At 70.6% G+C, this 98,300-nt stretch carries 93 protein-coding genes, 2 tRNA genes, 1 other RNA gene and 2 pseudogenes (1 of these 98 running past the window's edge); 50 read left to right on the top strand and 48 right to left on the bottom strand.

The genetic code is table 11. From position 1 onward, the window contains the following. Positions 1 to 179: 179 nt before the first annotated feature. The 7 genes and pseudogenes from EJK15_RS02375 to EJK15_RS02345 form a co-directional block, all read left to right on the top strand. A pseudogene (locus EJK15_RS02375) lies at positions 180 to 983 on the top strand (DUF72 domain-containing protein); the annotation flags it as partial. Between the two features lie 44 nt (positions 984 to 1,027). After that, a complete protein-coding gene (locus EJK15_RS02370) occupies positions 1,028 to 3,088 on the top strand; it encodes a polysaccharide lyase family 8 super-sandwich domain-containing protein (protein WP_206060610.1) in 2,061 nt (686 codons plus the stop codon). A gap of 184 nt (positions 3,089 to 3,272) precedes the next feature. Beyond that, a complete protein-coding gene (locus EJK15_RS02365) occupies positions 3,273 to 4,553 on the top strand; it encodes an esterase-like activity of phytase family protein (protein ID WP_206060609.1) in 1,281 nt (426 codons plus the stop codon). Positions 4,554 to 4,677: 124 nt separating this feature from the next. Then, positions 4,678 to 6,078, top strand: coding sequence for a glycosyl hydrolase family 28 protein (locus tag EJK15_RS02360; protein WP_138708667.1), 1,401 nt, complete (start codon positions 4,678 to 4,680; stop codon positions 6,076 to 6,078). Beyond that, positions 6,075 to 6,305: a hypothetical protein gene (locus EJK15_RS02355; RefSeq protein WP_138708666.1), complete on the top strand. Its 231-nt coding sequence runs from the start codon at positions 6,075 to 6,077 to the stop codon at positions 6,303 to 6,305. Before EJK15_RS02360 ends, EJK15_RS02355 begins: the two co-directional genes overlap by 4 nt. Next, the gene (locus EJK15_RS02350) at positions 6,302 to 7,096 is read left to right on the top strand and encodes a hypothetical protein (protein WP_138708665.1); all 795 of its coding nucleotides are present in this window, start codon (positions 6,302 to 6,304) and stop codon (positions 7,094 to 7,096) included. The genes EJK15_RS02355 and EJK15_RS02350 overlap by 4 nt, the downstream gene beginning before the upstream one ends. Before the next feature lie 136 nt (positions 7,097 to 7,232). Next, complete coding sequence (locus EJK15_RS02345; protein WP_138708664.1) at positions 7,233 to 7,841, top strand: dihydrofolate reductase family protein; 609 nt, start codon at positions 7,233 to 7,235, stop codon at positions 7,839 to 7,841. A 94-nt stretch (positions 7,842 to 7,935) separates the two neighbouring features. Here the strand turns inward: EJK15_RS02345 and dctA are convergent, their stop codons facing one another. Then, positions 7,936 to 9,243, bottom strand: coding sequence for a C4-dicarboxylate transporter DctA (dctA, locus tag EJK15_RS02340; RefSeq protein ID WP_138708663.1), 1,308 nt, complete (start codon positions 9,241 to 9,243; stop codon positions 7,936 to 7,938). Positions 9,244 to 9,704: 461 nt separating this feature from the next. Here dctA and eno point away from each other — a divergent pair, with 461 nt between their 5' ends. Then, a complete protein-coding gene (eno, locus tag EJK15_RS02335) occupies positions 9,705 to 10,982 on the top strand; it encodes a phosphopyruvate hydratase (protein ID WP_138708662.1) in 1,278 nt (425 codons plus the stop codon). Positions 10,983 to 11,051: 69 nt separating this feature from the next. Here the strand turns inward: eno and EJK15_RS02330 are convergent, their stop codons facing one another. The 4 genes from EJK15_RS02330 to EJK15_RS02315 all read right to left on the bottom strand — a co-directional run bounded on the left by EJK15_RS02330 (position 11,052) and on the right by EJK15_RS02315 (position 15,591). Next, positions 11,052 to 11,522, bottom strand: coding sequence for a VOC family protein (locus tag EJK15_RS02330; protein ID WP_138708661.1), 471 nt, complete (start codon positions 11,520 to 11,522; stop codon positions 11,052 to 11,054). A gap of 122 nt (positions 11,523 to 11,644) precedes the next feature. Continuing rightward, the gene (locus EJK15_RS02325) at positions 11,645 to 12,682 is read right to left on the bottom strand and encodes an endo-1,4-beta-xylanase (RefSeq protein ID WP_138708660.1); all 1,038 of its coding nucleotides are present in this window, start codon (positions 12,680 to 12,682) and stop codon (positions 11,645 to 11,647) included. Between the two features lie 261 nt (positions 12,683 to 12,943). Beyond that, positions 12,944 to 15,166: a polysaccharide lyase 8 family protein gene (locus EJK15_RS02320; protein WP_138708659.1), complete on the bottom strand. Its 2,223-nt coding sequence runs from the start codon at positions 15,164 to 15,166 to the stop codon at positions 12,944 to 12,946. A gap of 68 nt (positions 15,167 to 15,234) precedes the next feature. Next, a complete protein-coding gene (locus EJK15_RS02315; RefSeq protein ID WP_138708658.1) occupies positions 15,235 to 15,591 on the bottom strand; it encodes a DoxX family protein in 357 nt (118 codons plus the stop codon). A gap of 167 nt (positions 15,592 to 15,758) precedes the next feature. Between EJK15_RS02315 and EJK15_RS02310 the strand changes: the two genes are divergently transcribed. Beyond that, entirely contained in the window at positions 15,759 to 16,346 is a 588-nt protein-coding gene (locus EJK15_RS02310) for a TetR/AcrR family transcriptional regulator (RefSeq protein WP_138708657.1), read from the top strand. Positions 16,347 to 16,612: 266 nt separating this feature from the next. Here EJK15_RS02310 and EJK15_RS02300 read toward each other — a convergent pair whose 3' ends face one another. After that, positions 16,613 to 17,596, bottom strand: a complete 984-nt coding sequence (locus EJK15_RS02300) for an Lrp/AsnC family transcriptional regulator (protein WP_206060608.1) — start codon at positions 17,594 to 17,596, stop codon at positions 16,613 to 16,615. Positions 17,597 to 17,678: 82 nt separating this feature from the next. Between EJK15_RS02300 and EJK15_RS02295 the strand changes: the two genes are divergently transcribed. Continuing rightward, positions 17,679 to 19,064 (top strand): MFS transporter, encoded by a 1,386-nt coding sequence (locus tag EJK15_RS02295; RefSeq protein ID WP_171074054.1) that lies wholly within the window; start codon positions 17,679 to 17,681, stop codon positions 19,062 to 19,064. Here EJK15_RS02295 and EJK15_RS02290 read toward each other — a convergent pair. From EJK15_RS02290 to EJK15_RS02260, 7 genes are all read right to left on the bottom strand, one after another. Further along, the gene (locus EJK15_RS02290; protein ID WP_138708654.1) at positions 19,048 to 20,466 is read right to left on the bottom strand and encodes a WGR domain-containing protein; all 1,419 of its coding nucleotides are present in this window, start codon (positions 20,464 to 20,466) and stop codon (positions 19,048 to 19,050) included. The genes EJK15_RS02295 and EJK15_RS02290 overlap by 17 nt on opposite strands. Before the next feature lie 86 nt (positions 20,467 to 20,552). Then, positions 20,553 to 21,893 carry a polysaccharide lyase domain-containing protein gene (locus tag EJK15_RS02285; RefSeq protein ID WP_206060607.1) on the bottom strand — a complete coding sequence of 447 codons (1,341 nt, stop codon included), beginning with the start codon at positions 21,891 to 21,893 and terminating at the stop codon, positions 20,553 to 20,555. Between the two features lie 114 nt (positions 21,894 to 22,007). Continuing rightward, positions 22,008 to 22,433 carry an ATP-binding protein gene (locus EJK15_RS02280; protein ID WP_206060606.1) on the bottom strand — a complete coding sequence of 142 codons (426 nt, stop codon included), beginning with the start codon at positions 22,431 to 22,433 and terminating at the stop codon, positions 22,008 to 22,010. Positions 22,434 to 22,625: 192 nt separating this feature from the next. Beyond that, the gene (locus EJK15_RS02275; protein WP_138708652.1) at positions 22,626 to 24,902 is read right to left on the bottom strand and encodes a xanthine dehydrogenase family protein molybdopterin-binding subunit; all 2,277 of its coding nucleotides are present in this window, start codon (positions 24,900 to 24,902) and stop codon (positions 22,626 to 22,628) included. A gap of 32 nt (positions 24,903 to 24,934) precedes the next feature. Beyond that, the gene (locus EJK15_RS02270) at positions 24,935 to 26,395 is read right to left on the bottom strand and encodes a multicopper oxidase family protein (protein WP_138708651.1); all 1,461 of its coding nucleotides are present in this window, start codon (positions 26,393 to 26,395) and stop codon (positions 24,935 to 24,937) included. Next, a complete protein-coding gene (locus EJK15_RS02265) occupies positions 26,392 to 26,784 on the bottom strand; it encodes a hypothetical protein (protein ID WP_206060605.1) in 393 nt (130 codons plus the stop codon). The genes EJK15_RS02270 and EJK15_RS02265 overlap by 4 nt, the downstream gene beginning before the upstream one ends. Then, positions 26,781 to 27,791 carry a carboxymuconolactone decarboxylase family protein gene (locus EJK15_RS02260; protein ID WP_138708650.1) on the bottom strand — a complete coding sequence of 337 codons (1,011 nt, stop codon included), beginning with the start codon at positions 27,789 to 27,791 and terminating at the stop codon, positions 26,781 to 26,783. Before EJK15_RS02260 ends, EJK15_RS02265 begins: the two co-directional genes overlap by 4 nt. A gap of 166 nt (positions 27,792 to 27,957) precedes the next feature. On the opposite strand from EJK15_RS02260, the gene EJK15_RS02255 reads away from it, so the two are divergent. The 6 genes from EJK15_RS02255 to EJK15_RS02230 all read left to right on the top strand — a co-directional run bounded on the left by EJK15_RS02255 (position 27,958) and on the right by EJK15_RS02230 (position 32,986). After that, positions 27,958 to 29,157, top strand: coding sequence for a sensor histidine kinase (locus tag EJK15_RS02255; protein ID WP_138708649.1), 1,200 nt, complete (start codon positions 27,958 to 27,960; stop codon positions 29,155 to 29,157). Beyond that, on the top strand, positions 29,154 to 29,831 hold the full coding sequence (locus EJK15_RS02250; protein ID WP_138708648.1) for a response regulator: 678 nt from the start codon (positions 29,154 to 29,156) through the stop codon (positions 29,829 to 29,831). Before EJK15_RS02255 ends, EJK15_RS02250 begins: the two co-directional genes overlap by 4 nt. Positions 29,832 to 29,844: 13 nt before the next feature. Beyond that, the gene (locus tag EJK15_RS02245) at positions 29,845 to 30,444 is read left to right on the top strand and encodes a sulfite oxidase-like oxidoreductase (RefSeq protein WP_138708647.1); all 600 of its coding nucleotides are present in this window, start codon (positions 29,845 to 29,847) and stop codon (positions 30,442 to 30,444) included. Continuing rightward, positions 30,445 to 31,173: a ferredoxin reductase gene (locus tag EJK15_RS02240; protein WP_138708646.1), complete on the top strand. Its 729-nt coding sequence runs from the start codon at positions 30,445 to 30,447 to the stop codon at positions 31,171 to 31,173. It abuts the gene before it with no gap. Between the two features lies 1 nt (position 31,174). Continuing rightward, complete coding sequence (locus tag EJK15_RS02235; RefSeq protein ID WP_138708645.1) at positions 31,175 to 31,441, top strand: DUF6510 family protein; 267 nt, start codon at positions 31,175 to 31,177, stop codon at positions 31,439 to 31,441. A 141-nt stretch (positions 31,442 to 31,582) separates the two neighbouring features. Then, the gene (locus tag EJK15_RS02230) at positions 31,583 to 32,986 is read left to right on the top strand and encodes an LCP family protein (protein ID WP_138708644.1); all 1,404 of its coding nucleotides are present in this window, start codon (positions 31,583 to 31,585) and stop codon (positions 32,984 to 32,986) included. A 21-nt stretch (positions 32,987 to 33,007) separates the two neighbouring features. On the opposite strand, the gene EJK15_RS02225 is transcribed toward EJK15_RS02230, so the two are convergent. Then, on the bottom strand, positions 33,008 to 33,577 hold the full coding sequence (locus tag EJK15_RS02225) for an NADPH-dependent F420 reductase (protein WP_171074053.1): 570 nt from the start codon (positions 33,575 to 33,577) through the stop codon (positions 33,008 to 33,010). A 157-nt stretch (positions 33,578 to 33,734) separates the two neighbouring features. Here EJK15_RS02225 and EJK15_RS02220 point away from each other — a divergent pair, with 157 nt between their 5' ends. Together EJK15_RS02220 and EJK15_RS02215 are read left to right on the top strand one after the other, a co-directional pair. Then, entirely contained in the window at positions 33,735 to 36,695 is a 2,961-nt protein-coding gene (locus EJK15_RS02220) for a helix-turn-helix transcriptional regulator (RefSeq protein ID WP_138708642.1), read from the top strand. 65 nt (positions 36,696 to 36,760) lie between these two features. Next, positions 36,761 to 37,648, top strand: coding sequence for an alpha/beta fold hydrolase (locus EJK15_RS02215; protein ID WP_138708641.1), 888 nt, complete (start codon positions 36,761 to 36,763; stop codon positions 37,646 to 37,648). Here the strand turns inward: EJK15_RS02215 and EJK15_RS70010 are convergent. Further along, entirely contained in the window at positions 37,638 to 37,811 is a 174-nt protein-coding gene (locus EJK15_RS70010) for a hypothetical protein (protein WP_171074052.1), read from the bottom strand. The two genes, EJK15_RS02215 and EJK15_RS70010, sit on opposite strands and share 11 nt — an antisense overlap. Here EJK15_RS70010 and EJK15_RS02210 point away from each other — a divergent pair. Then, on the top strand, positions 37,794 to 38,330 hold the full coding sequence (locus EJK15_RS02210) for a cytochrome P450 (RefSeq protein ID WP_138708640.1): 537 nt from the start codon (positions 37,794 to 37,796) through the stop codon (positions 38,328 to 38,330). The genes EJK15_RS70010 and EJK15_RS02210 overlap by 18 nt on opposite strands. Here EJK15_RS02210 and EJK15_RS02205 read toward each other — a convergent pair. Further along, positions 38,293 to 38,463 (bottom strand): DUF3073 domain-containing protein, encoded by a 171-nt coding sequence (locus EJK15_RS02205; RefSeq protein WP_138708639.1) that lies wholly within the window; start codon positions 38,461 to 38,463, stop codon positions 38,293 to 38,295. The two genes, EJK15_RS02210 and EJK15_RS02205, sit on opposite strands and share 38 nt — an antisense overlap. A gap of 87 nt (positions 38,464 to 38,550) precedes the next feature. Here EJK15_RS02205 and EJK15_RS02200 point away from each other — a divergent pair, with 87 nt between their 5' ends. The 3 genes from EJK15_RS02200 (at position 38,551) to EJK15_RS02190 (ending at position 40,875) form a co-directional block, all read left to right on the top strand. Next, the gene (locus EJK15_RS02200; RefSeq protein WP_138708638.1) at positions 38,551 to 38,883 is read left to right on the top strand and encodes an ArsR/SmtB family transcription factor; all 333 of its coding nucleotides are present in this window, start codon (positions 38,551 to 38,553) and stop codon (positions 38,881 to 38,883) included. 75 nt (positions 38,884 to 38,958) lie between these two features. Next, positions 38,959 to 39,837: a 1,4-dihydroxy-2-naphthoyl-CoA synthase gene (locus tag EJK15_RS02195; RefSeq protein ID WP_138708637.1), complete on the top strand. Its 879-nt coding sequence runs from the start codon at positions 38,959 to 38,961 to the stop codon at positions 39,835 to 39,837. Positions 39,838 to 39,954: 117 nt separating this feature from the next. Continuing rightward, complete coding sequence (locus tag EJK15_RS02190; RefSeq protein ID WP_138708636.1) at positions 39,955 to 40,875, top strand: aminoglycoside phosphotransferase family protein; 921 nt, start codon at positions 39,955 to 39,957, stop codon at positions 40,873 to 40,875. A gap of 86 nt (positions 40,876 to 40,961) precedes the next feature. Here EJK15_RS02190 and EJK15_RS02185 read toward each other — a convergent pair whose 3' ends face one another. After that, the gene (locus EJK15_RS02185; protein ID WP_138708684.1) at positions 40,962 to 41,873 is read right to left on the bottom strand and encodes an NADP-dependent oxidoreductase; all 912 of its coding nucleotides are present in this window, start codon (positions 41,871 to 41,873) and stop codon (positions 40,962 to 40,964) included. 216 nt (positions 41,874 to 42,089) lie between these two features. Between EJK15_RS02185 and EJK15_RS02180 the strand changes: the two genes are divergently transcribed. The 3 genes from EJK15_RS02180 to EJK15_RS72555 all read left to right on the top strand — a co-directional run bounded on the left by EJK15_RS02180 (position 42,090) and on the right by EJK15_RS72555 (position 49,768). Beyond that, positions 42,090 to 42,581: an OB-fold-containig protein gene (locus EJK15_RS02180; protein ID WP_240776716.1), complete on the top strand. Its 492-nt coding sequence runs from the start codon at positions 42,090 to 42,092 to the stop codon at positions 42,579 to 42,581. After that, the gene (locus EJK15_RS02175) at positions 42,581 to 44,677 is read left to right on the top strand and encodes a flotillin family protein (protein WP_138708634.1); all 2,097 of its coding nucleotides are present in this window, start codon (positions 42,581 to 42,583) and stop codon (positions 44,675 to 44,677) included. Before EJK15_RS02180 ends, EJK15_RS02175 begins: the two co-directional genes overlap by 1 nt. Positions 44,678 to 44,752: 75 nt before the next feature. Then, a complete protein-coding gene (locus EJK15_RS72555) occupies positions 44,753 to 49,768 on the top strand; it encodes a DNA repair ATPase (protein WP_206060604.1) in 5,016 nt (1,671 codons plus the stop codon). Positions 49,769 to 49,777: 9 nt separating this feature from the next. On the opposite strand, the gene EJK15_RS02160 is transcribed toward EJK15_RS72555, so the two are convergent. Beyond that, positions 49,778 to 50,251 (bottom strand): MarR family winged helix-turn-helix transcriptional regulator, encoded by a 474-nt coding sequence (locus EJK15_RS02160; RefSeq protein ID WP_138708633.1) that lies wholly within the window; start codon positions 50,249 to 50,251, stop codon positions 49,778 to 49,780. Positions 50,252 to 50,298: 47 nt separating this feature from the next. On the opposite strand from EJK15_RS02160, the gene EJK15_RS02155 reads away from it, so the two are divergent. After that, on the top strand, positions 50,299 to 51,447 hold the full coding sequence (locus tag EJK15_RS02155; RefSeq protein ID WP_138708632.1) for an FAD-dependent oxidoreductase: 1,149 nt from the start codon (positions 50,299 to 50,301) through the stop codon (positions 51,445 to 51,447). Here EJK15_RS02155 and EJK15_RS02150 read toward each other — a convergent pair. Further along, entirely contained in the window at positions 51,409 to 52,287 is an 879-nt protein-coding gene (locus EJK15_RS02150) for a 4-hydroxy-tetrahydrodipicolinate synthase family protein (RefSeq protein ID WP_138708631.1), read from the bottom strand. The two genes, EJK15_RS02155 and EJK15_RS02150, sit on opposite strands and share 39 nt — an antisense overlap. A gap of 71 nt (positions 52,288 to 52,358) precedes the next feature. Here EJK15_RS02150 and EJK15_RS02145 point away from each other — a divergent pair, with 71 nt between their 5' ends. Further along, positions 52,359 to 53,231, top strand: a complete 873-nt coding sequence (locus tag EJK15_RS02145) for a LysR family transcriptional regulator (protein WP_138708630.1) — start codon at positions 52,359 to 52,361, stop codon at positions 53,229 to 53,231. Here EJK15_RS02145 and EJK15_RS02140 read toward each other — a convergent pair. Next, positions 53,206 to 53,796, bottom strand: a complete 591-nt coding sequence (locus EJK15_RS02140) for a TetR/AcrR family transcriptional regulator (RefSeq protein WP_171074051.1) — start codon at positions 53,794 to 53,796, stop codon at positions 53,206 to 53,208. The genes EJK15_RS02145 and EJK15_RS02140 overlap by 26 nt on opposite strands. A 90-nt stretch (positions 53,797 to 53,886) precedes the next feature. On the opposite strand from EJK15_RS02140, the gene EJK15_RS02135 reads away from it, so the two are divergent. After that, positions 53,887 to 54,843 carry a quinone oxidoreductase family protein gene (locus EJK15_RS02135; RefSeq protein WP_138708628.1) on the top strand — a complete coding sequence of 319 codons (957 nt, stop codon included), beginning with the start codon at positions 53,887 to 53,889 and terminating at the stop codon, positions 54,841 to 54,843. Positions 54,844 to 54,845: 2 nt separating this feature from the next. Here EJK15_RS02135 and EJK15_RS02130 read toward each other — a convergent pair whose 3' ends face one another. Both EJK15_RS02130 and EJK15_RS02125 read right to left on the bottom strand, forming a co-directional pair. Beyond that, complete coding sequence (locus tag EJK15_RS02130) at positions 54,846 to 55,406, bottom strand: serine hydrolase domain-containing protein (RefSeq protein WP_240776713.1); 561 nt, start codon at positions 55,404 to 55,406, stop codon at positions 54,846 to 54,848. A 12-nt stretch (positions 55,407 to 55,418) separates the two neighbouring features. Next, positions 55,419 to 55,964, bottom strand: coding sequence for a flavoprotein (locus EJK15_RS02125; RefSeq protein WP_138708627.1), 546 nt, complete (start codon positions 55,962 to 55,964; stop codon positions 55,419 to 55,421). 140 nt (positions 55,965 to 56,104) lie between these two features. Between EJK15_RS02125 and EJK15_RS02120 the strand changes: the two genes are divergently transcribed. Together EJK15_RS02120 and EJK15_RS02115 are read left to right on the top strand one after the other, a co-directional pair. Next, positions 56,105 to 56,779 (top strand): hypothetical protein, encoded by a 675-nt coding sequence (locus tag EJK15_RS02120; RefSeq protein WP_138708626.1) that lies wholly within the window; start codon positions 56,105 to 56,107, stop codon positions 56,777 to 56,779. A gap of 51 nt (positions 56,780 to 56,830) precedes the next feature. Continuing rightward, a complete protein-coding gene (locus EJK15_RS02115; protein WP_138708625.1) occupies positions 56,831 to 57,397 on the top strand; it encodes a thymidylate synthase family protein in 567 nt (188 codons plus the stop codon). A gap of 40 nt (positions 57,398 to 57,437) precedes the next feature. Here the strand turns inward: EJK15_RS02115 and EJK15_RS02110 are convergent, their stop codons facing one another. Then, positions 57,438 to 58,163: a class I SAM-dependent methyltransferase gene (locus tag EJK15_RS02110; RefSeq protein WP_138708624.1), complete on the bottom strand. Its 726-nt coding sequence runs from the start codon at positions 58,161 to 58,163 to the stop codon at positions 57,438 to 57,440. Between the two features lie 166 nt (positions 58,164 to 58,329). Between EJK15_RS02110 and EJK15_RS02105 the strand changes: the two genes are divergently transcribed. Next, positions 58,330 to 59,664 carry an LCP family protein gene (locus tag EJK15_RS02105; RefSeq protein ID WP_240776711.1) on the top strand — a complete coding sequence of 445 codons (1,335 nt, stop codon included), beginning with the start codon at positions 58,330 to 58,332 and terminating at the stop codon, positions 59,662 to 59,664. Positions 59,665 to 59,676: 12 nt separating this feature from the next. Here the strand turns inward: EJK15_RS02105 and EJK15_RS02100 are convergent, their stop codons facing one another. Further along, the gene (locus EJK15_RS02100; RefSeq protein ID WP_138708622.1) at positions 59,677 to 60,165 is read right to left on the bottom strand and encodes a tetratricopeptide repeat protein; all 489 of its coding nucleotides are present in this window, start codon (positions 60,163 to 60,165) and stop codon (positions 59,677 to 59,679) included. A gap of 66 nt (positions 60,166 to 60,231) precedes the next feature. On the opposite strand from EJK15_RS02100, the gene EJK15_RS02095 reads away from it, so the two are divergent. Beyond that, entirely contained in the window at positions 60,232 to 61,161 is a 930-nt protein-coding gene (locus EJK15_RS02095) for an ATP-binding protein (protein WP_138708621.1), read from the top strand. 84 nt (positions 61,162 to 61,245) lie between these two features. Then, positions 61,246 to 61,632 (top strand): SCO5389 family protein, encoded by a 387-nt coding sequence (locus EJK15_RS02090; RefSeq protein WP_138708620.1) that lies wholly within the window; start codon positions 61,246 to 61,248, stop codon positions 61,630 to 61,632. Positions 61,633 to 61,671: 39 nt separating this feature from the next. Here the strand turns inward: EJK15_RS02090 and EJK15_RS02085 are convergent, their stop codons facing one another. The 3 genes from EJK15_RS02085 to EJK15_RS02075 all read right to left on the bottom strand — a co-directional run bounded on the left by EJK15_RS02085 (position 61,672) and on the right by EJK15_RS02075 (position 64,462). Further along, positions 61,672 to 62,652 (bottom strand): LLM class flavin-dependent oxidoreductase, encoded by a 981-nt coding sequence (locus EJK15_RS02085; RefSeq protein ID WP_138708619.1) that lies wholly within the window; start codon positions 62,650 to 62,652, stop codon positions 61,672 to 61,674. A 140-nt stretch (positions 62,653 to 62,792) separates the two neighbouring features. Further along, positions 62,793 to 63,464: a ribonuclease HII gene (locus tag EJK15_RS02080; protein ID WP_138708618.1), complete on the bottom strand. Its 672-nt coding sequence runs from the start codon at positions 63,462 to 63,464 to the stop codon at positions 62,793 to 62,795. Positions 63,465 to 63,484: 20 nt separating this feature from the next. Next, positions 63,485 to 64,462, bottom strand: a complete 978-nt coding sequence (locus tag EJK15_RS02075; protein WP_138708617.1) for a LysR family transcriptional regulator — start codon at positions 64,460 to 64,462, stop codon at positions 63,485 to 63,487. A 79-nt stretch (positions 64,463 to 64,541) separates the two neighbouring features. On the opposite strand from EJK15_RS02075, the gene EJK15_RS02070 reads away from it, so the two are divergent. The 3 genes from EJK15_RS02070 to EJK15_RS02060 all read left to right on the top strand — a co-directional run bounded on the left by EJK15_RS02070 (position 64,542) and on the right by EJK15_RS02060 (position 69,893). Further along, entirely contained in the window at positions 64,542 to 65,828 is a 1,287-nt protein-coding gene (locus EJK15_RS02070) for a pyridoxal phosphate-dependent aminotransferase (RefSeq protein WP_138708682.1), read from the top strand. Positions 65,829 to 65,969: 141 nt separating this feature from the next. After that, a complete protein-coding gene (locus EJK15_RS02065) occupies positions 65,970 to 66,614 on the top strand; it encodes a GNAT family N-acetyltransferase (RefSeq protein WP_138708616.1) in 645 nt (214 codons plus the stop codon). 264 nt (positions 66,615 to 66,878) lie between these two features. Then, positions 66,879 to 69,893 carry an AfsR/SARP family transcriptional regulator gene (locus EJK15_RS02060; RefSeq protein ID WP_138708615.1) on the top strand — a complete coding sequence of 1,005 codons (3,015 nt, stop codon included), beginning with the start codon at positions 66,879 to 66,881 and terminating at the stop codon, positions 69,891 to 69,893. A 273-nt stretch (positions 69,894 to 70,166) separates the two neighbouring features. Here EJK15_RS02060 and EJK15_RS02055 read toward each other — a convergent pair whose 3' ends face one another. Continuing rightward, on the bottom strand, positions 70,167 to 71,579 hold the full coding sequence (locus tag EJK15_RS02055; RefSeq protein WP_138708614.1) for a DUF7059 domain-containing protein: 1,413 nt from the start codon (positions 71,577 to 71,579) through the stop codon (positions 70,167 to 70,169). Positions 71,580 to 71,723: 144 nt separating this feature from the next. Between EJK15_RS02055 and EJK15_RS02050 the strand changes: the two genes are divergently transcribed. Next, positions 71,724 to 72,026: a hypothetical protein gene (locus tag EJK15_RS02050; protein ID WP_138708613.1), complete on the top strand. Its 303-nt coding sequence runs from the start codon at positions 71,724 to 71,726 to the stop codon at positions 72,024 to 72,026. 48 nt (positions 72,027 to 72,074) lie between these two features. Here the strand turns inward: EJK15_RS02050 and EJK15_RS02045 are convergent, their stop codons facing one another. The 3 genes from EJK15_RS02045 to EJK15_RS02035 form a co-directional block, all read right to left on the bottom strand. Then, complete coding sequence (locus EJK15_RS02045; RefSeq protein WP_171074050.1) at positions 72,075 to 73,037, bottom strand: 2-hydroxyacid dehydrogenase; 963 nt, start codon at positions 73,035 to 73,037, stop codon at positions 72,075 to 72,077. 164 nt (positions 73,038 to 73,201) lie between these two features. Then, entirely contained in the window at positions 73,202 to 73,798 is a 597-nt protein-coding gene (locus EJK15_RS02040) for a TetR/AcrR family transcriptional regulator (RefSeq protein WP_138708611.1), read from the bottom strand. Beyond that, entirely contained in the window at positions 73,795 to 74,310 is a 516-nt protein-coding gene (locus EJK15_RS02035; protein ID WP_138708610.1) for a GNAT family N-acetyltransferase, read from the bottom strand. The genes EJK15_RS02040 and EJK15_RS02035 overlap by 4 nt, the downstream gene beginning before the upstream one ends. Positions 74,311 to 74,369: 59 nt before the next feature. Between EJK15_RS02035 and EJK15_RS02030 the strand changes: the two genes are divergently transcribed. The 4 genes from EJK15_RS02030 (at position 74,370) to EJK15_RS02015 (ending at position 77,811) form a co-directional block, all read left to right on the top strand. Then, positions 74,370 to 74,837: a winged helix-turn-helix transcriptional regulator gene (locus tag EJK15_RS02030; protein ID WP_138708609.1), complete on the top strand. Its 468-nt coding sequence runs from the start codon at positions 74,370 to 74,372 to the stop codon at positions 74,835 to 74,837. A 97-nt stretch (positions 74,838 to 74,934) separates the two neighbouring features. After that, positions 74,935 to 75,738, top strand: coding sequence for an SURF1 family cytochrome oxidase biogenesis protein (locus EJK15_RS02025; RefSeq protein ID WP_138708608.1), 804 nt, complete (start codon positions 74,935 to 74,937; stop codon positions 75,736 to 75,738). A 10-nt stretch (positions 75,739 to 75,748) separates the two neighbouring features. Next, on the top strand, positions 75,749 to 76,492 hold the full coding sequence (locus EJK15_RS02020; RefSeq protein ID WP_138708607.1) for a tyrosine-protein phosphatase: 744 nt from the start codon (positions 75,749 to 75,751) through the stop codon (positions 76,490 to 76,492). 122 nt (positions 76,493 to 76,614) lie between these two features. Further along, positions 76,615 to 77,811 (top strand): amidohydrolase family protein, encoded by a 1,197-nt coding sequence (locus tag EJK15_RS02015; protein ID WP_138708606.1) that lies wholly within the window; start codon positions 76,615 to 76,617, stop codon positions 77,809 to 77,811. Here the strand turns inward: EJK15_RS02015 and EJK15_RS02010 are convergent. The 5 genes and pseudogenes from EJK15_RS02010 to EJK15_RS01995 all read right to left on the bottom strand — a co-directional run bounded on the left by EJK15_RS02010 (position 77,808) and on the right by EJK15_RS01995 (position 81,416). Continuing rightward, positions 77,808 to 78,101 carry a YkvA family protein gene (locus EJK15_RS02010; protein WP_240776710.1) on the bottom strand — a complete coding sequence of 98 codons (294 nt, stop codon included), beginning with the start codon at positions 78,099 to 78,101 and terminating at the stop codon, positions 77,808 to 77,810. The genes EJK15_RS02015 and EJK15_RS02010 overlap by 4 nt on opposite strands. Before the next feature lie 146 nt (positions 78,102 to 78,247). Beyond that, positions 78,248 to 79,102, bottom strand: a complete 855-nt coding sequence (locus tag EJK15_RS72550) for an amidase family protein (protein WP_206060603.1) — start codon at positions 79,100 to 79,102, stop codon at positions 78,248 to 78,250. A 23-nt stretch (positions 79,103 to 79,125) separates the two neighbouring features. Continuing rightward, positions 79,126 to 79,641, bottom strand: a pseudogene (locus EJK15_RS77375) (amidase family protein); the annotation flags it as partial. Between the two features lie 3 nt (positions 79,642 to 79,644). Continuing rightward, a complete protein-coding gene (locus EJK15_RS02000; protein WP_138708605.1) occupies positions 79,645 to 80,604 on the bottom strand; it encodes an LLM class F420-dependent oxidoreductase in 960 nt (319 codons plus the stop codon). Between the two features lie 143 nt (positions 80,605 to 80,747). Further along, positions 80,748 to 81,416, bottom strand: coding sequence for a TetR/AcrR family transcriptional regulator (locus tag EJK15_RS01995; RefSeq protein WP_171074049.1), 669 nt, complete (start codon positions 81,414 to 81,416; stop codon positions 80,748 to 80,750). Positions 81,417 to 81,590: 174 nt separating this feature from the next. On the opposite strand from EJK15_RS01995, the gene EJK15_RS01990 reads away from it, so the two are divergent. Continuing rightward, on the top strand, positions 81,591 to 82,802 hold the full coding sequence (locus EJK15_RS01990) for a hypothetical protein (RefSeq protein WP_138708604.1): 1,212 nt from the start codon (positions 81,591 to 81,593) through the stop codon (positions 82,800 to 82,802). A gap of 64 nt (positions 82,803 to 82,866) precedes the next feature. Here the strand turns inward: EJK15_RS01990 and EJK15_RS01985 are convergent, their stop codons facing one another. From EJK15_RS01985 to EJK15_RS01965, 5 genes are all read right to left on the bottom strand, one after another. Beyond that, on the bottom strand, positions 82,867 to 83,925 hold the full coding sequence (locus tag EJK15_RS01985; protein WP_138708603.1) for an aspartate-semialdehyde dehydrogenase: 1,059 nt from the start codon (positions 83,923 to 83,925) through the stop codon (positions 82,867 to 82,869). Further along, the gene (locus EJK15_RS01980) at positions 83,922 to 85,196 is read right to left on the bottom strand and encodes an aspartate kinase (RefSeq protein WP_138708602.1); all 1,275 of its coding nucleotides are present in this window, start codon (positions 85,194 to 85,196) and stop codon (positions 83,922 to 83,924) included. The genes EJK15_RS01985 and EJK15_RS01980 overlap by 4 nt, the downstream gene beginning before the upstream one ends. Positions 85,197 to 85,283: 87 nt before the next feature. Next, a complete protein-coding gene (locus tag EJK15_RS01975; RefSeq protein ID WP_138708601.1) occupies positions 85,284 to 85,814 on the bottom strand; it encodes a DUF5063 domain-containing protein in 531 nt (176 codons plus the stop codon). Continuing rightward, positions 85,807 to 86,406: a recombination mediator RecR gene (gene recR, locus EJK15_RS01970; protein WP_138708600.1), complete on the bottom strand. Its 600-nt coding sequence runs from the start codon at positions 86,404 to 86,406 to the stop codon at positions 85,807 to 85,809. The genes EJK15_RS01975 and recR overlap by 8 nt, the downstream gene beginning before the upstream one ends. A gap of 2 nt (positions 86,407 to 86,408) precedes the next feature. Continuing rightward, positions 86,409 to 86,759, bottom strand: coding sequence for a YbaB/EbfC family nucleoid-associated protein (locus EJK15_RS01965; RefSeq protein ID WP_171074048.1), 351 nt, complete (start codon positions 86,757 to 86,759; stop codon positions 86,409 to 86,411). Positions 86,760 to 87,208: 449 nt separating this feature from the next. On the opposite strand from EJK15_RS01965, the gene EJK15_RS01960 reads away from it, so the two are divergent. Continuing rightward, a complete protein-coding gene (locus EJK15_RS01960; protein ID WP_138708599.1) occupies positions 87,209 to 88,759 on the top strand; it encodes a helix-turn-helix domain-containing protein in 1,551 nt (516 codons plus the stop codon). A gap of 330 nt (positions 88,760 to 89,089) precedes the next feature. On the opposite strand, the gene EJK15_RS01955 is transcribed toward EJK15_RS01960, so the two are convergent. Next, entirely contained in the window at positions 89,090 to 91,513 is a 2,424-nt protein-coding gene (locus EJK15_RS01955; RefSeq protein WP_138708598.1) for a DNA polymerase III subunit gamma and tau, read from the bottom strand. A gap of 31 nt (positions 91,514 to 91,544) precedes the next feature. Further along, an RNA gene (ffs, locus tag EJK15_RS01950) (signal recognition particle sRNA small type) lies at positions 91,545 to 91,640 on the bottom strand. A 106-nt stretch (positions 91,641 to 91,746) separates the two neighbouring features. Between ffs and EJK15_RS01945 the strand changes: the two genes are divergently transcribed. From EJK15_RS01945 to EJK15_RS01930, 3 genes are all read left to right on the top strand, one after another. Beyond that, a tRNA-Ser gene (locus EJK15_RS01945) sits at positions 91,747 to 91,834 on the top strand. A 319-nt stretch (positions 91,835 to 92,153) separates the two neighbouring features. Continuing rightward, positions 92,154 to 92,624, top strand: a complete 471-nt coding sequence (locus tag EJK15_RS01935; RefSeq protein WP_138708597.1) for a hypothetical protein — start codon at positions 92,154 to 92,156, stop codon at positions 92,622 to 92,624. A 370-nt stretch (positions 92,625 to 92,994) separates the two neighbouring features. Further along, positions 92,995 to 93,636 (top strand): aminoglycoside adenylyltransferase domain-containing protein, encoded by a 642-nt coding sequence (locus EJK15_RS01930; protein WP_138708596.1) that lies wholly within the window; start codon positions 92,995 to 92,997, stop codon positions 93,634 to 93,636. A gap of 167 nt (positions 93,637 to 93,803) precedes the next feature. Here EJK15_RS01930 and EJK15_RS01925 read toward each other — a convergent pair whose 3' ends face one another. Then, the gene (locus tag EJK15_RS01925) at positions 93,804 to 94,445 is read right to left on the bottom strand and encodes a LysE family translocator (protein WP_138708595.1); all 642 of its coding nucleotides are present in this window, start codon (positions 94,443 to 94,445) and stop codon (positions 93,804 to 93,806) included. 209 nt (positions 94,446 to 94,654) lie between these two features. Between EJK15_RS01925 and ypfJ the strand changes: the two genes are divergently transcribed. From ypfJ to EJK15_RS01910, 3 genes are all read left to right on the top strand, one after another. Continuing rightward, positions 94,655 to 95,488: a KPN_02809 family neutral zinc metallopeptidase gene (ypfJ, locus tag EJK15_RS01920; RefSeq protein WP_138708594.1), complete on the top strand. Its 834-nt coding sequence runs from the start codon at positions 94,655 to 94,657 to the stop codon at positions 95,486 to 95,488. A 49-nt stretch (positions 95,489 to 95,537) separates the two neighbouring features. Beyond that, the gene (locus EJK15_RS01915; protein ID WP_127937745.1) at positions 95,538 to 95,834 is read left to right on the top strand and encodes a type II toxin-antitoxin system VapB family antitoxin; all 297 of its coding nucleotides are present in this window, start codon (positions 95,538 to 95,540) and stop codon (positions 95,832 to 95,834) included. Between the two features lie 105 nt (positions 95,835 to 95,939). After that, the gene (locus EJK15_RS01910) at positions 95,940 to 96,239 is read left to right on the top strand and encodes a hypothetical protein (RefSeq protein ID WP_138708593.1); all 300 of its coding nucleotides are present in this window, start codon (positions 95,940 to 95,942) and stop codon (positions 96,237 to 96,239) included. A gap of 63 nt (positions 96,240 to 96,302) precedes the next feature. Here EJK15_RS01910 and EJK15_RS01905 read toward each other — a convergent pair. The 4 genes from EJK15_RS01905 to EJK15_RS01890 all read right to left on the bottom strand — a co-directional run bounded on the left by EJK15_RS01905 (position 96,303) and on the right by EJK15_RS01890 (position 97,878). Then, a tRNA-Ser gene (locus tag EJK15_RS01905) sits at positions 96,303 to 96,389 on the bottom strand. 10 nt (positions 96,390 to 96,399) lie between these two features. Then, positions 96,400 to 96,837 carry a nucleoside deaminase gene (locus EJK15_RS01900; protein ID WP_138708677.1) on the bottom strand — a complete coding sequence of 146 codons (438 nt, stop codon included), beginning with the start codon at positions 96,835 to 96,837 and terminating at the stop codon, positions 96,400 to 96,402. Positions 96,838 to 96,868: 31 nt separating this feature from the next. Then, the gene (locus tag EJK15_RS01895; RefSeq protein ID WP_138708592.1) at positions 96,869 to 97,345 is read right to left on the bottom strand and encodes a tRNA adenosine deaminase-associated protein; all 477 of its coding nucleotides are present in this window, start codon (positions 97,343 to 97,345) and stop codon (positions 96,869 to 96,871) included. Between the two features lie 17 nt (positions 97,346 to 97,362). Next, positions 97,363 to 97,878, bottom strand: coding sequence for a tRNA adenosine deaminase-associated protein (locus EJK15_RS01890; protein WP_420847012.1), 516 nt, complete (start codon positions 97,876 to 97,878; stop codon positions 97,363 to 97,365). Positions 97,879 to 98,047: 169 nt separating this feature from the next. Between EJK15_RS01890 and upp the strand changes: the two genes are divergently transcribed. Next, positions 98,048 to 98,300, top strand: partial view of a uracil phosphoribosyltransferase gene (upp, locus tag EJK15_RS01885; RefSeq protein ID WP_138708590.1) — the 5' portion only. It continues 386 nt past the right edge of the window; only the first 253 of its 639 coding nucleotides appear in the window; the start codon lies at positions 98,048 to 98,050; its stop codon lies off the right edge, out of view.

Below are 98,300 nucleotides of genomic sequence, written 5' to 3'. Positions count from 1 at the left end.
GACCGGATGCTCCTGGGGGTGAGGGACCCCGTCCCCGCATTCCCGGACCACGCACCCGATGCGTGCCGCCCGGATGCGGCGAGCACACGGGCGACCAGAACGCTCAACACCGTTCGGAGCGTTCGGCTGAGCATGAGCAACTCATGCTCAGTCCCTAGGAACGGTGGTATCCCGACGACGTCACGTCCGCGCGGGACAGGCTGGCTTACTACGCGAGCCGGTTCCCCGTGGTGGAGGTGGATTCGTCCTATTACTCGCCGCCCGCGGAGAGCACGGTCTCGCTCTGGCGCGACCGCACGCCCGCCGGATTCACCTTCGACATCAAGGCGTTCTCGCTGTTGACCCAGCATCCGACCAAGCCCGCGGCGCTGTACAAGGACCTGCGGGAACGACTCGGGGATACCACGAAGAACCTCTACCTCCGCGACGTGGACCCACAGGTGACCGAACAGGTGTGGGATCGGTTCCTGGCGGCGTTGGCGCCGCTGCACGACTCGGGCAGGCTGGGCGCGATCTTCTTCCAGTTTCCGCGGTGGTTTCCGATCGGCAAGCGCAACAAGCAGTACATCCTGGATTGCCAGGCGCGTTGCGCTCCGCTGCGGATCTGCGTCGAGTTCCGCAATCACACCTGGATGAGCCAGGAGAACCAGGCCGAGACCCTGGATTTCCTCACCTCGTACGGGTTGCCGTACGTGAGTGTGGACATGCCGCAGGGATACCCCGACTCCATTCCGCCGGTGCTCGCCGCCACTGCGGACCTGGCCGTGGTGCGGTTCCATGGTCATTCGGCGAAATGGACCAGCAAGGACGTCCACGAGCGGTTCGGCTATCTCTACAGCGAAGAGGAGCTGCGGGAGTGGGCGCCCAGGCTAAGGCGGCTGGCCGAGGACGCCGGCACGACGCACATTCTCATGAACAACTGCTATCGCGACTACGCGCAGGTCAACGCCGCACAGCTGGCTCGCCTGATCCCACGTGGGTGATGCAGCCGGCGGCCGGTCTCCCAGGGAGCTGGGCCGGCCGGTTCATGTCCTCCCTCCTCGCCTCGTGGAGGACCGGCAGCACGGTCTCCGTCGACCACGATGGCGAGCAGGCCGGCTTCACCTTGCGCCCCGTTCCAGATCCGCACGTTCCGGGTACGGCGGGCGGCATGAACACGCTCGGCATCGTGCGGGACCGGCTGCTGGCCGCCCTGGCAAGCCCGGTCACTCCCGTCGACGTACCGCGGCCCGACGGCACCTGGCCGGACATCGACTACGCGGGCGAGGACGTGGCCGACTGGCAGCCCGCCGAGCACCTGCGCCGGCTGGCGGTGCTCGCCCGCGACTCCCCCGCCGAGGCGTTACGCGCCCTGGACGGCTGGCTGGAGCTGGACCTTCACTGCCCCAACTGGTGGTACAACCAGCTCGGCGCGCCGCGGCTGCTGGGTGACGCCGCCCTGCTGCTGGAGCGGCACCTGTCCGCAGACCGGCGGTCCCGCGTGGCACGGGTGTTGCACAACCGGGCCACCTGGGAGCGGATGACCGGCCAGAACCTGCTGTGGACCGCGCAGGTCGCCATCCGCCGCGGGCTGCTGACCGACGACCTCCATGTCGTGTCCGACGCGTTCGGCCGCGTGGAAGAGCTGCTGGCCGTCGGGGAAGGCGAGGGGATCCAGCCCGATCACAGCTTCCACCAGCACGGCGCCCAGCTGTACTCCGGCGGCTACGGCCACCACTTCGCCAGGGACGCCGCCGCGCTGGCCGCCCTGGCCGCGGGGACGCCGCTCGCCTTCTCCGGCCGGGCCCTCGCCGTACTCGCGGACTACCTGCTGGACGGACAGCGGTGGATGGTGCACGGCGGGCGGTACGACATCGCCTGCATGGGACGCGAGAGCTCCAGGCGAGGCAATTCCGCACAGGCGCGCGAGCTGGCCGCGGCCGCCCGCGCCCTGGCCGACGCTCCCCGCCGGCAGGAGCTCGCCGACTTCGCCGACCGGCTGGACTCGGGAAAGCCCCTGGTCGTCGGCGCGCGTTACTTCTGGCGCTCCGACTACCTCGCCGTGCACCGTCCCGGCTGGTCGGCCGCCGTGAAGCTGTCCTCCACCCGCACCGTGCCGTCCGAGACGGCCAATGGGGAGGGCCTGAAGAGCCTGCACCTCTGCGACGGCTTCGTCCCCCTGTGGCGGACCGACCGCGAGTATCCGGAGCTGTGGCCGGTGTGGGACTGGCGGCACCTGGCCGGCACCACGACCGTCTACCGGACCGGCCCGTTGCATGTGCCCGCCTTCGGCCAGGACACCGGAGGATCCCGCTTCGCGGGCGGCCTGTCCGACGGCGAGTACGGCCTGGCCGCCATGCACCTGCGACGGGACGGGCTCGAGGCGCGCAAAGCCTGGTTCTTCTTCGCCGACGAGTACGTCGCCCTGGGTGCCGGCATCAGTTCCGGCGACCCGGACGCGCCCGTGCACACCACGATCGACCAGACCGCGCTGACCGGCCAGGTCGTCTGCGGCTCCACCATCCACGGACCAGGCACCACCGTGCACGGACCAGGCACCACCGTGCACGGACCAGGCACCACCGTGCACGGACCAGGCACCACCGTCTGCCAGGGGGCGCGCCGGCTCCACCACGACGGCGTCACGTACGTCTTCCCCGAGCCCGCCACGGTGACCATCCGCACGGGCCTGCGCCGGGGCAGATGGGCGGATATCAACCGCTCGCAGTCCGACGCCCCGCTCTCCGCCCGGGTCCTCGAGCTGTGGATCGACCACGGCGTGCGACCCGGCGACGCGTCCTACGCCTACATCGTGGTCCCCGGTGAGGCCGGCGCCCCGGAGGCGATCAGTGTGCTCGCCAACACCCCGCGGCTCCAGGCGGTACGCCACGGCGGGCTCGGCGTCGTCCACGCCGTCTTCCATGAGCCCGGCGTGCTCCGCGTGCCCGGCGGCCCGGACATCGCCGTCGACCGCCCTGCCCTGCTCCAGCTCCGCGAGGCCGGGGACCGCCTCTCCCTCTCCACCGCCGGCCCGTACGGGCACGGGGACTCCGCCGGGGTGAGCATCCATCGCGGAGGCGCCCCAGAAGTAGAACGGCCTCGATCATGAGGCGCAGCCTGGCTGTCCCGGCGGCTCCGGGCACGATCAACGCGCGGAGGCGGGCGACGGCGGCCCGATGGTTCACATGGTGGCGAGCCGGTGTCTTTCCGCGTTCATGTGGGCTTCAGCGGCCGGACATCGATCTTCGGTAGTTTCCACCCTTATCTGCAACTTTGTAGCTAAGGGATGCGTCATGTCTCGTCACCTCGTCGTCGCGCTGGCCATCGGCGCGACGCTTGCCACCGCGGTCGCAGGGCCCGCGACCGCCTCGTCCGGGCGGCAGCCGCGTGTTCTGTCCGACGTGACGCTGCCCGCGCCGGACCTGGCCGCATTCCAGGCCGGCATCGTGAAAGAGTCCAGAGGGGTCAAGCTGGGCGGCGTCGGCAGCGGCCTGTTTCCCGCCGGGCGGCGCGGCGAGTACTGGATGGTGACCGACCGCGGCCCGAACGGCGAGCCTAAGATCAACGGAGAGAAGCGGCGCACTTTCCCGGTGCCCGAGTTCGCGCCCGCGATCGTGCGCGTGGCCGTACGGCACGGCGCGGCGCGCATCGTGCAGAGCATTCCGCTGAGGAAGGCCGACGGCACGCCGATCAGCGGACTGTCCAACCAGGCCGGTCACGACGAGGCGCCCTATGGCTGGGACGCCCTGACCCAGCTCTCCTACGACCCGAACGGGCTGGACACCGAAGACCTCGTCACGGACGGGCGCGGCGGCTTCTGGCTGGTGGACGAGTACTCGCCCTCGCTCGTGCACGTCGCCGGCAACGGGCGCGTGCTGGCCCGGTACGTGCCCAAGGGCCTCGGCCTGACCGGCGCCGGCTACCCCGTGCACGAGACGCTGCCCGCCATCTTCGCCACTCGCCAGCAGAACCGCGGCATCGAGGCGCTCGGCATCTCGCCCACCGAGCGCGCCCTGTATCTGGCGGTGCAGAGCCCGCTGGCCAACCCCGACAAGAAGACCGGCAAGGCCTCCAGAGTCGCTCGCATCCTGCGGGTGGACCTGCGGACCGGGCAGCCCACCGGCGAGTGGGCCTACAAGATGCAGGATGTCGCCACCTTCGACCCGGCCGCGGAGCAGGGCGACATGAAGATCTCCGCGCTCACCGTGCTGAAGCCCGGCCGCCTGCTGCTCCAGGAACGCACCGACGCCCTGGCCCGCCTCTACACCGTCGATCTCCGCAAGGCGACCAACCTGCTCGGCGGCGCCCACGACGACCCGGCGACCACGCCGTCGCTGGAGGCGGCCCTTCCCGCGGACGTCACCGTGGCCGCCAAGTCGCTGACCGTGGACCTGGCGGCGATCGACGGGCTGCCCGGCAAGATCGAGGGCGTCGCGCTGCTCGACCCCACGACCATCGCCATCGCCAATGACAACGACTTCGGCGTCGGCTCCTTCGACGCGGACGGCCGCCTGGTGGACACCGGGGTCACCAGCCGCATCTTGACGATCCGGCTCCCCCGCCCGATCGTCTAGCTCCGCACGCACGCGGTGCGCGCCAGGAATCCTCTTCACAATTAACTTCGTCAAGATTTGAATTCCGTTCCGGGAGCATCTACGCTCCAGAGATCCGATGTCTCCACACCCCCCGGTGGTGGCCATGCCATCTCGACGGTCTCTACTGAAGGCAGGCGGAGTTCTCGCCGCCGCCACGCTCGCTCCCGGAACGGCGTCGGCGCAGGCCGAAGCCCAATCACCCGATCCGTGGCACAAGGTGCCGTACATCCTGGACAAGATCCGACCTCCTCGTTTTCCGCACCGAAGATGGGATGTCACCGCCTTCGGCGCCGTAGGTGACGGCACGACCGACTGCACGGCCGCGTTCAAGGCGGCGATCGCCGAGTGCCATCGCAACGGCGGCGGGCGGGTGGTGGTCCCGCCGGGCCGCTTCCTCACCGGCGCCGTCCACCTGCTCAGTGAGGTCGAGCTGCACGTGTCCGAGGGCGGCGTGATCGCCTTCAGCACCGACCCGAACGCGTACCTGCCGGTCGTCTTCACCCGGTGGGAGGGCACAGAGTGCTACAACTACAGCCCTTTCATCTACGCCCACGGCCAGCGGAACATCGCGGTCACAGGCAAGGGCACGCTCGACGGCCAGGCCAGGCAGGGCCCATGGGAAAGCTGGTACGCGAGCGGCGGGCCTCAGGGCGGCGACCAGCGGGCGCTGCGCAAGATGGGCGACGACGGCGTACCGGTCGAGCAGCGCGTCTTCGGGGCGGGCCACTACCTTCGCCCCGCCATGATCCAGTTCGTGAAATGTCAGAACATCCTGGTCAGCGACGTCACCATCCTCGAGCCTCCCATGTGGACCGTGAACCCGGTCCTGTCCACGAATGTCACCGTGCGCGGCATCACCGTCGTCAGCACGCTCTACAACACCGACGGCTGCGACCCCGAGGCGTCCTCATACGTGCACATCCACGGGTGCCGGTTCAACACCAACGACGACTGCGTAGCGGTCAAGTCGGGACGTGACGCCGACGGCCGCAGGGTGGGCGTGCCCAGTGAGAACATCGTCGTCCAGGACTGCTCCTTCTCCGGCCGCTGGGGCGGCATCACGGTCGGCAGCGAGATGTCGGGCGGCGTCCGTAACGTCTTCGCCGAGCGGTGCGTGATCAACTCACCGGACTTCCCCGGCAACTACCCGGTGAAGTATCCCGTCTACATCAAGGCCAGCAAGAAGCGCGGCGCGTTCATCGAGGGCGTCTACGTGCGCGGCTTCACCGGCCAGAACGTGGACCGCGAAGTGATGTTCGTCAACATGGCCTACGCCAGTAACGAGCAGGGCACGGAGCCGGTGTCGGTACGGGACATCCGGATGGAGCGGACCAGGCTCGACGGCGCCGACGCCGTGCTCAACCTCGTCGGCCTGGAGACCGACCGCCTGGTCGGGGTGCGCCTGGAGAAGTGCGTGTTCACGAACGTCGCCGGCCCGAACAAGATCGCGTTCACCGACGACCTGGTCATGCGGAAGGTCTTCGTGAACGGGGTGGAGCAATGAGGCACCTCATCGCCGCCCTGATCCTGCTGGCGACGGCCGGAGTGGCGCTGCCCGCGCGGGCCGAGGCCGACCAGGTGCGCGGATGGACGATCCTGTCCGCCAGCGACGCCGGGGCCGACGCCGTCATCGCCGCCGCCAAGCCGTACAAGATCAACCACCTGCAGCTGAGCCACGAGATCGTGCACGACCTGCGCGAGGTACGCGAGCCCGGCAAGCAGGCGGGGTGAGCGTGGAGACGATTTACCGGGAGTTCGCGGCCAAGACGTACGGAAGCCGGGCCGCGCGTGACGTCGCCGCGGCGCTGTCGAAGTCGTACGAGATCGTCACGTCGGTGCTCTACAGCCTGGGCACGAACACCGCGAACCACTCCCGGCTCGACTACGAGCCGTACTGTTCGAGCTATCACCGCAGCGTGTCAGGCAAGTGGATCGAGCCGCCCGTCACGTATGTCCGGCACGGCGTGAACAAACGGTTCCACTTCTGGATCGACGTGGTCAACCACCTGTCACCGGCCGCCTGTAAGACCGATCCCACGCTGGCCAGGGAGGCGCAGTACGTGCTGGACAGGGGGTGGGTGACTCTGGGCGACCAGATGACGCCCAGGTACCTGCACTATGTGCTCACGGAGAAGGACCATGGCGTGCGGGTGGCGGAGAGCGCGCTGCATGACATCGCCAGGGCCCGGCCGGACCTGTCGCCTGAACACTTCCAGCAGCTCAAGGCGTACTTCGAGCGGACGGTGCTGACCGCCAGGCTGCACCGGGCTGTCGCGGCGGCGTACTTCGGGTACCGGATCTATGTGCGGGACGAAGGGCAGCGGACGCGCAGGATGAAGCAGCTCATCTGGGACGGACTCGACGACGCCCAGCGCATCGCCGAACAGATCCGGACTTATCCGGTGCCGGCGGCGAGTGGCGAGTGGGACTGGGTCCGTGACGCGGCCGAGGCCGCCAAGTACCACGACCGCATCTCCAAAGGCTGGGACCGATACGGCGGCATCGCGGTCCCCCGCCCTTGACGGTTGTCGCAGACGAGCCGGCCGCCGTCCCGTGCCGTAGGAATGCCGTAAGGAATCCTTAAACGGGTTCCGCCAAGCTGAAGGCACATGGAAACGGCGGGCCGGACGGCCCGCACCGCGAGAGAAGGAGTCGCAGATGGCGAGCAGGCTGGTGGTTTCGACCTTCGTGTCGCTGGACGGTGTCATGCAGGCCCCCGGCGGGCCCAGCGAGGACGACTCGAACGGTTTCCCGTTCGGCGGATGGTTGGCCCCGCACGTGGACGAGGGGTTCAGCCGCATCATGGGCGACGTGCTCGACCGCGCCGACGGCATGCTCCTGGGCCGCAAGTCCTATGACATCCTCGCCTCGTACTGGCCCGACGTGCCCGACGAGGAGGGCGGCGCCAAGATCAACAGCATGCCGAAGTACGTCGCCACGAGGAAGCCGATGGACGCCAAGTGGCGCAACACCCAGGTCCTGGTGGGCGAGGCCGCTCAGACGGTCGCCGAGCTCAAGCAGCGCACCGAGGGCGAGATCCTCGTGCAGGGCAGCAGCGACCTGCTTCGTACGCTGCAGCAGGCCGAGCTGGTCGACGAGTACCGTCTGCTGGTCTTCCCCGCCGTCCTCGGCCAGGGGAAGCGGCTCTTCGCCGAGGGAACCGCTCCGGCCGGGCTGAAGCTCACCGGGTCGGTCACCACCGACGCCGGCGTCGTGTACGTCACCTACGAGCGGGTGGGCAAGCCCTCTCTCGGTTCCGTCGTATAGCGCCGCCGGCATCGCGCCGCGCCTTGGCGTCGACCACGCCACGGACAAGGTCCGCCGCGTGGTCGACGCCTTCCCCGCGCCTCGTCGCCGACTCCTACGCAGGTACGGTCGCCGGCTCCTCCTCCGCGGCGGTCGCCGCGACCTCCTTGCCGTCCAGGACTTTCGTGGCGCGCTCCTTGTCGATGTCGCCCTCCCACGCGGCGATGACCACGGTGGCCACCGAGTTGCCGACCAGGTTGCCGGCCGCCCGGGCCATGCCCATGAACCAGTCCACGGACAGCACCAGGACCAGGCCCGCGACCGGGATCGCCGGGATCGAGCTGAGCGTGGCGGCGAGGACCACGATGGCCGAACCGGGGATGCCGTGCGCGCCCTTGGAGGTGATCAGCGCGACGAGCAGCACGATCAGCAAATCTCCGATGGACAGCGGCACGCCGGTGGCCTGACCGATGAAGACGGCGGCGAGGGTCAGGTAGATCGAGAAGGCGTCCAGGTTGAAGGAGTAACCGGTCGGGATGACCAGGCCCACCGTGGACTTCTTGATGCCCATGTGCTCGAGCTTCCGCATGACCTGCGGGAGCACGCTGTCGGACGAGGCCGTGCCCAGCACGATCAGGACCTCCTCGCGGAGGTAGCCGATCAGCTTGAAGATGTTGAACCCGGCCAGCTTGGTCACGAAACCGAGGATCACCACGACGAAGATCGTGACCGCGACGTAGAACAGCAGGACGAGCCAGCCCAGCCGGACCAGGGCGTCCCCGCCCGAGTTGCCCGCGGTGACCGCCACCGCGCCGAGCACGCCCAGCGGGGCGAGCCTGACGATCAGCGAGACGACCTTGAACAGCACCTCGGTGACCGTCTCGATGAACTGCCCGACCGGGCGGGCCTTCTCCCCGACGAGCAGCAGCCCGCAGCCGAACAGCACCGCGAACAGCAGCACCTGGAGCACGTTGCCCTCGGCGAAGGCGCCGACCACCGACGTGGGGATGAGCCCGAGGATGAAGCCGACCGGTCCCCCTTCGGCGAGCTTGGCGGCGTTCTCCTGCTGGGTCGCCAGCTTGGCGGCGTCGAGGGAGGCCGGGTCGACGTTCATGCCCGCGCCCGGCTGGAAGACCAGGGCCAGCACCAGGCCGAGCACCAGCGCGACGGTGGTGACGACCTCGAAGTAGACGATGGTCTTGAGACCCACCCGGCCGACCCGCTTGAGCTCGCCCGCTCCCGCGATGCCCGCGACCACCACGCAGAACACCAGCGGTGTGATGACCATCTTGATCAGTGTGATGAAGCCGTCGCTGAGCGGTTTGAGCTCGGTGGCGAAGGCCGGGAAGAGCAGGCCCACCACGGCGCCGATGGCGGCTGCGATGAGGACCTGGCCGAACAGAGAGGTGACGAACCTTCGCACAGTGCTCCCTATGCCATGCGCCGCGCGGCCCCGCCACACGCACGCTGGGGGGCCGCTCCAGCGCCATTGCTTGATCGGGGGTTACGACGGATGTACGGTAGGTGACCTTCCCGTCGTGGCTAGAACCCTACGGACGGGCAAACGCGCGGTCTAGGGGACGAAACGCACTCGAAACCTCAATAACCGCGAATTAACGTATGCCAGGCCTCGTCATTCTGAACCTGACCTCCGGCACCAGGGGAAAATCGTGGCCACCCACCACGCCCGCGAGCCATGGGTGCGGACAGGCGGGTCCGGCCCGGCGGGTCATGGAGCAGCCGGTCACCCTGCCGCTACGCACTGTCGATCGGGCGGCTCTTGCGCGCATGACGTTCGCCGGTGAGGTCGATCTGCCCCTTTGTACGGGCGGACGACCATGACACCTTCGAAGGGACCGTGTCGCACCCCCACCTGGAGGAGCCGTGTGCGCGTTCCACATCATCGACCTGCGTGCCATGCAGATCCTGGACTCGCGCGGCCGCCCCACCCTGTCGGTCACCCTCACCCTGGCCGGTGGCGCGACCGGCTGGGCCGGAGTGCCCTCCGGCGCCTCCACCGGCGCGAAGGAGGCGGCCGAGCTGCGCGACGGCGATACGAGCCGGTACGGCGGAGCGGGCGTGACCAGGGCGGCGGCCCGCATCACCGGCTCGATCTTCCATCTGCTCAAAGGCCGGCCGTGGCACTCGCTGGCCGACGTCGACCATGCGTTGATCGAGCTCGACGGCACCCCCGACAAGTCCAGGCTCGGCGGCAACGCCATCGTGGGGGTGTCGATGGCCACCGCCCGTGCCGTGGCCGCCGCCCACGGGCAGCAGCTCTGGGAGTTCCTCACCCCGAACACCGTGCGGCCCCGGCTGCCGGTGCCGCACTTCAACCTCATCAGCGGCGGCCTGCACGCCTCCAACCGCCTCGACTTCCAGGATTTCATGATCGCCCCGATCGGGGCGCCGTCCATGGCCGAGGCCGTACGGGCCGGAGCCGAGATCTACGCCGTGATGTGCCGCAACCTGGCCGCGGCCGGGCGGCCGACCGGGCAGGGAGACGAGGGCGGGTTCGCGCCCGACTTCACACACCCGCGCGAGGTGCTGGCCGCGCTGGTGACCGCCATCGACGACGCCGGGTACGTCCCCGCCCGCGATCAGGTGGCCATCGCGCTGGACCCGGCCGCGTCCCGCTTCCGCCGGAGCGACGGCACCTACCACGTGGCCGGCGAGCGCCTGTCCAGCCTGGAAATGATCGAGCTGTACGCGGATCTCGCCGGCGACTACCCGATCTGGAGCATCGAGGACGGTCTCGGCGAGGACGACACCGACGGCTGGCGGCAGCTGACCGACCGGCTCGGCGAGCGGCTGCAGCTCGTCGGCGACGATGTGTTCGTCACCAATCCCGCCATCATCAAGCAGGGCATCGCCGGCCAGATCGGCAACGCGGCGCTCATCAAGGTCAACCAGGTCGGCACCGTCACCGAGACTCTGCAGGCGATGGAGCTGTGCCGCAAGCACGGGTACGCGCTGATGGTCTCCCACCGCTCCGGCGAGACCGTCGACGACTTCATCGCCGAGCTCTCGGTGGCCAGCGGCTGCGGGCAGATCAAGTCCGGCGCGCCCGCGCGCGGCGAACGGGTGATCAAGTACAACCGGCTGCTGCACATCGCCTCGCAGCGGCCCGATCTGCCGTACGGGCTGGCCGACCGGAGCTGATCACCCGATGGGCGCAGGCCGCGTGGCCGGTGAGCGGGACGCACGCTCACCGGCCACGGACGGTGCCGTTCAGCCCTTGGCGGCCTCCTCCAGGGCCTGGACGTCGATCTTCTGCATGCCCATCATCGCCTGCATGGCGCGCTGCGCCCGGCCCGGGTCGGGGTCGCTCAACAGCTCCGGCAGCCGGCTCGGGATGATCTGCCACGACAGGCCCCACCTGTCCTTCAGCCAGCCACACTGCGACTCCTCCCCGCCGTCCGTCAGCTTGGCCCACAGCTCGTCGACCTCCTCCTGCGAGGAACAGTCGACGAACAGCGAGATCGCCTCGTTGAACTTGAACTGCGGGCCGCCGTTCAGCGCGAGGAACCGCTGGCCGGCCAGCTCGAACGCGACCATCATCGCCGTCCCGGCCGGGACGGGCCCGCCCTCGCCGAAGCGCTGGACGTCCACGATGCGCGAGTCGTCGAAGAGCGAGGTGTAGAACTGCGCCGCCTCCTCGGCCTGGTTGTCGAACCACAGGTACGTTGTGATCTTCTGCATGACGCCATCCCTTCGGGGACCGTGTTCCTGTCCTGACATCAACGCGTCGAACGCCCCTCGGCCGGATCGACACGGCGGCGAAGAAATTTATCCGAGACCCATACGCGTTCCCGCGGACGGGCCTACGCCTTCGTCACCCCCAGCAGCGCCTGGTAGGCGGGCTTCGGCGCCAGGTTCTCGTCGAACAGGCAGGCCGCGCCCTGGCCGGGGAACCAGCCGGGCACCCACGAGTGCCGGTCGGTGAAACCCCAGACGGTGAACTCGCGACAGACCTTGACGCTGAGGCAGTCGGTCAGCGCCCGGCGGTAGTAGTCGGCCTGGGTGGCGAGCTTCTCCGGCGTCACCGGCAGCTCCATGCGCACGTCCAGTTCGGTGACCGCGATCTCCAGGCCCAGGTCGGCGAAGCGGCGCATGACGTTCGCCCAGTCGCCCGGGTAGTCGTACTGGATGCCGAGGTGGCCTTGGAAGCCGGCGCCGTGGATCGGCACGCCCTGTGCCTGGAGGTCCTTGACGATCGACAGCGTGGTCTCGATCTTGGCGGCGTTCCACTCCAGGTTGTAGTCGTTGATGTAGAGCTTGGCGTGCGGGTCCGCGCGGTGGGCCCAGCGGAAGGCGTCGGCGATGTAGCCGGGGCCGAGGTGGGTGAGCCAGATGCTCTGCCGCATCGTGCCATCGTCGTTCACCACCTCGTTGACCACGTCCCAGGCCCTGATCTTGCCCTTGTAGCGGCGTACCTCGGTGGTGATGTGGTCGCGCAGGATCTTCCTGAGCTCGGCGGCGTCGATCGTGCCGTCCTCCACGCCGCTGGTCAGCCACGCGGGGAGCTGGTTGTGCCAGACCAGGGTGTGGCCGCGCACCCGCTGGTCGTTGCGGCGGGCGTGCTCGACCAGCGCGTCGGCGTCGGCCCACGTGTAGGCGCCCCGGTCGGGCTCGATGGACTCCCACTTCATCGCGTTCTCCGCGGTGACGTGGGAGAACTCTCTGTCCAGCACCTTGCGGTAGTCGGCCTCGCCGCGCAGTGCGGCGATGTCGACGGCGCTGCCGATCCTGATGCCGTGCTGTCGCGCCAGGTCGCGTAGGTCACTCGGCTTCCAGGGGTGGGCGTGGGCGGGGAGCGGGGCGGCGAGGACGAGCGCCAGGGCGATGATCAGTGGCTTCACCGGTGACCTCCGATTCGCGGAAGACCGAGTCTCCGAAAATTTCGGCGACGTAACGATATGTTTCTCCGGTCGCCGGGAACCTAAGCGCTCCAGGGCCCGCCGTCAAGGGCCGACGCGTACACGTTCCGGCTGATCATCGACGGCGAGACGGCCGAGCTGCTCCAGTACGAGGTCCTGGGGAAGGGACGGCCGCTGCTGCGGGTGGCGCTTGAGGACATGGGCTGGAGCGACCCACTCGGCGAGAAGCCGAAGAGCTGACCCTCAGCCGAGCCGCACGGCGACCGTCTTCGAGGCGCCCTCCTGATCGGCCAGCCCGCGGAACGTGAACGTGGAGCCGGTCACGAGGGCGTCGCCGCCGAGCACCTCGGCCACCGGCCTGGCCCAGGTCACGGTCAGCTCGTCCAGGTCGCACCGGGGATCCGACACGGTGAGCGTGGCCGTGCCGCCGGGGATCTCGCGGACGAGGACCGCGCACGGGGCGGAGGCGCTCAGCCCGCCGACGGCTCCGGCGTTCCAGAAGCAGGCCGCCGTGATGCCCAGCGCGGGCACGCGGACGGCTTGCAGGCGGGCGGAGTTGGCCAGCACGCGCACCCAGCCGGGGTCGGCGGCCCTGGCGCGTGTCTCCGCCCGGCTCGCGCCCGGCAGCAGCAGGTAGACGTAGCCGGCCGAGCGAGGATCGACGCCGTGGTCCAGCCAGAGCGTCACGTAGTCACGGGCCACGCCGCCGCCGGTACGGCGCTCGCGCAGCGTACCCAACGACCCCTGCACCACGTAGCCGCCGTGGCCGTCGAGGTGGGCCCAGCCCGCCTCGACGGTGAGCGGGGCATCGGTCCTGCGGTTGTCCACGATCGTCTCGACGCGTGCCCCGTCCTCGCCGGTGATGCCCGCTCCCAGGCAGACGACCGCGTCGTCGAGGAAGAACCACGACTTGAACGCCTCCAGCGTGCTCTCGAGGCCGCTCAGGTGCTGGCCGACGGCCGCATACGTGCCGTCCGTGGCGCCGCCCACCCACCGCCGGCGGGTGCGCGTGTCGCCCCACCCCTCACCCGCGCCGTCGGGCAGGCGCCGGGTGGAGACGGTCGTGCCGGGCAGGCGGTAAGGATCCACGGTCGGCCAGAACGAATCGGAGTACTGGTCGCCGTGGCCGCCGGCCCACCAGTAGAGCATCCCCGAGCCGGTGTGCCAGCCCCGCGGGTTCTCGCCGTTGCCGTGCTCGTAGTGGCCGATCCGGTGCGAGGCCATGCTGAGCGCCGCGCACCAGCCCGGCCGCCGGTGCACGGCCCTGGCGCTCATCGGCAGCAGCCGGTGCCCGGCCGGCTCGGGCGCGGCCGGGACGGCGTCGTCATCCATGATCGCCGCCAGGCGGGCGTGGAAGGCGGGCTCGGCGTGCTCCAACATCGGCCGGTACGTGTTCCGCGCCGCCCAGCCCTTGACCATGGCGTGCCAGCGGGCCCGCGCGGCGGCAGGGGCGGCCTCCCCGAGCAGCAGGATCGCGGCGGCGATCTCGTGCCCCTTCTCGTGGTCGCCGAAGGGCCGCCGGCCGACGCCTCGCCCGCGTACCAGGTCCATGCAGGCCCCGTCGCGGACGAACGGCGCGAACGACCGCTCCACCATGTCGAACACGAGCTGATGAGCGATCTCCCACGGCGAGCCGCGCAGCACCGCGAACAGCGTGGCCAGCCCCGACAGCAGCGTCACGCCGTAGGCGCCCTGGTAGGGGACGTACGTGTGCTGGATGAACGACCCGTCCCGGTAGAACCCATCGCCCTCGCGGACATACCGGAACACCGGCGACAGCGCCGAGACGGCCAGCGCCGCCTTGCCCGGGTCGGACCTGAGCATGGCTCGTAGCAGCACCACCAGGCACAGGTCCACGCGGTTGGCGGCGGTGCTGGTGCCGCTGTAGTCGCCGAGGCGGCGCTCGGGGACGAAGTGGTCGACCGCGTCCCGCAGAGCGAGGCTCCGCCGCTCGTCCAGTTGCGGGCCGATCAGCACGGCCGTGTCGAGCAGCGCCTTCGGCACCCCGATCTGCCAGTGCCACCAGTTGCCCGCCGGGTCGGCGCCCGCCGCGTAAACGTGCTCACGGTAGTGGTCGATCCCGGCGGCGACGGCCGCGCCCAGGCCCGGATCGCCGGTCAGGCCGGTCCCCTCCAGCACGTACGCCTGCGCCATGGCCCGCAGCCGCCGCGGCGTCGCCATGAACGACGGGAAGACCTGGTCCGGCCAGAGCCACGTGCGGGCCGGCGCCATCGTGTCGCGATACCGGGCGGCCACTCGCCCCAGCTCCGCCAGCCGGCTCCGGTACGGCTCCGCCGCCGGGTCGTAGGTCCCGGACCCCGCGGTCACCTCCCGCCAGCGGCGGCGTAATCGCAGGAACGAGTCGTCCGGCGTGTGCGCGGCCTCCGCCTGGGCCAGCGCCCCGAGCACCCCGGCCGCGGCCACGCCGCCGAACTGGAGGAACGATCGCCTGGATGGCCGATGCACGCTTCGATTATCTGTGCACCGGCCCACATCGCGCAGGGCGGACCGCCACGAGCCAGAAGCGTCAGCCTTCACCAGGGGTGGTGGTAGGCCAGGTTCACGGCCAGTGCGGCCACCGCGAGGGAGAACATCACGGCCCAGGGGCCGAACTGGTAGTTGCGTGCCCGCAGGTGCGCACCGAATGCGCTGAGGAAGTACAGCACGAGGCCGGCGGCGGCGAGCATGCCGAGCGCCGGCACGACGAACCCGGCCAGCAGGCCCAGCGCGCCCGCCCCCAGGAGCGTGCCCAACGGGCGATTCCACGACCGTGGCACGCGCATCTTGTCTGCCTGGGTCGTGGCGTACTCGTGGCCGATGAGGTTCGCAATGGCAGCGGAGCCGTTGGCGGCCGCGGCCAGGAGGGTGACGGCGATGTAGGCGGCGAGCATGAGGATCTCCTTGCCTGTGAGGACGATTCCCGGGGTTTGAAGTCGTGCATCGGCGGGCCGCGACCGAGTCGGCGGTCTGGCCCGGATCGGTGAGGGAGTGCGATCGCCGAGGAACCGCGGGGGCTCCATACAGTGCTGTATGTTCGACCGTACAGTAGTGTATGGACATGTCAAGGGCTCAGGTCTCACGCGACGACTGGACACATGCAGCACTGGAGGCCCTCGCAGAAGGCGGCGTCTCGGCCGTGCGCGTCGATGCGATCGCCCGGCGGATGAAGATCACACGCGGCAGTTTCTACTGGCACTTCAAGGACCGCGACGCGCTGCTCGCCGCCGCGCTTGAGGAGTGGGAGCGCCTGTCCACTACTGAGGTCCTCGAGCAGCTCAAGGCCATCGTCACCCCTGCCGAACAACTCCGGGCCCTGCTCACCCACGCGCTTGCCGTTGACGAGCTCACGGGTCTCGAGCCGGCGCTTGCAGCCCACGCCGACCACCCGATCGTCGCGCCGGTACTGCGCCGGGTGACTGACCGCCGGGTCGGCTGGCTCACCGAGGCCTACCGGGAGCTCGGCCTGGCTCCCGCCGTGGCCCGCCGCCAAGCGGTGGTCGCCTATGCCGCATTCGTCGGCTGGCTAGAGCTACGCAGGGCCGCGCCGGATGTCGTACCCGAGGTCGGTGGAGACAGCCGCACGTCCCAGGCCGCCTTGGACTACCTCGCTCAAGTGCTGGTCCCCGACGAAGACAGGTCCGCCTAGCACTGCTCGGGGCTGACGCATCCGCCGCCACCGCTACACCCGCCAACTGACCCCGCGGTCACCTCCCGCCGGCGGCGGCGTAATCGCAGGAACGAGTCGTCCGGCGTGTGCGCGGCCTCCGCCTGGGCCGACGCCGTGAGCCCCGGCCGCGGCCACGCCGCCGAGCTGGAGGAACGATCGCCTCGATGGCCGGTGCACGCTTCGATCATGTGGCCGTCGGCGGGTGGATGGTCAGGACCGGCCTCGCGCAGGCGAGGGCCCAGCAGTCAGAGGGGGAGCACGGCCCCCGCGCGCTTGATGGTCCTGATGATCGGCGCGGTCTCGATGTTCCTGATCGCGGGCAGCGCGCCCAGGCCCTCGGTGAGGTAGCGGTAGAACGCCTCGTCGTCGCGGCACACGACGCTGGCCGCCAGGTTGGCCGGGCCCGTCGTCGCGGCCGCGAACGCGATCTCCGGATGCCCGGCCAGCGCCCTTCCTGTCGCGTCCAGCTCGGCCGGCGGCACCGACATCCACAGCTGCGCCTCCACCTGGTAGTCCAGCAGCGTGGGCAGAACGTCCATGTCGAAGAACAGCGCCCCGGCCGAGCAGAGGTGCTCCATGCGGCGCTTGACCGTCGACTCGGACCAGCCCGTCACCGCCGCCAGATCGGCGTACCCGGCTCTGCCGTCCCGTGACAGCGCCTCCAGCAGGGCCTCGTCTCCGGGGCCGAGCACGACCCGCTCGCCCGTCCCCTGCCTGCTGTACACCCGCCCGGCCGCCAGGTGCGCCACCTGGCCGGCCGAGAGCGCGGCCAGCGCGGCCCAGCCGATCCGCCCGCCGACGAACATGTGCAGGGTCCGGTGCGCCGACACCGACAGCACGCGGTGCGTCCGCGCGAGCTTGTTCAGCAGCAGCGACTCGCGTTCCCTGGCCGTGCGCTGAAGCGCGCCGCAGGAGATCTCGGTGCCTCCGGAGAGCAGGTGCACCCAGAACGTGTCGGAGCGCCGCGCGAGCGCCTCGGCGATCGCGAGCGCGGCGTCCGGGGTGCAGCGCAGCCTGATCGACCACGACTCGTAGCCGAGCCGCCGCCCGTCCACGACGCCGACGACGCGCAGCATGCCGCTGGAGCGCAGCCGCCGGTAGCGGCGAGCCACCCGCTGGTCGGACACGCCGAGCACCTCGCCGATGCGGCTGAACGAGGCCCGCCCGTCCACCTGCAGGGCATGCAACAGCCCCCGATCCACCCCGTCCAGCTCGATGTTTTTCATCATCACAGGCTATCTCGCACGGGAATCCACCAGAAGTGGTGACTCTGCTGGCGAATACCCACAGCCTGGGCCGACCGTGGTCGCCATGACCGAAACCCGCGCACCCGAGACGGCGGCCACCGGCTGGCAGCCCTTGGCAGCCGCCTGCCTGGGCGCTTTCATGCTGCTCGTCGACGTGACCATCGTCATGGTCGCCCTCCCCCAGATCACCGCCGACCTCCATCTGTCGTTCGCCGGCACGCAGTGGCTGCTGGACGGCTACGTGCTGGCACTGGCGGCGCTGCTGCTCGCCGCCGGATCCCTCGCCGACCACGCCGGGCGGCGCAGGGTCTATCTGGTGGCGCTGGCCGTGTTCGCGCTGGCCTCGCTCGCCTGCGGGCTGGCGCCCAGCGGCGGCGTGCTGTTGGCCGCCCGTGTGGTGCAGGGCGCGGGCGGCGCGGCCATGATGGCCACCACCCTCGCCCTCATCAGCTCCACCTACCACGGCCGGCAGCGGGGCATCGCGTTCGGCGTGTGGGGCGGCGTCAACGGGGCCGCCGCGGCCGTCGCTCCCGTGCTCGGCGGCCTGCTCACCGAACACCTGAACTGGCGGGCCATCTTCCTGGTGAACCTGCCCATCAGCCTGGCCGCCGCCTGGCTCACCCTGCGTGCCGTCAAGGAGTCGCGCCTGCCCGGCGCGGGCCGGCCCGACTGGGCGGGCATGGTGACGTTCACGGTCGCGGCGGGCGCGCTCACGTACGGGCTCATCGAGGCCGGGCAGTACGGCTGGACGGCGGCGCGGACGCTGGTACCGCTGGGCGCGGCGGCCGTGGCGCTCGTGGCCTTCCTCGTCGTCGAGACGCGGAGCGCGCGTCCCATGCTGGATCTGAGGTTGTTCGCCGACCGGTCGTTCAGCGGGATCATGGCGGGGGCAGGGCTGCTCATGCCGGCCGCGTTCGCGTGCCTGGCCTTCACCTCGCTCTGGCTGCAGGGGGATCTCGGGCTCGGACCGGTGCTGGCGGGGCTGGCTCTGGCGCCGATGGCGGCCACCTCCCTGGTGGTCTCGATCGCCGCCTCCCGGCTGCTTCCCCGGCTGTCCCCGCGGGCCGCCGTCGGCGCCGGGCTGCTGCTGATCGGGGCGGGCGCGTTCCTGCAGGGCACGCTGGACCAGCACTCGGCCTGGACCGCGCTGGCGCCCGGCCTGGTCGTGACCGGTGTCGGCGTGGGCCTGGCCATCCCCTCGCTCAGCTCCGCCGCCATGGCCTTCGCCCCGCCGCCGCGCGCCGGCATGGCCGCGGGCGCCGTCAACACAGTCAGGCAGCTCGGGTACGCGCTCGGCATCGCCGTGCTGGGCCTGCTGTACCAGGGCGACCCGGCGCCGCACGCCGCCTTGAACGACGTCTACCGGGCGAGCGCGGTCATCGGCCTGGTCGCGGGCCTTCTGGTCCTGGCCGTCGTCCGGAGTCCCGCGAAGGTCAGAGCAGGCGCCTGATTTCGCCGTACGCGCGGTAGAAGCCGCCGCGGCCGGCCGAGCGGACGCCCTCGACGAGGTAGCGGGCACCCGGCTCGCGGATGTCCTTGGGGAACTGGACATTCCAGGACTCGTAACCGGAGCTGACCACGCGGACCCGGAGCCGTTCGCCCTCCCTGACGCACTCCACCACCACGCCGTCGCCCACGTCGGTCACCGTCTCCAGCACGGCGGAGGGCTCGACGGTCTCCAGCGACGCGGCCGCCTTGACATCGAGCGGCTGCGGCACGCTGCCCGCGCGGGCCGCGGCGATGGCCGCCTCACTGGCGTCGATGCACGCCAGCGAGCCGTCCGTGGTGACGATGTAGAGGCGCTCGTCCAGATACTGCATGGAGAACGCCGACCCGTTGCCGGTCCCGAGCTTCCACAGCCGCTCGCCGGAGGCGTCGAAGCAGTAGACCGAGGAGTGGTTGTCGCCGGCGAAGACGTGGCGGCCTCCCGGCGAGGTGGCGCACGAGTAGACGGCCCCGTCGCACTGGTAGACGGCCTCGATCCGGCCGTCGCCCTTGGCCAGGCGGTACACGCTGCCCCCGCTGCCGCGGGCCGTGCCCGCGTAGACGGAGTGCTCCTCCTGCCAGCCGAACAGCACCTGGTCCGTCGGTGTGGTCCACACCGGCGCGCCGTCGGAGACGTCGTAGCGGGCGACGCCGCGCGAGTGGCCGTGAAAGACCGCGTCCTCGTCGCATCGCACCATCCACGCCGAGTCGCCGCCGGCGCTGCGCGCCCACTGGAACTCGTCCTCGTAGTCGATCGCCGTGACCCGGCCCGCCCGGTCGGAGACGCCGAGCACGCCGTCGTGGATGTCGAGCCAGTAGATGTCGACGTCGGCGGCGATCTCGTACGCGGCCCGCGGCACCTTGCCGCTCAGGTCGTACACGCGGCCGTCGTCGCAGCCCGCGTAGATCCAGAAGTCGTCGGCCACGATGCACTTGACGCCGTCCGGCAGCTTGAAGCGACCGGTCACGGTGCCGGAGTGGGCGACGGTATAGACGTCGCCGTTCTGGTTGCCGACCCAGCAGCGCTCCTCGTCCACGAAGATCCCGAACGCGGCGGCGCCGCTGTGGAATCGCCACAGGACCGGCGCCTGCTGGGCGGTGGAGCGGGTGCTGGAGATGGCCCGGTGGGTGACGGCCCGGCGCGCGCGCATCCCGCGCACGGCGGGCGCGTAGCCCTTGCGGGTCTTTTCGGCGATCTTCTTGGCGGCCGCCGCCTGGGCCTTCGCCGCCGTGGGGAAGGGCGTGACCTTGGTCTGGCCGCTCTCGCCGATGCGCCCGTACGTGATCGTGACCTGTGTGCCCGCCACGGTCACCTCGTAGAACTTGTGCGATCCGCCGCCGTCCTCCGACAGCTCCAAGTAGGTCATGTCCGCGCTTCTCCAGATCGGCAGGGCTTGATCAATTGCTCGGGAGCGTAGAGGACGGCGGCGACAAAACTCCTCTCGCTAAAGGCTCACTTGTCGTATTCGTACGCCCCGGCGTCGACCGGACCGTCGCTGCCGTCGATCGCCCGCCCGGTCACGTCGTCGTCGCTGAACCGCGTGACGCCGAGGTCGATGGCGGGGCTGCCGGCGCGCAGGCTCAGTGGGTGCTCGGGGTCGGTGAGGTCGAACAGCGGGTCCGCCGTGACGTTGTTCGCGCCGCCCATCTGGTGCTGGCCGGCGCCGTAGAACACGTTGTGGTGGCTGTCGGTCACCTGAGGGCCGTAGGCGGTCTTGCGCACGGCCTGGACGATGTTCTGCGACACCGACAGGTGGGCGTTGGTGCAGGCCGCGTCGCAGATGACGCCCTGGGAGTCGGCGTGGGTCAGGCGCAGGGTGTTGTTGCGGAAGACGGTGCCGAGGACGGGGCCGTTCGGGTCGGGTTCCTGGCCGGGCTCCTGCGGGCCCCTGGTGACCAGGCCGGCCTGGGTCGCCGGACCGCCGATCACGTTGTACTCGAAGACGTTGCCCGAGGTCCCGTCAGGGTCGACGGGGGTGCCGTCGGTGTTGACCTCCTTGCTGGTGCCCAGCTCGGTGAAGGTCTCGTTGTCCATCGCGATGTTGTGGTGAATGCGGTTGCCCGAGCCGAGGAAGATCTCCACGGCCGCGCCGTCCCTCCCGTAGTCGTGGCTGAAGGCGTCCGAGCCGCGGATCTCGTTCCAGCCGATGTTGGAGTAGTCGCCCTGGACGAGGATCGCGAACGCGCCGGAGTCGTCGTTCTTCGGCACCTCAGTGAGCTTGCTCATGTAGTTGTTGTCGACGAAGTCGTTGGCCGTCACCGCCGTGTAGAGCACCTTCTTCTCGATGTAGACGCCGGCGGCGGCACCGGTGATGTAGTTGCGCTCGATGACGTTGTCGTTGCCCGTGACCTTGATCCCGGCCCACGTGCAGCGCGCGCCGTCCGTGGGCTGGCCGACCTGCAGGTTGTAGACCTCGATGTGGGCGCCTTCCAGGCTCACGCAGGCCTCGGCGTGGCCCGTGATCACGGGCTTGGCGGTTTCCGTGCCGTAGGAGTCCACGACGATCGGGGCGGCGGACGTACCGGACCTGCCGAGCGTGAGCTGCTGGCCCTGCCACGTGCTGCCGCGCTTCAGCAGCAGCTTGTCGCCGGGGGCTAAGGGCGCCGTCGATGCTTTGGTGAGCGATTTCCACGCGGTGGCGGCGGATGTGCCCGCCGCCGAGTCGCTGCCGTTGACGGCGTCCACGTAGTAGACGGTCGCGACGACCGCCGACGCGGCGCCCGTCCCGACCGTCGTGGCCGCGAGCGCGAACGTGGTGATCGCCGCACCGGTACGAAGGTTCCAGCCAGACAATTCAGCCTCCAGAACGGCCGGGTCCCGCCATTTCAACGAAGATCATCCCCGGCTTGCGGCTGACACCTTATCCGCGATCTTGCTGGAAGTCCTGACTTCTTGGTGAACGCGGGGTTATGTTCCGGCCCTGATCGGCACGACGGTGCCGGCCACGCCCGCGCGAGGGAGCGCGAACCAGGTGGCCTTGCCGACGAGGTCAGGGTGACTGGCGTAGCGCTGGGGGTGACAGCCGTAGAAGCCGTCGGAGAGCCTGGCGATGATGCGCAGCCCGCGCCCGTGCTCGGCCTGCAGGTCGTGAGGCGACGGTGCGGGCAGGATCGGACTGCCGTCCACCACGACGCACATGATCTCTTTGGCGTCTATGTGGAGGATCAGTTCATAAGGACTGTCGCCGTACATGAAGGCATTTGTCACTAATTCGCTCACCATGAGCACGGCGTCGTCGATGAAGTCAGGAGAAAGGGCAAGGGCCGACAATTCATCGCGAATGATCGCTCGTGCGCGACCGACCGTCTGGGCGTCCTCGCGCAGCGACCACACGTACTGCACCGGGCTCCTCCGAGCTGATCGCAGCGTGGTCATGGCTTCTCTCTCCTGGCCGGGGCAGCGAATGCGCGTCTCGTTCAACAAGAGTGCCTGCCTGTGGGTTGGCGTAGGCGGCTGTCGAAACTTGTACGCACAGGAAAGCCATTCGGGTCGAAGCTTCGACGGAAAATTCTGGTTACTTTTTGGTTACATGAGCGACCACAGGGATGACGGCGTGAGCGGCACGTCGGTGATCTTTCCGGCGATCTCCGGGAGGGCGTCGGCCACCGCGTTGGCGATGGCGGCGGGCGGGCCGATCGTGCCCGCCTCCCCTACGCCCTTCATACCGCCCGGCGTGATCGGCGAGGGCGTCTCCAGCATCACGACCTGGATGTCCGGGATCTCCCGTGTGGTCGGCAGCAGGTAGTCGGTGATCGGCTGCCCGTCGGCGGTGTAGACGATCTCCTCGGTGAGCGCCTCGCCGATCCCCTGGGCCACGCCGCCCTGGATCTGGCCCTCCACCACCGCCGGGTTCACCAGCACGCCGGCGTCGTTGACCACCCAGTAACGCTCCACCTCGACCGCCCCCGTCTCCGGGTCGACGGCCACGGCGGCCGCGTGCGCCCCGTAGGCGTAGGTGTAGCCGGCCGGGTCGTAGCTGACCCGCTCCTCCAGCCCAGGCGAGACGCCCTCCGGCAGGTCCCATCCGCGCCACGCGGACGTGGCGAGCTCGCGTAGCGTCACGGACGCCTGCGGGTCGCCCTTCACCCGCACGGCGCCGTCGGCGATCTCCAGGTCGGCGGGCGCGGCCTCCAGCCGGTGCGCGGCGAGGGCCACGAGCTTGTCGCGCAGCCGGGCGGCGGCCTGGGTGAGCGCCCCGCCGCCGACCGCCAGCGCGCGGCTGGCGATGGACCCGACCCCCGAGTACGGCGTCGCCGCCGTGTCCCCCAGCACCACCCGCACCCGGTCGATCGGCACCCCCACCCGGTCGGCGGCGAGCTGGGCCAGCGCCGTCTCGATGCCCTGCCCGATCGCCGCCACCCCGGACGACACGACCACGGACGCGTCCTGCTCCATGCGCAGAATCGCCGTCTCGTAGCCACCGGACAGGATGCCCATGGCCTTGAGACCCATCGACGGCCCCAACCCGGTGCTCTCCACGTGGCAGGAGTAGCCGATCCCGCGCCTGCGCCCGTCGTCCTTCTCCACGGGCGTGACCAGGTGGCGGAGGGTACGCAGCGCGCGCGGGTAGTCGCCCGAGTCGTAGCGCTGGTAGACGCGCGTCGTGTACGGCAGCTCGTCCGGCTCGAGCAGGTTGCGCAGCCGCAGCTCGATCCGGTCGATCCCCAGCCTGCGCGCCGCCTCGTCGATCAGCCGCTCCCTGGTCAGCGTGCCCTCGGGCTGGCCGAAGCCGCGGTAGGAGCCGATGGGCGTGGTGTTGGTGACGACGCCGCGCACGCGTACCGCGACCTGGTCGAAGCGGTAGGGGCCGGGCAGCAGCGTGGCCGTCACCGCGGCCGTCGAGGGGCCGGAGTTCGACGGGTGGGCGCCGAGGTCGGCGAGCACGTCCACCTGGAGGGCAGTGAACCTCCCCGCACCGTCGAGCGCCAGCCGCGCCCGGTGCACGGCGGCCCGGGCGGGGAGCGTGGCCAGCAGGCGGTCGCCGGGCGACTCCGTCCAGCTCACCGGGCGGCCCAGCCGCATCGCGGCCAGGCAGATGAGCGCCTCGTCGGGATAGAGGTGCTCCTTGCCGCCGAACCCGCCTCCCGTGTCGCCGCCGATCACGCGTACCCGGTCGTGGGAGAGCCCGAATGCGTCCGCCAGGTGCTCGCGCACGTGATGCGGCGACTGGGTGGAGATGTGGACGGTCAGCTCCTCGTCCGCGTAGGCCGCCACCACGCCGCGCGGCTCCATCGGGTGCGGCGAAACGCGGCCCATCCGGAACGTCATCTCGACGACGTGCTCGGCCCCTTCGACGGCGGCCGCGCAGTCGGCGTCGCCGAGCGTGAAGTCGGTGAGCACGTTCGTGCCCCAGTCCGGGTAGAGCAGCGGGGCGTCGTCCTCCAGCGCCCGCTCGATCCCGACCGTGGCGGGCAGCTCGTCGAGCTCCAGATCGACCAGGTCGGCGGCGTCCCTGGCGGCCTCGGGGGTGCGGGCGACGACGACGGCGAGCGGCTGGCCGGCGTACCTGATCGCGTCGTCCAGCGCCCGGTACGAGCTCATCCGCTGGTCCGGCGCCAGGTGAACGCAGGCCAGGCGCAGGCCGGCGGCGTCGGCCGGGGTGATCACGTCGAGGACGCCCTCGACCGCCCAGGCCGCCTTGGCGTCGCAGCCGAGCAGCCGGCCGTGGGCAACGGGGCTGCGGACGACGTACGCGTGCACGGCGCCCGGCAGCCGGACGTTGCCGACGTACCTGGCCCGGCCGGTCAGCAGCCTGGCGTCTTCCCGTCGCGGCGTCTTCGCGCCCACATATACGTCTCCCATGGCCTGATTGTGAGCGCCGTCCGCCGAACGGTCTATACGACTTCGAAACCCGCCATCATCGCCATGTCCTCGTGTTCGAGGTTGTGGCAGTGCAGCACGTAGCGCCCCCGGTAGTCGGTGAACCGGGTGACGATCTCGACGGTCTGGGCGTCGCGCAGCTCGACGGTGTCCTTCCACTCCGGCGGCCCCGCCGGCCGCTCGCCGTTGACCGACAGCACCTGGAAGTGGTCGAGGTGCAGGTGCACCGGGTGTGCGACGTCGCTGGTCAGCCGCCATACCTCGATGTCGCCGAGCTTGGGCCTGGCCTCCATGCGCTTGGGGTCGAACGGCCTGCCGTTGATCAGCCAGCCGGTGCCGCCGTGCATGCTGCCGCTGCTGAACTCGAAGTCCCGCGTCACCGTCGCCTTGCCGGGATCGAGCGCCTCGACGGTGGACAGCCGGGCCGGCACCGTCGAGTCGTCGGGCTCGTCGCGGTCCACCGCGAACCGCATCACCCTTGCCTGCGCGCCCTCCCCCGCCAGATTCCGCAGCTCGACGTACTGGCCGAGCTTGTAGGCGGAGAAGTCGACGACCACGTCGGCCCGCTCGCCGGGGGACAGCCGGATCTGCCGCACCCTGCGGGGCGCGCTCAGCAGGCCGCCGTCGCTGCCGATCTGGACCATCGGGCCGCCGGTGGTCAGCTCGTACGCGCGGGCGTTGGACCCGTTGCACAGCCGCAGCCGGTACCGGGCCCTGGCCACCCGCAGCTCCGGCCATGGCGCCCCGTTCACCAGGATCACGTCGCCGAGCACGCCCCCCATGTAGCCCTCCTGCACCCCGGGCCGGTCGCTCAACGCCGGGTAGAGCAGGGCGCCGTCGGCGGCGAACGACCGGTCGCAGATCAGCAGCGGCACGTCCCTTTCCCCGGCGGGCAGCGGCAGCGCCTCCTCCTCGGCGTCGCGCACCAGGAACATCCCGGCCAGCCCGCGCCAGACCTGCGGCCCGGTGAAGTCCATGCGGTGGTCGTGGTACCAGAGCGTGGCGGCCCGCTGCTCCAGCGGGAAGACGTACTCGCGCGAGGCCCCCGGCGCCACCAGGTCCGTCGGAAAGCCGTCGGACTCCGGCGGGGTGTGCCCGCCGTGCAGGTGCAGCACGGTCGGCTGGCCGAGCTGGTTGATCAGTTTCACGACGGTCCGCCGGCCGCTGCGCGCCTGGATGGTCGGACCGGGAAACTGCCCGCCGTATCCCCATATCTGGGTACGCAGTCCGGGCACCAGCTCCACCTCCGCCGCCCGCTCTGCCAGCTCGTAGAAGTCGGCCCCGCCCGCGCTGCGGACGGGCTTGGCGATCTCGGGGACCGGCAGTGGCACCGCGTACGGCTTGGGCAGAGGCGCCGCGCCGGCCAGAAGCTGCGGCTGCGGGGTGCCGGCGACCAGTGAGCAGCCGGGCACCGCCGCCACCGCCACCGCGCCCAGGCCGAGCAGGCGCAGCGCGTCGCGCCTGGTCGGGGTCATGCCGCGCCCGGTCGCGCAAGGACCCTGAAGAGCTGCGCGACGCCGCCGCCGAACAGCAGCACCCCGAGCGGCAGGTGAACGGTCTTCACGCCCGCTTCGCCGAGTATCGCCGCCACAATCGTCAGGGCCAGCAACAACGCGGCCGGGACGATGAACCGCGGCGACCCGCCGCCCGGCCGCCACACCGTGATCGCCACGACGAGGTGCAGGAGGCCGATGACGGCCAGGGCGACTCCCGAGGACATGTGCAACGCCCGGCCGCCAGGCGAGGACAGCAGCAGTCCTGCCGTCACGGCTTGGAACAGCAGCGCGACGACGTGCAGGACCACCACGGCTCGGAGCGCCTGCATGGTCCAGGAAGTGGGGGCGACGGTCTGGTGTGCAGTCATGATCGTTCTCCTGCGAGTGCTTCGGTGATGAGGGTCTCGGCGCGTTCCGTGGCCGTGATCGCGCCGAACGCGCAGAGCCGTACCAGGTCCTCGTCCGTTCTGGAGCCGCGCCAGGCGGCGACGTCGGCGTCGGTGACCCGGTACGGCGCGAGCGCCGCGAGCAGCGCCAGCCTGGCTCCCGGCCGATCCTCCTCGGGCAGTCCGCCCAGCCAGGCGTTGCCCATCGGCGGGTGCTCGCCGTCCCAGGCGGCGACGGTGTCGGTGACGGCGGCCCGGGCGGTGTCCCCGAGCAGCGCGCCCCCGTCCCCGGCTACGGCCCTGAGCGCGGCGTAGGCAGGGGCGATCGGGGTGCCCGCCGCCCAGGCGGATTCAGGGCTCCCGGGCAGGTCCGCGATCAGGGGCAGGCTCGCGCCCGGGGGCAGCCGCCTGCGTACCGCACGGGCCATCACCCGGCCGCCCACGCTTCTGACCAGGCGGGACTTCTGCAGGTTGCCGGGGAGCAGGTTGTCGGTGAGCAGCGCCGAGGCCATGCGGTTGATGAAGTGGAAGATCAGCGCGGTGCCGATGTACTCGGGGGCGTGCCGGGCCTCGAACGGCCCCGCGATCCCGCCCCGCTCCTTGGCCCAGGCCAGCAGTCTGGCGTGCGCGGGATCGGACGGCGTGCCACCGGCGGCGATCGTCTCCGCCAGCCGGTGGTCGCCGGTCGCGTGCAGCAGCGTCGTGTGCGCGGCCACGCAGAACGGGCACTTGTTGGCCATCGACACGCCCAGCGCCACGACCTCCTTGCCGGCGCGCGCCGCGTTGCCGGAGAGCAGCGACTCGCGCAGCATGGCCCAGGTCGCCGCCAGCACCTCCGCCGACGGCGACAGCGTCAGGAAGACGGCCATGCGCGCCATGCCGAAGTCCTCCGCGAGCTGCGCGTAGACCTGAGCGACTCGCCCGGTCGCCGCCTGCGGCGGCACGGGGGTGACGTAGCGGAACTGGCCCCTGCTCTGGATCGTCTCCATAACCGGACATGGTGGTATTCAGGCTGGTCAGCGGTCGTCGTGCCCGGGGATGCTTCTGTCCCTACGCCCGCGAGGCGGAATCAGCGGGACGTACTACACCGGAAGTAGTGACGGATTACGCCCTCCTGCGGAGGATCTCGGCCGGGAAAGACCCTAATCTGCAGGAATGAGCTCTGTGGACCGGTGGCGGCCGCTCGCCATGGACGGCGCGCTCGCCGCGGTGGTCGCCGTCATGCTGTCGGCCACCGTGCTCGGCACGCCGGGCGCGAGCGCGCTCGATCTCGCGGCAGTCCTCGTCGGGTCCCTCGTGCTGGTCGCCTGGCGCCGGGCGCCCCTGGTGCCGCTGGTCGTCAGCACGGCCTGCATGCTCGTGTACGCGGCGCACGCCGAGCCGGGCCCACCGGCCGCCTTTCCCGTGCTGGTGTCGGTGTTCGCCGCGGTCAGGGCCGACCATCGGCTGGCCGCGGCGCTGGCGAGCGCGGTGTTCCTGGGCGCCGGCCTGGCGGTGAACCTGCCCGACGCCGACGGGAGCGGGCAGAATCTCCGGAACACCGCACTGCTGGTCGGCTGGTTCCTGGCGGCCGGCGTGGCGGCGACGGTGACCCGGCACCGGCACGCGTACCTGGAGCAGGCCGAGCAGCGCGCCGCCGAGGCCGAGCGCACCCGCGAGGAGGCGGCCCGGCGCCGCGCGGGCGAGGAGCGGCTGCGCATCGCCAGAGAGCTGCACGACTCGCTCACCCACAGCATCTCGATCATCAAGGTCCAGGCCGGGGTGGCCGTCCACCTGGCCCGTAAGCGCGGCGAGGAGGTGCCCGCAGCGCTGCTGGCGATCCAGGAGGCCAGCAGCGACGCCATGCGCGAGCTGCGCGCCACGCTGGAGGTGCTGCGCGACGCCGACGGCTCCTCCGATGGCGAGGCGCCGGCCAGCGGGCTCGACCGGCTCGGCGACCTGGTGGAGCGGGCCCGCTCGACCGGCCTGCCGGCCACAGTGACGATCTCCGGCGTACGCCGCGAGTTGCCCGCCGAGGTTGACCGGGCCGCGTACCGTATCGTCCAGGAGGCCCTCACCAACGTCTCCAGGCACGCGGGCGGAGCCACGGCGGCGATACGCGTCGACTACGCGGGCGAAGAGCTGATCGTGCAGGTGGACGACGACGGAACGGCCAGCAAGGACGCGCCGCCCGTGCCCGGCGTGGGCCTGCTCGGCATGCGTGAGCGCGTGACGGCCCTCGGCGGCCGGCTGCGTGCCGAGCCCCGCCCCGAAGGCGGTTTCACCGTACGCGCCGAGCTTCCGCTGAAGGAGACGTCGCCGTTGAATGAGACGGTTCTGGCGAAAGAGGCGCTGCCCTTGAAAGAGACATCGTGATCCGCGTTCTGATCGTGGACGACCAGGCGCTCATCCGCGGCAGCTTCCGTGCCCTGCTGGAGGCCGAGGACGACATCGAGGTGGTGGCCGATGCGGCGAACGGCGAGCAGGCCGTCGCGCTCGCCCTGGAGCACCTGCCCGACGTGGCGCTGGTCGACATCCAGATGCCGGTGATGGACGGCATCGAGGCGACCCGGCGGATCGCCGCCGACGAGCGGCTGAGCGGCGTCCACGTCGTGATCCTCACCAACTACGGCCTCGACGAGTACGTCTTCAACGCGCTCCGGGCCGGTGCCGGCGGCTTCCTGGTCAAGGACACCGAGCCGGCCGACCTGCTGCAGGGCGTCAGAGTGGCGGCCCGCGGCGACGCGCTGCTCTCCCCGGCCATCACCCGCCGGCTGATCGGCGAGTACGTCGCCCGCCGCCCCGAGCCTGCGCCTCTGGGGCTCGACGTGCTCACCAACCGCGAGCGCGAGGTGACCGCGCTGGTGGCGCGCGGCCTGTCCAACGACGAGATCGCCGCCCACATGGTGATCAGCCCGACCACCGCGAAGACGCACGTCAGCCGCGCGATGACCAAGCTGCATGCCCGCGACCGCGCCCAGCTCGTGGTGTTCGCGTACGAATCCGGGCTTGTGACCCCGCGGCGTGGTGGAATAGGCCTGGATCAGTAGGAAGGGGCGGGTCGTGGGCATCGTTTCGCGCGGTTTCCGCGGAAGGCGCAGTGAGGGCGGCGACCAGCTGCCGCCCGGTCAATATCTGGTGGAGGACTTCCCGGTGCTGTCGGCCGGGCCGACCCCGCGGGTCCCGCTCGACCGGTGGGAGTTCGCCATCGACACCGAGGCGGGGCAGACCCACCGCTGGTCGTGGGAGGAGTTCACGGCACTGCCGAGCCAGACGCCGACGGTGGACCTCCACTGCGTCACCAAGTGGTCCAAGCTCGGCACCACCTGGGAGGGCGTCTCCCTCGACGTGTTCTTCGAGGACGTCGAGACCACCGCCGAATACGCGCTGGTCTACTCCTACGGCGGCTACACCACGAACATGCCGCTGGAGGACCTGCTCGACGGCAAGGCGTGGATCGCGCACCGCTACGACGGCGAGGAGCTGGAGCCCCGGCACGGCGGCCCGGCCCGGCTGCTCGTGCCGCACCTGTACCTCTGGAAGTCCGCCAAATGGGTGCGCGGCATCCGGCTGCTCAACGAGGACTGGCCCGGCTTCTGGGAGACCGCCGGCTACCACAACTATGGCGACCCGTGGCGCGAGCAGCGCTACGAGGGCGACTGAGTGCGCGGCCGCCTGCCCTGGCGGGCCGCCCGCGTGCGCGAGGTCCGCGCCGAGACCGCCACCGCCCGCACGCTGGTCTTCGACGTGCCCGGCTGGCCCGGTCACCTTGCGGGACAGCACGTGGACGTGCGGCTCACGGCCGACGACGGCTACACCGCGCAGCGCAGCTACTCGCTGGCCGCGCCCGCCGACGGCGACCTGGTCGAGCTCACCGTGGAGACCGTGCCCGACGGCGAGGTGTCGCCGTACCTGACCGAGGTCATCGAGGCCGGCGACCAGGTCGAGCTCCGCGGCCCGGTGGGCGGCTGGTTCGTCTGGCGGCCGGCGAGCAAGGCGCCGGTGCTGCTGGTCGGCGGCGGGTCGGGGATCGTGCCGCTGATGGCCATGATCAGGGCCCGCCGGCAGGCGGGCAACCGGGTGCCGTTCCGGCTGCTCTACTCGCTGCGCGACCAGGACAGCCGCTACTACGCCGCGGAGTTGCGGCGCCCCGAGCCCGGGCTCGACGTCGCCTACCTCTACACCAGGGCCGTGCCACCCGGCGTGTCCCGCGCGGCCGGCCGCATCGCGCTGACCGACATGGCCGAGGGCGGCTGGCCGGCCGACTTCGCGCCGGACTGCTACGTGTGCGGGCCGACCGGCTTCGTGGAGGCGGCCGCCGACCTGCTGCTCGCGCTCGGGCACGCGCCGGAGCAGATCAGAACCGAACGATTCGGCCCGACCGGAGGCTGACATGACCGCAGAACACCTGGACGGAAACGCCCTGGCGGGCCCGCTCGGCGAGATCTTCGCCGTGGACGTCACCGCCGCCACCGGCCGCTGCGCGAGCTGCGGACTGACGGGTCCCGTCGCCTCGCTCCGCGTGTACGGCCCCGAGCCCGGCCTGGTGGCCCGCTGCCCCGGCTGCGACGAGGTGGTGCTCAGGCTGGTCCGCGGCCCCGGCACGGCCTGGCTGGATCTGCGCGGCACGGTGTCGCTCCGCATGACCATGCCCGACTGACCCCGCGATCGTCCCTGACTGTGCCATGACCTGGTCCGACTGAGTACACTCAGTCACGATCAACGGCCGAGATCCCTACGGCAAGGCCGTGCTCATGGCCAGGGGCGGCGGCCCCTTCGGCCCCGACCCTGTGGGAGTCACGTGAGCAGCGGGCTTGTCGACGCGCCGCCCTCCGGGCCCGGCGCGCCGCCACGACGGCGGCGCCATTGGCTGCGCTGGGCGGTCGCGGTCGCGGTGACCCTCGTCCTCCTGGTCGCGGGCGTCGCGGTGGGCGTCTGGACCAAGCTGATCGGCAACGTCAGGCACGTCGACGTCACCGCCGACGACCTCGGCGCCACCCGCCCGCCCAAGGTCGCCGGCACCGCGATGAACGTCCTGGTCGTCGGCTCCGACCAGCGCAACGGCAAGAACGCCAGGTACGGCCGGGTCGCGGGCGAGCGCACCGACACGATCATGCTGGTCCACGTGTCGTCACAGCGCGACAACGCGATGGTCATCAGCTTCCCGCGCGACTCGCTGGTCCAGCTGCCCGCCTGCCGCGCCACCGGCGGCCTGCCCGGGCAGCGGCCGCACCTCGGCATGATCAACGAGTCGTTCAACTCCGGGGGCATCGCCTGCACCTGGAAGACGATCGAGACGCTGACCCGCATCCACATCGACCACTTCGTCAAGGTCGACTTCACCGGCTTCAAGAGCATGGTGGACGCCGTGGGCGGCGTGGAGGTCTGCCTGCCGCAGCGCGTGGACGACAAGAAGGCGCTGCTGCACCTGCCGGCCGGGCGGCAGACGCTCGACGGCGAGCAGGCGCTCGGCTACGTACGCGCCCGCTACAGCCTGGGCGACGGTTCCGACATCGGGCGCATCCAGCGGCAGCAGATGTTCATCGCCTCGATGGTCAAGAAGGTGATGAGCGGCGAGACGCTCTCCGACCCGGCCAAGCTCCTGGGCATCCTCGACGCCGGCACCAAGGCGGTGACCACCGACCGCGGCCTGTCCGTGGGCGTCATGAAAGACCTGGCCGCAAGCCTCCAGGGCCTGGACGCCGGCAAGATCCGCTTCATCACCACCCCGTGGCACTACTCCCTCACCCAGCCCGGCCGGGTCGAGTGGGTGCAGGCGCAGGCCGGCCGGCTGTTCCAGATCGTCGCCAGGGACCAGAGCGTCGAGGGCATCAAGGGCGGCCAGGCCAAGGTGGCCCGGCCCAAGATCCAGATCGAGCTGCGCAACGGCACCTGGCGCAGCGGGCTGGGCAGCCAGGTGGCGGCCTTCCTCGAGCAGCGCGGCTACCACATCACGAAGATCGGGGACTCGGCACGCAAGCCGCAGCCGAAGACCGCGATCCTCTACGGCCCGGATGGCGAGACCCGCGTCCCCACGCTGGCCGGCGACCTGCTCGCCGCCGCGCCCAGGGAGGTCGCGGCGGCGCGGACGAACCGGCTGGTGCTCGTGATCGGCGACGACTGGCAGGGCCTGAAGCCGCTGCGCTCGGACGACACGGAGTCGCTCAAGGGCTTCGACGCCACCCACGACTCGTGCGCCACCTGACCTTCCCGGAACGCCGGAGCATCAGCGGGCTTCGGAGAGACCACCCCCGTCAATGGCGGTGAACCCGGCATCCTCGATCAACGGCACCACGGCCTTCTTGGCCCCGTCGTCGTCGCCCCAGTAGGGCATGTCGGCCCGCGTCCCGCCGCCCTGCCCGGCCGTGCCGAGCTCCAGCAGCTCGTTGGGGTACTTGGTGTTGAACGTCCGCACCAGCCGCACCCCCGGCCCCAGCACGTGCTGCTGGTACTGCGGACTGGTCAACCCGTCCGGGACCGCCACCGCCGTCGCCGTGCCGTCGCGATCGGTGATCGGATTGCTCGGATCGATGACGATCTTTCCGGCGAGCTCCCCGCCGAGCTCCTCCACCACCGCAGGGAACGCCTCCCACCACACCGCCATGATGACGACCTCGCCGAACCGCGCGGCCTCGATCGGTGAGCCGTCCCTGACCTGGCCACCGGCCGCCGCGGCGGCGGCCGCCGCCGCACGGGAGGGCTCGGTGTCGCTGAAGCACACGTCGTGGCCGGCGACCGCGAGCAGGCGTCCGAGCGGCGCGCCGAGCTTCCCAGAACCCACGATTCCCACACGCATGTGTCGATCACCTCGCCCCCGGGAACTGCCCCGAGCCGCCGCCGACATTCCTGACTTTGCGCGTGACAGGAACAGCCTTGGTCACGAAGACCCCTCCCGCGGCCATCTCCCGGCCCACTGACGTCGCTCGTCTGAGGCCGCTGTACAGTCCCCTTCCGTGCTGTACGGCAGAGCCGCGGAGACCGCCGCGATCGACGCCCTGATCACCTCCGCCCGCACCGGCGAGGGCCGCGCACTGGCGCTGCGCGGCGAGGCAGGCGTCGGCAAGTCAGCCCTCCTGGACCACGCCGCCCACCGTGCGCGCTCCGAGACCGTCACATCGGCCGACTCGCGGGCGGACGCCGAAGCCGTCGCACCGGCGCGCTCGCGAGCGGGGGCGATGCGGGTGTTGCGGGCGGGCGGGATCGAGTCGGAGTCCGACCTGGCTTTCGCCGCCCTGCACCAGCTGCTCCACCCGGTGATCGACCTCCTCGACGCGCTCCCCGAGCCGCAACGCGACGCCCTTTCCGGGGCGCTCGGCCTGGCCGCCGCGCCCGGCTCGGACCGCTTCCTGGTCTCGGCGGGCGTCCTGTCGCTGCTGGCCGAGGCGGCGGCGCCGCACGGGCTGCTGTGCCTGATCGACGACGTCCAATGGTTCGACCGGGCGTCGGCGGACGCGCTGCTGTTCGCGGCGAGGCGGCTGCGGACCGAGAGCATCGCGATGTTGCTGGCCGTCCGCGGGGACGCCGTGCTCAAGGGCGTGCCCGAGCTGCGCGTCGGCGGCCTGGACGAGGCCGGCGCCGGTCGGCTCCTGGACTCCGCCGTCACCGTCGCCTCCGAGGTCAGGACGCAGCTGACGGCCCTGACCGGAGGCAACCCGCTCGTGCTCCGCGAGACGGCCGCGTCGCTGTCACCCGACCAGCTCGCCGGTCGAGTCCCGTTGCCCGATCCACTGCCGGGCGGCGAGCAGCTGTTCGGAGAGCAGGTGGCCCGGCTGTCTCAAGGCGCCCGCCGTCTCGTCCTGCTCGCCTCCCTGGAGAGTGACCTCGCCCTCGTCCTCCGCGCCGCCACCCACCTCACCGTCTCCTGGCCGGACGCGACCGGAACCCGGCGCGACGTCGGATCCACCGGGCCGGGAGCCGCCGGGAGCGTGCCTGTCGAGCCGGGAAGCGATGGGGTGCTGCATGAGGTGGAGGCCGCCGGGCTGGTGACAGTGACGGGCGGGGTGATCCGGTTCCGGCATCCGCTCGTCAGGTCGGCCGTGCACGCCGCCGCCACCTCCGTGCAGGTCCGCGCCGCGCACGCCGCACTCGCCGAGCTGGTGGACGGCGACAGGCGTGCCCTGCACCTGGCCGCGGCCAGGGTGGGCACGGACGAGGCGGTGGCCGCCGCACTGGCGGAGTCCGCCGAACGGGCACGGGCCAGGGGTGGGTACGGCGACGCCGCGACGGCCCTCGCCAGGGCGGCCGAGCTCACCCCCGATCCGCTCGTCAGGGCAGAGCGACTGAAGGACGCCGCCACCGCCGCCTGGCTCGGCGGCCGCCCCGGCCAGGCGCAAAGCCACCTCGCCGAGGCCCGCGACCTGGCCGAAGCCCACGGACTCGCCGGCATCGCCGAACCGGCCGAGACGCTCACCCCACACGCCGGCGCGCCGGCCGCCGAGCCGGGAGGCCCCCGGCCGGCAGGCGTCCGGCCAGGTAGGCGGGTCGGGCTGCTTGAGGAGATCGCGCAGTTGCGGGGGCGGTTCGAGTTGAACTCGGGGGACGCGGCGGAGGCGATGAGGATTCTGGCGGCAGGCCAGACGATCGAGATGCTCGCCGATGCCTCCGAGGCGGCGAGCTACGTGGGCGACGTGGCGGCCATCGTGGAGTTGGGACGGCGGGCCAGGGCATACGCCCCCGGCTTCCTGCGGGACGTGGTGGCCGGGATCGGGGCCATGCTGGACGACGGCACCGGTGGTGACCTGCTGCGCGGGGCGCTGGCTCGTACCGGTGAGCTGACCGGGGCGGCGGAGCTGCTGTGGGCGTCGGCGGCGGCCAGCTATCTCGGGGAGGCCGACGTGTCCGCTGAGCTGGTCGAGCGGGCCGGGCGGGCGGCCAGGGTGTCGGGGATGGTGGGGCAACTGCCCGTCGTGCTGGAGTTCGTGTCGACGGCCGAGCGGATCAAGGGCAGGCTCGCCGAGAGCGCCGCGATCGCGGAAGAGGGGCTGGAGCTGGCGCGCGAGGCCGGATACCGCAACTCCGTCGCCGCCCACCTGGCGAACCTGGCCGTGGTGTCGGCCCTGCGGGGCGAGGAGGAGCAGTGCCGCCGCCAGGCGGAGGAGGCGCTGGCCATCGCGATCCCGCACCGCATCGGGCTGCGCGCGGGCGTGGCCGCGTACGCGCTGGCGATGCTGGATCTGGGCATGGGACGGTACGCGGCGGCGCACGCGCGGTTCGTCTCCATCACCACGGCCGGCCCCGGCGCCGGGCAGCCGACAGTGGTATGGCGCTCCACGCCGGACCGGGTGGAGGCGGCCGTGGCGGCAGGCGAGTACGAGGCCGCCAGGGAGGCGGTGGCCGGTTACGAGCGGTGGGCGGCGCACGCCACCACGGACGAGCCCCTGGCGCTGCTCGCCCGCTGCCGCGCTCTGCTCGCCGGCGTGAGCGGACGGTCCGGCCCAGGAACCGACCAGTCCGGTGCCGGGGCCGAGCTGTCCGGTGGCGGAACCGAGCTGTCCGGCGGCGGGGCCGAGCTGTTCGAGGAGGCGTTGCGCCGGCACGGCGAGCCGTTCGAGCGGGCACGTACAGCCCTGCTGTACGGCGAGCGCCTGCGCCGCGCGCAGCAGCCCGGTCAGGCGCGGCACCATCTGCGCGCGGCGCTGGAGACGTTCGAGCGGCTGGGCGCCAAGCCGTGGGCCAAGCGAGCGCACGGCGAGCTGCGAGCGGCGGGCGAGACGGTGGCCCGGCCGGAGAGCGACGCGCTGGCCGCGCTGACCCCGCAGGAGCTGCGGATCGCCCGGCTGGTGGCGGAGGGGGCGTCCAGCAAGGAGGTGGCGGCGCGGCTGTTCCTCAGCCCGCGCACCGTCGAGTACCACCTCTACAAGATCTATCCCAAACTGGGCATCTCCACCCGTACTGAACTGGCCCGGCTGCTCTGAACGCCAGTAGTCCTACGGAAGGCATCCGTAGCGATCCGGGGCAGGCTCGAGTCATGCAAACGAACATGATCGAAATTGACGGCGGGGAGCTCTGGACCGAGGAGTTCGGAGACGTCACACACCCGCCGATCCTGCTGGTGATGGGGTCGATGACGCAGGGGATCCTGTGGCCGGACGAGTTCGTCGGGCGGCTGGTCGCCGCGGGCCGGCGGGTCGTCAGGTACGACCACCGCGACACCGGCAAGTCGGCCACCTTCGACTTCGAGAAGCAGCCGTACACGTGGCTCGACATCAAGGACGACGTGCTGCGCGTGCTGGACGCGTACGGGCTGGACAGCGCCCACCTCGTCGGCCACTCGGCGGGCGGGCTGCTCGGCCAGCTGATCGCCGTCGAGCACCCGGAACGGGTGCGCACGCTCACCGTGATCGGATCCTCGCCGCTGGGCGGGCGCGAGGGCGAGGTGCTCATGCGGGCGCTCACCGGGCAGCCGCAGCCGGAGGGCAGCCTGCCGCCGCCCAGGCCGGAGTTCGTGGAGTTCTACACGAAGTGGATCGCCGCGCCACCGCCCTCCGACCGGCGCGAGCAGATCGACCGCATGATCGCGGAGGCGCGGTTGCTGCACGGCACCGCGTTGCCGTTCGACGAGGACGCCGAGCGGCGCCTTCAGGAACGCGTGCTCGAACGGGCCCGCGACCTGCCGGCCGTGGTCAACCACCGCCTGGCGCACGCCGCCTCCCCGGACTTCGAGCCGGTGGACGCGCTGGGCCGGGTGAAGGCGCCCACGCTGGTCATCGAGGGCACGCACGAGCCCGCAAAGCCCGGCCACGGCGCGATCATCGCCGAGCGGATCCCCGGCGCGGAGCTGCGGATGATCGACGGGATGGGGCACATGCTGCCGCCCCAGGCGTACGAGGAGCTGGCCACGGCGATCGTCCGCCACACTAGGCGATGAGGCCCGAGAGGGCGGCGAGCGCGTCCACGACCTGGCGGGAGTCGGGCGTGCTCGCCTGATCTTCGGCATCCGGGACGCCGGGCGTGTCGGCCGGCTGCTGGAGACCGAGCTGGGCGACCAGGAGATCCGCGACGAGCTGATCACCATGCTGATCGCCGGCCACGAGACCACCGCCACCGGCCTGGCGTGGGCCTTCGAGCGGCTCCTGCGCCTGCCCGAGGCCCTCGAACGGCTGCCGGACCACGAGCCCTATCTCGACGCGGTGGTCAAGGAGGTGCTACGCGTCCGGCCCGTCGTCTATGAGGCGGCGCGCCTGCTCGACGCCCCGCTCCGGCTGGGCGAGTACGAGATCCCGGCCGGCTGGTACGCCGGACCGTACATCCCGCTCGTGCATCGCGACCCAGACGTGTTCGACGCACCGGAGGAGTTCCGCCCGGAACGCTTCCTGGACGGACGCCAGAGCAGGGCGTGGATGCCGTTCGGCGGCGGCCGGCGCTTCTGCGTCGGCGCGCAACTCGCCCTGCTGGAGATGCGCGTCATCATCCGGGAGGTGCTGCACCGCCTGGAACTCGCGGCGCCCGATCAGGCACCGGAGGCCAGGCGGCTGAAGAACGTCACCCTCGCTCCCGCGAAGCTGACGCGCGTCATTGCGCGCGCTCGGACTCCTGCTCGGACGGCGTAGGCGGGGAGATCTCCTCGCTCCGCTCGTCCGCGCCCAGCTCCTTGCGCAGCCGGTCGTAGTCGATGTTGTGGTTCGTGTACTTCAGCTGGCGAGCGACCTTCGTCTGCTTCGCCTTGGCTCTTCCTCGGCCCATGGCTACTCCCTAGTCCCCGCTGTCATGCTATCCAACAACGTTACGACTTGAAGAATTATGCAACTTCACTGGATTACTCTGGGCTATATGCACGTGGAGGTCTACCAGGCCAAGGCCGACTTCTTCCGAACGCTCGGCCACCCCGCTCGCATCCGAGTGTTGGAGCTACTCCAGGAAGGGCCGCTACCCGTCAGGGATCTGCTGGCCCAGATCGACATCGAGCCGTCGAGTCTTTCCCAGCAGCTCGCGGTCCTGCGCAGGGCCGGAATCGTGAGCGCCATCCGCGAGGGCAGCACCGTGGTCTACACGCTGGCCACGCCGGAGCTGGCCGATCTGCTCGGCACCGCTCGCCGCATCCTCACCGACATGCTCGCCGACCAGGGCGAGCTGCTCGCGGAGCTGCGAGCCGAGGTCACCTAACCACCAGCGGCCAGGCGCCGCCCTGCACACCGGCTGCCGGATGGGCCGAAGAGCAGATCAGTTAGGCTTCGGCCCATGGTCTCCGAGTTGTTCGATCCCAAGGCGTGGCAGGCGGTCGAGGGATTCGACTTCACCGACATCACCTACCATCGGGCGCTGGACCAGGGCACGGTGCGGATCGCCTTCAACCGCCCAGAAGTACGCAACGCCTTCCGTCCCCAGACGGTGGACGAGCTCTATCGCGCGCTCGACCACGCGCGGCAGACCACCGACGTCGGGTGCGTGCTGCTCACCGGCAACGGCCCGTCGCCCAAGGACGGCGGCTGGGCCTTCTGCTCGGGCGGCGACCAGCGCATCAGGGGCAAGGACGGCTACCAGTACGCCGACGGCTCGGCCTCGACCGGCCGCCTGCACATCCTGGAGGTGCAGCGCCTGATCCGCTTCATGCCCAAGGTCGTGATCTGCGTGGTGCCCGGCTGGGCCGCGGGCGGCGGGCACAGCCTGCACGTCGTGGCGGATCTCACACTGGCCAGCGCGGAGCACGCGCGCTTCAAGCAGACCGACGCCGACGTGGCCAGCTTCGACGGCGGCTTCGGCTCGGCCTACCTGGCGCGGCAGGTCGGGCAGAAGTTCGCCCGCGAGATCTTCTTCCTCGGCGACGAATACTCCGCGGCCGACGCCCACCGCATGGGCATGGTCAACGCCGTGGTGCCGCACGAGGAGCTGGAGGTCGCCGCCCTGGAGTGGGCCCGCAAGATCAACGGCAAGTCGCCCACGGCCCAGCGGATGCTGAAGTTCGCCTTCAACATGATCGACGACGGGCTGGTCGGACAGCAGGTGTTCGCGGGTGAGGCGACGCGGCTGGCGTACATGACGGACGAGGCGGCCGAGGGCCGCGACTCCTTCCTGGAGAAGCGCGCTCCCGACTGGTCGCCCTTCCCCTGGCACTACTGACGGCCCGACACTACCGCGGCAGGCCGACGTGACCAGCGTGAACACCCCGTTCCTGGGGCGCCCCAGGGTCTGGATGAGGGGAAGCCCCAGCCCTTGACCCCAGGGCAGGCTGGGGGCATGAGGATCACGGTTCCGGAGGCGTTGACCGAGTCACATGTGAAGTACGACGGGGAGGCCGGGCGCGCCTGGTCCGCCGGGCTGCCCGCGCTGGGCGAGCGGTATCTGGAGGAATGGGGGCTGCGGCTCGACGGCGAGCCCGGGCATGGAGTGGTGTCCTTGGTGCTGCCGGTGGTCCGCGAGGACGGGACGCAAGCCGCGCTCAAGCTGCAGCCCGTCACCGACGAGAACGCCAGCGAGGCGATCGGGCTGCGCGCCTGGGACGGGGACGCGTCGGTACGGCTGCTGGAGTCCGACCCCGAGACCGGCACCATGCTGCTGGAACGGCTGCATGCCGGCCGTCCTCTGTCGGCCGTGCCCGACGACGTCGAGGCGATGACGATCCTGACCGAGCTGCTCGTGCGGCTCGTGGCCCATCCCGCGCCCGAGGGGATGCGCCGGCTCGAGGACATCGCCCAGGCCATGCTCGACGACGTGGACGAGGCCATCAAGGCGCTGCCGCGCGAGCGGGACCGCTTCTGGCTGCGGTGGTGCGCGGACGCCGTCGCCGAGCTCGTCCCCGAGCCCGGCGACCGGCTGCTGCACTGGGACCTGCACTACGACAACGTGCTGGCGGGCGACAGGGAGCCGTGGCTGGCCATCGACCCCAAGCCGCTGGCCGGCGACCCGGGGTTCGACCTATGGCCTGCCCTGTGGAACCGGTGGGACGACGTGGTCGCGACCGGCGACATGACGCGGGCGGTGCTGCGCCGCTTCGACCAGATGGTGGACGGGCTCGGGCTCGACCCGCAGCGGGCGGCCGGCTGGACGCTGGGCCGGGTGCTGCAGAACGGCCTGTGGAACGTCGAGGACGGCGAGAGCGAGCTCGGCGAGATCGACCTCATCGTGGCCGAGGCCGTACGCCACCGTCAGCGCGGATGAGAAACCTGCTGAATGGACTGCCGCTACGGCCTTGACCAGGCACAACAGTGGGACGGCAGGCTGATGAGCAGGTTTCTCGTCCGGAGTCACATCGTCAGGACGATCTTCCCCTGGCCGTGCCCGGTCTCGATCTCCCGATGCGCGTCCGCGGCCTCCTCCAACCGGTACGCCCGCCGCACCGGGAACGTGAACCGCCCCTCGGCGTACAGCGAGGCGTACCGCCCGAGCCGCTCGGCCGTCCGATCGCCCCGCACGACGCGCACGCCCAGCTCGGCCGCCTTGCCGTGCTCGACCAGCGTGACGATCCGCCCACGGTCGGGGACCAGCTCCAGCGAGACCTCCAGCGCATGGCCCCCGGCGCCGTCCAGCGCCGCGTCGACCCCGCCGGGCGCGAGCGCGCGGACCCGGCCGGCGAGCCCCTCCCCGTAGACGACGGGAACGGCGCCGAGGTCGCGCAGGTAGTCGTGGTTCGTCTCGCGGGCGGTGCCGATCACCGTCGCCCCGCGCATCCTGGCGATCTGCACGGCCGCCGTGCCCACTGATCCGGCCGCGCCGTGGACGAGCAGCGTCTCGCCTTCCTTGACGCCGAGCCCGTCGAGGGCCAGCTCCGCCGTCTGCACGCCCGCGGTCAGCCCGCCGGCCACCTCCCACGGCACGCCCGCGGGCTTGGGCGCCACGTCAGTGCCGTCCACCACGATGTACTCGGCGTAGGCGAACAGCTTCGAGAACCCGAGCACCTCGTCCCCGGCGGACACCCCGGTCACGCCCTCCCCCACCTGGTCCACCACGCCCGCGAACTCGTTGCCCGGGATGCGCGGGAAATCGGCCGCCGATATGTACGGCGGCAGCCACCCCGTCCGTACCGCCGCGTCGAACGGCTGCACGCCGGCCGCCCGCACGCGCACGCGTACCTGCCCCGGGCCCGCCTGGGGCGCCGGGAGCTCCATCACTTTCAGTACCTCGGGACCACCTGGCTCGGCGAAGGCCGCCGCCCTCATCAGTTCTTCCATGCCGACCAGCCTGCTACCTAAACCATGGTTGAGGTCAACTCCCGCGACACGTAACCCCGTTTGGGGAACTTTCTCCTTTACTCGGTCTTTATCTGGATATAGTCCGTCAGGACATCACACGGGGATGGGGCACACCGAGGCGGGATGGCCGAGTTCATAGACATCGCGTTAAGTTTTCCGACTGTCATTTTCAGTTTTCTTCTCGTGGTGGTCGTCGGGTATTGGCTGGTCGTCGTCACCGGCCTCTTCGAGCTGGACGACGACGCACCCTGGCTGGGCCTCGGGGGGGTCCCGGCCGGAGTCACGCTCTCACTGCTGATCGCGCTGGCCTGGCTGCTGTGCCTGATCGGCAGCCAGTTCGCCACCGGCGGCCTGCTGATCGCCGTCCCCTTCGCCGCCGCGGGCGGGGCCTGGCTCGCTACCCGCGGCCTGGTGGTCCCGCTGCGCCGGATCTTCCCCGAAGGGGACCGGCACTCGCGCGGCGACTTCGTCGGCCAGCAGTGCGTCATCCGCACCGGCACGGCCACCCACGACTTCGGCCAGGCCGAGGTCACCGCCGCCGACGGCTCGTCCGCGGTCGTGCAGGTGCGCACGACCGGGCAGGACCGCCTCGCGCGCGGCGACAAAGCACTCATCTTCGAATACGACGCAGACGGCGAATTCTTCTGGGTCATGCCCTACGAAAGCGAGCTGTGATGGACGTCATCTCAACAGGTTTCGGCGTTTTCCTCGCCGTCATCCTGATCATCGTGATCGGCCTGCTGATCCTCATCGGCCGCCTTTTCCGCAAAGTGGAACAGGGCAAGGCGCTGATCGTGTCGAAGGTCAACAAGGTTGACGTGACGTTCACCGGCGCCGTGGTGCTACCCGTGGTCCACAAGGCCGAGATCATGGACATCTCGGTGAAGACCATCGAGATCGGGCGGACCGGCCGCGAGGGCCTGATCTGCCGGGACAACATCAGGGCCGACATCAAGATCACGTTCTTCGTCCGGGTGAACAAGACCGCCGAGGACGTCATCAAGGTCGCCCAGGCCATCGGCACCGTGCGCGCCAGCGACGAGACGACGCTGCAGGAGCTGTTCAGCGCCAAGTTCTCCGAGGCGCTCAAGACGGCCGGCAAGCAGCTCGACTTCGTCGACCTCTACACCAAGCGCGACGAGTTCCGTGACGAGATCGTCCGGCTCATCGGCACCGACCTCAACGGCTACAGCCTCGAGGACGCCGCCATCGACTACCTGGAGCAGACCTCTCTGCTCCAGCTCGACAAGAGCAACATCCTCGACGCGCAGGGCATCCGCAAGATCACCGAGCTGACGGCCATCGAACACGTGCGCACGAACGAGTTCCAGCGCAACGAGGAGAAGGAGATCACCCGCCAGAACGTGGACGCCCGCGAGGCCATCCTCGAGTTGCAGCGTCGCCAGGCCGACGCCGAGATGAAGCAGCGGCGGGAGATCGAGTCCGTCAAGGCCCGCGAGGACGCGGAGGTCGCCCGCGTGCAGGCCGAGGAGAGGCTGCGCGCCCAGACCGCCAGCATCAAGACCGAAGAGCAGCTCGGCGTGCAGAAGGAGAACCAGGCCCGCGAGATCGCGGTCGCCGAGAAGAACCGCGAGCGCGTGATCGCCATCGAGTCCGAGCGCATCGAGAAGGACCGCCTGCTCGAGGTCATCGCCCGCGAGCGGGAGACCGAGCTGTCGCGCATCTCCAAGGACAAAGAGGTCGAGACCGAGAAGCGGTCGATCGCCGAGGTCATCCGCGAGCGCATCGCGGTCGACAAGACCGTGGCCGAGCAGGAGGAGAGCATCAAGCGGCTGCGCGTGGTCGAGGAGGCCGAGCGCACCCGCCAGCAGGTGATCATCGCCGCCGAGGCGGAGGCTCAGGAGAGCCTGGTCAAGGACATCAAGGCCGCCGAGGCCGCAGAGGCCGCCTCCAAGTTCAAGGCACGTGAGGAGCTCGTGCTCGCCGAGGCCCGGCAGCAGACCGCCGAGCTGGACGCCCGGGCCAAGATCCGCCTGGCCGAGGGCGTCCAGGCCGAGACCGCCGCGAGCGGGCTGGCACAGGTCCAGGTCAAGGAGCGCGACGCCGACGCCATCGAGAAGGTGGGCCGCGCCGAGGCCATGGTGCTGAAGGAGAAGCTGGCCGCCGAGGCCGACGGCGCCAAGATGATGGCGCTGGTCGAGGGGGAGCGGCTCAAGGCTCGGGCCGAGGGCGAGCAGGCGATGGCGCTGGCCGCCGCGGCCGCGGTGGGCGAGAAGCTGAAGGCCGAGGCCGAGGGTCTCACCGAGAAGGCGGCCGCGATCGCGGCGCTGGACGACGCCAGCAGGGGGCACGAGGAGTACCGCCTGCGCCTGGAGGCCGACAAGGAGATCCGCCTCAAGCAGATCGACGTGTCGCGGCAGGTGGCCGAGTCGCAGGCGAGCGTGCTGGCCGCCGGGCTCGCGAAGGCGAACATCGACATCGTCGGCGGCGACACGATGTTCTTCGACAAGGTGGTCGGCTCGATCACCGCGGGCAAGGTCGTGGACGGTTTCGTGGGCCACTCGCAGGTCGCCGGGGCGCTCGTGTCGCCGTACGTCAACGGCGAGGCCAGCCTGGCGGCCGACCTCGCGAACGTGGTCGGCGGCGTGCGTACCGAGGATCTCAAGAACCTGACCGTGTCCGCGGTGCTCATGCAGCTCATCCAGAACGGCGGCCCGCAGTCGTCGGCGCTCGGCGAGCTCCTGGAGACGGCCCGCCGCCTGGGCGTGGCCGACTCACCGGTGGCCGCGCTGGCCAGGGCGAAGGGCTGAACATCACGTGACCGAGCAGGGCGAGGGAGCCATTAGGCGCAGCAGCCTGCACGCAGGCCCGACGGAGGAGGGCCTGTGAGCACGCTGGAAGCCGGCGCGGAGCTGGAGGCGGGGACGTACGAGGTCCTCAGGAACCGGCTCCAGACCCAGGCCAAGGCCCTCGCGGCGGCGGCCGGGGCGCTCAACGGGGAGCGGCTGAAGGTCTTCGGCGGCGCGGAGCTGCGCCTGCTGGGCACCGAGCGCATCCGTACCGAGAACAACTGCGTCCCCAGGGACATCGTCTCCCTGGGCGACGTGATGTTGTTCGGCTACAACGTCTTCATCGGGCTCAAGCCGGAGACGACGGTGGCCGACGTGTTCGCGGTGCACCGGTTCTCCAGGGACGGCGACGCCTTCAGGTTCGACGCCGACAAGCTGGAGGCGCTGGCCGACCCGGCGTTCAAGAAGGACTTCGCCGAGCTCTACCGGTACTACAAGGAGACCCGGCTCCAGCAGCTCCGGCGGGTGGAGGGCAAGCTGCTCGCCGTGTTCCAGACGGGCCCCGCCGACCAGCGGGTGCTCCGCTGGGCGGTCGACACCCACGGGGTCCCGAAATATCTGGACAACCGGGGTGAGCGGGACCACGTCTTCCCGCCGTCGCACGACTTCGAGTGGACGCCGACCACCCGCGACGACCACGTGCTCGGCCGCCACCCGCACATCTCGATCGGCGGCGAGGTGTTCGTCGAGACCGTCGGCGGCGACCTCACCATCAAGATCGAGAACAACACGGAGACCGGTGCGGGCATCTACGCCGAGCCGGTCTCCGAGCCGCTGCAGAGCCTGGCCGACGCCGACGTCGAGTACGCCAGGGTGGGGCCGCTGATCCTGATGCGGATCAGGCCGTACAAGGAGACCGAGTGGCGTCACCTGGTCTTCAACACCCGCACCAAGGCCGTCGTCAGGCTGGACGGCATCGGCCAGGCCTGCCAGCGCCTCCCGGAGGACCAGGGCCTGATCTTCCCCGGCGGCTACTACCTGACGACCGGGGTCAGCAAGACGTTCGCCACCGACGTGACGGACCTGGAGTTCGAGCGGGTGGTCCGCTCGCCCAACGGCGAGGACGTCCTGTACGTCTTCCACGCCAGGGGTGACGGCCGCTCGCTGCTGCTGCCGTACAACGTCATCAGGAAAGAGGTGGCCACCCCCATCCTCTGCCACGGGTACTCGCTCTTCGACGACGGCACGATGGTGGTCTTCCGCGCCACCTCCGAGGAGCCGACCCGGGTCCACCCGATGCAGGTGTGGCAGACCCCCTACGTCTCCGACACGTACGCCGCCGCCCAACCCACCGGCACCGGCCCGCTCGAACGCATCGGCAACGCCGAGCTGGTGCGCGGCATCTCCGACTGCCTGTCCGTGTCCCGCATGGTCGAAGAGATGGCGCCGTCGGCCGGCACGTTCGAGGGGCTGATCGCCGCCTGCACGCGGGCCTTCGACTCCTACCACTGGCTCGGCGAGCACGGCCTGCGCGGGCCTCTCGCCGACGTACGCGCCACCGCCGAGCAGGTGCTCGACGAGTACGAGAACGTCGAGCAGCTCACCCACCAGGCGTCGGAGACACTCGCCTCGGCGACGGAGGAGACCGCCCAGCTCGTACGCCAGGCGCGGGCCGACAGCCCGGCCACCGCCGACGCCTGGGTGACCATGCTGGCCACGCTGCGCCGGGCCCAGGGCCGCCTGGTGACGCTGCGCGAGATCCGCTACATCGACCTGACCGCACTGGATTCGCTGGCCGCGTCCGTGGCGGAGGAGCTGGACTCGGCCGGGCGGCGGGCGGTCGCGTTCCTGGAGCGCGCGGAGGCGTTCACCGCCTACCACGCGGCCGTCGACCAGCTCGCCACCGACGCGGCCGCGATCGCCACGGTCGCCGACGCGGCGCCCGTCGCGGACCGGCTGGCGGAGCAGGCGGAGGGCCTGGAGGTGGTGACGGAGGTCGTCGGCTCGCTGGACATCGCCGACGCCACCGTCCGCACGTCCATTCTGGGGCGGATCGCCGAGGTGCTCGGCGGCGTCAACCGGGCGCGGGCCGTACTCGACGGGCGCCGGCGCGACCTGCTCGGCACCGAGGGCCGGGCCGCGTTCGCCGCCGAGTTCGCCCTGCTCGGCCAGGCCATCACCGGCGCGCTGGCGGTGGCCGACACTCCCGGGAAGTGCGACGAGCAACTCGGCCGGCTCATGCTTCAGGTCGAGAACCTGGAGTCGCGCTTCGGCGAGTTCGACGACTTCGCGACACAGCTGTCGGCCAAGCGGGACGACGTCTACGAGGCGTTCTCCGCCCGCAAGCAGACCCAGCTCGACGAGCTGGCCCGCCGGGCGGACCGGATCTTCGCCTCCGCCGAGCGCATCCTGGGCAGCATCACCCGCCGCCTCGGCGCGCTGACCTCGCTGGACGAGGTCAACACGTACTTCGCGACCGACCCGATGGTGGCCAAGGTCCGCTCGGCCGCCGGCGAGCTGCGGTCGCTCGGGGACGCCGTACGGGCCGAGGAGCTGGACGGGCGCGTCAAGTCGGCGCAGCAGGAGGCGGGACGGGCGCTGCGGGACCGCCTGGACCTGTTCTCGGACGGCGGCGAGACGCTGCGGCTCGGCCACCACCGCTTCGCCGTGAACACCCAGCCCATCGACCTGACGCTGGTGCCTCATGTGGAGCGGAGGAGCTCCGGGGGAGAGAGCGAGGGACGAGCCAACGAGCCCGGAAGCGGCCGCGACCATGAGCGCGTGCGGAGGAGCTCCGGGGGAGAGAGCGAGGGACGAGCCAACGAGCCCGGAAGCGGCCGCGACCATGAGCGCGTCTCGATGTACTTCGCGATCACTGGTACCGACTACCGCTCGCCCGTGCCGTCCTCCTTCGCCGACACCCGCCCCTTCTGGGACCAGCTCCTGGTGTCGGAGACGCCCGAGGTCTACCGCGCCGAGCACCTGGCCGCCTCGCTGCTGGACTCCGTCACCCCCGGTGCGCCCCTGGCCGATCTGGTCCGGCAGACTGCCGAGTCCCGGTACGACGAGGGGTACGAGCGCGGGGTCCACGACCACGACGCCACGGCCATTCTGGACACTCTCGTCCGGCTGCGCGAGGGGGCCGGGCTGCTGCGGTATCCCGCCGAGGTGCGCGCCATGGCCCAGCTGTTCTGGGCATTCGGCCTGGACGACGTTTCACGTAAAACATTCACGACCCGGGCCGTGTCCCTGATCCGAGCCCGCACGGTCTTCGGCATCACACCCGCCCTGGACGCACTGGCCGCGGAACTCGGCGGCTTGATCGCGGCCAGCGCGGCAGACGCATCGACAGCCGCCATGAACGACCTGGCAGGCGTGGCGGCATCCGGTGTGAACGGCATGGCAGCCGCGACGGCGGCGCTCATGGCAGGCGAGTATCTGGTCGAGGAGCTGGCGGGCAACCCCACCGGCTTCGTGACCAGCAAGGCCGCCCGCGACCTCCTCGACGGCTTCCGCCACTCCCTCGGCCCGGTCAAGCTGCGCGAGTTCGAGGACGACCTCAGGTCACTCCCCCTCCCCGAACGCCTGCAACTGGCCCAGGCCTGGCTGGCCGCCTACCACCAGGGCCCGGAAACAGCCGAGGCCATAGCCGTGCAGCTGTGCGGCGAACTCCCCCGCCACGACTCCAGCGCCGCCACCACAGCAACCGTCGACGGCCTCCTGGGCACCCACCCCCGCATCAAAGACCGCAAACTGCACATCCACCTGGACGAGATCCTCACCAGAACCCGCCGCTTCCGTCTGGAGCGGGTCCCGGCCTTCCGCGCCTACCAGCGCCGCAGGAGCGAGCTGGTCGAGAGCGAGCGCCACCGCCTCCGCCTGGACGAGTACAAGCCCAAGGTCATGAGCGCCTTCGTCCGCAACCGCCTCCTCGACGAGGTGTACCTGCCGCTGATCGGCGACAACCTGGCCAAGCAGCTGGGCGCGGCGGGCGCGAACAAGCGCACCGACCAGATGGGGCTCCTGCTGCTCATCTCACCGCCCGGCTACGGCAAGACGACCCTGATGGAGTACGTCGCCAGCCGCCTCGGCCTGGTCTTCGTCAAGGTGAACGGCCCCGCGCTGGGCCACGAGGTCACCTCGCTGGACCCGGCGGACGCGCCCGACGCGACGGCCAGGCAGGAGGTGGAGAAGATCTCGTTCGCCCTCGAAACGGGCAACAACACGCTGCTCTACCTGGACGACATCCAGCACACCTCGCCGGAGCTGCTGCAGAAGTTCATCTCGCTCTGTGACGCCCAGCGCCGCATCGAGGGCGTCTGGAACGGCCGGACCCGCACCTACGACCTGCGCGGCAAGCGGTTCGCGGTGTGCATGGCCGGGAACCCGTACACCGAGTCCGGTCAGCGCTTCCGCATCCCCGACATGCTGGCCAACCGGGCCGACGTGTGGAACCTGGGCGACGTCCTGTCGGGCAAGGAAGACCTGTTCGCGCTGAGCTACGTGGATAACGCCCTCACCTCCAACCCCGTGCTGGCGCCCCTGTCCGGCCGCGAGCGGGAGGACGTGGAGCTCCTCGTACGTCTCGCGAAGGGCGACACGACGGTCCGGCCGGACCAGCTCAGGCACCCGTACAGCAAGCCGGAGCTCGACCAGATCCTCAGCGTCCTGGCGAAGCTGGTCCGCGTTCAGGAGGTCGTGCTGGCCAACAACCGGGCGTACATCGCCTCGGCCGGCCAGTCCGACGCCGCCCGCACGGAGCCCCCGTACCGGTTGCAGGGCTCGTACCGGAACATGAACAAGCTGACCGAGCGCATCGTGCCCGCGATGAACGACGCCGAGCTGGAAGCGGTGATCGACGACCACTACCTGGGCGAGGCGCAGACCCTTACCACCGACGCCGAGGCGAACCTGCTCAAGCTGGCCGAGTTGCGCGGCCGCCTGACCCCCGCCCAGGCCGAGCGCTGGGCGCAGATCAAGAGCGCCTACCTCAGGGCCAAGGCGCTCGGCGGCGCGGACGACGATCCGATGGCCAGGGCGGTGGGCGCGCTCGGCCTGCTGGCCGACCGGGTGAGCGAGGTCGGCACGGCCATCAGGGAGTCCGACCGCTGAGAGCACGCCTCATTCCTCGCCCAGCGCCGTGGTCGCCTCCCGCTGCAGGGCCGTGGAGCGGGTGAGGAAGTCGAGGATCACTTCGAGCTGCTCGTCCGTGTAGCGCTCGTACAGCTGCGCCAGCGCGGCCACGAACGGTTCGAACAGCTCCCCGAACCCGGCCAGCCGCTCGTAGTTGATCTCGACGCGCACCCGCCGCCGGTCCTTGGTGTCGCGCACGCGCCGTACCAGCCACTTGCCCTCCAGCCGGTCGATCACGCCGCTGACCGTGGCCGGCGCCAGGCCCGTGTGCTGGGAGAGCTCGCCCGCCGTCAGCGGCCCGAGACGTTGCAGCAGGTCGAGGGTCTTCTCCTCGGTCATGCCAAGGCCGAGCCGCTCGCCCATGGCGCTGTGGTACATCACGGCGGCGTTGCTGCTCTTCCGCCCCGCAACCGCCAGCTCCTCCAGCAACTTCTTTCGGTGATCCGAAATATCTCTCGACATAACCCATACCTTCACCGTATATTTCGTTCGACCGAACGAAAGGTATCATGATGAAGGCTTTGATCATAGGGTGCGGAATTGCCGGCCCGGTCACCGCGATGGCGCTGCGTGAGGTGGGCGTCGAGGCGGAGATCTTCGAGGCGTACGGGCAGAGCGCGGAGAACGTGGGCTCGTTCCTCAACCTCGCCTCGAACGGCCTGGCCGCGCTGCGCACGCTGGGCGCGCACCGTACGGTGCTGGAGCCGGCCATCCCCACGCCGCGGATGGTCATGTGGAGCGGCTCGGGCAAGCGGCTCGGCGAGGTGGCCAACGGCCTGCGGCTCGACGACGGCACGGTGAGCCACACCGTCCTGCGCTCCGACCTCTACCGGACCGTCCGCGACGAGGCCGCGCGGCGGGGGATCCAGGTGACGTACGGCAAGCGCCTGGTCTCGTACGACGACCACGGAGGCGGGGTCACCGCCAGGTTTGAGGACGGCACGGAGGCCACCGGGGACCTGCTGATCGCCTGCGACGGCGTGCACTCGCACACCCGCTCGATCCTCGACCCGCAGGCCCCGGCGCCCCGCTACAGCGGGCTGTACAGCTTCGGCGGGATCGTCAAGGACACGAGCCTCCCCGGCGAGCCGGGCGTGTACAACATGGTCTTCGGCAAGCGCGCGTTCTTCGGCTACACGGTGGCCGATTCGGGCGAGACCTGGTGGTTCGCGAACCTGCCCAGGCGGCTCGGCGACGTTCCGGAGAGCTGGAAGGCGGAGCTGGTCAGGGCGTTCGAGGACGACGCGAACTCCTCCGCCCAGCTCGTCTCGCGCAGCGAGGTCGGACCGGCGCTGCCGATCCACGACCTGCCGCCGGTGCCCGTGTGGCACCGCGGCCGGGTCCTGCTCCTCGGAGACGCCGCGCACGCCACCTCTCCCAGCTCCGGCCAGGGCGCCTCACTGGCCGTCGAGGACGCGGTCGCGCTGGCCAGGTGCCTGCGCGACAGCGCGGATCACCGCGAGGCGTTCGGGCGCTTCGAGGCCGAGCGGCGGCCCAGGGTGGAGCGGGTGGTCGCGTACTCGCGAACGATCAGCAACAGCAAGGCCGCGGGCCCGGTGGGCCGGGTCTTCCGCGACCTGATGCTGCCGCTCTTCCTGAAGAAGAGCGCGAGCCAGGAGTCACTCGCCTGGATGTACCGCTACCAGGCGAGCCTGTGACACCGCCCCAGCGCTCGCGGGCACCAGCGGCAACCGCACGTCCGGGGTCGGGATCAGGCCCTGGGCGTGCAGCACGCCCTTGATCACGGTGGGGTTCGGCTCGGCGAACAGTGCGGCGGACATCCTGGCCAGCCGGTGCCCGAGCGCCCTGGCCCGGCCCGCGTCCCCCGCGTGCCAGGCGTCCACCAGGTCGGCGAAGCTCCGTGTGCGCAGGTGCGCCGAGGCGAGGATCCCGCCCGAGGCGCCCAGGGCGAGCAGCGGCGAGATGAACGCGTCGTCGCCGCCCACCACCTCGAACCCGTCGGGCAGGTCCCCGAGCAGGTCGACGGCGTCCTGATCGATCCCGCCGGCCGCGTACTTCACGCCTGCGACCATCGGGTGCGCCCCCAGCCGCCGCAGCGTCGCGGCGCCCACCGCCTGCCCGGTCCGGTACGGGATGTGGTAGATCACGAGCGGCACCGGCGTCTCCTCGGCCAGCGCCTCGAAGTGCGCGACGACCCCGCGCTCGCCGGGCCGCAGGAAGTACGGGACGGTCACCAGCGCCGCCCCCACCCCGTCCGGCAGGCTCCGCAACGCGTGCGCCGTCGAGCGCGTGTCGTTCCCCGTCACCCCCACCGTCAGCAGCGCCTCCCGCCGCACGCAGACGCGCGCGCACACGTCGATCACCCGCGCCACTTCCTCGGGGTCGAGCGCGGCCACCTCACCGGTGGTGCCGAGCGCGACCAGCCCGGCCGCGCCCTCGTCGAGAACCTGGTGGGCGAGCTTCTCGATGACGTCCAGGGCCACCTCGCCCGTCGCGGCGAACGGGGTGACCAGCGGTACGTGGATTCCTCTCAACATGCTTCGAGCGTGACCGACCGCGTCCCGTTAGGTCTAGTTCGGATTTCTTCGCTGGAACGTAAGCTCAACTTATGCTCGATCCGCGCAAGCTTCACCTCCTCCGCGAACTCGCCATGCGGGGCACGATCGCCGCCGTCGCGGAGGCGGTCACGTTCACGCCCTCGGCCGTCTCGCAGCAGCTCAGCGCCCTGGAACGGGAGGCAGGCGTGCCGCTGCTCGAACGCACCGGCCGTACCGTGACACTGACCCCGGCAGGACACCTCCTGGTGGAGCACGCGCAGGCCGTACTGGAGCAGCTCGAACGCGCCTCGGCGGCCCTCGCTGCCGCGCGGGGCGGGCCGTCGGGGCCTCTCCGGATCGGCGCGTTCCCCACGGCGGCCCGCGTGCTGCTGCCGTCCGCCCTCCGCCTGACCGGCGCGCATCCGGGGCTGGAGCCGATGGTCGCCGAGATCGACCCCGCCGACGTGTCGGCCGCGCTGCGGGCGGGGGAGCTCGACGTGGCGCTCGTCCACGAGTACGACTTCGTCCCGCCCGTCACCGACCCGTCCATCGAGACGGAGCCGCTGTTCAGCGAGCCGATGTACCTGACGAACCGGGCCTCGATCGCCGCCGCCCGCGATGACGTGTGGATCACGAACAAGCCCGGCACGCTCTGCCACACCATGGCGATCAGGGCCTGCCAGGCGGCGGGTTTCGAGCCGCGCGTCCGGCACCACATCGACGACTTCGACACCGTCCTGGCCCTCGCGGCGGCGGATCAGGGCGTCGCGCTCGTGCCCCACCTGGCCGCGACCGCGCCGCCGCCCGGGGTCGCGCTCACCCGCCTGCCGCTGAGCCGCCGCACGCTGGCGGCGTTCAGAAGGGGGTACGGCGAGCACCCGGCGATCAGGGCGGCCGTCGCCGCCTTCCGAACGGCGATCATCGACCTCCCATCAGCCCCCTGACCAGCTCGGCGTAGCTCGCGGCGAGCTTGTCGTGCTCGCCCGCGCGCAACTGGCTCGCGATCGGCTCCATGTGCAGCACGCCGAGCAGCATGTGCGCGATCTGCTCGGCGTCCACGTCCGGCCGCCCCGCGGCGATCAGCTCCGACACGTGCCGGTGCCAGAACAGGTAGATCGGATTGGCCTCCCTCGGCTGCTCGGGGGCGGCCTTCCTGGTGAGCATGGCGTGCTCATACGCCGCCACGAGGTTCCCGTTGCGCGCCGCCAGCACCGCCAGCGCCTCGAAGAACGCGACCAGCCGCGCGACCGGCGGCGCGCCCGGGCCGAGCGGCGGCGGCCCCTCGGTGACGGCCTCCTCCAGCTCCCGCACCCGCTCGGCCATGAGCTCCCGCATGAGCCCGGTACGGCTGCCGAACCGGTGGAAGACCGTCCCCTTGCCCACGCCGGCGGCTGCCGCGACCCGCTCCACGGAGACCTGCTCGGGCGGGTACTGCCCCAGCAGGTCCTCGGCCGCCCGCAGGATCGCCTGCCTGTTGCGCGCGGCATCGGCCCGCTCCCGACGTTCCATCCGGTCATTCTTTCGTATGGACAAACTTGACCAGAGGTCCATATATTAACTGGACCACTGGTTCACTTAATGCCTTTGAAGGAGCGAAGCATGCGCGCGATCGTCCTGCCCGAGACGGGTGGCCCGGAGCAGCTCAAGGTGACGGATCTGCCCCGCCCGCGCCCAGGCGAAGGTCAGGTCCTCATCCGTGCCCAGGCCATCGGCGTCAGCTACGCGGAGACCCAGATCAGAGCGGGCGCGCTGCCGTTCCCGCTGTCGCTGCCCGCCGTGCTCGGCGCGGAAGCGGTCGGTGAGGTCGTGGAGGTGGGCGAGGGCGTCGGCGCGGAGCTGCTCGGGACCACGCGGGTGGGGGTGACCGGCGGATTGGGGTCGTACGCCGAGTACGTGGCGCTCCCGGCCGCCATGACCTGCCCGGTCCCGGAGGGCGTGACGCCGGCGGACGCCTTGGCCGTGGCCGCGCCCGGCGCGATCGCCCTGGGCCTGCTGCACCGGGCGCGACTCGAAGGCGGGGAGACCGTCCTGGTGGAGGCGGGCACCAGCTCGGTCGGAAGCCAGGTGGTGCGGCACGCGAAGGAGTTCGGGGCGGCGAAGGTGATCGCCACCGCCGGGTCCGCCGCCAAACGGGCCCGGGCGGGCGAGCTGGGCGCCGACGTCGTGCTCGATCACAGCTCGCCCGAGTGGCCCGGCGAGCTGCCCGCGGACGTGGACGTCGTCTTCGAGTCCATCGGCGGGAGCTCGGCCAGGAGGGTGCTCGACCACCTGACGCCCGGCTCCGGCCGCATGCTCTACTACGGGCTGCTGAGCGGGGAACCCGCCGCCGTCACCGCCGCGGACCTGATGGAACGCGGCGTGACGATCGTCGGTTGCAGCGGCCCGGGGTGGGCCGGGGAGGTGTTCGGGATGCGCTATCCGGAGATGCTCGCCCGGCTGGGATCGGGGCGCGGCGAGGCGTTCATCGACCGCACGCTGCCGCTGGAGGAGGCCGCGCAGGCCCACCACCTCCTGGAGAGCCGCGCGGTCACCGGGCGCATCCTGCTCATTCCCTGATCTCAGGCGCCGAGGACAGCCTCGACAATGGCCGCGGCGCTGGCCGCGTCCTGGTCATACTCTCCGGCGGTCACCGCCACGACCAGCTCCTCGCCGGGCGCCACGAGCAGCCGCTGCCCGCCGTTGCCTATGCCCTGGACCCAGCGACGGGCTCCGGTGCCCACGTACCACTGGTAGCCGTACTCGAACCCGTCGTCGATCCTCACCCGCGGTCGCGACAACTCCTTGATCCAATCGCCGGGCACGATCCCCCGGCCGCCGTCGAGCACGAGCTGCCCGATGGCGGCCAGGCCGATCGGCCGCAGCCGCACCCCGGCCGCGGCCATCGCCAGCCCGTCGTCGCCCTTCGACCACTGGAACTCGGTGATCCCGAGCGGTCCGAAGAGCGCGGTGGCGGCGTACTCCTCCAGCGGCCGGCCCGTCCCACGTGCGATGATCCCCCCGATCAGCGCGCTCGCCCCGCCGCAGTAGAGCCACCGCTTGCCGGCCTCCTCGATGACGGGCCGCTCCAGCACGTACCGGTACCGGTCGGGGGCCAGCTCCATCCCGGGATACCGCCTCACACGGTGTCAGACTCAATCTCCCGGCCGGGTGAGCTCGGTAAGCGCCCGCTTCCAGGGGTAGGCGTCGAAGCGGTCGGCTGCCGCGCTGGGCGGATGGGGCTCGTACTGTCCCGGGCCGAACAGCACGCGTACGCCGTCGGCCCGCAGCTCCGCCACGCTGCGCCGGAAGGCCGTACGGGAGGCCAGGGCGCTGTTGACGAAGGGCAGCACGACAACGGGAATGCCGAGCCCGGGCGCCTCGGCCAGCACACCGAGGGCGTAGGTGTCGGCGATGCCCTGGGCGAACTTGTTGATCGTGTTGTACGTCGCCGGGGCGACGATGATGGCGTCGGCCCGGGGCGGTTTGGGCTCGGACGGCTTGCGGTAGCGGCTGCGGACCGGGCGGCCGGTCTGCCGTTCCAGCGCCGGCACGTCGATGAAGTCGAGCGCCGACGGCGTGGCGACGATCTGCACGATCCAGCCCTCGTCCTGCGCCATGGCGACGAGGCGGCCGGCCTCCACGGCCGGTCCGGCCGCGCACACGATGACGTAGAGGACCCGGCCCGGCGATTCGGTCACGGTCTCCAGAATGTCATGTCCGGGACTGAGCAGCCCTCTGACTGCGGTGAGTTGAGATTTGTTGGAACAATTGGTAGAAATCACCGCCCATTCACGAAAAATCCGCTCATACTGGAGGTACTCACACCAGGAGCACGCCAATGCGGAAGACCCCCCTTCGCATGGCGGCCAGGGAGGACGACCTCGCGCCGAGCCAGTTCCTCCAGCTGGCCGCGGTGGACTTCACCGGCATCTACGCGGTCCACCTCGCCGCCAAAGAAGAGCGGCTGAAGATGACCAGGCTCGCGCTGAGCCTGCTGTCCGGCCCGTTCCTCGCGGCCATCGCCCTGGCCAGCGCCAAGGTGGTCGACCCGCAGAGCCTGACGCAGTGGCAGCGGGTGCCGTGGTACCTGTTCGCCCTGATCACCACGTTCGGCCTGCTGAGCGTGCTGCCGTTCCTGCGGCTCGTCGAAGCGGTCAACGCGCATGCCAGAACGGCACGGGCGATCAACAACTTCCGCCTCCTGTACGCGACCAGGCTCAGAAAAGAGCTCGGCTGGAGCCCGAATCTCCCGATCGACCCGCGCTTCCCCGAGACGTACGCGCCGCTCGCCTGGCCGGGCATCAACGTCATGGTGCTCGCGACCGTCAACTCCACCTATCTGACCGTCGGTGTGACCGGGCTGAGCGACCAGGATCCGAACCTGGTCACGCTCATGACCGGCATCCTGCTCGTCGCGCTGGTCCACTACGCCGTGTACTACGTGCGGTGCAACGTGTCCCGGCGCCGCCGGCTTCCTCGCAACCCCTACGAGTTCCCGAATCAGGAGACCTAAATGCCCGGCCCAGCACAATGGGCGTCATGTGGGGAGGCGTGGATCTGGTTGATGCGCCATGTCTGGTCGACGGGCACGCTCGCCCTCGACGACCGGGGTCCCGTCATCGAGGGGCCGGCCGTGCTGTTCGAGATCGCGCGGGTCAGCAGGAACGACCCGATCATCGAGCGGTTCGGCGACCCGGAGCGGCTGGCGCTGTACAGCAGGAAGTTCAGCGAGGACGCGATCGTGCCGCCGTTCAAGTACAGCTACCGGGCCAGGATCGGGGGTCAGCTCCGCTGGGTGGCCGACCTGCTGCGGGTCAAGCCGTACAGCAAGAGCGCGTGGATCTCGCTCACCACCCCGGGCGAGCCTTACGATGCGGTGCCCTGCCTGATCGGGCTGGCGTTCCGGATCAGGGACGACGCGCTCGTCATGACCGCGACGTTCCGCTCGCAGAACGCCTACACCAGCTATCTCAACTACGTGCCGCTCGCTGAGGTCCATGCGAAGATGGCGCGGTCGCTGCGGCTGGAGCGGGGGCCGATGCGGGTGTTCGTGGACGTGCCGCACGTCTACCTGGCCGACAGCCCTCAGGTGCTCAAGGTGATGCGGCACGAACTGCCCCGGCGGTCGTGAGCGGCGCCGCGATGGCCTCCAGCCCCTTCCGCTCGGCTGCCTACGCGGGTTTCCTGGCCTCCACGACGCCCGTGCCGAACCAGGGGCCGCCGTACCAGAACCGCCAGCCGGCGTCGCGCCGCCGCACGTCGACGACGCCGAGCCCGCGTAGCGTGGTCTCGTACGCGGGCGTGTGCTGGAAGTCGGCGATCAGCATCAGCCCGCCGGGCCGCAGCACGCGGTGCGCCTCGCGTACGGCCTGCTCGCGTCCCCCGGCGTCGGGAATGTTATGGATGGCCTGGCTCGACACGATCACGTCGAACGTGCCGTCGGCGAACGGCAGGTCGCGCATGTCGCCCCTGACCAGCTCCACCCGGTCGGAGACGCCCTCGGCCTCGGCGTTCGCCCTGGTCACCTGCTCCCCGTTGCCGGACTGGTCCTTCGAGCGCCACCTGTCGATGCCGGTCGCCCGGCCCTTGTCCAGCCGCTGGGCCGCCATGAGCAGCACCGCTCCCCGCCCGCAGCCGAGGTCGAGCAGCCGCTCGTCGCCCTCCAGCCGCTGGAGCTCCTCGGCCCAGACCGCGAACTTGCCGCGCCGCGTCGTGTAGACGTAGCTGGCCGCGCTGGCCAGCGTATAGAGCCCGCCGAGCAGGAACGCGAGGCCCGCCGCCAGGACGTCCAAGGCGAACGAGACCACCGCCAGGGCCACCAGCGCGATCGCTCCGAACAGCAAACCCGCCAGGGCCCACGGCGCGTCGAACCCATAGCTACCGTGTCTCTTGCTCACACTCACGTTATATCTCAAGGAGGTCTTGGGCGGGCCTTGACCAGACCCTTCCCCTTTACACCGTCAATCACGCACATCTCATTACTAAGGTGACTTGGATGGGCAGGCAATGGGGGTTTGACCAGGCATGACGGGGAAAGATCGAGGGTTGGGCCTGGGGGCGAGGATGGCGTTGACGATGGCTTCGGCCGCGTTGTGGGGGGTGGCGCATCTCGCTGCGGAACGCCGCAAGACCGGCCTGGCGCTCATGGCGGCCTATGTCCTGATGCTGGCCGCGATCCTCACCGTATTCACCGCGTTCAGCACGAACCTTCTGTCGCTCGCCGTCCAGCCCCGCTGGCTCACGTGGCTCACCGCCGGCATGGTGGTGATCGCGCTGGCCTGGACCGGCGTGATCATCTGGTCCTTCCTCGTGGTACGCCCCCCGCGCTCGGACACCGTCGGCCGCTTCTTCACCACGGCGCTGACCATCGCCCTCTGCGCCCTCGTCCTGGCGCCGACCGTCTACGCCGCCAGGGTCGCCTACCTGTCGCGCGACCTCGTGAACACCCTGTTCTCCGCCACCGGCAGCACCCCCATCGTGGCCCAGGACCCGTGGAACGGCGCCGAGCACGTCCACTTCCTGCTGCTCGGCGCGGACGCGGCGCCCGGGCGGCCCGGCGTGCGTACCGACAGCATGACCGTGGCCAGCGTGGACGTCGAGACCGGGGCGACCACCCTGTTCGGCCTGCCGCGCAACCTCCAGCGCGTGCCGCTGCCCCATGGCCCGGCCAGGGACCGTTTCCCCGCAGGCTTCACCGGCAGCGGCCCCGAGACCCCGGGCCTGCTCAACGAGGTCTTCCAGTACGCCGAGGACCACCCGGCCATGGTGCCCGGCGTGGAGCGCGGCAAGCGCGGCCCGGCCCTGCTCAAGCAGACGATCAGCGACATCCTCGGCATCCCCGTGAGCTACTACGCCATGATCGACATGAAGGGCTTCGCGGAGCTCATCGACGCCATGGGCGGCGTGCAGGTCACCATCAATGAGCCGATCGTGTACGGCCGCCACCGCGAGGGCCTCCTGCCCGCCGGCACCCGTAAGCTCACCGGCGAGCAGGCCCTCTGGTACGGCCGCTCCCGCACCGACAGCGACGACTACGTCCGCATGGGCCGCCAGAAGTGCCTACTCAACGCCGTCGCCAAGCAGGCCGACCCGATGACCGTGCTCGACAGCTTCGAGCGCCTGGCCGCCGCCACCAAGCGCGCCATCTCCACCGACATCCCGCAGGACCTGCTGCCGGCCATCGTGGGCCTGGCCCAGAAGGTGAAGGGCAGCAAAATGCGCAGCCTCGCCTTCGTGCCGCCGCTGATCGACACCGCCGACCCCGACTGGTCCCTCATCCGCCGCAAGGTCACCGCGGCCCTGGACGACCGCTCCTCGACCAAGTCCGGCGCCGTTCAGACCCCGGAACCGCCGCCGAGCGAGGACGACCCGGTCTCCCTGGACAAGGTCTGCGGCTAGCAGGCCGGGGCCTCAACCAGGCGTGACGATCTCGTCCAGGTTGTCGGCGTAATACTCGATGGCCCGCCGGTATCCGCCCGCCTTGTCCGACTCGGCGACCACCTTGAGCAGCGTCGAGACGGCGTCGCCGGACCGGCCGGCATTGTGCAGCGCCATCGCCGTGAACGTGCGCAGCCCCGGATCGCCGGGAAACTCCGCCAGCCCCCGCCCGAGCACCTCCAGCGCCTCCTCGAACCTCCCGAGCACCCGCAACGTGCTCCCGTACCCCGTGTGAGCACCCAGCCGGTCCTCGGCGCTCAACCCCGGCCCCGCCAGCGCCCTCTCGTAGTACGGCACCGCCTCGGCCTCCAGCCCGAGCGAGTCGTGCACCCACGCCGCCTGGCAGGCCACCTCGGCGTCGTCCGGATGCCGCCGCGCCAGATCGACCAGCAGCAGCCGAGCCTCGTCCTTCTTGCCCTCCTCGCGCAGCCGCACGGCCAGGGCCAATTCACCATCACGCATGATCCCAGTGTGGCATGATGGTGATCGTCCCAACGGAAACGATTTTCATCATCATCTGGAGTTCCCGTGAGAGTGGCCTTCGTCGGAAAGGGCGGCAGCGGCAAGACGACGATGTCGGCGCTGTTCGCGAGACACGTGGCGAGCCAGGGCGGACCGGTGGTCGCCATGGACGCCGACATCAACCAGCACCTGGCTCTGGTCCTCGGCCTCGACCGGCAGCCCGAGCCGCTCGGCGCCCACCTCGGCGAGATCAAGGACCGCCTCCGCGGCGGCAACCCGCGCATCCCGTCCGCCGAGGCCATGGTCAAGACCACGCCGCCCGGCCGCGGATCCACCTTGCTGAGCTTCGACGACCTGGCCGAAGACCCGTACGGCCTCACCACCCCCGACGGCCTGCGCCTGCTGGCCACCGGCCCGTTCAGCGAGGACGACCTCGGCGTGGCCTGCTACCACTCGAAGGTCGGCGCGGTGGAGCTGCTGCTCAACCACCTGGTCGACGGCCCCGGCGAGTACGTCGTGGTGGACATGACGGCCGGCGCCGACTCCTTCGCTTCGGGCCTGTTCACCCGCTTCGACCTGACGTTCCTCGTCGCCGAGCCCACCAGGCAGGGCGTGAGCGTCTACCGCCAGTACCGCGAGTACGCCGCCAAATACGACGTCGCGCTCGCCGTGGTCGGCAACAAGATCCATGGCCCGTCCGACGTCGACTTCCTGCGCGAGCACGTAGGTGACGACCTGCTCACCTGGATGGAGCACTCGGCCGCCGTCCGCGCCATGGAGCAGGGCCGCCACTTCACCCTCGGCGACCTGGAGCCGGTCAACGCCGACGCGCTGGCCCTGCTCCACAAGACCATCGACGAGCAGGAGAAAGACTGGGCCCGCTTCGGCCGGCAGACGGTGGAGTTCCACCTGCGCAACGCCCACGCGTGGGGCAACGAGCGCACCGGGACCGACCTCGCCGAGCAGGTGGACCCGGACTTCGTCTACGGCCCCTGACCACACGACTGTCCCTGTCAGGCATCTGGACGTCCCCCGTTCCGCACCTAGCGTCAGATTTGAACCCTTTCGAGAGGAGACAGCATGTCGCTGACCGTTCCGAACGATCTGCTCGACCAAGCCAGAGCCGGTGAGGTGGACGACGCGGCGTTCCTCGCGTGCGTCCGCGACTCCCTCCCCTACGCGTGGTCGCTGATCAGCGAGCTGGTCAAGCAGCGTGAGCACAACGGGGCCGAGTTCGCCGACAACCAGGTGCCGCCGCCGTCCGAGGAGGCCCGCGGCGAGCTCCTGCGCTGCCTGGCGAGCGACTCGATGCGCGGCGCGCTGGAGCGTCACTTCGGGGTACGGCTGGCCTTCCAGAACTGCCACCGGGTCGCCGTCTTCGACCCGGCGGCGACGACGGCCCTGGCCGACTTCGTCACTCCGAGAGCCCAGATCCTCAACCAGAAGCCCGAGCTGGTGGACTGCTGAGCCCTCGTCCGGCGAGCCGGCCGCGCCCGGCTCGCCGGATCACCGGCGCAGGAGCGGCAGCACCTCGGCCCCGAACCGCCGGATGTTCTCCACCGTCCGCCGATGGTCGCCCAACCCCTCGACCATCAGGATGAAGTGCCCGATCCCGGTGTTCTTCGCGGTAGTCAGGAGCGCCTCGGCACAGTGCTCGGCCGACCCGACCGGATGGATCCGCGTCAGCAGGTCCACGTATTCGCCGACGTCCTTCGCCGGCCGCGGCCGGCCGTCCACCGGCTGGTATCCGGCCAGCCCCGGCCCCAGCCACCTGGGCATCGACTCCTTGAGCTCCCGCACCGCCCGCGCCGTGGAGTCGGCCACGTGCCCGACCGCCGCCGCCACGTGCCCGCTCGCGGTCCCGCCGAAGGCCACGTAGTCCGCGACCATTGACGCCTTCTCCGCGTCGCCCATGTGCATCCCCAGCAGCATCGGCAGCCCGCGCTCGGCGGCCAGTGCCACGGTCGGCTCCGACGTGCACGCGACCACCGGCCGCATCCGCGCCTCAGGCACCATCCGGACCTCGCGGAAGCGGAAGAACTCCCCGTCGCCGCGTATCCGCCCCGCCGACAGCGCGTCGAGCAGGAGGTCGAGCGACTCCCCGAAGCCCCGCTCGAAGCGCTCCAGCCCCGTCCCGAACACCTCCAGGTCCACCCACGGCCCGCCCCTGCCGACACCGAGCGTGAACCGCCCGCCGGACAGATGGTGCAGCATGGCCGCCTGCTCGGCCAGCGCCACGGGATGCTGGGTGGACAGCACGCTCACGGCCGTGCCGAGCCCGATCCGCGTGGTCCGCCCGGCGGCGACGGCCGCCAGTGTGATCGCGGACGGGCAGACTCCGTAGGACATGAAGTGGTGCTCGGCGATCCACGCGTCGTCGAACCCCGCCTCCTCGGCCGCCACGACCAGCTCAACGGCGTCGGCCAGCACGCGCCCGGGCTCCTGGCCGGGGAACCGCGCCGCAATGACAAAGATCCCGATCCGCACTCATCCGATGATGGCCGATCCCCGCGCGGCCCGCCTACCGGATGCGCGCGTCGTGCGGAGCCTTGACCTGTTCACCGTTTCCGTTGACCCGCCGGTCCCAGGTGAGCCGCACGCCGGCGTCTGTGTCCGAGGGCCCTTCGCTAGCCGAAAAGGCTGGCCTGACCCTCACATGCGAGCGGGTCCCGGTGCTGCTTCAGGTGCCGCCATCGGGGGAGATCGTCCAGGTAGGACCACGAGAGCCGATGGTGCGGGGTGGGCCCCAGCCGGGCCAGGGCCTCCTGGTGGACGGGCGACGGGTAGCCGGCGTTCTCGGCGAAGCCGTAGTCGTCGCATCCGATCGTCCCCATGTAGGCGTCGCGCCGGACCTTGGCCAGGACGGACGCGGCCGCGACCGAGACGCTCGCCGCGTCCCCCTTGATCTCCAGGCGCACCGGCCAGGGGGCGCCGATGTAGTCGTGCTTGCCATCCAGGATCACCGCGTCCGGGCGTACCGGGAGCGCCTCCAGGGCGCGCCTGGCGGCCCGGCGCAGGGCCTCGGTCATGCCGAGCGCGTCGATCTCCGCGTGCGTGGCCTCGCCGTAGCCGATGCCCGCCGCCCATGCGGTCAGCTCGGTGGCCAGCGGCCCGCGCTTGGCGGCGGACACCTGCTTGGAGTCCGTCAGGCCGGGCGGCGGCTCGGACAGGTCGGTGACGACGGCGCACACCGTGACGGGGCCCGCCCAGGCGCCGCGCCCCACCTCGTCGACGCCCGCGACCGTGCGGGTGCTCGGCCGGGAGAGGAGCAGCTGCTCGATGTCGTACGTCGGCGCCATGAAAACAGACGCTACCGCGCTCATTCGCCGAGCGGATCCTCCTCGGGCCGGTCGCCATCCCCTGGCCGCTCCGCCGGGCGTACCGGGTCCAGGTCGGCGGCGATGTAGCGGGCGGCCACGTGGATCGCGCGCAACGTCACCGATACCGAGGGCCGGTGAACGCTGGAGACCCGGGCGACGGCGTGCACGTCCCGCCCGACCGGGTTGCCGGGGAACTGGCGCACGGAGAGCCCGCGCACCCCCGCCGCCAGCGCGAGCGCCGGCACGGCGGCGATGCCGATGCCCTTGGCGACGAGCGAGAGAATCGTTCCGAGCCCCTCGAACTCCCACGGCGTCGGCCGGGTGCCGCCCACGTCCACCAGGAGCCGGTCCACCGCGAGCCGCGACGGCTCACCGTCGGGCGTGGCCATCCACGGCTCGTCGCGCAGCTCGCGCAGGTCGAGCGGCACCTCGGGGTCGGCCAGGCGGTGCTTGCGCGGCACGACCAGCACCAGGGGGTCGCGCAGCAGCGGGAACACCCGCAGGCTCTCGCTGTCGCGGACCCGGCCGTACCAGTCGTCGACGAGCGCGATGTCCACCTCGCCCGACTGCACCTCCCGCATGCCCCGCCCCGACCGGCTCTGCCCCAGCCGCAGCGTCAGCTCGGTATGGCGGCGCAGCGAGCGCGCGAGCGCGGGCGCGAAGGCCACGGCCGCCGTCGGGAACGCGGTGACCACCACCCGCCCGGCCGGGGTTCCGGCGTGGGCGGACAGATCGGACTCGGCCTCCTCGACCATCGCCAGGATGCGCTCGGCGTGCGCGACCAGCCGGCGGCCGGCGTCGGTGAGCTCGGCGCTGCGCGCGGTCCTGTCGATCAGGGCCGTGCCGGTCTCCCGTTCGAGGGCCACGAGTTGCTGTGAAACCGCCGAGGGGCTGTAGCCGAGCGACGCGGCGGTCGCGGCGATGCTGCCGCGACGGGCGAATTCGCAGATCAACGCCAAACGGCGCAATTCGAGCATCGCACTTCCTTATGCCTACCCACAAAAAGCCTCGCTTGTGGTGATGCCTTCATCCAAGCACCCTGGGAACGTGACAAACATGGCTGTGACGTTGTCCGCCACTTTGGCGGCGAATGAAGACATCGAACGAAGACGACGCGCCGGGGAACGTGTGCTGCACCTGGCCTTCGGTGAGGCAGGGTTGCCCGTCCACCCGGCGCTGCGCGACAAGCTGGCCGCCGCATCAGGACGCAATGGCTACGGGCCGGTCGCGGGGGCGTCCGGCTTGCGGGCCGCGGCAGCGGGCTACTGGACACGACGGGGGCTCTTCACCGACCCCGAGCTGGTCGTCAGCGGACCGGGCAGCAAGTCGCTGCTGTACGGCCTGCTCCTGGCGATCGGCGGAGACATCGTCCTGCCCATGCCCAGCTGGGTCAGCTACGCCGCGCAGGCCGACCTGGTGGGCTCCCGCCCGATCCTGGTGCCCGCACCACCAGGAGAGGGCGGTGTGCCGGACGCCGACCTGGTGGCCGCCGAGGTCGAGCTGGCGAGGAGCCGGGGCAGGACCGTGAGCTCCGTGCTGGTCACGCTGCCCGACAACCCGACGGGGCGGCTCGCCTCGCCGGAGTCCGTCGCTCGCCTGGTGGCCGTGGCCCGCGAGCTCGACCTGATGATCATCTCGGACGAGATCTACCGGGACCTGATGCACGACCCGGCCCTGCCGTACACCTCGCCGGCAGATCTCGCGCCCGAGCGCACGATCATCACCACCGGGCTGAGCAAGAGCCTGGCGCTGGGCGGCTGGCGCATCGGCGTGGCCAGGCTGCCCGCGGGCGGGCACATGCTGCGCAGGAAGCTCCTGGCGGTGGCCAGCGAGATCTGGTCGGCGCCCGCCGCGCCCGTCCAGGAAGCGGCGGCCTACGCCTTCGGCGAGCCCCCGGAGCTGACCGAGCGCGTCGCCCTCAGCCGCCGGCTGCACGGCGTCGTCGCGCGGGCCGTGTACGACAGGTTCGCCGAGATCGGCGCTCGCGCACCCGTCCCGCAGGGCGGCTTCTACCTCTATCCCGACCTGAGCCACTTGCGACTCGGCGGCTCCGCCGAGATCACCAAGATCCTGCTGGAGGAGCACGGCATCGGCGTCCTGCCGGGCCACGCCTTCGGCGACGACCCGGCCGCGGCCAGGGTGCGGGTGGCGGTCAGCCTGCTCTACGGTGACACGCCCGAGCAGCGCATGGCCGCTCTGACCAGCACCGACCCGCTCCAGCTGCCCTGGATCGCCGACAGTCTCGACCACCTGTCGATGGGGTTGAAGGAGCTCTCGCTGGTACGCCACGGAGCGGTGCGTGAACGCCACCCGGCGCTCGTCCCGACGCCATGTCACAGTTAGGCGAATCTTTCCCCAAGAGCCGGTTTGCCATCCCCCAAAAGGGGCCTCTGACCTGCAGAAACACCCCTTCTGCAGAAACCTGCAAAAGATCTCCCTAGCGGCATGGTTACGTGCACGCCCAGTTCCCCCCATCATGTGCTCATGCCCGCTCTTGTCACCCTGTCCGGGCGCTCCGTGCGCCTGGAACCTCTCAGCTTCGCGGCGGTCGATGAGCTGGTCGCCGCGGCGAGTGAAGACCGTGCCACTTACGCCTTCACTCGTGTCCCGAATGGCCGGGACGACATGGTCTCCTACGTGGAGGCCGCTATGGCTGAGCAGGCGGAGGGCCGCACGTTGCCCTTCGCCATCCGGTGGCTGAACACCGACCGCGTGGTCGGTGCCACCCGTCTCATGAACCTGGAGTACTGGCAGGGCCCCATGCCCTGGCCTCCGGGTACACACTGTGCGGTGGGCGACGTTCCGTCCGTGGCCGACATCGGATACACCTGGCTGGGCGCCTGCGCCCAGGGCACGGGTGTCAACCGGGAGAGCAAGTTCCTGATGCTCTCGCTCGCCTTCGAGACGTGGAACGTCCACCGCATCACCCTCAAGGCAGACGTACGCAACATCAGGTCCCGGGCCGCCATCGAGGCCCTCGGCGCACACTTCGACGGGGTGCGGCGAGCGGAAAGCCGAGGCGCCGACAACACGGTCCGAGATACCGCGTTCTACTCGATCCTGAACTCCGAATGGCCGCTCGTCCGGGAGCGACTGGCCATGCGGATGGGACTGTTCGAGGCAGCCTAGAACCCGTCCACTGCGCCCACCCACTGAGGCCCCGCCCAACTTTCCGGGCGGGGCCTGTATTTTTCCCTGCCTACATTCGCTCTACATGACACGCCCCCGCGGTGCGTCATGCCTAGCCCGACCATCAGCATCCAGGGGCGTGCTCAACACCCGATTAAAGGCGGATCAACGGCTCAGTGAACGATCAACCCGGATCTAGGTGACGAGCAATGATGGATCTATCATTTGGTAACAAATCGTTCCATTGGCTTGGAGACAGACGGCATGGCTGGTCAGAGCGTTGAGAGCGGGCTGCGGTTCGCCGTGCTCGGTCCTGTCCGCGCGTGGCGTGATGGCCGGGAACTCGACCTGGGCACACCGCTGCAGCGTTCCATCCTCGGCATGCTGCTCCTGCGGGAGGGCCACGCGGTCACGCCCAACGAGATGATCGACGCGGTCTGGGGCGAGGAAGCGCCGCCGCGCGCCCTGGGGGCGCTGCGCACGTACGTCTCCAGGCTCCGCACGGTGCTGGAGCCCGACCGGCCCGCCCGCTCCCGTCCGGAGCTGCTGACGTCCATCGGCAGGGGCTACGCGCTGCAGCTGCCCGACGGCGCGCTGGACCTGACCCGGTTCGAGCGCGTCAGCCGCGAGGCCGAGGCCGCGCGCAAGGGTGGCCGGCTGCGCGAGGCCGGCGAGGGGCTGCGCGCCGCGCTCGCGCTGTTCGAGGGCGAGCCGCTGGCCGGCACCGTAGGACCGTACGCCGAGCACCAGCGCGACCGGCTCATCGAGCGCCGCATCAGCGTCATCGAGACGCTCATGGACGTGGACCTGGAGCTCGGCAACCACGCGAAGATCGTCTCCGAGCTGATCGCGCTGACCGCCGACCACCCGCTGCGCGAGCGGCTGCGCGCCCAGCTCATGCTGGCCCTCTACCGGTGCGGGCGGCAGGGCGACGCGCTCAACGTCTTCACCGAGACGCGCGAGGCGCTCATCGACGAGCTGGGCATCGAGCCCGGGCCCGAGCTGGCCGCGCTGCACCAGCGCATCCTGGCCGCCGACCCCGCGCTGGCCGCCCCTGCGCCGATCACCTCTGAGGCGCCCGCGGACGAGCCCGCGGACGAGGAGGAGCAGCCACCGGCGATGGAGCTGCCCCGGCCCGCCCAGCTCCCTGCCGCCGTCAACGACTTCACCGGCCGCAAGGAGCTGATCGTACGCCTGCGCACGCTGCTGTCGGCCCAGTCTCCGGCCGAGGGCGTGCCGGTCGCGGCGATCTCCGGCATCGGCGGCGTCGGCAAGACCACGCTGGCCGTGCACGTCGCCCACCAGGTCGACGACGTGTTCCCCGACGGGCAGCTCTACGCCGACCTGCGTGGTTACACCGATGAGGCGACCGCGCCCGAGTCGGCGCTCGGCGGGTTCCTGCGCGCGCTCGGCATCCCGCCGGACGTCATCCCCGACGGGCTCCCTGAGCGGTCCGCGCTCTACCGGTCGATCCTGGCCGAGCGGCGCATCCTGGTGCTGCTGGACAACGCCCGCGACGCCGAGCAGGTCAGCCCGCTGCTGCCGGGCTCACCCGGGTGCGCGGCCATCGTCACCAGCCGGGTCAAGCTGGCCGACCTGCCCTCCGCCAGGCTCATCGACCTGGACGTGATGGAGCCGGACGAGGCACTGTCGCTGTTCTCGTCGGTGGCCGGAGCCGAGCGCGTGTCGGCCGAGCACGGCGCGGCCATGGACGTGGTGGCCGCGTGCGGGTTCCTGCCGCTGGCGGTGCGCATCGTGGCGGCCCGGCTCGCCGCGCGCCCCTCCTGGACGGTCGCGTCGCTGGTGTCCAGGCTGGCCGACGAGCAGCGCCGCCTGGACGAGATGCGGGTGGGCAACCTGGCCGTCGAGGCCACGTTCGCGCTCGGGTACGGCCAGCTCGAGGCCCCCCAGGCTCGCGCGTTCCGGCTGCTCTCGCTGCCCAACGGGCCCGACATCTCCGCGGGCGCCGCGGCCGCCGTGCTGTCGCTGGGCGCGTTCGAGTCCGAGGAGGTGCTGGAGTCGCTCGTGGACGCCAGCCTGCTGGAGGCGCCCGCGCCCGGCCGCTACCGCTTCCACGACCTGCTCAAGCTGTTCGCCAGGCGGGCGCTGGAGAAGACCGAGCGCCCCCAGGCCCGCACGATGGCGCTGCGCCGGCTGCTCGGCTTCTACCTGGCCTCGGCCCAGTCCGCGCACCAGCTGGCCTACGAGGGCAGCATGATCCCGGCCAACCTCGTGACGGTCGGCAGCGGGCGCGCGTTCGGCTCCGCCGACGAGGCCGTCGCCTGGCTGATCGCCGAGGGCGACTCGCTGTTCGCGGCCATCAACCAGGCCGCCGCGGCCGCCCGTACCGGCGAGCAGCTCCTGCCCGCCGCCGACCTGCTGGTGGCGATGGAGCCGCTGCTGGAGTCCGGCACGCACACGCGCGAGTTCGACCACAGCACCCGGGCCGCGCTGGCCACCGCCCAGAACATCGGCGACACCGCCGGGGAGCTGCGGGCGCGCTACGTGCTGGGCCGGGTCCTGTTCGCCGGCAACCGGCTCAGGGAGGCCGAGGCGCAGTTCAGGCGCGTGCACGAGCTGTCGTCCGAGCGCGGCGAGAAGATCGTCACCGGCGAGGTGCTGAACGCCCTGGCCGTCGTCATCGGCCGGCAGCGCCGCCACACCGAGGCCCTGTCCTGGTTCGACGCGGCCATGGCCTTCTACCGCGAGAACGGCGTGCCCGCCGGCGAGGCGCTGGTCCTCAGCTACTCGGCCCGCGACCACCTCGGCCTCGGCCGTCCCGAGGACGCCATCGCGGCGGCGGAGAAGGGCCTGGCCATCTTCACCGAGATCGGCAGCGGCGCCGGCACCGCCCGGGCCCGCTACCACCTCGGCATCGTCCTGTCCCGGGTCGGCCGCCTCACCGAGGCCGTGCATCACCACGCCGAGTGCCTCGCCTATTTCCGGGCCGGCAAGCAGCGGGTCTGGGAGCAGCGGGTGTGCTCCAGGCTGGCCGAGACCTTCATCGCGGCCGAGCGCTACCCCGACGCCGTACGCCACGCGGAGCAGGCCCTGGTGGTCTCCCGTGAGATCGGGCACCCGTACGGCGAGGCGCTGTCGCTCACCGTGCTGGGCAAGGCGCTGCGCGGTCTCGGCAGCGTGACGAGGAGCTCGGACTGCCTACGGCAGGCCTTCGAGATCTTCTCCAGGCTCGGCGCGCCCGAGGCCGGAGATCTCAAGGTCCTGCTCGACAGCATCCCCGACGCCGAATCCGCCGCCGGGGCCGTCGTCGAGTCCTGAGTACAGCTCGTCGTCCAGACGTGTCATCCACACATGGTTGATCAAGGCTGTCCTTAGGGAGTCACGATCGCGCTCGTGATCGGCATTTATCAGCCCGGCCGGTCATCTTCACCACCACGCTTCGCTAGGGGGCCCGGTTATCCGGATGCTCCACGTGGTGGCTAGCCGCCTCACACAGACGACCGGCCGGACCTGACACGGCCCTCGAACCCCCCAGGTCCGTGTCCTGGCTAGAGCCTCCACCCAACCGGTCAACGTCGAATCAACAGCGAATCAAAGAAGGAAGTAACCCTCGGCTATGAGGGGTCTGACCGCGTCGGGGCCGGGCAGCTCGCCGTCGCCGACCAGCTCGGCGATCACGTTGAGCAGAGGGCCGAGCGCCAGCTCGCCGTCGCACACGCCGGCCAGCGCGGCCTCCACCGTGCCGACCTCCCTGCTGCGCCGCAGCCCCTGCGTCTGGCGCAGGACGATGCGGATCGGGTCCTCCGCGCCCGGCAGGCCGATCCGCTCGTCGAGCAGGCCGTCGGCGGTACGCAGCAGCGCCGCGTCCAGCCCCTTGGCCCGGTGCGCGGCGGCGATCGCGTCGAGCACGGAGTCCACGTAGTCGCCGACCGGGAGCACGACCTGGTGGTCGAGATGCTCGACGCGGACGACCGGGTCGAGCGTGCCGGAGTTGCGCATGGTGATCCAGCCGAAGCCGACGCCCTCGACCTTGCGCTCGTCGAACCAGGCCAGCCAGCGGTCATAGAGCTCGGCGTAGCGGGCGGTGCCCTGCTCGGCCGAGTCCCTGAGCCACAGCTCGACGTATTCCGCCGGATCCTGCACGTCCCGCTGGACCACCCAGGAGTCGCAGCCGGTCTCGCGCAGCCAGCCGCCGACCCGGTCGTGCCAGTCCTCGCCCTCGACGTGCAGCCAGTTGGCCAGGAAGTGGGCCTGGCCGCCGGGGTTGAGGTGGCGGGGGGTGCGGCGTACGAGGTCGCGGCAGAAGCCGTCGCCGTCGCCGCCCGACTCGCGGTAGGTCAGCGTGCCCTCGCGCCTGGGGGCGATGACGAACGGCGGGTTGCTCACGATCAGGTCGAACAGGTCGTCCTCGACCGGCTCGTACATGGAGCCCGCACGCGCCTCCACGCCCTCCACCCCGGACAGCTGCCAGCTCAGCCTGGCCAGCTCCAGCGCCCGCGGGTTGAGGTCGGTGGCCACGACGTGCTCGGCCCTTCCGGCCAGGTGCAGCACCTGGACGCCGCAGCCGGTGCCCAGGTCGAGCGCGCGCCGGACCGGGCGGCGGCTGACGAGCTGGGCCAGGTTGGCGGACGCACCGCCGGCCCCCACGACGTGGTCGGGCCGCAGCGCGGCGTCGCCGGGCCGCACCTTGCGGTCGGAGACGAGGTAGCCACCGGTCTCCCAGGGCTGGAGGTGGACGGTCGCGCTGACTTGGTCGCCGTCGGCCGCGACCAGCCCGGAACCGAGGACCTCCGGCGCGACGTCCTTGGCGGGAACGGGTACGCCGAGCCACCACAATCTGATCAACGTAGCGAGCGGATCGCCGTCCGCGGTCGCGCGCAGGGCGGGGACCAGCTCCTCGCGGGCCAGGGCCGACGCGGCCATGCTCCCGAGCCTGTCGCGTACGCCGTCGATCGTGTAGCCGGATTCCAGGAGGTGATGGCGCAGTCGTTCCACACAACCCATCCTTTCACCCCGGAGTCTCACACATGATCTGATACCGACAGTGACCATACTGTTACTTAAGCACCCAAGTGTTCTGCAAGCGGTGACCAAGTGGGGCGCGGTATCTCTTGGGATGCCAGCACGTCATCCCGAGGAGTGGACCCCATGCTGATCCCTTGCTTGGCTTGCGAGTCCCGATTCGGACCCGACGAATACTTCAGCGCCTGCTCCGACTACAACCGCGGCATGGACCTGGTCTCGTGGACGTGCCCGCGCTGCGGCAACCGCGACGACCTGCGCGTGCTGCCCGGCGAGCTCGGGTTCGGCTATCCGTACCGGGGCAGGTTCAACGTGCACGACCGGGTCCTCGTGCCCGGTTTGCGCAGGCACCGCGGCGACCTGCGGCTGGACATCTCCCTGGACAGGGCCAGCTGGCGCGTGCCCACGCGGATCCGGCAACCGGCATGACGGGATGCTGCGGGCGGCTCGTTTCCCGCGCCCGATGACCGGCGTGACCTACGTGGACTCGGTAGCCGGCGTTGCGGACACGGGCTCCTCGCCGCGCAGCAACCGCGCGATGTCCGCCACCAGCGTCTCCGCCAGCTCCTCCCGGCTCTCCCCCGTCGCCTCGCCCAGGCGGGGCGTCAGCACCACGTTCGGCAGCCTGATGAGGGGATGTGACGGGTCGAGCCACTCGCCCTCGAAGTGGTCGAGCCCCGCGCCACCCACGTGGCCCCCGCGCAGCGCGTCGACCAGCGCGGTCAGGTCGTGCAGCGCTCCACGTGCGGTGTTGAGGTAGATCGATCCCGGGCGCATCGCGCCGAACTCGGCGTACCCGAACAGGCCCCTCGTCTCGGCGGTCAGCGGCACGTGCAGCGACACCACGTCCGCCTCCGACAGCAGCGCGGGCAGCGAGTGGGTGGCCTCGGGCACGTGCGGGTCGCAGACGATCACCCGCATGCCCAGGCCCTCGCAGCGCCAGCGCATGGCCCTGCCGACGCGCCCGAACCCGACGATGCCGAGCGTCCTGCCGGTGAGCCGGCGGCCGCGGTGGCGCTGCGCCGGCGCCACCTTGCCCCGGTAGACGCGCCCCCGGCGCACCTCTCTGTCGGCCGTGACGATGTGCCTGCTGACCGCGAACATCAGCGCGAGCGTCAGCTCGGCGACCGCGTCGGGGTCACGGTCGCGGGCGTGCAGGACGGTGACGCCGCGCTCGGCGGCCAGCGCCAGGTCGACGCTCGTCGGCGGGCCCATGACGGCCACGACGTCCAGCGGCAGGCCGAGGACCGACGTGCGGACCTGGTCCCCGTCGGTGACGAGCACGGTCGCGCCGGTCTCGACGACCAGATCGGCGAGCTGCTCGTCGGTGAAACCGAGGCTCGGACGCGCGGGGACCTCGATCAGGTCGGCCACCTCGCTCAGGCGGGCGAGCGCGCGCTCCGGCAAGGAGGGCAACACCAGCGCCCGCGGTCGTCTCACATTCAGGACAATAACACCACAGAACGTGATCAGATCATCGCTCCCCGCACTGACCCAGACCTCCGGCCTTGCCAAGCTGAGCACAGCCATCGCTTCGGGTGCGGCGGGGGCGAAGAAGCGGGCGGTGATGGCGGCTGCCGGTACGGCGGGCCGGGGCGGTGGGTTCACTCGGAGCGCTGGCGGAGACTCTGCCAGGCCGCCTCGCCCAGGTCCTTGATCTCCTCGTCCGTGGGCGTGTGGGCGCCGGCGAACCACAGCCGGCACATCTCCTGCGCGGGCCCAAGCCACAGCACGTAACACATGGTGGCGTGGACCGGCCGGAGCAGGCCGTTCTTCATGTGCGGCCGCCACCAGTCGGAGACCTGCCGGAAGAACGTCCGCCGGGCCTCGGCGACCTCCGCCCCGCCCGGCTCTTGCTTGCGCGGCGGCCGCTCGCTGATCAGCAGCCTGGCCCGCTCGGGATGCTCTCCCGCCCACCGCATGTGGAAGGCCACGACGGCCTCGATGCCGTCGCGGGCCCCCTGATGGCTGACCAGTTCGGCAAGGAAGGCGCTCTGGTAGGTGGTGAGGATCTCGGTGTACAGCACGCCGAAGACGTGCTCTTTGCTGGCGAAGTGGTGGTAGAAGCTGCCGACGCTTACGCCGCTCTCCTCACGGAGGCTGGCCAGCGTGGTGGCCGACACTCCGTCCTGGCTGAAGCGGCGGAGGGCGCCCTCGATGATGCGGGTCCGGCCGTCGCGTCCGTTCTTGACACTCTTCACACTGTCAATGGTGTGGCAACAGAACGTTGTTCCGCAAATAGACCCGCTCTGTCGATCATAGCGGTCACCTCAACCGATCCGGAAGAAACCCGCATCTTGGCGTCCGGCCACTGCCTCCGGATGAACCTCAGCACCCGCCGGTTCTCCCCCAGAACGTCCATGCCCACGGTCCTCGCGCCCCGTACGACCGCCCGGAGCAGCAGCGTCTCGATCAGCCTCGACCCCAGGCCCAAGCCCTGCCACTGATCGGCCACGACCACCGCGATCTCCACGTCGGTGGTGCCGCCCCTGTAGCTCATGGCGTGGCCCACGATCTCGCCTCCGGCGATGGTCGCCACGAGGGCGTCGCGGCGCTCGTCCACGGCGAGCAGCGCACGCACGAGGCCGGCGGCCGGCGTGCGGATGCCGGTGAAGAACCGCAGCGTCTGGGTGTGCAGCGACAGTCCGGTCAGGAAGCGCCTGGCCCGTTCCTCGTCTTCTGGACGGGCCGGGCGAATCTGAGTTCGACACATAGACTCAGCCTGCACGTCGCGACCTGGGTCTGTCAATTGAACTCAGGTATAATGAAAAGATGAGTTTTCCCTTCCGGGTGAACAACTGCTCGATCGAGCGCACCCTGGACATCGTCGGGGAGAAGTGGACCTTCCTGGTGCTGCGCGAGGCGTTCAGCGGCGTGCGGAGATTCGCCGACATGCAGGCCGTCACCGGCGCCCCCCGCCAGGTGCTCAGCGCGCGCCTGGCCCGGCTGGTCGACGAGGGCCTGCTGCGCAAGGAGCCCTACCGCGAGCCAGGGCAGCGGCAGCGTGACGAATACCGGCTCACGCAGAAGGGCCGCGATCTCTATCCGCTGCTGGTCGCGCTCATGCATTGGGGCGACACATACCTGGCCGACGAGGACGGGCCGCCCGTGCTGCTCACGCATCGCGACTGCGGCGCCCCCATCGAGCAGCACTTCCGCTGCGCCGATGGCCACGAGGTGTCCGGGCCGCGCGAGGTGACCCCGATGCCGGGCGCCGGAGCCGAGCTCAGGAGCGCCTGAGGCGCGTGCGGGGGGCATCGGTCCCCCGCCTGCGGCGTGGCCCGCGTTCAGCGGCCCGCCGCAGGTAGCAAAGCCCATTGCACCTACCCTTGAGAGCGTGTACCGGTTCCTTCTGACGCCTCGATGGCTGGCGCTGCACGTGGTGGTGCTGCTGGTCATCCCCGCCTTCGTGTTCCTGGGGCAGTGGCAGTTCGGGCGGTTCGAGGAGCGGTCGGCCAACAGCGAGCGGGTCACCGCCAACATCGACGCCGCGCCGGTGCCGCTGGAGCGGCTGGCGGCGCCCGGGCGGCAGGTCCGCGAGTCCGACCGGTTCAGGACCGTGACGGTCGCCGGCACATACGACCCGTCCCATGCCCTCGTCGTACGCCGCCGCCCCCAGGAGGGCCGCGCCGGCTACTACGTCCTGACCCCGCTCGTCACCGGAGACGGCACGGCCGTCATCGTGAATCGGGGCTGGGTCAAGGCGGGCGCCACCGCCGACACGCCGCCCGAGGTGCCTCCTCCGCCCACAGGGCAGGTAACTGTCACCGGGCGGCTACGGCCCAGCGAGACCGAGGAGTCCAGCGGGATCCGCGACCTGCCGGGCCTGCCGACCGGTCAGGTGTTGCTGATCAACGCCGACAAGATCGGGAAAGGGCTGCCGTACCGGCTGGTGGGCGGGTACGTGGAGCTGACCGCGCAGCAGCCCGCGGCCGCCGCGGCGCCCGAGCCGGTGCCCGAGCCCGACGTGGGCTCGGGAGGCGGGCTCAACCTGGCCTACGGGGTCCAATGGTGGTTGTTCATCGGGATCGCGATCGGCGGGTGGATCCTGCTCATCCGGCGCGAGGTCGCCGAACGGCGGGCCGAGGAGCGGCCCGAGGGCGCTTCCGTGTCCGAGGAGGCCGGAACCTCCGCCGTTTAAGGTGTTGAGGGTGATCCGCCACATTGAGTTCAGCAATCTCTGCAACTTCCGCGACGTGGGTGGATATGCCACCCGGGACGGCCGCACCGTCCAGTGGCAGCGGCTCTACCGTGCCGACTCGCTCGGCTGGCTGGCCGGGGCCGATCTCACGACCTTCCGCGCGCTGCGCGTGCGTACCGTCATCGACCTGCGGCATCCGGCCGAGGTCGAGAAGTCCGGGCGGGTGCCGGAGGCGGAGGGGCAGCGCTACCACAACCTGCCCATCGAGGGGCGCCGGTGGGACACCGCCGTCTACACCGAGGAGCTCGGCGTCGGGAGATACCTGGCCGACCGCTACCTGGAGGTTGCCGAGGACGGCGTCGAGAACATCAAGACGGCCCTGGAGAGGATCGCGAAGGCGGACAACGCGCCGGTGGTGATCCACTGCGCGGCGGGCAAGGATCGCACCGGGATACTCACCGCGCTGATCCTGTCGCTGGCGGGCGTGAGTGAAGACGACATCGTGGCGGACTACGCGCTCACCGGCCTGGCCACCGACCGGTTCATCGCAGACTGGCGCAGGCGGCATCCCGACGCGCCCATGTGGCCGGGGTTCGGGCTGGCGCCCGCCGAGGCCATGCGCTTCTTCCTGGCCGACCTGGCGCTGCGGCACGGCTCCGTGGAGCAGTACGTCACACAGATCCTCCAGGTCACCCCGGCCACGATCGGCGAGCTACGCGACCATCTGCTGAGTGAAGAGAGCCCGGAGGGGTAGAGGGCGAGCGCCCGGGATCGCCCGCAATCCCCCTCCCGGCGGTCCCGGGTTCAGAAGGTTGGAGACCCAACGGATACGTCGCAGCTTGTTCGACGTTATCCCGTCGTCGTACGGTTACGTGCGTGACTACGCCGCTGCTTCCCGACCCAGATCCGAGGCGGCGGGACTATGTGATCATTTCCGTCGACGACCATCTGATCGAGCCTCCCGACCTCTTCGAGGGACGGCTGCCGGAGAAATATGCCGAGGTCGCGCCCAAGGTCGTGGAGACCGAGGCGGGTCATCAGGTCTGGCGCTACGGCGGGGCCACCTACCCGTGCGCCGGCATGGACGTGGGCGCCGGCCTGCCCCGCGAGCAGTGGACACTGGAGCCGGTCAGGTTCGAGCAGATGCGTCCCGGCTGCCACGACATCGAGGCCCGCGTTCAGGACATGGAGGTGGCCGGCATCTGGGCCGCGCTGTGCTTCCCCGGCATGCTGGCCACCCAGGCGGGCATGCCGTTCGCCAGGACCCGTGATCAGGAGCTCGGCCTGGCCCTGATCAGGGCGTGGAACGACTGGCACATCGACGTCTGGGCGGGCACCTACCCTGAGCGGATCATCGGCCTGCAGCTCCCTTGGCTGCCCGATCCCGACGTGGCCGCCAAGGAGATCCGGGCCAACGCGGCCCGGGGCTTCAAGGCCGTCGTCTTCCCGGAGTTCCCGACCCGCCTGCGGCTGCCGTCGATCCACTCCGGCCACTGGGACCCGTTCTTCGCCGCCTGCGAGGAGACCGGCACCGTCGTCGCCCTGCACGCCGGCGACTCCTCCTGGTCACCCGTGCCCTCGCCGGACACGCCCATCGAGGCGATCACCACGCTGATGCCGGCCAGCGCCATGTTCGCCTGCGCCGACTGGCTCTGGTCGGGCCTGCCGCTGCGCTTCCCGGCGCTGCGCATCCTGATCGTCGAGGGCGGCGTGGGCTGGCTGCCGATGCTGGCCGAGCGCGCCGACTACGCCCTCGACCACCCGGTGGCCGGCGAGGCGTCGTGGGAGGGCGGGCTCAAGCCCAGCGAGGTGCTCCGCCGCAACTTCTTCTTCGGCACGCGCGACGACCACGCGCTGTCGGGGGTGCGGCTCGCGGTCGGGCTCGACCACGTGCTGCAGGAGAGCGGCTATCCGCACTCCGACTCGACCTGGCCCGACACGCAGACGTCGGTGGCCCGCAACCTCGGCGCGCTGCCGCCCGCCGACATCGCCAGGGTCGCGTACGGCAACGCGGCCCGCCTGTTCGGGCACCCGCTGCCGTCACGCGCCTGGCTGCGGATGGAGGAGATCTAGCCCTCTTCCTCGACGAGCCTGCCCTGCTCGACGAGTCTGCCCTGGATGACGGTGCGCTCGTGCTCGACGTAACGACCGCTCTCGCCGAGCAGCGAGGAAAGCAGCCACAGGAACACCCCGAAGTCGTCGGCCACGCCGACCAGGATCCAAAAGTCGGGCAGGACGTCGATCGGGGACAGGATGTAGACCACGCCGAGGCCCAGCAGGGCGAGCTTGCTCCTGCCCATGCCGGCGTACTGGCCGCGCATGACCGCGCCGACCATGCGCGGGATCGCCCGCACCCTGGTCATCAAGCCAGGCGACCCAGGCTTGGTCACCTCGCGGTAGGTCCGCCACGCCGCCGCTGCCCGTGTTGCCTTTGCCATCATGTCGCTCCCCCTACCCCCGGCTCTTCACGACATAACGCGTCGCCGGGGTGAGGGGTTCCTGCCGATCATCACATCGCCGGGTGCTCGAACGGCCTGGCCCGCTCGATCTGCGCCGCCACCCTGATCAGCAGGTCCTCCCTGCCGTTCGCGGCGACGAGCTGCACGCCCACCGGCAGTCCGGCCGCGTTCCTGTGCAGCGGCAGCGAGATGGCGGGCTGCCCGGTCGCGTTGATCGGCGAGGTGTACGACACGGCGTGCGCGGTCCTGCCGAAGGCGATGCTGAGGTCCTCGGGCGGGATCCAGCCGAGCGGGAACGGCGCGACACCCAGCGACGGCATCAGCAGCAGGTCGTGGCCGGCGCTCCACCACGCGGCCATGCGGCGGCGGAAGCCGTCCATCCATTGGGTGGCCTGGATGTGCTCGGCCGCGCTGTGCGCCCGCCCGGCGCCGACCATGGCGGCATTGCGCGGCTCCAGCTCCTCCGGCTCGACGGGCTTGCCGCAGGTCTCGCCCAGGCTCGCGACCTGCGCGGCCAGGTTGTTGGCCACGATCGCGCCGAAGTGCCCGGAGAAGTCCGGGTCGCCGAGCGCCTGGGGGCCGCCGGGCGTCACGTCGTGGCCGAGCGACTCCAGCAGCGCAGCGGCCCTGGCGACGGCCTCGGCCAGGTCGGGCACTTCGGGCACGTCGCCCCTCGGGTGCGTGGTGACGTACCCGATGCGCAGCCGCCCGGGAGCTTTGCCGGCCTCGGCGGCCAGCGGGCCCGGCAGCGCGGGCGCGTCGTACGGGTCGCCGGGCTGGAAGCCGGAGACGACGTCGAGCGCCGCCGCCGTGTCCCGCACGGTCCTGGTGACGAATCCCGGGCACGAGAAGCCGCTCCAGCCCTCGCCCGCCCCCGCGACGGCTTGAGCCCCACGAGCCCGCACAGGGACGCGGGGATGCGGATCGACCCGCCGCCGTCGCTGGCGGTGGCCAGCGCGACCATCCCCGCCGCCACCGCCGCGGCCGAGCCGCCGCTGGACCCGCCCGCCGAGTACGCCGGATCGTACGGGTTCCGCGTCGGCCCGAACGCCACCGGCTCCGTCGTGATCGTGCTGCCGAACTCGGGGGTGTTCGTCCGCCCGAGCACCACGAACCCGGCCTCGCGCAGCCGCGTGACCCCGTAGCCGTCCTCGGTGACCTCGACGCCCTCCCGCACGTTCGAGCCCGCGCTGTACGGCTCGCCCGCCTGCCGCCAGCCGAGGTCCTTCAGCAGGATCGGCACGCCCGCGAAAGGCGCGCCGGCGGGAACGGCGGCGATCTCGGCCAGCGCGCGCTCGAATCGGCGGTAGATGACCGCGTTCAGCTCGCCGTCACGGGCCTCGATGGTGGCGATCGCGGCCTGGGCCAGTTCCCGCGCGGACACCTGGCCGTCCCTGATCGCCTGTGCCTGCCCGACCGCGTCAAGCTTCAGTAACTCGTCCATGCGCTACTCCTTCGGAGCGAGGTCCCGTACAGCCTGCTCGATGGGGATCTCCCCGCCCGGGATGGGGGCGAGGATGGGGGTGTCGAGCCCGTTGTCCACGTACTGCCGGATCCTGGCCCGGCAGGCGGCCGCGTCGCCGTGCACGATCAGCGCGTCCACCACGTCGTCGGGGATGGCCTTGAGCGCCGCCTGCCGGTCGCCGGCCGCCCACGCCTCGTGCATGGGACGCAGCACCTCGCCGCGGCCCAGCCAGTCGTGGAACGCGGCGTACACCGGGACGGTCAGGTAACTGGCGAGCATCCACCTGGCCATCTCGCGTACCTTCTCGGTGTCCTCGCTCACGCAGACGAACAGGCGGGCGATCAGCTCGGTGTCCGGGCCGATCTCGGCGCGTACCCGGCGCACGTCCTCGGGGGAGAGCCAGTTCGTGATCGCGCCGTCGGCCTCCTCGGCGGCCAGGCGCAGCATCCGGGGGCGCAGCGCGGCCAGCACGATCTTCGGCGGGATCTTCGGGGCCCGCTCCAGCTTGAACCCCTTGATCTCGAACGTCTCGTACGTCTCCGAGACCTTCTCCCCCGCCAGCGCCCGCTTCAGGAAACGCAGGGTGTCGCGGGTGCGCGCGTACGGCTTGGTGAACTCACCGGCGTTCCACCGCTCGACGATCGCCGGCGACGACGCGCCGATGCCCAGCACGAACCGCCCGGGCGCCAGGTCTGCCACCGTGGCCGCGGACATGGCCAGCAGCCCGGGGCCGCGCGTGGAGACGGGCACGATGGCGCTGCCCAGCCTGATCCCCGGAGCCCACTGCGCGGCCAGGGCCAGCGGCGTGAAGCCGTCGGCCCCGTTCACCTCGGCCGACCAGGCGTCGGTGTAGCCGAGTCCCGGCAGTTCCGCGATCAGCTCCTGGGACCTCGACAGCGAGCGGTCATAGAAGGGGATCGTCATGCCCCAGTTCTGCGTCATCGGCGGCCTCCCAGGTAATGGTCAATACGGCCGACCATGGGTGCGCGGTTGGCCGCTGGCGCGGCCGACCATAGGTGCGAGCCTCGCTCCTCATCGTCGGACGCTGAACGCGTCCGACGATACCAACCGGGCGGTATGTTGCCCTATGCCCGTAGCTCGTGGACCGCGGCGATGAAGTCCTTCGTGATCCCCTGCAGCCCAGGCAGGTGCGACAGCCCGACCAGCCGGTCCACCAGCGGCACCGTGACCTCGATCAGCCGGTACGTCCGCACGCAGCCCGGCGACGTGTCGTGCACCCAGAACAGCACCATGCCCATGGAGAGCAGCCACAGCAGCTCAGGCAGCTCCTCCCGCAGCTCCGCGTTCATGCGGTCGCGCGACCCCTCGACGACCTGGCGGTAGATGGCGATGGACGCCTCGCGGGCCGGGGACGACTGCTTGCTGAAGGGGCTCAGGGGGTTCGTCGGCTCGGCCGCGTGCTTGAAAAACTTCACGGCGAACTCGTGGTAGGGCTCGGAGACGCGTACCCACTCGCACAGCACCCCGCTCAGCCGCGCCGCGAACGACGTCTCGGTGGCCAGGAACTCCCGGCAGGCCGCCTCGTGCTCGGCCTGGGCGCGATCGTAGTACGCCTGGATCAACGCCTCTTTGCTCTCGAAGTAGTAGTAGGCGTTGCCCACGGACACCCCGGCCTCGGCGGCGATGGCGCGCATCGTGGTCGCGTCGAAGCCGCGCTCCCTGAACAGTCGCAAGGCCGTCTCGACGATGACCTCTCGGGTGCTCTCCGATCCTCGGTTTCGGGCTTCGGACACGTTCGTCACTTTACGTCGGGAAACGAGGTTAAGTCATGAAGCCGCACGGTGATCACCGCCACAAGGCAAAGTTGCCCTCGCAGCAGGAGTTAGCGCGTGTGAAAGGTGGGATTGTCGTTTCAGGCGGAAGGGCTATTTCCGCGAAAAGGCATCGACATGTGGATACGTGGAACAGTGCGCCTCACTGGAGTCGCGCTCCTCGGCATAGAGATCAGCATAATCGCACTGGCTTCGGCCGCCTCGGCTGCTACCGGCCCCGAAGGGCAGCCGGCGACGAGCAGCCTGTATGAGGCCGGGCTCTACCACGGGCCGGCGCCGGCCAGGCACGCCGCCATGATGGAGGCCCTCTCGGACTCGCTGGGCCTGCGCATGGCCGAGGGCTGGCCCCTCGAGCGGCTCCTGGCGGCCCGGGAGTACCCGCCGGCCATACCAGGCGACTGGCCGCCGGCTGCCCCTCAGAACGTGGGACAACCGCCGGCCGGCATCGCGACTCAGACCCCTCCCGAGTCCGACATGACCGCCCAGGCCCCCTCCGAGCCTGCCACGGCCCTCCTGCCCAGCCCAGAGTCCGGCACGACCCCCCGGACCAGCGCAGAGTCCGGCACGGCCGCCCAGACACCCTCCGAGTCCGGCACGGCCCTCCAGACCAGCCCTGAGTCCGGCACGGTCGTCCAGACCCGCCCGGAATCCGACGGGGCCGCCCAGGCTCCGTCCGAGTCTGACCGAGCCACCCATGGCCGGCTCGAGCCCGGCACGGCCACCGAGAAGCGGCCTCCGGCCGGTACGGCCGCCCGGACGCGGTCGCGTAAGGACGTGGCCCGGTCCCGGACGCGGGCGGCGGGGGGCCGCAAGGCGGTGGCGAACCGGGCGGAGGTCAAGGCGCTCCCGAGGCCCATGCGTACCGGCGCGGTGCGGACGCCCCAGACACGGCACCACCCGGCCCGCAAGCGCGCACGGGTCGATCTGACCCGCGTCGTGCCCCGGCAGGCCGCCGTGCCGATGTCCCACGCCACCGCGGCCGGCTGGCTGAAGAGCGCGGGCCTGCGGACGAGGTCCACCGGCCACTGCACGAGCAAGCACCTGCACCACTGCACGTCGCTCGACTCGGTGCGGACCGGCACGATCGCCCGCGTCATCGAGCTGAAGCGCGAGAGCCACTGTCCGATCATGGTCACCGGCGGGACCGAGGCAGGCCACGCGCCCGGCCATTACAGCCACGGCAACGGCTACAAGCTGGACATCAGCCACAATCCCTGCATCGATCGGTACATCACCAAGAACCACGACAGGGCCGGTGTCCGCAGCGACGGCGCCCCGCTCTACCGCTCTTCCTCAGGCACGACATTCGCCGACGAGAGCGACCACTGGGACATCCTCTTCCGGTGACAGAGCCCGCGGCACAACAAAGGTGGACGCCGCACGCAACGCACGGCGCCCACCCAGGTAACCGCTACAGCTCGGCAGCCACCAGCTCGGCGATCTCCGCCGCGTTGAGCGCCGCGCCCTTGCGCAGGTTGTCACCACACACGAACAGGTCGAGCGTGTTGGGGAAGTCGATCGCCTGGCGAACGCGCCCCACGTAGGTCGGGTCGGTGCCCACCACGTCGAGAGGCGTCGGGAACACCCCGTTGGCCGGGTCGTCCACGAGGACCACCGTCGGCGCCGCCTCCAGAACGCGGTGCGCGTCGGCGACCGTGATCTCGCGCTCGAACCGCGCGTGCACGGCCAGCGAGTGCGTCGTGATCACCGGCACGCGTACGCAGGTCGCGGAGACCTTCAGGTCCGGGATGCCGAGGATCTTGCGGGACTCGTTGCGGAGCTTGAGCTCCTCGGAGGCCCAGCCACCGTCCTTGTAGGAGCCGGCCCACGGCACCACGTTGAACGCGATGGGCGCGGGGAACGGCGACTCCTCGGGCAGCTTGTTGGCCAGCACCTTGCGTACGTCGCCCGCCGCCTGACCGATCGAACGGTCCCCGGCCAGCGCCTCGACCTCGTCGTAGAGCCGGGCCGAGCCCGCCACGCCGGCGCCCGACACCGCCTGGTAGGAGGCCACGACGAGCTCCGTGAGCGTGAACTCGGCGTGCAGCGCGCCCATGGCCGCCATCATCGACAGCGTCGTGCAGTTGGGCGTCGAGATGATGCCCCGCGGCCGGGTGCGCGCGTCGAGCGGGTTGACCTCGGGCACGACCAGCGGCACGTCGGGCTCCATCCGGAACGTGCCGGACTTGTCGATCGCTATCGCGCCGCGCTCGGCCGCGATCGGCACCCACACGGCCGACACCTCGTCGGGCACGTCGAAGATGGCCACGTCGATGCCGTCGAACACCTCGGGTGCCAGGGCCTGGACGACGACGTCCTCCCCGCGCACCCGGAGCACCTTGCCCGCCGAGCGGGGCGAGGCGACGAGACGGATCTCCCCCCAGATGTCCTCACGCGACGAGACGATGTCCCGCATGACGGTGCCCACGGCGCCGGTGGCACCGATCAGGGCGAGATTCGGCCTGCTCATCGTCCTGTACCTCCATACACCACGGCTTCAACCTGGTCGGCGTCGAGATCGAAGGCGCGGTGCGCGGCCGCCACGGCCGCGTCGACGCCGTCCTGCCCGACGATCACAGAGATGCGGATCTCCGAGGTGGAGATCATCTCGATGTTGACCCCCGCGTCCGCGAGGGCCGCGAAGAACGTCGCCGTGACGCCGGGGTGCGAGCGCATGCCCGCGCCGATCAGCGACACCTTCCCGATCTGGTCGTCGAAGAGCAGCGACTCGTAGCCGATCTCGGCCTGGATCTTCTTCAGCGCCGCAAGCGCCGTCTGGGCGTCGGTCGTGGGCAGCGTGAAGGAGATGTCCGTGCGGCCCGTGGCCGCGGCCGAGACGTTCTGCACGATCATGTCAATGTTGATCTCGGCGTCGGCCAGCGTTTTGAAGATCGAGGCAGCCTCGCCGACCTTGTCGGGGACCCCGACAACAGTGATCTTGGCCTCGCTCCGGTCGTGTGCGACGCCGGAGATGATCGGCTGCTCCATCTCGGTTCCTTCGGTGTAAGGGTCGGAGACGACCCACGTGCCTTCCCTGGTGCTGAAAGAGCTGCGTACGTGAATCGGCAGGTGGAAGCGGCGAGCATACTCGACGCAGCGAAGGTGCAGGATCTTCGCGCCGCAGGCCGCCATCTCCATCATCTCGTCATAGGAGATCCTGGGGATCTGGCGCGCCGCCGGCACGATGCGCGGGTCGGCGGTGAAGATGCCGTCGACGTCGGTGTAGATCTCGCACACGTCGGCCTCGAGCGCCGCCGCCAGCGCCACCGCGGTGGTGTCGGAGCCGCCCCGGCCCAGCGTGGTGATGTCCTTGGTGTCCTGGGAGACCCCCTGGAACCCGGCCACGATCGCGATGTGGGCCTGGTCGATCGCCTCGCGGATGCGGCTGGGCGTCACGTCGATGATGCGCGCCTTGCCATGCGTGGAGTCGGTGATCACACCTGCCTGCGAGCCGGTGAACGAGCGGGCCTCGTGGCCGAGATTGGCGATCGCCATCGCAAGCAGGGCCATCGAGATGCGCTCGCCCGAGGTCAGCAGCATGTCCAGCTCGCGGCCCGGAGGCAGCGGCGACACCTGCTCGGCCAGATCGAGCAGCTCGTCCGTCGTGTCGCCCATCGCGGAGACGATCACGACCACGTCGTTGCCGGCTTTTTTCGTCGCGACGATCCGCTGCGCGACCCGCTTGATGCAGGACGCGTCGGCGACGGACGAACCACCGTACTTTTGCACAACGAGCGCCACGAGAGTCTCCCGGTCTGGACTGTGAGGTGCCAGTCTACTTGGGGCCTCTCATGCGCCTGATGGCTCATACCACTATGTGGATGATCATCAGACCGTGGTGGTCTCCTCGGCCACGTCGAGGCGCGAGTGCGCAGCCAGGGCCTGGAGCGCGCGCATCGCGGCACCCGCGTGGTTGCCCCAGGTGTTGAAGTAGGAGTATTGCCACCACCACAGCGCCTCGTGGGGACGGCCGGCGTGGTAGTGGCGCAGCCCGTGGATGAGGTCGGCGGCGACCGCGGTCAGGTCGTCGGACAGCCGGTAGGGGGTGACGCCGGTGTCCTTGTAGGGGTCGAACACCTCCGCGTAGTCGTCGACCGGCCCGAGCAGCTCGGCCAGCGCGGTGCGCACGCCGTCGATGTCGGGGTCCTCGCTCATCGGCGGCTCGTAGTTGCCGGCCAGGATCACGTCCCTGTTCGCGCCGAGCTTGGCGCCGGCCAGGCTCACCTGTGCGACCTCCACCAGCAGCAACGACCAGATGGCGTCGCCGCCTTCGCCGCCGGCGACCCTGGTCAGGCCGTCCACGTAGTTCTGCGCGTGCCCGGAGATCTCTTCCGCCAGAGCGCTCCACTGGTCAGACATCCAGCAGCCTCCGTCCTTCGAACGCGCGGCCCAAGGTCACCTCGTCGGCGTATTCGAGGTCACCGCCAACAGGCAGACCGCTGGCCAGTCGTGTCACTTTGATACCCATCGGCTTCACCAGACGGGCGAGGTAGGTAGCCGTCGCCTCTCCCTCGAGATTGGGATCTGTGGCGATGATGAGCTCGGTGACCCGGCCGTCGGCCAGGCGTGTCATGAGCTCGCGAATGCGCAGGTCTTCGGGGCCGATGCCGTCGATCGGGCTGATCGCGCCGCCGAGCACGTGGTAGGTGCCGCGGAACTCGCGGGTCTTCTCGATCGCCACGACGTCCTTCGACTCCTCGACCACGCAGATCACATGCGTGTCGCGGCGGGTGTCGCGGCAGATGCGGCACTCCTCCTCGGCGGCCACGTTTCCGCACACCCGGCAGAAGCGGACCTTCTCCTTGACCTCCAGCAACGCGTGGGCCAGCCGCTTGACGTCGGCTGGATCGGCCGCCAGCAGGTGGAACGCGATCCGCTGCGCGCTCTTGGGACCGACGCCGGGCAGCAGCCCCAGCTCGTCGATCAGGTTCTGGACGACCCCTTCGTACATACCTAGAATCCTGGCAACTGTCCGAGGCCGCCGCCACCCAGCCCCTGCGCCAGCGGGCCGAGTTTCTCCTGCTGCAGGTCGGCGGCCGCGCGCACGGCGTCGCGGACGGCCGCGATCACCAGGTCGGCGATCGTCTCGGCGGTCTCCTGCGCGTCCCCGGCGTCGATCACGCTCGGGTCGATCTTGAGTTCGAGCAGCTCGCCCGAGCCGTTGACGACGGCCGTGACCAGGCCGCCGCCTGATGAGCCCTCGATCTGCGCATCGTTGAGCTCCTGCTGGGCGCTCACAAGCTGCTGCTGCATGAGCTGTGCCTGCTCCAGCAGCTGCTGCAGGTTGACATCCCCTGGGTTCACCGTCGTGCGCTCCTCGTGGCTCCGCGTTCTTGACTGCCACGAGCCTACGGTGTTTGGGCGGCGACATGTACTGGGAGCGTCCCCATGTTTCGTCGCCCGCCGCCGTCCGGCGCCCGGTACGCCGCATGGGGCGGGTGTTTCCCCCGTCGATTGTCATGTGGGGCCGATGTTCCTGCCTGCCGTGGACCGGCGGTTTCCCACCCCCGTGAGACCGCCGGGCCTGATCTTGCATGTGCGATTTGGCCGGGTCCCGGCCCCCCTCCAGCGTCCGGGACCCGGCCATCACGCCGACGGAGCGGCCGCACCACGCCGACGCGTTGAGCCAGCACGCTAGCCAAGGCAACGTTGCACACAGGTTGCGTTCATTCAAACACCCTCCGCAATCCCCCGAACAGGTTGCGCAGATCGGCCGTAAGGCGGATGCTCTAGATGACTACTTGGAGTGACCAATGAGTTACGCCCATCTCGATGCGTACTCCCGCCTTCTACGCGGAGCGCACGAAGCCGCGGCGACAGGCCGGGTTTGGCCAGAGTCGCCCCGCAGCCTGATCGAGGCCTCCTGGCGCCGCTCCCTGGCGGCGGGGATCGACCTGGAGGGCACGAGCGCGCCTCTGGTCTACGACCCGGCGTACATCGAGGACATCCGCCGGGAGCATCCGCTGAAGCCCCTGCTGCCGATCCTCGCCGAGACGCTCTCCGGCCTGGCCAGCGAGACCGGCCACGTCATGATCGTCACGGATGGTCACGGCAGGGTGCTGTGGCGCGAGGGCGGCAACGTGATCCTGCGCCGCGCCGACCAGATCGGTCTCGCCGACGGCCACCAGTGGGCCGAGGGCAACGTCGGCACCAACGGCATCGGCACCGCGCTCGCGACCGGCCGCCCGGTGCACGTCTACTCGGAGGAGCACCTGATGCGCGTGCTGCACGTCTGGTCGTGCAGCGCCGCTCCGATCACCGACCCGGATTCGGGCCGGGTCATCGGCTGCGTCGACGTCAGCGGCACCGCCCGCAGCCTGCACCCCGCCACCGTCGCCCTGGTCGGCGCCGCGGCCAAGCTCGCCGAGACCCAGCTCGCGGTGCGGATGCACGAACGCGACGAGCGCCTGCGCCGCCGTTACGAATCCCTGCGCGGCCGGCCCGGCATCCTGCTCTCCCCCACCGGCCGCGTCATCTCCGGCGACCCGTCAGGCCGCCTGGGCGCACGCGTCCCCCTCTGGGACGACCCGGACGTGCCCGACGATCGGCTCCAGTTGCCCGCTGCCGATCCAGCCGAGCGCCTTCGCCTGTCCGGGCAGCGCATGATCCTGCGCGACGGGACGGTCGGTCTGCTGGAGCCGTTCTCCGGCGGCTACCTGCTGCGTACCGTGCCGACCGCGACGCCCGCCGCCCTCACCCTCTCGTTCCTCGGCGAGGGCCCGCCCTCCGTCTCCCTCGGAGACCGCTCCCTTGCGGACCGCCCCCTTGCGGACCGCCCCCTTGCGGACCGCTCCCTTGGGGACCGCGACCGGCCGCTGTCGCTCCGGCACGCGGAGATCCTCGCCCTTCTCGCCCTGCACCAGCACGGGCTGACGGCCGAGCAGCTGTCCTTCCACCTGTACGGCGACGCCGGCAACCCCGTGACGATCAGGGCGGAGATCCACCGGCTGCGTGCCCAGCTCGGGAACGCGATCGCCGCGAAGCCGTACCGGCTGGCCTGTCCGATCGAAGCCGACTTCCTCGCCGTGCGCCGCCATCTCACGGCGGCTGACCCGGCCGCGCTGGCACGCGCGTACACCGGGCCGCTGCTGCCGCGCTCGGAGTCCCCGGAGATCCGGCGCGCGCGGGACGAGCTCGAGGCCCAGGTCCGCGCCTGCCTCCTGCGCCACGGCTCTCCTGAGCACCTGTGGGCGTACGCGCAGACCACCAACGGGCGCGACGACTACGAAGTCCTCGAACGCCTCGCCGCCCTTCCCGCGACCGACTCCCGCTCCGCCGCCGCTCGCGCCCGCCTTCTCCCCTGACGCCGACCCCTCCAACGTTCTCGGGGTGGGTTTTCTTGTTTTACGGCGGGGCCGAGGAGAGCGCCTCCCGCCGTCGTCACGACCGCCCGTCGGTTCAGCGCCCCTCGGGCGCACGTGCCAAGACCGTAACGTCGCACGTTGCCCCCTGAATGGCTATGTCGCACCTCGGGCACCGTCTGCACCTGGGTTCTCATTCGGAGGCCATCCGCTGACGCGGCTGCTCGTGGTCAAGGGCCGTCCGCGACTGTGGTCAGACGCCTGAGGTCGCCAATCGCCGGTGGCTCCGGTGGATGCAACGGTCGAGTGGGCGGACGGACGGCGCGTCGTGCGTTATGTGTGGTTGATCTCGCCGATTACCCGGGCGCCGAGCTCCCGCTCAAGGAGCGCCATGCCGGAGACCGCGCCCACGTCGGCGTCCGCGTCGTTCAAGGGGTCGACCTCGTCGGAGTCTGGGCCCTTGTTGCGGCCGGGGACCGCGTCCGGCCAGGCCGCGGCGCCGCCTCGGGAGGATGAGGCACGCGGCCCTGCCTGGGCGGCGGCCTTCGCCGCCGATCTCGCGGCGGCCAGGCCCGCGCCCGCCAGTCCGCCCGCCGGGGGCGCGGCGGCATGCTGTGCGGCGGCCACGGTTCGCGTGGGGTCGGGGGTCGGCGGGGCGGCCGGACTCGGATCGTCAGGGGCGTCGGGCCAGGACTCGTCCGTGGTCTGGTGTCCTGGCGGCGCGGCCGGAGGCTGCCCGGGGTCCTGGGCACTCTGGTCGTCTTGGGAGGCGCCGTGTGACGCCGTACGCCCTTGGGAGTGAGCCGACATGCCCTGAGCGGCGGCATGCGTGCCCTGAGGGCTGGTCGTCGTGCCCTGGCCGCCTGGAGAGGCGGGGGCTCCGTGTGCGGGCGGCTGCGGCGGACGGCTACGGGAGGCCTGCGGGGCCGGGGCGCCGCCGACGACCGCCTCGACGCGCCAGGTGCCGCCGAGCACGTCGCTGAGCGCGCTGGCCACGACGGCGTCCTTGCCGCCGCCCGTGAAGTTCTTCATGGCGCCGACCTGGGTGAAGCCGAGCGTGACCAGGTTGCCTTCCATGCCGACCACCTGGGCGTTGGTGCTCACGTTGGCCCAGACCACGATGCTGCGTTGCTTGAGCGCGGCCAGCACGGCAGGCCACTGCTGCTGCATGGAGCCCGGACCGGCAACCCCGCCGCCGCCCGGAGGAGACTGCGTACCACCGCCGGAAGACGCCTGAGAGCCGGGTGCCGCCGAACTGCCGCCGCCCCCTGAGGAAGGAGCGGCCGCCGCCGGGGCTGGAGCGCCGGGGCGGGCAGGCTCCGGCCAGTCGTCCCCACCCGCCGAAGCAGCGGCATGAGACTGAGCCGGCTGAGCATTGGCGTGAGTCGGAGCCGTGGGAGCGTTGTGGCCGCCTGCGGAATCGGTCACCGGACCGCCCTGGGGCTGGACTCCTCCGGCGCGAGCCGCCTGCTCGGCGCCGGGAGCATGGCCGGACGGCGCGGCGGACTGGCTGGCCATGCCCGGGCGGGGAATGGTCACCGAGCCGGGAGCAGGGGCGGCGGGCGTACCGGACGAGGCTCGGGCGGCCATCTGGGCGACGGCGCCGCCCCGTTCCAGGCGTTCGAGGCGGGCGAGCAGGGCGTCCTCACCCTGCGAGGCGCCGGGAAGAAGGACGCGGGCGCACATCAGCTCGAGCAGCAGCCGCGGCGACGTCGCGCCGCGCATCTCGGTGAGGCCGGCGTTGAAGATCTCAGCCGCCCGCGTCAGCTCGGCGGGCCCCATCGAGGACGCCTGCTGGACGAGGCGCTCCAGCTCGTCGGCGGGCCGGTCGAGCAGGCCGCTGGAGGCGGCCTCGGGGACGTTCGCCAGGATCACCAGGTCGCGGAAGCGCTCGAGCAGGTCGGAGGCGAAGCGGCGGGGGTCGTGGCCGCCTTCGATGACCCGGTTGACCGTGTGGAACACCTGGCCGCCGTCGCGGGCCGCGAACGCGTTGACGACCTCGTCGAGCAGGTCGCCGTCGGTGTAACCGAGCAGGGAGACGGCCTTGGCGTAGGTGATGCCGTCGTCATCCGCCCCGGCGAGCAGCTGGTCAAGGATCGACAGCGAGTCCCGCGCGGAGCCGGCGCCGGCGCGTACGACCAAGGGCAGCGCGGTCGGCTCGAAGGGGACGTTCTCGGAGTTGAGGATCTCTTCCAGCAGTGCCCGGAGCGTCGCGGGCGGCATCAGCCTGAACGGGTAGTGGTGCGTACGCGACTTGATCGTGCCGATGACCTTTTCCGGCTCGGTCGTCGCGAAGATGAACTTCAGGTGCGACGGGGGCTCCTCGACGAGCTTGAGCAGCGCGTTGAACCCCTCGCGGGTCACCATGTGCGCCTCGTCGATGATGTAGATCTTGTAGCGCGCGGAGACGGGGGCGAAGAACGCCCGCTCGCGCAGGTCGCGCGCGTCGTCCACACCACCGTGCGAGGCTGCGTCGATCTCGATGACGTCGAGGTGGCCGGGGCCGGTGGGGGCGAGCGCGACGCACGACTCGCAGACGCCGCAGGGGTCGGGCGTCGGGCCTTGCTCGCAGTTGAGAGAGCGCGCCAGGATGCGCGCGCTGGAGGTCTTGCCACACCCTCGGGGGCCGCTGAACAGGTAGGCGTGATTGATGCGGCCCGTCCGCAGCGCCTGCCGCAGCGGGTCTGTGACGTGCTCCTGACCCTTGACCTCGGCGAAGGTCCCGGGTCGGTACTTGCGATAAAGCGCAAGGCTCATGCGACCATCCCGCCTGCGAGGGGGCTCCCAACGAAGAGACCCCCCGCACACCCGCCAGAGCCCGCTTATCCTTGCTGCCTTCCGGCCCTGGGGAGGTTCACAGGATGACGCCGCGCGAGGGGTCCGTGGACAGTCTAACCGGCTGCGGCAGTGCTCGCTCCACGCTCGCCCCATCAGTGGACCCGAAAAAAACGTGGTCTCCACACACCCGCGAGTCCGGTAAGCTCAACGGCGGAGGATTCGCCTAGTGGCCGAGGGCGCACGCTTGGAAAGCGTGTAAGGGGCAACCCTTCAGGAGTTCAAATCTCCTATCCTCCGCCAGCCCAGAGGGGTCGTACCGAGATGATCGGTACGACCCCTCTGGCTTTGGGTCTCAGTTCTGCTTCACCAGGCGCTCAGACCTGCCCGGGGAGTACGGCTCGTGGTCCACCGTCTATGACCGGTTCCGGTCGTGGGCCGCCACGGGCGTCTTCCATCGTTGGGGACAGCCCTATCTGTTCGCTATCCGCCGTTCGGCGGCTTGGGGTTCAGGCGGGCACCTCAACCGATCCTCAACACGCTCTCAACATGCCCCGCCCTACCTTTCCATTCGGCAAGAGGGACGGCGTTCGCCGTCCAGGACAACGAATGGAAAGGAAGCATGATGAGAAACCTTCCCGCCACCATCGTCGCCGGCGCACTCGCCGCGGGTCTTTCCGCCCCGGTGGCGGCCCACGCGGCCGCCGCCGAATCCGCGCTCCAGCCGACCGTGACATCCCTCGCCTCGGTCAGTGAGGCGGCCCAGGCTTCGGCTCAGGACCGCTGGTCCACCCTCTGGTACGGCAGCAGAAACACCAAGAAGCTGCAGAGCCCCGCCCTGCGGAACAGGGCCAAGGTCATGCAGATCGTCGTCCAATGCTGGAACGGCGGCGACGGTACTCGCGCCAAGGCGTACATCCAGCGCAAGTACGCCGGCCGCTGGTGGACGGTGGGTGGGTCCAGTAACGGTTACTGCGTCGGTGGGAAGATGTACCACCGCATCCGCAACGTCCCGGCCGGTACTTACCGCGCCATCATCACGCTCAGCCCCAAGTCCCACACGGTCAGGGCGTGGGTGCAGAACTACGGCTGATGTCGTGACACGGGCGTGGTCCCCGCACTGACCGGCCGCCTACGTCGAGACCGGATCCCACCGAGAACCCACAGAACATCACGCGGGACCACGGTTCAACCGTGGTCCCGTATTTCTAGGTCCCTTTTACCTCGGTGATCGACCGGCACCGCACCGACCCGAATTCGCGATCAAGGTATCGAAGGCCACGTCACGTAGATCGCTAGGTCAGAGCACGGCTGGCACGCTGTGCGTCCCCGGCGTAGCCTCAGCTCTCGTGATCAGACCAGCGAATGTCCCGCCGGAGGTCTTCGGCTATGTCGGCGAGGTCGCGGCGGTCCTCGCCGGGCTCCGCTCCGATCTGGTCGGCGTCTATCTGCACGGTTCGGCCGTGCTCGGTGGATTCCATTTCGCGCGCAGTGATGTTGACGTGCTCGCCGTCGTCGAGGGGCCCGGTACTACGGCCACTCAGCAGGCGATGGGCGAGGCGATCGCAGCGACCACGGAACGGTGTCCTGGCACGGGGCTGGAGATGAGCGTCATCACGGCGGCAACCGCACGTGTGCTTGGTTCCTGCCTGTTCGAGGTACACATCAACACAACCTCGGATGAGACCGTGATGGTGACAGGAGCAGGAGACTCTGGCGATCCCGACCTTGTCCTGCACAGCGCCGTCTGCCGAGATCGGGCTCTTCCGGTCCTGGGGCCGCCGCCGGCCTGGGTCTTCGGCCCGGTGTCTCGGGACCGCGTCCTCACGGCGATGGCCGGCGACCTGCGGTGGGCGCTTGACCACGGCTCCGCCGCATACGCCGTGCTCAACGCCTGCCGGGCGGTACGGTTCGCTGAGGATGGACACCTGTGTTCCAAGCTCGACGGTGCCGAGTGGTATCTAATCCGCCATCCCGATGACGCCACCGTAACGGCCGCTGTGGCCTACCAGAGCTGTGGGGACTACGGGCCCAACGCCGAAGAAGCGGCCCAATTCGTTACAGAAGCGTGCAGCCTCTTACGCTTCTCACCTGTGAGGGCTTGAGCAGGTCGGCCTCGTCCCGTGCGAGCTCCTGCGCGGAATCTCGGCGTCGTTGGCGCAGACGACCGGGAACGGCGCCCTTGGCATTCGTGATCACCCGGTCTGTCCTCCGGATACAGGCGATGTGGCTCGACCGGTGAACGAGCGGGCTCCAACGAGCAGGGGCCCGCTCAGGCGGCCACCAGGGCCTTGGAGCGGTCGGTCGCCATGTGGATCGCGAAGCCGCCGAGCACCGTGCCCATGACGTAGCGCTGGATCCGGAGCCAGAGCGGGCGGGCGGCCAGGAACGCGGCCAGGCTTCCCGCCGAGATCGCGATCAGGCCGTTGACCGTGGTGGCGACGACGATCTGCACCGAGCCGAGCGCCAGGCTCTGCAGCAGCACGTGTCCCATGGCCGGGTCGATGAACTGCGGGAGCAGCGACAGGTACAGGATGGCGATCTTGGGGTTCAGCAGGCAGGTGAGCAGGCCCATTCCGAACAGCTTGCGCGGGCGCTCGACGTCGAGCTCGCGCGGCTGGAAGGCGGACGTGCCGCCCGGCTTGACGGCGTTCCAGGCCAGCCAGAGCAGGTAGGCGGCGCCGGCCAGCTTGAGCGCCGTGTACGCGGCCGGGACGTACGCGAAGACCGCCGTCAACCCCAGGCAGGTCGCGGTCAGGTAGACGTTGAAGCCCAGGAAGACACCGGTGAGGGAGATCAGGCCTGCGCGGCGACCTTGGCTGATCGAGCGTGAGACCAGGTAGATCATGTTCGGGCCGGGGGTGAGCACCATCCCCAGGGAAACCAGCGCGATTCCGATCAAGGCACCCGTCATATCGGCAGATTAGCGGACATAAAGATGGAAGATCCTGCCGCCCTTGCGGACCAAGGTGGCGTGACACCGACGCCTTCACGCACGGCACCTCGCGGCAGTGCGAGAAGTGGTCAGCGTCGGGTACGACAGCGGTCCGACACGTTCTCCGGGGGCATCTAGGCGCCCCTTCGGGGAAGTGGGTCCATGCGGGCACCCCCGGAAGGAACGTCATGGACTTCAGAGATCAGGTCGACCTCGATCCCTCACAGGTGGAGGACGCCGGCGGGGGCGGCGGGTTCTCCGGCGGCGGCTTTCCCGGCGGCATGATCATAGGGGGCGGCGGCATCGTCAGCCTGATCGCGCTCGTGCTGGTGTTCGTACTGAACAACGTGGGTGGCGGCACCGAGCCCGCCCAGCGGCGTCCCCCATCGAACCTCGCCGAGCAGTGCCAGACGGGCAAGGACGCCGACCAGTCAGAACGGTGCCGCGTGGTCGGCGTGGTGAACAGCATCCAGGACTACTGGAAGCGGGAAATTTCCGAGTATCGCCCGTCCAAGACCGTGCTGTACTCGGGCGGAGTGCGTACCGGCTGCGGCGCCGCCAGCTCGGCCGCCGGCCCCTTCTACTGCCCCGGCGACCAGCGCGTCTACCTAGACCTCAGCTTCTTCGACCAGCTCCACAGCGAGTTCGGCGCCAAGGGAGGGCCGTTCGCCCAGGCGTACGTGATCGCCCACGAGTACGGCCACCACGTGCAGGACCTCCTCGGCGACCTCCGGTCCGGCAGCTCGGTCCCCATTGAGCTCCAGGCCGACTGCTACGCCGGGGTCTGGGCCCGCAACGCGGTCACCACCGGCTTCTACGAAAAGCCCTTCACCAAGGCGGAAATCTCAGAAGCCCTGGACGCGGCCGCCGCCATCGGCGACGACAGAATCCAGCAACGCACCCGGGGCAGAATCGATCCTGAATCGTTCACGCACGGCAGCTCGGAGCAACGCGACGCCGCCTTCCAGCGCGGCTACGAAAACGGCGCGCCCGCCGACTGCGAACAAGCCGACCTGGGCTGACGAGCCCTGGATAGCGCGAGCAATCGGATTCTCTCCTAAAATCAGTGGGGTGATCTTCAAGCTTGTCGGCGACGGACGCCCTTATCCCGAACACGGTCTGACGAACCGAGAGTGGGCGCAGATACCTCCACGGCAGGTCCGGCTCGACTCTTTGATCACCACGAAGGCCATGCTGGACCTGCACTCGCTGCTCGCCGCCGACTCCACCTTCTACGGGGATCTTTTCCCGCACGTGGTCCAGTGGCAGGGCGAGCTCTATCTGGAAGACGGTCTGCACCGCGCGTTGCGCGCGGCCCTGCACCAACGATCGATCCTGCACGCCAGGGTCCTGGAACTGCCCAACTGAGAAATCAAAAGGGAGCCGCGATTCGCGGCTCCCTTTTGTTGCGTCAACCCATGTGGTGTCTCGCGCGTCAGAGCAGCGTCTTTCAACATCATTTTGGAGAATGCCGTGCGGGATCCGCAGCAACCACCCGGGCAGCAACCGCCGCATGGATACGAGTACGGGCACACCCCGCCCTACTACGGCCACGAGTCGCCGCCTCCGAAAAAGGGCAACCTGGACGTGATCCTGCTGCTGGCGATCGGGCTGCCGGTGTTGTTGCTGGCCGCCGGCGGCGCACTCTTCTTCGTGCTCGCCGACCAGGGGGCCGTGGCCGTACGCGACTCGCTGGAGACCACCGAGGACGTGCCGACGGTGCGGCTCGACCCCGGCACGCCCGAGCAGACCCCGGCCGAACCGTCCAGGTAGTCCCCTGCCCGAAGGGCGGAACGCGAAGAGGGCCCCCGAATCCCGGGAGCCCTCTCGTAACGGCGGTGGTGGTGGGATTTGAACCCACGGATGAGTTGCCCCATCACACGCTTTCGAGGCGTGCGCCCTCGGCCACTAGGCGACACCACCGCGCACGAGCTTACCGGATCCTCCGAGTGGCAAAGAACCGCTTTAGTACGGCGGAGCATTCTTCGGCCAGCACGCCCATGACGACCTCGGGCCGATGGTTGAGCCGGCGATCGCGTACGACGTCCCAGAGTGAGCCCACGGCCCCGCCCTTCTCGTCGACGGCACCGTACACGATCCGATCGACCCTGGCCTGCACCGCGGCCCCGGCGCACATCGTGCACGGCTCGAGCGTCACCACGAGCGTGCAGCCGCCCAGCCTCCACTGCCCGCGCGCCGCGGCCGCCTGCCTGAGCGCGAGGACCTCGGCGTGGCCCGTGGGATCGGCGGAGGACTCGCGGTCGTTGCCCGCCGCGGACAGGAGCTCGCCGAGCGGGCCGAGCACCACGGCGCCCACGGGGATCTCCTCCCTGGCGGCCGCCGCGACGGCCTCCGCCAGGGCCAGGCGCATGGCCTCCTCGTAGGTCACCGGGCTCGCGGGGCTAGCGCAACCGGTCGAGCTCGTCGGCGAACGACAGCCGCTCGGCGAGCACGGACAGGATGTCGGCGGGCAGCATGCCCTCCTCCATGCTCAGCTCCAGCAGCTCTTCCGAGCTCACGCCCAGGTCGCTGAGCAGCTCGAAGTCGCCTGCCGGGCGTACGCCGAGCCCGTTGCTCTCCTTGTCGGGCACCACGCCGGCGAACTCGGCGAACAGCTCACCCAGGCTGTCGGAGACCACCGCATGCGCGTCCGAAAGGAAAACGCGCGGCTCTTCCTCGCCCCGGTATCGGGCGATGGCGAACCACTCGTCCTCGACCTCGACGCACAACAGGGCCAGCTCGTCGCCGGTCAGGCCCAGCGTCTCCAGGACGGCGTCGCCGAAGTCGTCAACGATCTCAGCATGACTCAGATCGACCTCGGCGCCGCTCCAGCCGTCGGAGGTCCTGACGAAAGCCGCAGAGAAGGTGTTGGACGCCATGTCCGCGCTCCAGGGGGTCAGCCGAAGACCGATTCGATGGCACGCTCGAACGGCTCGGAGAAGCCGAGCCGCGCGGCGATGCTGGACAGCACATCTTCGGGCAGCAGGTCAATGTCGCCGGAGAGGATGCCCAGCTCCATCTCGTCCAACCCGAGATCGGCGAAGATCGACAGATCTCCGGCGGGAAGCACGGTCTCCTCATCCTGGAGGATCTCGTCGAGCTCCTCCTCGTCGGGCACGGGCACGTCCAGGTAGTCGAGGACCTGGCGGGCCAGCGGGAAGTCCCACGAGGCGGCGATGTCGGACAGGAACACGTCGACGCGATCTGCCAGGACCCGCAGCGCCACGAAGAACTCATCCCCCACGGCGACCAGGCCGATCGTGCCGCTCTCGCTCGGCTGCTGCCGCAGAGCGTGGATAAGACCCTTCAGGTCGGATGTGAGCGTGGCAGGCAGCAGCTCGGCATCCCAACGATCGTCCTCGCGATAAACCACGATGGCGAAGTCGAGAGCGTCTTCGTCTGTCATCGCCATCTCCACCCCGACCTCTGACACGACAGATATCACCAAGACCTAATCGTTCCAGAACCGGCGACCAGGCGTGTGCCTCTCCGACCAAATTGTGATCAAAACCAATACCGAGATGTCCGGTACGTCCCCCGCACGATGCCGTCACGCCTCCCGCGAGATAGCGTTGTCCTCCATGGAGACCCTCGTCGTTGACCATCCGCTCGTGGCTCACAAGCTCACCGCGTTGCGTGATGTCCGCACCGACTCGCCCACCTTCCGCAGGCTCGCGGACGAGCTGGTGACGCTCCTCGCGTACGAGGCCACCCGCGACGTGCGGGTCATCGACGTCACCGTCGAGACTCCTGTCGCGCCCGCCAAGGGCGTGCGCCTGGCCAAGCCGCAGCCGCTGGTCGTGCCGATCCTGCGCGCGGGGCTCGGCATGCTCG

Source organism: Nonomuraea basaltis (assembly GCF_005893125.1).
In the GTDB taxonomy this organism is placed as follows: domain Bacteria; phylum Actinomycetota; class Actinomycetes; order Streptosporangiales; family Streptosporangiaceae; genus Nonomuraea; species Nonomuraea basaltis.
The sequence above is the reverse complement of the archived record's forward strand: the minus strand, read 5'-3'. Positions and strand labels throughout refer to the sequence as shown.

Coding starts and splice junctions, on each gene's coding strand:
- ypfJ (WP_138708594.1), top strand. CDS start 94,655: ATGGACTTCAGAGATCAGGTCGACCTCGATCCCTCACAGGTGGAGGAC.
- EJK15_RS02300 (WP_206060608.1), bottom strand. CDS start 17,596: ATGATGAAAAACATCGAGCTGGACGGGGTGGATCGGGGGCTGTTGCAT.
- EJK15_RS02115 (WP_138708625.1), top strand. CDS start 56,831: ATGCGCCATGTCTGGTCGACGGGCACGCTCGCCCTCGACGACCGGGGT.
- EJK15_RS02310 (WP_138708657.1), top strand. CDS start 15,759: ATGTCAAGGGCTCAGGTCTCACGCGACGACTGGACACATGCAGCACTG.
- EJK15_RS02105 (WP_240776711.1), top strand. CDS start 58,330: ATGGCGTTGACGATGGCTTCGGCCGCGTTGTGGGGGGTGGCGCATCTC.
- EJK15_RS02255 (WP_138708649.1), top strand. CDS start 27,958: ATGAGCTCTGTGGACCGGTGGCGGCCGCTCGCCATGGACGGCGCGCTC.
- EJK15_RS02000 (WP_138708605.1), bottom strand. CDS start 80,604: ATGACGCAGAACTGGGGCATGACGATCCCCTTCTATGACCGCTCGCTG.
- EJK15_RS02090 (WP_138708620.1), top strand. CDS start 61,246: ATGTCGCTGACCGTTCCGAACGATCTGCTCGACCAAGCCAGAGCCGGT.
- EJK15_RS02290 (WP_138708654.1), bottom strand. CDS start 20,466: ATGACCTACTTGGAGCTGTCGGAGGACGGCGGCGGATCGCACAAGTTC.
- EJK15_RS01960 (WP_138708599.1), top strand. CDS start 87,209: ATGAGTTACGCCCATCTCGATGCGTACTCCCGCCTTCTACGCGGAGCG.
- EJK15_RS02175 (WP_138708634.1), top strand. CDS start 42,581: ATGGACGTCATCTCAACAGGTTTCGGCGTTTTCCTCGCCGTCATCCTG.
- EJK15_RS02050 (WP_138708613.1), top strand. CDS start 71,724: ATGCTGATCCCTTGCTTGGCTTGCGAGTCCCGATTCGGACCCGACGAA.
- EJK15_RS02150 (WP_138708631.1), bottom strand. CDS start 52,287: ATGTTGAGAGGAATCCACGTACCGCTGGTCACCCCGTTCGCCGCGACG.
- EJK15_RS02315 (WP_138708658.1), bottom strand. CDS start 15,591: ATGCTCGCCGCCTACATCGCCGTCACCCTCCTGGCCGCGGCCGCCAAC.
- EJK15_RS02235 (WP_138708645.1), top strand. CDS start 31,175: ATGACCGCAGAACACCTGGACGGAAACGCCCTGGCGGGCCCGCTCGGC.
- EJK15_RS02075 (WP_138708617.1), bottom strand. CDS start 64,462: ATGCTCGAATTGCGCCGTTTGGCGTTGATCTGCGAATTCGCCCGTCGC.
- EJK15_RS02030 (WP_138708609.1), top strand. CDS start 74,370: ATGAGTTTTCCCTTCCGGGTGAACAACTGCTCGATCGAGCGCACCCTG.
- EJK15_RS02135 (WP_138708628.1), top strand. CDS start 53,887: ATGCGCGCGATCGTCCTGCCCGAGACGGGTGGCCCGGAGCAGCTCAAG.
- EJK15_RS02215 (WP_138708641.1), top strand. CDS start 36,761: ATGATCGAAATTGACGGCGGGGAGCTCTGGACCGAGGAGTTCGGAGAC.
- EJK15_RS01925 (WP_138708595.1), bottom strand. CDS start 94,445: ATGACGGGTGCCTTGATCGGAATCGCGCTGGTTTCCCTGGGGATGGTG.
- EJK15_RS02160 (WP_138708633.1), bottom strand. CDS start 50,251: ATGTCGAGAGATATTTCGGATCACCGAAAGAAGTTGCTGGAGGAGCTG.
- EJK15_RS02355 (WP_138708666.1), top strand. CDS start 6,075: ATGAGGCACCTCATCGCCGCCCTGATCCTGCTGGCGACGGCCGGAGTG.
- EJK15_RS01955 (WP_138708598.1), bottom strand. CDS start 91,513: ATGAGCCTTGCGCTTTATCGCAAGTACCGACCCGGGACCTTCGCCGAG.
- EJK15_RS02065 (WP_138708616.1), top strand. CDS start 65,970: ATGCCCGCTCTTGTCACCCTGTCCGGGCGCTCCGTGCGCCTGGAACCT.
- EJK15_RS02200 (WP_138708638.1), top strand. CDS start 38,551: ATGCACGTGGAGGTCTACCAGGCCAAGGCCGACTTCTTCCGAACGCTC.
- EJK15_RS02370 (WP_206060610.1), top strand. CDS start 1,028: ATGTCCTCCCTCCTCGCCTCGTGGAGGACCGGCAGCACGGTCTCCGTC.
- EJK15_RS02205 (WP_138708639.1), bottom strand. CDS start 38,463: ATGGGCCGAGGAAGAGCCAAGGCGAAGCAGACGAAGGTCGCTCGCCAG.
- EJK15_RS02295 (WP_171074054.1), top strand. CDS start 17,679: ATGACCGAAACCCGCGCACCCGAGACGGCGGCCACCGGCTGGCAGCCC.
- EJK15_RS02035 (WP_138708610.1), bottom strand. CDS start 74,310: ATGTGTCGAACTCAGATTCGCCCGGCCCGTCCAGAAGACGAGGAACGG.
- EJK15_RS02100 (WP_138708622.1), bottom strand. CDS start 60,165: ATGCGTGATGGTGAATTGGCCCTGGCCGTGCGGCTGCGCGAGGAGGGC.
- EJK15_RS02360 (WP_138708667.1), top strand. CDS start 4,678: ATGCCATCTCGACGGTCTCTACTGAAGGCAGGCGGAGTTCTCGCCGCC.
- EJK15_RS01985 (WP_138708603.1), bottom strand. CDS start 83,925: ATGAGCAGGCCGAATCTCGCCCTGATCGGTGCCACCGGCGCCGTGGGC.
- EJK15_RS02060 (WP_138708615.1), top strand. CDS start 66,879: ATGGCTGGTCAGAGCGTTGAGAGCGGGCTGCGGTTCGCCGTGCTCGGT.
- EJK15_RS02120 (WP_138708626.1), top strand. CDS start 56,105: ATGCGGAAGACCCCCCTTCGCATGGCGGCCAGGGAGGACGACCTCGCG.
- EJK15_RS01895 (WP_138708592.1), bottom strand. CDS start 97,345: ATGGCGTCCAACACCTTCTCTGCGGCTTTCGTCAGGACCTCCGACGGC.
- EJK15_RS02195 (WP_138708637.1), top strand. CDS start 38,959: ATGGTCTCCGAGTTGTTCGATCCCAAGGCGTGGCAGGCGGTCGAGGGA.
- EJK15_RS02080 (WP_138708618.1), bottom strand. CDS start 63,464: ATGGCGCCGACGTACGACATCGAGCAGCTGCTCCTCTCCCGGCCGAGC.
- EJK15_RS02345 (WP_138708664.1), top strand. CDS start 7,233: ATGGCGAGCAGGCTGGTGGTTTCGACCTTCGTGTCGCTGGACGGTGTC.
- EJK15_RS02140 (WP_171074051.1), bottom strand. CDS start 53,796: ATGGAACGTCGGGAGCGGGCCGATGCCGCGCGCAACAGGCAGGCGATC.
- EJK15_RS02055 (WP_138708614.1), bottom strand. CDS start 71,579: ATGGGTTGTGTGGAACGACTGCGCCATCACCTCCTGGAATCCGGCTAC.
- EJK15_RS02365 (WP_206060609.1), top strand. CDS start 3,273: ATGTCTCGTCACCTCGTCGTCGCGCTGGCCATCGGCGCGACGCTTGCC.
- EJK15_RS02330 (WP_138708661.1), bottom strand. CDS start 11,522: ATGCAGAAGATCACAACGTACCTGTGGTTCGACAACCAGGCCGAGGAG.
- EJK15_RS02185 (WP_138708684.1), bottom strand. CDS start 41,873: ATGAGGGCGGCGGCCTTCGCCGAGCCAGGTGGTCCCGAGGTACTGAAA.
- EJK15_RS02260 (WP_138708650.1), bottom strand. CDS start 27,791: ATGGAGACGATCCAGAGCAGGGGCCAGTTCCGCTACGTCACCCCCGTG.
- EJK15_RS01975 (WP_138708601.1), bottom strand. CDS start 85,814: ATGTCTGACCAGTGGAGCGCTCTGGCGGAAGAGATCTCCGGGCACGCG.
- EJK15_RS02145 (WP_138708630.1), top strand. CDS start 52,359: ATGCTCGATCCGCGCAAGCTTCACCTCCTCCGCGAACTCGCCATGCGG.
- EJK15_RS01890 (WP_420847012.1), bottom strand. CDS start 97,878: ATGGCGATGACAGACGAAGACGCTCTCGACTTCGCCATCGTGGTTTAT.
- EJK15_RS02265 (WP_206060605.1), bottom strand. CDS start 26,784: ATGACTGCACACCAGACCGTCGCCCCCACTTCCTGGACCATGCAGGCG.
- EJK15_RS02275 (WP_138708652.1), bottom strand. CDS start 24,902: ATGGGAGACGTATATGTGGGCGCGAAGACGCCGCGACGGGAAGACGCC.
- EJK15_RS02070 (WP_138708682.1), top strand. CDS start 64,542: ATGGCTGTGACGTTGTCCGCCACTTTGGCGGCGAATGAAGACATCGAA.
- EJK15_RS01900 (WP_138708677.1), bottom strand. CDS start 96,837: ATGCGCCTGGCCCTGGCGGAGGCCGTCGCGGCGGCCGCCAGGGAGGAG.
- EJK15_RS02190 (WP_138708636.1), top strand. CDS start 39,955: ATGAGGATCACGGTTCCGGAGGCGTTGACCGAGTCACATGTGAAGTAC.
- recR (WP_138708600.1), bottom strand. CDS start 86,406: ATGTACGAAGGGGTCGTCCAGAACCTGATCGACGAGCTGGGGCTGCTG.
- EJK15_RS02210 (WP_138708640.1), top strand. CDS start 37,794: ATGCTGATCGCCGGCCACGAGACCACCGCCACCGGCCTGGCGTGGGCC.
- EJK15_RS02225 (WP_171074053.1), bottom strand. CDS start 33,577: ATGCGTGTGGGAATCGTGGGTTCTGGGAAGCTCGGCGCGCCGCTCGGA.
- EJK15_RS01935 (WP_138708597.1), top strand. CDS start 92,154: ATGATGAGAAACCTTCCCGCCACCATCGTCGCCGGCGCACTCGCCGCG.
- EJK15_RS02010 (WP_240776710.1), bottom strand. CDS start 78,101: ATGACCAGGGTGCGGGCGATCCCGCGCATGGTCGGCGCGGTCATGCGC.
- EJK15_RS02270 (WP_138708651.1), bottom strand. CDS start 26,395: ATGACCCCGACCAGGCGCGACGCGCTGCGCCTGCTCGGCCTGGGCGCG.
- EJK15_RS02155 (WP_138708632.1), top strand. CDS start 50,299: ATGATGAAGGCTTTGATCATAGGGTGCGGAATTGCCGGCCCGGTCACC.